The following is a 115343-nucleotide window of genomic DNA, read 5'->3' as shown; positions in this document are numbered from 1 at the left end:
GGACCGCCCGGTCTGGGAAAGACGAGTCTGGCAGGCGTGCTTGCCGCCGAAATGGGGGTCAACATCAAGTTGACGTCTGGTCCTGCCATCGAGCGCGCTGGCGACCTTGCCGCACTACTCACCAACCTGCAGAAGGACGACATTCTCTTCATTGATGAGATTCATCGCCTGAACCGGGCTATCGAGGAAGTGCTCTACCCGGCGATGGAAGACTTCGCGCTCGATATTATGGTCGGGAAAGGTCCAGGGGCGCGCAGTTTGCGCCTGAAACTGCCCCGGTTCACGGTTATTGGCGCAACGACCCGTCTGGCGCTGCTGACGTCGCCGCTCCGCGACCGTTTCGGTTCGGTGCACCGCCTCGAGTTTTACTCGGTCGATGCGCTTTACCAGATCGTGATGCGCTCGGCGCGCATTCTGGGGGTTGATTGCACGCCGGAGGGCGCCCACGAGATCGCAGCCCGAGCGCGCGGAACACCCCGCATCGTCAATCGCCTGTTGCGCCGGGTCCGCGATTATGCCCAGGTCGTCGGCAACGGCGTCATTACGCTGGAGACGGCGCGCGACGCACTGGCGAAACTGGAGGTCGATCACCTGGGTCTTGACGACAATGACCGGCGCCTGCTGCGCGCGATCATCGAGTTGTTCAACGGGGGACCGGTCGGGCTTTCGACGCTGGCGGCATCGCTTGCCGAAGAGGTCGATGCTATCGAAGACGTGTATGAACCGTTCCTGCTGCAACTGGGCTTTCTGCAGCGCACGCCGCGCGGTCGAATCGCCACGCGGCGCGCGTATGAACATCTGGGCGTTCCCTACGTCGAGCGCACCATCGATAACGGTGCGGATCAGGGGCGGTTGTGGTCGTGACTAGCGCTTCGACTCACGCTCCTTATTCAGCACGCTTTCAAACAACGGCAGATATTCGCCGTACCCTTCCTCTTCCAGTTTCTCAACCGGAATGAAGCGCAGCGCAGCCGAATTCATGCAGTAGCGCAACCCCGTAGGCGCAGGACCGTCATCGAACACATGACCAAGGTGCGAGTCGCCGTGCTTCGAGCGGACTTCGGTGCGCACCATCCACAGTTTGCGATCCTCGCGTGTCACGATATTGTCCGGCTCGAGCGGCTTTGTAAAACTGGGCCAACCGGTTCCCGAGTCGTACTTGTCGAGTGAACTGAAGAGCGGCTCGCCGGACACGACATCGACGTAAATGCCATGCGCTTTATTGTTCCAGTAAGCATTCTGGAACGGCGGCTCAGTCGCTTCGTGCTGCGTCACCGCGTACTGTTCAGGCGTCAGGCGCTTACGCAGTTCTTCGTCCGATGGTCTGGTGTATTGCTTCATGGGTAGTTCCCTCCCGATAACGATTGTTCTCCGTCAGTGTACCATGTCTTCGCATCCGGCGGCGGAACGGATGCATCCCGACGGGTTGGGCGCTTGCACGCATGCCCCCCTTCTGGTACACTGCGGAGACCTTGCTTGATGGGCAGGCAGGAAGCATGGAGCGAACCGAATACGAGGTCATGGCGGCGGTTGAAGACCGCCACTGGTGGTACGGCGGCATGCGCGCCATCGCGGCAGCGCTGCTCGACGAGGTCTATGCCGGGCGACGCGATCTGCGCATCCTCGACGCCGGTTGCGGCACCGGAGGGAATGTCGTCTTCCTGCGTCGTTACGGGTCGGTCGCGGCGGTCGATCTGGCGCCGGAAGCGGCGCTCTTTGGGCGTGAACGATTGCGTGGCGCACTGGCGCGGGCGACGGTACTGGCGTTGCCGTTCGTTGATGCATGCTTCGATCTGGTCACATCCTTCGAGGTGCTGTACCATCGCGGCGTTCCTGACGAAGGAGCGGCGCTGCGCGAGACGTGGCGCGTGCTTCGACCCGGCGGACGCCTCCTGCTGCGGTTGCCTGCATTTGAGTGGCTGCGTGGCAGGCACGATTGCGCCGTCCATGGTCGGCGGCGCTATACGATAGGCGATGTCCAGACGTTGCTGCGGAACCAGGGGTTTGTCATTGAGCGCATTTCTTATGTCAATACACTCCTGCTGCCATTTCCGCTCGTCCAGCGACTCATCGAGCGTCTGCTGCCCGACGTTGCTGACGACGGATCAGACCTTCAGCTGCCGCCAGCGTTGCTGAACGAAGCGTTACGCTGGCCCCTCGCCGCTGAGGCGGCCTGGATCGCACGCGGCGGTACGTTTCCGGTGGGTCTCTCCGTCATCTGCCGCGCGCGGAAGGATCAGGCATCGGCGTGCTCAGCCTGAAATCAACGGGAGCTGGCTTTCGATGAACATATCAGCTAACATGTGCGTCCGTACAATTCGGTTCGCTTCTCTACCCCTAACCTGATGCAGATCGTGTGCAGAATGCGCACGCTCCACAATGACGGAGACATTATGTTCCAGACACTCCTCAACAAACTCTCCGCCCATCCTGGACTCTGGGGTTTCCTGCGGCGCGTCGTCGAAGACGGGTTCGATGCCGAAAAAGATGTGATTCGACGGGAACTCGATCCCTGGCGTGATCGCGGGAAGCGGCAATTTCTCGATTTTGGCTGCGGTACCGGCGAATTTTCGATCTGTTTTCCTCCTGAGTCGTACACTGGCGTCGATATTGCCCGGCATTACATCCACTACGCAGGCCGCCGTCGCCCTGGACGCTACGCAGTGATGAGCGGCGCAGGGCTTGGCTTTGCTTCGGGCAGTTTTGATGGCGCGCTAGTCCTGGGTGTGTTCCACCATCTTCCTGATGATCTGGTGCGTACCACGCTTGCAGACCTGCACCGCGTGCTGCGTCCCGGCGCTGCGCTGCTCGTGATGGAGGATATTCCTTCACCGCGCCCGTGGAATGTGCTGGGTCACCTGATGCACTGGCTCGACCGTGGTGATTACATTCGTCAGGACGACGCCTATCGCGCATTGATGCAGCCGTACTTCTCGCTGCGCCGCAGTTATCATATCAAGAGCGGTATCTGCGACCTGGCAGTGTATGTGTTAGACCGTCTTGATCAATGGGAAGCCGTTGAGTCGGAAGCGCCTGTGTTCCGTCGCGTCGGGGAGTAGATCGTGGAACGTTTTCCTGCTCATCTGCTGCCTCGCTTGAGTGCGCGCCGTCTGATCTCCGTCGCGCTGGCGATCCTGCTGGTCGGCGCCGTTTTCTGGCTGTTCCGCACCTCTGGCGAGTTGCTCAATCCTTCCGTCATCCGCACCACCATCATCGCACTTGGTCCACTTGGTCCGCTGGCGCTGATCGGCGCACTGGCACTGTTGCTGGTCGCCCCGATCGCGCCTGCGGCAGTGTTGCAGATCGGCGCAGGACTGGCATTCGGACCGCTGATCGGGTTTCTGTACACGTTGATCGCTGATGCAATTGGGGCGAGTATCGGATTCTGGCTTGCCAGGCGGTGGGGGCGTGCGCTGCTTGATCCGCGATTGTCGCCGGAGATGCGCGCACAGGTTGAACGTCTGGCGCAGCGCGTGACCTGGCGCAGTGTTATGATCCTGCGCCTGCTGCCGGGTCCGGCGTATCCGCTGGTGTCGTTCGCTGCCGGCTATTCGCGGCTGGGGTTTGGTGCATATACGCTGGCGTCGCTCGCCGGGGTAGCGCCAGCGCTTGCGCTGCTGGCATTTGCCGGCGACCTGGTGACGCGCTCACCTCTTCTGGCGTTTGGGCTGGTTGCGCTGCTGGTCGGTTCGCTGGCGATTGTCGGGCGCTGGGTGAGCCGGCGTTCGCCTCCCGCGTAACCAGAGGATCAACGCAAGCAGCCATCCCATCCAGGCAAGTACGGTTTTGCCGTAGCGCGCAATGAACAACCCCGTCAGGATCACAGTTCGCGCCGCCTGCATCACCAGGTAGGGCGCGGGCGCAACCCGCACGGTCTCGTTCCAATCGAGACCGGCGATCCGTTCCAGATAACCGGCGGCGACACACTGTTCCAGCGTCGCAACATACACGATGTCGGTGCAGGCAGCCGCCAGAAGCAGGTCGCGCCGCAGATCGTCCCAACTCATGATCGCATCGTCGCTGCTCGAACTTCCAACGGCAAGCGCATCAGCGGACGGACCATAGACCGCAATCAACGCACTGCCAAACCATGCTGGCGCCGTTTCGCTCAGACACATCAGCACTTCAATATCGGCAGGAAGATCAACGATGTCGAGCGCGCGTTGCAGGAGAGTCGTGCCGACGCGCCGATCATCGGCGATCAGGGGAATCTGGTAGGCATGCACCTCGTAGCCATCACGTCGCGCTGCTGCCATCAATTCGAGATACGCTGCGCGCGCCGCCGGGAAGAGCGCATTATCGCGCGCCAGCCAGATCCGCCGCGCAATCTCGCGCGCACCGCTCCAACCAACGAACAGTGTATCACTCAGTGGCGGCTCCATATCAAAGCCGACGGCGGCAAAATGCACGTTGTTCGCGCGCGCCCACGCATGGAACGCCTGATATGCCGCCGCAGCGCGCGGGTAATTCTGGAGATTGAACGCCAGACCTTCGTCGGCGGGCAATGTCAACCAGGCAACAACCGGAACGCCATGCGCATTGAGCAGGCGCGTCGCAGTTGCGTGGGCATCATCGAGGGCGGGCAACGCCAGCGCAACACCATAGTTGTGCGTTGCAAGCAGGTGCAGCACCTCTGCGCGATCAAGCAACCGCAGCAGTTCCGCGCCGCCCGACTCGCAGAAGAAAAAAAGCTGCGGCTCCGCGTGGAACGTCGTGATCGTCGCATTCATAGGCGAACCATTGTAGCATAAGCGGAAAAACTGGTATCATAATGGAAGACCATAGACGAATCGAGAAAGCGGATTGATGACAGCCATTGTTGAAACCCGTGATCTGACCCGTCGCTTTGGATCGAATCTGGCGCTCGACCATCTGAACCTCACCATTCCTGAGGGCGCCATCTTTGGCTTTATCGGTCCAAACGGCGCTGGCAAGACCACGACGATGCGGATCCTGACGACGCTGCTGGCGCCAAGCGCTGGCGAAGCGCGCGTCGCTGGCGTATCGGTCGTGAGCGACCCGCGCGCCGTGCGGCGGTTTGTCGGCTTCATGCCTGACTTCTTTGGCGTCTACGACAACATGAAATCGTGGGAGTATCTCGATTTCTTCGGTCGCGCCTACGGCATACCGGCGCAGCGCCGTCAGCAGTTGATCGGAGAACTGCTGGAACTGGTCGATCTGGGACACAAGCGCAACGACCCGGTGATGTCGCTATCGCGCGGCATGAAACAACGTCTGAGCCTGGCGCGCGCGATGATGCACGATCCACAACTGCTCATTCTCGATGAACCGGCGAGCGGTCTCGATCCGCGGGCGCGCATCGAGTTGCGCGAACTGCTCAAGGAGTTGCGCGCGCTCGGAAAGACGATCATGATCAGTTCCCACATCCTGACCGAACTGGCGGAAATGTGCACGCATATCGGGATTATCGAGCGCGGGAAGTTGCTCGCCGCTGGCGAGGTGCAGGAGATCCTGCGCTCGATGCGCCCGCACCGCATTGTCGAGATACGCATTGTTTCCGGTGCAGCGCACGCCGAAGCGATGCTGCGCACGCATCCCGATGTGCTGGAGTTGCGCCGCGAGGGAGCGCGTGACACCGAAGAAAACGAATCCGAGCCACTCAACGATGCAACAGGTCCCCATACGCTCCTGGCAGATTTCGCCGGTGACGAACATGCGCTCGGCGAGTTGCTGGCAGCGCTGGTGACAGCTGGCGTGCGCATCTCACATTTCGCCGAACAGTCTGGCGACCTGGAAGACATTTTCCTGCACGTAACCAGAGGTATTGTTTAGGGTAACGCATATGCCGGAACTCAACCCGATCCTGATCAAGGATCTCCGCAGCCGAATGCGGGGTGCGCGCACCTACATTCTGTTAACGATCTACCTGACAATCCTTGCCGGCGTCTCTCTCTTACTCTATGCAGCAATTGCCGGAAGCGTCGGCAGTGACCTCAACGCCGGGCGCGAGATCGGTCGCGCGCTGTTTTTCACGATTGCGACGGTAGCACTGATCGAAGTCTGCCTGATTACGCCGGTGCTGACATCCGGCAGCATTGCCGGTGAGAAGGAGCGTCAGACCTATGACCTCCTTGTTGCCTCGCTCCTCACTCCCTGGCAGATCGTGTGGGGGAAACTGGCATCGTCGCTCGCATTCGCGCTGCTGCTGATCGTTGCAGTTGTGCCGGTGATGAGTCTGGCTTTTCTGTTTGGCGGGGTTGGATTGACCGAAGTGCTCATTGCGATTGTCGGCCTGGTGACGACCGCCATCCTGTACGCCGCCATCGGGCTCTTCTGGTCGGCGCTGATGCAAGGCTCACTGGGAGCGACCAGTTTCGCCATTGGCACGGTGATTGTCATTCTGCTCGGCATCCCGTTTCTGATCGTCATCGTCACCCTGATCCTGGGATCCAGTGTGCCTTCGAGTCTGCTGGACTCGCCCTGGTTCATCTACATCAGCCGGTTGTTCGCCTCCCTGCACCCCTTCATTGCGCTTGGAACAACGGCATCACAACTCTCAGGCGGCGAGAGTCCTTTCTTCGAGGTTGTGCGGACAGGTGCAGCGAATGTTGTGGTGCCCAGTCCCTGGCTGCTGTATGCGATCCTTTCCCTGATCGCAACGGTGATCCTGGTCGTGGCGACTGTGCGACTCATCCATCCGGTGCAACCGGAATCTGCCAGGCGCAGGCGCGCCCGTTCACAGGACCGTCAGGAAGCGCCGGAGGAACGGGTCAGCAAACGGTAACAGATCATCCCGACGGGGAGCATCATCCAGAAACTGATCAGGCGGAACAGAATAGCAGCGCCCAGCGCGGCTTCGAGGGGCACCCCCTGAGCATGGAGCGCGACGGTCAGTGCAGCTTCAACCGTTCCGCCGCCGCCGGGCAACAGGGTGAAGACGCTGACGATCAGCGTCAGACCATAGGCTGCAAACATCGCTGCAACCGGCGGATCGGCGCCGAGGCTGTGGAGAATCGCCAGCAACGCCAGACTGTGGCAGCAAAAGATGAGCAACTGCAACCCGACCAGCACAACAATGCGGCGAGGCTGCTCCAGAATAAGGCGTCGGCTGGCAAGAATCTCATCGACCGCCTGGGTCACCTGGGCAGCGGTCAGCACCGGACCGAACAGGCGATTGACGATGCGTTTCAGACGCAACGCCCACTGCTGAAGTGTCACATCGGGGCGTGACGCCACGTAGATGGCGCCACTCATCACTCCCAGCGCTACTGCCAGCGCGCCATAACTCACCGATGCGCCGCTCAGCCCAGACGTAATCAGCAGATAGAGCAGCCCATAACTGAACGCCACCAGCACGGCGCCGTTCCAGCTCAACAACTCCATCCCCGCAACCATAGCCACGCTGCCGACCGGAAACCCGCGCCGACGGAGACTGGCGACCAGAAATGCGTATGCACCCACACTCCCGGCAGGGATCGCCTGGTTGATCAGGATGGTCACCATTGCAGCAGCGGTCAACCACCAGAACCTGGCGCGATGACCGAGCATCGCCAGCACGCGCCCGTAGATCTGTCCCGCACACACAAAGCCTGTCAACACTGCGCCAAACGCCAGCAGGAGGTAGTGCGGGCGCACGTTGCGCAGGAGCACAAAAGCTTTGATCACCTCTTCGCGGTTGAGGTACGCCACTGCCACGATGGCTGCCAGCAAGAGCAGCCCAATAATGGCGCCCCAGGGAGTACGTCGAAGCTGCGCTGTTTTCGTACTGATAAGACACCTCCGCAACGCGGAATACGTTCAGTAGCGCGCCAGGTCACGCATTGCCGCCGCAATTTTCTGCGGGTTCAGCATAAAATGATCCTCGAGCGGATCGGCGAATGGCGTGGCGAACAGATCGGGAGATGCAAGGCGCCGCACCGGCGCGTCCAGGTATTCGAACGCATGCTCAGCAATGATTGCCGCAATCTCCCCGCCGATACCGCCGGTCAGCACGTCCTCATGCACAATCAACGCCCGCCCCGTCTTCTCAACCGACGCCAGAATCGCCGCGCGATCAAGCGGCGCCAGGGTGCGCAGATCGATGACTTCGGCATCGATCCCTTCAGCAGCAAGTTGCTCCGCCGCAGTCAGGGCATAGTGCACCATCAACCCGTAACTGAACACACTCATATCGGTGCCGCTCCGGCGCACCACCGCCTTGCCGATCGGTTCGTGGTAGATTCCTTCCGGCGCCTCGCCGCGCACCGAGCGGTAGAGTTGCTTGTGCTCGAAGAAGATCACCGGGTCCGGGTCATGAATCGCGGCGATCAGCAAGCCTTTGGCATCGGCAGGCGTTGACGGGATAACGACCTTGATGCCGGGCGTGCTGGTAAACAGGCGCTCGACGCTCTGCGAATGGTAGAGCGCGCCGTGAATGCCGGCGCCAAACGGAGCACGGACGACAATCGGGCAGCTCCAGTCACCGTTTGAACGGTACCGGAGGCGCGCCGCCTCATTGAGAATCTGATCGATTGCCGGGTAAATATAGTCGGCGAACTGAATCTCGGCAATCGGCAGCAGACCATGGAGTGCTGCACCGATTGCAACCCCCACAATAGCGCACTCAGCAATCGGCATATCGATCACACGGCGTTCGCCAAAACGCGCCAGCAACCCTTCAGTCGCCAGAAAAACGCCGCCTCTGACGGCGACATCCTCACCAAGGACAATGATCCGGTCATCGGCTGCCATGGCATCGTGCATTGCCGATCGGATCGCTTCGATGAATGTCATGACAGGCATACGCGGTACTCACACCACTCTGGGCACGGCGTTATCCATACACATGATCGGCAATACTTTCAACCGGCGGCCAGGGCGCTGCAAGTGCAGCATCGGTGGCAGCATCGACTTCAGCGCGCACCTCACGCCGCATCGCCTCGATCTCGTCGTGGGTGATGATCCCATGTTCCACCAGGTAGTGTTCGAAGCGCTTGATCGGATCACGCGCGCGCCAGGCTTCAACCTCTTCTGGTTTGCGGTAGCGACGATCATCATCGGCGCTGGTATGGGGACGAAAGCGGTATGTTTTGCATTCGAGCAACGTCGGACCGCCGCCGCTGCGCGCCCGTTCCATTGCCTGATGCGCAGCTTCGTACACGGCAAAGACATCATTGCCATCGACAACGACCCCGTGCATGCCATACCCTGCCGCCTTTGCGGCGACAGTTGGCGCCGGAACTTCCTTGTTCACCGGAACCGAAATCGCGTACTGATTGTTCTCACAGACAAAGACCGCTGGCAACTGATAGATCCCGGCGACGGTCAACCCTTCGTGCCATGCCCCTTCAGCTGTTGCACCCTCGCCAAAGAGCCCCATAACCGCAATATCCTGCTCGCCCTTAACGCGGAATGCCAGCGCAATACCCGCCACGTGAACCAGGTGGCTTCCGACCGAACTGGATCCGCTGACAATGCGGAGACGACGACTGCTGAAATGCCCAAACATCTGTCGCCCGCCACTCGATGGATCGTCCCGTCGCGCCATTGCGTGCAACAGAATGTCCAGCACCGACTGACCAAGCGCCATCACCAATGTCATATCGCGGTAGTACGGCACCACATAATCGTGACCCACGCGAATAGCCCATGCGCATCCCAGTTGGGTTGCTTCGTGACCTGCCGGGGTCACGACGAAGTGGGCGCGTCCCTGACGGTTGAGCAACCAGAGCCGGTCATCGGTTTCACGTGACGCAATCATGGTGCGCAAACCGGCGATCAACCGTTGGCGGCTCAGTCCCAGACGAATATGGGGGGGAACATCATGCGCTTCTTCCATACCCTCACCACCAGATATATTATATTCCGTCTCATCAGGTAAGCGGTACACGCAATTCGACCGTCGTGCCTTCCCCTTCCGCCGAGCGGATCCGGCACTCACCGCCGATCAGACGCGCGCGCTCGCGCATATTCAGCAAACCGAGCGATCCACGAGTATTGTAACTCGATTCGACTGCCGCAAGGTTGAAGCCCCGCCCTCGATCACGCACGCTGGCAACCAGATATCCTTCTTCCATGTAGAGGTAGATGACCACTTCATCGGTGCGCGCATGTTTGCGCGCATTGTTCACCGCCTCCTGGATGATGATGAAAATCGCACCTTCGATTTCGACCGGCAGGCGCGGAATGCTCGATGGCGCTTCGAGACGGAGTTTCATCTTGCCCGCAGGATCACGAAAGCGCGCCACATACTGTTGCAATGTCGCCAGCAATCCCTGGGTTTCAAGACCGAGCGGGCGAAGTTCGAAGAGCAGGGTGCGAATATCGTATGCGGTCTTCTGCACCAGATCGGCAAGCACGTTCAGTTCGCTTTCGACCCGTTCCGGCATCGCGCGCAGCAATTTTTTGATGAACTCGATATTCATCGCTATCGCAGCGACGCTCTGGGTCGGACCGTCGTGCAGATCGCGCGCGATCGCCGCCCGCACCTCCGCTTCCTTGGCGAGCAATCGGTCGTGTTCCTCTTTCAAGCGACGCACCAGACGGGCATTTTCGACCGCGATTGCAGCCTGGGTGGCCAGCGTTGTCAGCAGGCGCAGGTCCTGTTCATCGAAAGGGGTGCCATCGCGCTTGTTGAGCACCTGCATCACCCCAACGACACGGTCGCCGATGCGCATCGGCGCGCAGAGGATCTGGCGCGTCACAAAATCGACATCACGCGCCACTCCATCGAACCAGCGCGGATCCTGTTCGACATCATTAACAATCTGACCGATGCCGTTCGTCGCCACCCAACCGGCGATGCCACGATCAAGCGGAATGCGAAACTCACGTTGTTCGCCAGTATGATATGGATCAGGCAGTTCGAGCACCAGTTCGCGCGTTTGCTCGTCGAGGAGCATGATCGAGCAGCGCTCGGCGCCCATCGCCTGCGGCACCTGGTTGCGAATGTCATTCAGCAGGCTGGAGAGATCGAGGTTGCTTGCCAGCGCCTGCCCGACCTGGTAGAGCAGGTGGAGTTCACGCAGGTCCTGTTCGGCACGACGCAGACGCGCCAGTTTGTCGGCTTCTCCGCCAATGGCGCGCACCAGTAGCATGGCCAGGTCGTCGTCCGGTGCAGGCGACGGACGTTCTGTGTCCGTGTCGAGAATGACCAGGTGGAGCAGACCGACGGTGTGCGAACCGCTCGATAGCGGAAGTTCGAGCAGTTTGCGTTCGTCATCGAGCGTGTAGTATCCGATCGTCGGTTCACGACCCTCTTCGCGGCGGGCAAAGGTTTCGCGCGCTTCTGCGATTAAGGCGCCAGCCTCAGCATCGATGATACCGTGTTGCAGGCGGATGACCTCGCCATGCGGGGCATGATAGAGCAATGCACCTCCCTGAGCGGGCCAGAGAGCGATGAGACGCTCCAGTGATGCCTGGAGCAATTCATGCACGTCCTGATGTCCTCCCGCCGAAATAAGTTGCCCCAGGGTTTGCAATTGACGCTGATCAACAAGCAGTGGCGCCATAGCGGACCTCACAGCGGTAACATGTTTCGTACTGTACGGCATAGGATGTTCTCTGTCAATGCCGCACATCTCCATATATCATACATCATACCGGAAGAGCATGGTTGTCAACCGCGCAAACTCTGGTACACTGATGTATACACAGTGCGCTCCAGCTATGACGCTCCGCCGACTTGCCGCAACCGGCGAAGCGGTCGTATCTCATCAGGTGTGAATTCTTCACCCATTCGCCAGAAGCAGGTGAAACAATGTCTGTACCATCCGCCACTCACGTTGATGTCATTATCGTTGGGGCTGGTCTCTCCGGCATTTGCGCTGCGTACTACATCCAGACGTATTGTCCGTCACGAACCTTCACCATCCTTGAGAGCCGTGACGCCATCGGCGGCACGTGGGACCTCTTTCGCTATCCGGGTGTCCGTTCGGACTCGGATATGCATACGCTTGGCTATAGTTTTCGTCCCTGGCGCGGGCTGAAGTCGATGGCGGACGGTCCATCGATCCTGCGCTACATTGAGGAGACGGCGCGTGAATACGGGATCTATCGAAAGATCCATTTCGGGCATCGCGTTCTCCGCGCTGCCTGGTCGTCCGTCGATGCGCGTTGGAGCGTGGATGCTGTGCGTGTGTCGGATGGAACGACGGTCCGGTTCACCTGCACCTTCCTCTTTATGTGTACCGGCTACTACAACTATGATCAGGGCTACACGCCAGACTGGCCGGGGGTCGAACGTTTTCAGGGATGGATCGTTCACCCCCAACACTGGCCCAACAACCTCGATTATGCCGGAAAGCGCATTGTGCTGATTGGGAGCGGTGCAACAGCGGTGACGCTGGCGCCGGCGCTGGCGCAGCACGCGGCACACGTGACCATTCTCCAGCGATCACCGACCTATGTCGTCGCATTACCGGCGGAGGACCCGGTGATGCGACGACTCTACCGGACCTTCCCCGCGCACATTGCTTATCCGCTGGCGCGCTGGTGGTCAATCGGGGTTGGCATCTACTTCTACACCCTGGCGCGCCGCCTGCCCGATGCCACCCGGCGCAACATTCTCAAACAGATACGGGCACACCTGGGACCCGATTTCGACGTCGAAACCCACTTCAATCCGCGCTACAACCCGTGGGATCAGCGGCTGTGCGTGGCGCCGGATGGTGACCTGTTTCAGGCGATCAGGTCTGGCAGGGTATCGATTGTCACCGATCAGATCGAGACGTTTACCGAAACCGGGGTTCGACTCTCTTCCGGCGCCGGACTCAGTGCCGACATTATTGTGACGGCTACCGGTCTTGCGCTGAAACTGATGGGCGGGGCGCAGATCGTCGTCGATGGCGTTCCGGTCGATCTGGGAAGAACGGTGACGTACAAAGGCGCGATGTTCAGCAATATACCCAACCTGGCGCTGGCATTCGGCTATACCAACGCCTCCTGGACATTGAAGTGCGAACTGATAGCGCGCTTCGTTTGCCGCCTGTTGAACCATATGGAACGTCACGGGTATGTTCAGTGCACGCCGCGACTGCCCGATCCCGCGCAGGCGAAGGAACCGGCGGTGACGCTTACGTCTGGCTACATTCAGCGCGCAATCGATACCATCCCTCGTCAGACTGCACGTGCGCCCTGGAAGGCATACCAGAACTATCTCCGCGATGTTCTGTGTCTGCGTTTCGGTCGGCTTCACGACGGAGTGATGGAATTCGTCCGACCGGGCTATCCCCGCATGCAGATGGTTCGGGAGGAACGGTAGTGGCGCAACGAATGCGTCTTGCGGATCGGACAGCAGTCGTCACTGGCGCAGCGAGCGGCATCGGGAGAGCCGTCGCTGTGTCGCTGGCGCGGCGGCGTTGCCATCTTGCCCTGGTAGATATCAACCAGGCGGGACTGGAGCACACTGCGGCGCTGGTTGCGACCCACGGCGTGCGCGTCAGTTGTCACCGCCTGGATGTAGCTGATGCGGCAGCGGTCGCAGCGCTTCCCGATGCGGTATGTCACATCCACGCCAGCGTCGATGTGCTGGTCAACAGCGCTGGCGTCGCCGTGTGGGGAACGTTCGAGCAGGTCAGCGCCGCCGACTTCGAGTGGCTGTTCGGTATTAACGTGCATGGTCTGGTGCGCATGACACGCGCGTTTCTGCCGCTCCTGAAAGCGAGCGATGATGCTCGCCTGGTCAATGTATCGAGCGTGTATGGGTTGGTTGCTCCGGCGGGGCAGGCAGCGTATGCAGCGAGCAAATTCGCAGTGCGCGGTTTCTCCGAGGCGCTGCGCCACGAACTGGCGCATACGTCGGTTGGCGTCACCGTCGTTATTCCGGCTGGCGTGGCGACGTCCATTTCCCGACATGCGCGCCGCCCTGCAACACTTTCGGACGAGGAATTCGCGCAGGGGATGGCGCGAGCGCGGAGATTGTTGAAACTCCCGCCGGAGATCGCGGGTGAAACTATCGTCCGGGGCATTGAAGAACGAAAGGCGCGGGTGCTGATCGGCGCCGACGCTCGATTGATCGATCTGCTTGTGCGCATTGCGCCGGTGTCGTACTGGAGGATCATGCAACTCGTGATGCGACGATGAGCCACAGGCTGCTGCCCGCACCGTTACGAAGGCGAAATGGTGGCACAGGTTAGCGACTCTTAACACATTGCACTTGCACTGCTCCTGTTCGCGTAGTACAATGGGATAACAATTGTGAGTCTATTGCCTCTGCTGAATATTCGTAGCCTGGAAAGGACGACAAACGTGATCCATACCGTTTGTGGCCCACACGGTTACGGAGACGCGCATACCGCTGTTGTTGTTCGTTGATGACAGACAAAGCCCTCAGCCGCCTGATCGGCGGTTGGGGGCTTTCTGCATCCTTTGTGGCATTGTTGCCGCTTTATCGTCGTCCGCCCGTCATTGATGCGGGCAGTGAGGCAGGAGGCCGTTATGGACCTGATCGTGAAAAGCCGCAATGGCAAAATCTCGGAGCGTCAGCGTCAACACATTGAGCAAAAACTCTCACGTCTCGACCGGTATCTCGACCGGATCGCTCAGGTGACGGTCGAGCACATGGAAGAAATGCGGCGCAACGAGGGGAATGTCCATCGCGTGCAGGTGACGGTTGTTGGTGATCATGGCGTTCTGGTGCGCGCCGAGCGACGGGCGCCGGAACTCTACGCCGCGATCGATGAGGTGTATGATACGCTCCAGCGTCAGATCGAGCGCTACAAGGATAAACACTGGCGGCGAGGAAAACTGCGCCGTCAGGGCGGGCAGATTGTCGAGGCGCTGCCCGAACTGGCCGCTCCCTCGCTCGCCGACACCCAGGAAGAGGAGGAGCGACCTCGCATCGTCCGCACGAAGGAGTTCCAGGTCAAACCGATGTACAGTGACGAAGCGGTAGAGCAGATGGAACTGCTGGGCCACAACTTCTTCATCTTCCAGGATGCGGACACTGGCAAACTGAATGTGCTCTACCGCCGCCAGGATGGCAATTATGGTCTGATCGTGCCAGAAGTCAGCAGTTGATAGCACGCACATAACCCGCGCGGCGTGATCGATTGCGCCGCGCCTCCGTGCAGGCCCCGCCGATGCGGGGCTTCGCGCTTCTCATGATTGACTTTACTGCAAAAACGCACCGCCGAGACGCCGGGCGCGCAGAGAACTTCAAGAACGAAATGTATGCGCGGCGAAACATGATGCGTTAGAGCGACTCGCTCTGGCATCTTCCTCTGTGAACACTGCGCTGCTGCGGTGACATACCCTTTTTGCATTTGAATTGAACCATGTGCGCGTGCCGGGCACGCGGGCATCTCCAGGGCGCGCGGGCGTCCCCGCCCGCATGTGCCGGGGGCGCAGGCGTCCCCGCTCTCAAGGGGGGATTTGGGCGTCCTGATGCCTGCAACGGGAAATGGTACGCAGCGGCTTCCCAAAAAACCTGCCCCTGTGAGGGGCGTCCCCGCCCGCATGTGCCGGGTGCGCAGGCGTCCCCAGGGTGCGCGAGCGTTCTGCGCGCAAGATGCACGCGATCCCGGCGGTCACCTGTTCTGCACTTCGCTGTATGCCGCCTGCCAGATAGCCGCCGCCCCATATCCGACGACCCACGGCGCTGCGCGTTCAACATCGCCGGATGTGCCGTAGCGCAGGATAGTCACCCGGTTCGCGCCCAGTTCGCGGCATGCCCACAGGACAGCCGCTATCGCGCCACTGCCGCACGCATATCCGACCCCTTCCGCCTCAGCAGCAATGACGGCATCCGGATCGAAGGCTTCAACTCGCCGCAGCAACCCGGCATCGAGGCGACGCGCCACCGGTTCCGGTTCATAGTGCGACAGATCGGAACTGGCGACGAGAAGCGCATCCCGCCCACGCAGCGTTTCCGCCAGCGCAGCGCCGAGCGCAGCCGAGGTAACGGCGCTCTGATCCGCCAGCATTACCGGCAGCAACCAAAACGAACCGAACACGCGCTGGAGAAACGGCAGTTCGATCTCGACCGCGTGTTCATCATCGTGGCGGCGCGGCGTCAGACCAAACCCCGCCCGTCGTCGCAGCGCCTCGTCGAGTTGCGCAATGGCATTGTTATCGACAGGAACGATGCCAAGCGGCGTTTCGTAGGCGGTGTGTCCGGTAGTGATCAGTGGCGTTGGTCCACCGCGGTGCCAGGGTGATGCGATGACGATAATCTCCGGTGTTCTGCCGCGTACACAGGCGAAAGCCCACGCAGCGATCGGACCTGAGTAGCGCACGCCGGCATGCGGCGCCAGCACTCCCCATACCTTTCCCGGTAGCACTGGCGGTTCCGCCTGAGCCAGGTAACGATCAATCTCGTGTTGCAGGTGCGCAGGATTTGAAGGGTACCAACTCCCGGCGATTGGGGATGGACGAATATCCATGTTCCACCTCCGACCGAGAACTGAGAACCGACCGTCGTTACAACCAACCTCGCCGTTTGAAAATGGCGATCAGGATCAGACTGATCGCTGCCATCAAGCCAAGGGCGAAGGGATAGCCCCAGGGCCAGCGCAACTCGGGCATAACATCGAAGTTCATGCCGTAGATCCCGGCGACGAGCGCCGCCGACATCAGGATGATCGACGCAATGGTCAGCGTTTTCACCACCTCGTTGAGTTGGTTGGACTGGATCGACAGAAACGCATCGAGTGCGCTGGACAGGAGATCACGGTAGGTGTCGATACTGTCTGTTATCCGGATCAGGTGATCGTAGACATCCTGAAAATACGCAGTCATTTCACGCGGATAGATCGGCGCTTCGCGCCGGATCAGCACATTGAGCACATCGCGTTCAGACGCCACAATCTTGCGCATCAGCAACAGTTCACGTTTGAGTGTAAAGATTTCCTGGAGCGATTCGGGACGGAAATGATCGAAGATCTGCGCCTCAACTTCTTCCACACGCTCGATCAGTTCGTCCAGCACCGGAAAATACTCATCGACGATGGTATCGAGCAGGTGGTAGAGCAGTTCAGAAACGTCCTCGCCAAAATCATGCTCATACCGCTGCCAGCGGCGGATAGTTTCATCGATGGCCGCGATTGGCTCTTGATGGATGCACACCAGATAGTTCGATCCAATGAACAGACTCACCTGCTGAGACGACACCCGCCGTTGTTCGACATCATACTGCAATGCGTAGAAGACCAGGAAATAGTACCGGTCATATGCGTCGATCTTGGGTCGCTCGTGGAAGTGGGTTGCATCCTCAATCGCCAGCGGATGGAAGCCAAACTCCTCAGAGAGCAGCGCCAGATCCTCCGGGCGCGGATGCTGCAGATCGACCCAGACAATCTGATCCTTCTGCTGGATCAGATCGCTGATCGCTGCGGGTTCAACCGTGCTGTCGAAGCGCCCATCATGCTGACAGACGATGAGATGGCGAACAGCCGCGCGTGGCGCAGCCTGCTGTCGAGTATTGCGAATCAGACGCGCCATATTACTGGAACCGCTCCGACAGCGCCGCCTCGCGGTCACGATATGCCAGGGCAATCACCTGATCCCCCGCCTGGATGACGGTTTCGCCTGACGGCAGAATGACGTCGTCACCGCGCAGGATCGCGGTCAGCAGACAATCGGGGGGCAAATGCAGCGACGCAACATTCTTTCCGACCGCGCTCGACTCAGCGGAAACGGTAAACTCGATGAGTGAGATTCGCCCCTCACGCAGGCGGGTCAACTGAACAATCGCCCCGAGATTGATATCCGCCTCCAGCCCGCGTCCGATCGTCTGCGCCGTATCGATCGGCAGGTCAACCCCCATGCGGCGGGTGAACAGCCAGGCGTTCTTTGGATTATTGATCCGTGCTGCAACGCGACCCACGCGGAACTCGCGCTTGCACAGCACCGCGATGACCAGATTATCCTCGTCGTCGCCGGTGACCGCTGCAACTGCATCGGCAAACTCCGCGCCCGCATCGCGCAGCACCGAAGGATCACACCCATCCCCTTCGATCACCCGGATATCGGGGAGCATGCGCATCAGCGAATGCGCCACCTGTTCCTGTTTTTCGACCAATGTGATCGCGTGACGCCCTTCAGCCGTCAGAAACATTGCCAGGTTGCGCCCGATTTTGCCGCCGCCGACAATAATCACATTCATGTCGCTGGTATTCCGTACATCACTGAATCATCGATTCGAGCAGGCTCGTTGCTGTCGCCAGAACTGCAATATGCACGACATCCCCTTCTTCGAGCAATACTCCTGGCGTAGGCAGAAAAGCACGCCCGCGCCGCACAATGGCAACCGGCATCATTTCACCCGGCACCGACAGATCGCGCACAAAATGCCCTACCAACCGTCCGGTAATGGTCACCTCTGCGATCTCCACCTCACCGCTGCCAAACTGGATCGACGACACGGTCTCATCACCATGCAGGATCCGGCGGATCGTATGGACGGCCCAACTTGTCGAACTGATGGTGCGAATGCCCAGCTCGCGGTAGATCGCCTCACGCTGAGGATCGTAAATGCGCGCTACCACATTCGGCACACGAAAGACATCACGGGCGACGGTTGCGGTAATGTAATTCGAATTGTCGCCGTTGGTTACGGCTGCAAGCGCATCAGCGCGCTCAACGCCCGCCTCACGCAGCGTATCGCGATCGAACCCGACGCCCAGCACGGTTTGCCCGCGGAACTCACGCCCGAGGCGCTTGAACGCTTGCGGATTCTTATCGATGACCGAAACTGAATGCCCTTCGGCGACCATCTGCTGCGCCAGCAGACATCCAACGCGACCGCATCCGACGACGATCAGATGCATATGCCACCTCTACAAGCCAAGCAGGGTCAGAATCAGCGCCTTCTGAACGTGCAACCGGTTCTCCGCCTGCTCGAACACCACCGATTGCGAACCATCGATGACATCAGCAGTAACTTCTTCGCCGCGGTGCGCCGGAAGACAATGCATAAACAACGCCCCCGAACGAGCATGGGTCATCAGCAAGGCATTGACCTGGTAGGGTTGGAAGATTGGTCGTCGTCGCGCTGCTTCGTGTTCCTGCCCCATCGACGCCCATACATCGGTATAGACCGCGTCTGCGCCCTCGACGGCTTCAACCGGCGAGGGTGTGATCCAGATCGAAGCGTTGTGTTCGGCAGCAAGCCGTTCGGCGAGCGTCAGAATCTCAGGATCAGGGCGATAGTCAGGCGGGCAGCCGATCCGGATGTTCATCCCCAGAGTGGCGCCCAGCAGCATAAGGGAATGAGCAACATTGTTCCCATCGCCGACATACGCCAGCGTCAGTCCTGCAAGTCGCCCGTAATGTTCACGCAGCGTCAGCATGTCCGCCAGCGCCTGGCAGGGATGTTCACGATCAGAGAGCGCATTAATGACCGGTACAGTTGCATAGCGTGCCAGGGTTTCGACTGTCGCATGCCGGAAGACCCGCGCTGCAATGGCATGCACCCAGCGGCTCAGATTGCGCGCCACGTCAGGAACGCTCTCGCGCCCGCCCATATCGATGTCGTTTGCCGACAGATAACTGCCGTGCCCGCCGAGCTGGGTCATGCCGGCTTCAAAGGCGACACGTGTGCGCAGTGAGGGCTTCTCGAACACCAGCGCCAGCGTCTTGCCCTGCAACGGCAGCGCCCCGTTTGCGTCGCGTGCGTGCCCGCCGTTCCGCCATTCCGCCTTGAGCGCCTGTGCGCGATCCAGCAGCGCTTCTGCCTCGGTACGGGTCAGATCGGCGGCGGAAAGAAAGTGCCTGACCATGTCGTTCCTCGTCTATTCTGCATCAAAGACAGTGTCAACGCTGACGGCGAAACCCTCCAGCAACGCCGATGTCGCCTGCGCGCCGCGCGCAAACGTTCCGTGTTCGCTGTAGACATCACCCGACAGATGTAAGACTGTGATGGTCTCGTTGAGCGGATTGACGATCCAGTATTCAGGGATCCCGCCTTCGGCATAATCGCTGCGTTTTTCGACCAGATCGCGCTCAGGCTTCTCATGACTCACGACTTCCAGCACGAGATCGGCGCCGGTCCAGAACTGTTCCTGACGGCGCGTATCACGTGCTGAACGCACCAGCAGCAGATCAGGTTCACGGTACTTCCCCGGACGAATGCGGAGACGCAATGGCGCAACCAGCACTTTACCGCCCTGACGTTCAATTGCAGCGAAGAACAGCCGGTAGAGAAAGAGGAGGATCGATTGATGACGATCGGTCGGCATCGGTAGAACTTCGATATATCCATCGGTGAATTCGATCAGAGCGCTTGCATGACCGCTCAACCACAGATAATCCTCCTCGCGCCATTGGCCCTGGCGCGGTGCAGCACTGCACACCAGGGCGTCGAGTTCTTCCTGGGAAGTGGTGATCGTTGAATGGTGCGAAACGAGCATCACCGTGCACTCTCGAATGCGGATGCGACTACTCCTGTCGATGATATACGCATTGTACCACAGAGCCAGAGTCGGGGGTGAGGGCACGGGTCGAACATCAGGGGTTTTGCGGCTTTGTCAAGCCATGTATCCTGTGAAGCACACCTTACAAAAAGATGGGCGCGTCTGTGCCGTCGGAATAACATGCACCGGAAACCGCACCTTTTGCCGCTTACCGCCTGCTGTGCGCCTGATCTTTATTTCGTGTACTATGGTTCCCGGTTCTCAGTTCCCGGTTCCCGGTTCCCGGTTCTCGGTTCCTGGTTCCTGGTTCTCAGCAAGGAGCACAGCATGTGGGGCGGTCGCTTTAACGAACAGGTAGACGCGCTCATGGCGCAGTTCAACAATTCGTTTTCGTTTGATCGGCGTATGTGGCGCGAAGACATTCGCGGCAGTATTGCCTGGGCGCGTCAACTTGCCCGCGTCGGCGTCATCTCAGCCGAAGAACGCGATACGCTGGTTGACGGTCTCAATATGGTCTATGCCGAGTTTGCCGACGGACGGTTCGAGGCGCGTGAAACCGATGAGGACATTCACACCGCAGTCGAACGTCGCCTGGGTGAACTGGTTGGCACGGTTGCCGGAAAATTGCATACCGGTCGTAGCCGAAACGACCAGGTGGCGACTGATGTGCGTCTCTGGACGTTGGGGGCGATCCGGCGCATCGACGATAGGCTACGCGCCCTGCAAACAGCATTGCTGGCGCAAGCCGAAACCGCTGGCGCTGCGCTTATGCCGGGATATACCCATTTGCAGCGCGCCCAGCCGGTGCTCCTGGCGCACTGGTTGCTGGCGCACTTCTGGCCCCTGCAACGTGATCGTGAACGTCTGGCGGATTGTGCAAAGCGAACGGCAACGCTTCCGCTGGGATCCGGCGCGATTGCCGGAACGCCGCTGATGGTGGATCGCACGGCGCTGGCTGTTGAACTTGGTATGACCGCTGTTTCGCCCAACAGTATCGATGCGGTCAGTGATCGAGATTTCATTGCGGAGTTTCTGTTTTGCGCAGCGTTGATCGGGACGCACCTGAGCCGTCTGGCAGAAGACATGATCATCTACAGCAGCGCTGAGTTTGGTTTTGTGACCCTTGCCGACGCCTACAGCACCGGTTCAAGCCTGATGCCGCAGAAGAAGAACCCCGACTCGTTCGAACTGTTGCGCGGCAAGGCGGGTCGTCTGACGGGCGATCTGATCGCGGTGCTGACCATGCTGAAAGGTCTGCCCTCCGCCTACGACAAAGATCTGCAGGAAGACAAAGAACCGTTATTCGACGCAGCCGACACCCTCGAACTTGCATTGCCGGTCGCGGCGGGCGCAGTGGCGACCGCGCGCTTTCACCCGGATCGCATGCGTGCAGCGCTCGATGATGCCATGCTGGCGACCGATCTTGCCGATTATCTGGTTGCGCGCGGCGTACCATTCCGCGAAGCGCACCACATCGTCGGCAGACTGGTGCGTGAAGCAGAGCAACGGGGTGTTGCACTGTCGGCGCTGCCGCTCGAGGTCTTTCTCGCGGCGCACCCGGTATGTGAACCCGATGTGCTTCAGGTGTTCGACTTCGACCGTTCGGTGGCGATGCGGCGCGTACCAGGGGCAACCGCGCCTGAAGCAGTGAATGAGCAGATCGCACAGGCGCGGCGCTGTGTTGAGGAGCGATGATTCTGTTGCGCTGGAGCAGTGCGCCTTCTCGCACGCACGGGTGTCGCGCCTGCACGCAGCAATACGACACATCATGGGAGCGAGGGCATCTTGCCCTCGACCGCCCCCAAGAGGATGAGACTCCCTCGCTCCGGGGCAACCAGCGCCGATGTGAACGAACACCGGTGGACTGTGCATGTCGTTCTATCAGATTTGATGGGAGACCTCCGCCACTGCAACCTGCGCTGCACGCACCGGCATCCAGAATGCGGCGAGCGTCCCGCTTCCCGGCGCGCTCTCAATGGTCAACTCGCCCCCCATCAACCGGCAGTAGCGCTGACTGATCGCCAGCCCCAACCCCGCCCCGCGCTGCTCGCGTCCAATATCCTCCTCCGCAATCGCAAAGGGAGCGAACAACGTCGCCATCCGCTCTGGCGCGATTCCCTTACCCGTATCGCGCACCCAAAACCGCAACCGTAGCCGATCCTCCTCTGCCACCTCGCACACCACCCCCACCTCCACCTCACCGTCCGTCGTGAACTTGGCCGCGTTGCTCACCAGGTTCAGCAGCACCTGGCGCACCTTCGCCGCATCCCCCTGCACCACCCCGACCGCATCCGTTCCCACCACCACCAGACGGTTCCGGTTGCGCCGGAGCAACGGGCGCACCGCAGCGGTCACATCGTGCACGATCTCCGCCACATCAAACGCCGCCTCGTGCAGCGTCGTCTGTCCGGACTCGATCTGCGCCATCTCCAGCACATTGTTCGCCAGGTCCAGCAGGTGCCCGGTCGCCACCCGGATCGCCTCCAGGTCGGCGCGCGTCTGCGCCAGGCTCTGCCGCTCGATCCCGGTTTCGAGCAGGTGGCAATACCCGGCGATCGCCGTCAGCGGCGTGCGGATTTCGTGGCTCATATGCGCCAGAAACGCGCTCTTGACGCGATTGCCGGCTTCCGCCGCGTCGCGCGCGGCGATCAGTTCCTGCTGCACCGCCAGCAGGCGCTCGTTGTTGCGTTGCAGTTCCGCCCGAAAGCGCCGCTCGGCGCTGATGTCGCGCCAGACGAACAGGCGTCCGCGGTAGGTGCGGCGCGCATCGAAGATCGGCAGAATGCGCACATCGAACCAGCGCCGTTCGGTTCCGACCGCCACCTCAACCTCTTCCGCCGCCTCGCGCACCTCGCGGTAGCGCTCGACCATTTCGGGCCAGCGCGCCAGGATATCGCGCGCGCGTTTGCCGACAATCTGCGTCGGCGGCAGCCCGATGAGTGCAGCGGCTGCGCGGTTGACCTCAACCACCCATCCATTCTCATCCACCGCCATAATCCCGTCGTTCATGCTCTGCAACACCAAATCGCGCGCAATCGGACGGATCTCGAACATACGCAACCGGAACAGATTCCAGGCGAGCATGGCGAGTGACACAGTAAAGGCAAACGGTGTGAGATCGAGCTTCCCCCAGGGACTGGAGCCTGACAAATAGATTACATTACCGATCAATGGCGCCGCGACTGCCAGGATGAGGGCGCTGATCTGTCGGTGGAAGCGTCGCGGCGTCCTCCAGATAAACCGGATGATGAAAAACGTTCCGGCAAGCAGGCAGAGGTACGAGTATGCAGTGTGAACCCAAAACCAGAGACCAAGTGTTGAGTCAAAGACGGTTAGAAAACCATTTCTGCTGAGAATGATTGATTGCCAGAACAGTCGGTGGACATCATTGGTGAGCATCATGACCATCGTCAGGACTGGAACGATGCCCAGCAGCCAGACCCGACGGCGGTTGAGCCAGGTGAACGAGTCGGTATACTCGGCGGCAAACCAGAGCCAGGCGACCGGTGCGCTGACGATACCGACGTATTCAAGTCTGACCCACCACAAAGCCGTAGAGAGTGTCAGACTGCTCAATTCCATTGCATACCCGCACGACCAGACTGCCAGACTGACGCCCATCAAACTCAGTGGCAACGCTCCCGGCAGTGATCGGCGTTGCCAGGCGTAGCCAGCGATGCCGGGCGCTGCGATGCTCAGCATGAGGAGAAGGAAGGACGTGATACTGAAACTCATGCGACTCCTCGTGCTAAGAGGAAGCGGAAACGAATACGCTGCGCCGGAAGCGTATGGCGAACTCCTGCACGGAGAAACCAATGCTCAGGAACGAGCCATCAGAATCATTTGAGAGCATTGTACCCTTGACATATATCCAATCTGTTTCCACAATGATGACAATTCGATCATTATGCTGGCGTTCCACGAGCTACTGTCGTTATTGCAATGAACACACCTCTGATTATGATTGTCGGCGCTGCCGATACAGGGCGCGCACCACTGACCGCCGCGCTCCTTCGACGCATGCTGCTGCAACGCACTATCGATGTGCGCGTTGAGTCGGCGGGGGTGCTGGGGCACGATGACGATCCGGCGAGTCCCGACGCACTCGCGGTTGCCGAACACCTGTCGCTCGACCTCAGCGCCCACCGCGCGCGCAGTCTGAGCGCCGACCTGGTTGACGCCGCATCGTTGCTGCTGGCAGTTGATCGCGGAACTGCTCGGGTTGCACGTCTGCGTTTTCCACAGGCTGAAGCGCGCATCCATACCCTGGGCGAACTCGCCGGACGTGACCGGGATATTCCCGATCCATTCAAGATGCAGATCGGTCCCTGGTTGATCTACGCGCAGGAGATCGAACGTCTGCTCCAGCAGGCGCTTCCGCGTATCATTGCCTTTCTCCCGCAAGTCCTGACTGCCCCGCCAGACAGCAAACCTCCTGCACCGTTGCCGGTTGTGGCGGAAGAACGGCGCGCGGCGGCTGAACGCACGGCCCAACTCCTCGATCTGATGACGCGCATTCCCGGTATTGTCGAGTGGAGCGCGGCGCGCGAACAGATTGAGATCACGATTGCGCTCGCTCAGGCGCGTCAAGCCGGAGCATCCGATCTGGTCGCCGCATACGGGGCGCTGTTGCGCGCCGCGCTCGCGCTGACGCCGCCTGTGCCGGGCACGGCGCATCTGGCAGCTCTGCGCGATGCCATCGCACGGCTCGAACAACCTATCACGTCAGAGGATGTCGGCAGTCTGTCAGCGCGTCTCGGCGCGTGGTCGACCCTGGCGTGATCAACCGATCCTTCACACGTTGTTCGACAATCGTTACTCCTTGCGCTATAATGCAAGGGAGTTCGTGAAACTCTTCCCAGAGATTATCGAGATACTCTTCCCGACGCCTGGGTTTGGATACCCCGACTCGACCTGATGCAGCGAGAGCGAGAGTGTCTATGACCGTGCAATTCTGGCTCCTTGGTCGTCACCCGCCATTGTTGCTGCGTCTGGCGGATCCCTGAATCCTTCCCGCCTGTTTCTTCATTAACAACCGATCTTGCGCTGGCAAGATCCGAAATGTGCCCTTTGATCGTATCAGGTATCAGAGTTTGCTAGAAGGACGAGATATGGCAGCAGCATTGACACTGTACCGTACAACGATCGGCAAAAAAGCAGTGATGGCGATCACCGGTTTCATCGGTTATGGTTTCGTCATCCTGCACATGATCGGCAATCTCAAGATTTTCGAAGGCGCCGAAGGGTTTAACGAGTATGCTCACTTCCTGCGCACTGTCGGGTATCCGCTGGTGCCGGAGCGGGGTTTGCTCTGGATCCTGCGCATCATCCTGCTGGCATCGGTGATCCTGCACGTCGTCGCCGCTATTCAGTTGACGCGGCTCGACTGGGCGAGTCGTCCCAGGGGCTACCGCGAAACACGACGCAAACAGGCGACGTTCGCCTCGCTGACCCTGCGCTGGGGCGGTCTGGCGATCTTTCTCTTCATTGTGTACCATCTGGCGCATTTTACGTTCGGGCTGGGCATTCCCAACTTCGGCGGGCACGAAACCGCCTATCAGAATGTCGTCGCCGGATTCTCGAACCCGATCAATGTCGTGATCTATATCGCCGCCGTCGGCGCACTTGGGATGCATCTGTACCATGGCGTCTGGAGCATGTTCCAGACTCTTGGATTGAACGGGCCCCGCACTGATGGGTTCTGGCGCGGACTGGCGACCCTCTCCGGCATTCTGTTGTTCCTCGGCTTTTCGACGGTGCCGATCGCAGTGATCACCGGCATAGTGCGCTAATGAGGAAAAGAGGTGCAGCGCCTTCTCACGGTTGAAGCACACTAGAAAAGGGAAAACTTATGACTACCACCGATACCAGACCGACAACGGTCCGGCCTGCAACGGAATATCTCGATCCAAAACTCAACTCAAAAATACCCGAAGGTCCCATTGAGCGCAAATGGGAGCGGCATAAATTCGAGATGAAACTTGTCAGCCCGACCAATCGGCGACGCTATACCATTATTGTCGTCGGGTCTGGTCTGGCGGGCGCCTCGGCGGCGGCGACGCTGGCAGAAGCCGGGTACAATGTGAAGTGCTACACGTACCACGATAGCCCGCGTCGCGCGCACAGCATCGCTGCGCAGGGCGGCATCAACGCCGCCAAGAACTACCGCAACGACGGCGATAGCGTTTTCCGCCTGTTCTACGATACCGTCAAAGGCGGCGACTTTCGCGCGCGTGAGGCGAATGTCTATCGCCTGGCGGAAGTGAGCATGGCGATTATCGACCAGTGCGTCGCGCAGGGTGTGCCGTTCGCCCGCGAGTACTCCGGGTATCTCGATAATCGTTCCTTCGGCGGCGCACAGGTAGCGCGCACCTTCTACGCCCGCGGGCAGACGGGGCAGCAACTGCTGCTCGGCGCATACCAGGCGCTCAGTCGCCAGATCGGTCTGGGGCAGGTCAAGATGTTCTCGCGCACCGAAATGCTCGACCTGGTGGTTATCGATGGGCGGGCGCGCGGCATTGTGACCCGCGATATGGTGACGGGTAAGATCGAGTCGCACGTCGCCGACGCGGTGGTGCTGGCAACCGGCGGGTACTCGAATGTCTTTTACCTTTCGACCAACGCCAAAGCATGCAATGCCACGGCAATCTGGCGCGCCCATCGGCGCGGCGCTTTTTTCGGCAATCCCTGCTTCACCCAGATCCATCCGACCTGTATCCCGGTCAGCGGCGACCATCAGAGCAAATTGACCCTCATGTCGGAGTCGCTGCGCAACGATGGGCGGGTGTGGGTGCCGAAGACGCCAGGTGATAAGCGTCCGCCGAGTTCAATCCCAGAAGACGAGCGCGACTACTACCTGGAGCGCAAGTATCCCAGTTATGGCAACCTGGTGCCACGCGATATTTCATCACGCGCTGCGAAGCAGGTCTGCGACGAGGGACGCGGCGTCGGTCCCGGCGGGCTTGGCGTCTATCTTGACTTCTCCGATGCGATCAAGCGTCTCGGCAGAAAGGTGATCGAAGAACGCTACGGCAACCTGTTCGAAATGTACGAACGGATCACGGGCGAGAACCCGTATGAGACTCCTATGCGCATCTACCCGGCGGTGCACTACACCATGGGCGGGTTGTGGGTCGATTACAACCTGATGAGCACCATTCCCGGTCTGTTCGTCATCGGCGAGGCGAATTTCTCCGATCACGGCGCCAACCGATTGGGCGCTTCGGCGCTGATGCAGGGGCTGGCAGATGGGTATTTTATTCTGCCGTATACGATCGCCGATTATCTGGCTTCCACAAAATTTACGAAGGTTGACACAACGCACATCGCTTTCCGTGAAACAGAAGCGGAAGTCACCGAGCGCACCAACCGCCTGCTCAACACCAAAGGCACGCGCACGGTCGATATGTTCCACCGCGAACTCGGCAAGATCATGTGGGACTACTGCGGCATGGCGCGCAATGAAGCGGGACTGAAGCATGCGCTGGAAGTCATTCCAGAACTGCGCGAACGCTTCTGGCGCGAGGTGAAGGTGCCCGGCGAGGGGAACGATATCAACCAGGAACTGGAAAAAGCCGGGCGTGTGGCCGACTTTATGGAACTTGCTGAACTGATGTGCATCGATGCGCTCCATCGCGATGAGTCGTGCGGCGGTCACTTCCGTGAAGAGCATCAGACGGAGGATGGCGAAGCGGAGCGCGATGACGAGAACTTTGCGTATGTGGCAGCCTGGGAATTCACCGGTCTGGGCACGAAACCGGTGCTGCACAGGGAACCGTTGCACTTCGAATATGTCAAGCCGGCTGTTCGCAGTTACAAGTAAGCACTGGCGTGAGCGCGGGGAGTGTGTGCTGCGCTGCGAAAAGTGGTGCGCCTCTTCGCGCCGAAACGCCCTGGAAATAGAGAGAACGCTATGAACCTCACACTCCACGTCTGGCGGCAGAAGAACGCCCAATCAGAAGGACGATTCGTGACCTACCAGGCGAAGAATATCATTCCCGACATGTCGTTCCTGGAGATGCTCGACGTGGTGAACCAGGAACTGATCTTGAAGGGTGAGGAACCAATCGCCTTCGAGCACGACTGCCGCGAAGGGATCTGCGGGTCGTGCGGCATGGTTATCAACGGCTATCCCCACGGCGGTCATCGGGGCACAACCGCCTGTCAGTTGCATATGCGCCACTTCAAAGACGGCGATGTGATCACGATCGAACCGTGGCGGGCGCGCGCCTTTCCGGTGATGAAAGACCTGATCGTGGATCGCTCGGCGTTCGACCGTATCATTCAGGCTGGCGGCTTCATTTCCGCAAACACCGGTGTGGCGCAGGACGCGAATACGGTTCTGGTGCCCAAGCAGAATGCAGACGCGGCGATGGATGCAGCCGCGTGCATCGGGTGCGGTGCGTGTGTGGCAGCCTGTCCGAATGCTTCGGCAATGCTCTTCACCGCTGCAAAGATCACCCATCTCGGTCTGCTGCCGCAGGGTCAACCTGAACGCTATACCCGTGTTGTGCGCATGGTCGAGCAGATGGACCGGGAAGGGTTCGGCGGATGCACCAACATTGGCGAGTGCGCCGCTGCCTGCCCGAAGGAAATTCCGCTCGATGTCATTGCACGCATGAACCGCGATCTGCTGGTGGCGAAGATCAAAGGGGTGAATTAGATCTGTCTATCAGGGGGAGAGGCGTTTGCCACTTGGCGCCTCTCCCTTTTTTCTGCACGATGCATCCTCATGATCGGCAACTCCTTCCATCCGGGATCGTTGAGCGCCTGTTCGATGCCTGCAATGCGATCGCGGCAGGAGTGGATGCTTCATCGGATGATGAGCGACGCCGGAGTGCTGCGCTCACCCTGGCGCGGTTGATGTTCCTGTCGTTCTCCCGCGCCTGGAAACGTCGCCACAATGATGCGCCATTCCCGTTTGTGGAAGCCAATGCAACCTTCAATACTGATACACTCCTTGCGCAGATGCCGGAGAGCATTATCGAACAGCACTGCCACCCCCGTCTGGACAATGCTGCCCTGCGTCGGGCAATGACGATCCTCGACGCGTTGCCATGGCATAGCGATAAGGTTTCTGCTGCCGGACTCACGCCAGCGCTGATCGGGCATGTTTTTGAACGTTATGTCGAGCGTAAGCGGCGTGGCATCTACTACACAGGCAACGATGTCACCACATACATTGCGACCTGCACGATTGTCCCGCGTCTGCTGGAAGCGCTCGCGCCGGAGGCGGAACGGATTGTAACCGACCTCATCCGCCGCGACCCGACACGCTATCTCCCCGCTGCTGCTCAACACGGCATCGAACGGACTCTGCCCCCCGCCGTCACAGCCGGTCTCTCGGATGTTGCCCGGCGCACCCTGTGGGACGTCGCTGCACCGGACGAGTATGCGTTGCCCGGTGAAACCTGGCGCGATGTCATCATCCGGCGCAACCGCCTGCACGAAACCGTGGCGGCGCTCCGTTCCGGCATCATCGATCCGCCGCAGATCGTGACGCATAACCTCGACCTGATCCGTCTGATGGGCGATCTGTGCGCTGAATGGGAAACCTCTCGCCTGAATGAACTCGATACAGCGTTGACGAGTCTGACAGTGCTCGACCCAACCTGCGGCTCAGGGGCGTTTCTCTGCGCAGCGTTCGATCTGCTGGCACATTTGATGCGCATCGTTGTCGAACGTCACACAGCCGGAAGCGTCGTCTCTGTTCCTGTCGGGCAGCGACTGCGCGCAATCATTGAACGCACCCTGTACGGGGTCGATGTGATGCCGGAAGCGGCGGAGATCTGCCGTATGAGCCTCTGGCTGCGTCTTGCCGCGCTTGTCGATGATCCTGATCCTCTGCGCGACCTGCGGTTCAACATCCATACCGGCGATGCGCTGACCGGTACGCTTCACCGGTCAGACAACGCAGCGTCTATTGATACAAATTATCACCAACGATCGCTGCACTGGAGTACGGCGTTTCCAGGCGTTCTGGAGCGTGGCGGTTTCGATGTCGTCATCGGCAACCCGCCGTATGTCGTGCGCAGCGGGTTGCTCTCCGATCCGGCGTTGCGCGAATATCAGACAGCAGTGACTGGCAACCTGTACGCACTGGTGATCGAGCGTGCATTGCACCTGCTGCGTCCCCACGGATGGCTCGGCATGATCGTGCCGGTCGCCTCGGTTGCAACCGACAGCATGAAGCCGTTGCAACGCCTGTATGCGCCATTGCGTCAGTGGCACAGCCACTATGCGGTGCGACCAGGGAAACTCTTCCCGAACGTTGACATGAATCTGACGATTACCATCATCCAGAAGACGCCAGCGCCAGGCGAACGCTACGTGAGTGGATACCGGCGGTTTCGCGCCTGTGAGCGTCCGCATGTATTTGACACGCTCGGCTACACGCCACTGCCCCTTTTTGAGGGACTGAATGGCATGCTGCCCAAACTCGGTTCGGCGTTAGAAGTTCGGTTGTTGCAGCGCATGCTGGCGCATGGACGCCGTGTCCGCGACTACGTCAAACCTGACGGAGCAACGATCTACTATCACTCTGGCGGTCGTTACTGGCGTAAGGCGCTGCCGGAAAAACTCTCGTCGCACTACAAACCGTTGCGGATCGAAGCACGCATTGCACCGGTGATGCTGGCGCTGCTCAACAGTCATCTCTTCTACTGGTACTGGATTGCATTTTCGAACTGTATGGATGTTGTTGCGCGGGATGTCCTGGAGTTTCCGGTGTTTCGGCTGGAAGAGGTTGATCCGGCGCCATTCGCCAGCCTGGTGGCGCACCTGCTGACGTTGTACCGCGAGGGCGCCACGACGCGCGCGCGCCGCGGCGCACGAATCCAGACCAGCGAAACGACCATCGACGCGCGGCGCGCGCGCGCGGTCGTTGCCGCCATTGATCGCCTTCTGGCGCACCATTATGGCTTCGACGACGAAGAACTCGACTTCGTGCTGAGTTACGACCTGAAGTATCGGTTGGGACGGAGCGAGCGTCTCACCGCCGATCATGCGTCAGATGACGCAGCGCACCGCGCGTATCAACGACACGCCGCGCAAGGCGCGCCACCCGTTGCCAGTCGTATGCCGAGTGATCCGTCACAATAATGACACAGTCCGCCCGCTCCAGCGCATCATCCAGGTCTGGTTCGCACTGTAACCGTAACCCTTCGACCTGCACCTCCGGCACATGCGGATCGTGGTAGGTCACCAGCGCACCCTTTTCGTGGAGCAGGTGAATGATGTCGAGCGCCGGAGACTCGCGCACATCATCGACATCGCGCTTGTAGGCGACGCCCAGCGCCAGCACCCGACTGCCTTTCACCGCGCGACCGGCGTCGTTCAGCGCATCCTGCACCTTTTGCACCCAATAGCGCGGCATCTCGGTATTGACCTCGCTTGCCAGATCGATAAACCGCGCGGTGTAGTTCAGCATTTTCAGTTTCCACGACAGGTAGAGCGGATCGATCGGAATACAATGCCCGCCCAGTCCAGGTCCCGGCGTAAACTTCATAAACCCGAACGGCTTGGTCGCTGCGGCATCGATCACCTCCCACACATCCAGCCCGAGTTTGTCGCACATGAGCAGCACTTCGTTCACCAGACCGATGTTGACGGCGCGGAAGGTGTTTTCGAGCAACTTGACCATCTCCGCCACTTCCGGGCTGCTTACCGGCACCACCTCTTCGATCGCCGTTTCGTACAGCGCGCGCGCCGTTTCCAGGCAGGCAGGGGTTACTCCGCCCATGACCTTCGGCGTATTCCGCGTCGTCCAGTCGGTACGACCGGGATCGACCCGTTCAGGCGAAAAAGCCAGGAAATAATCTACTCCGACCGTCAGGCCGCTGGCTTCGAGGCGTGGCAGGATCACCTCACGGGTGGTGCCGGGGTAGGTGGTGCTTTCCAGGACGATCAGTTGACCGGGGCGCAACCGGTGCGCAATCTGCTCGGTGACCGCCATGATCGCTGAGATGTCGGGATCGCGTGTTTTGCGCAGCGGAGTCGGCACACAGATGCTGATCGCATCCAGGTCTGAAAGCACATCGAAGTCAGTTGTGGCATCGAGCAGTCCATCGGTGCGCAGTTGCGCCACTACATCGGTCGGCACATCGTCGATATAACTGCGACCGGCGTTGATCGCAGCCACCCGTTCGGCGCTGGCATCAAGACCCGTCACGCGCAACCCGGCGGCGCCGAACACCGCAGCCAGCGGCAGACCGACATACCCGATGCCAACGATGCCGACATGCGCAGAGCGATCCGCAATGCGCTGTAATAGCCGGTCTTTAGACGATAATGCGGTCATTGTTTTTATCCTTGATACCTGGAACGGAACCACTCAATCGTGCGCGCCAGTCCTTCAGCCAGCGTGATGCGCGGCGCATAGCCCAGGGTTTGACTGATCGCCTCGATGCTTGCCAGCGAATGGCGCACATCACCCGCTCGCGGCGGATGATGATCCGGCGTCAGACGACTCCCCAGCACATGGTTGATCTGCGCTGCAAGGTCGAGCAGCGAGGTGCGTTCGCCAGCGCCGACGTTGAACACTGTTGAACAACTGGCGGGTGCATCTGCCGCTGCCAGGTTTGCATCGACCACGTTCTCGATATAGGTAAAATCGCGCGACTGCAATCCATCGCCATAGATGATCGGCGGCAACCCGCGTACCATGCGATCAATGAAACGCGGGATAACGGCGGCATATTCGGAGTGCGGGTCCTGTCGCGGACCAAAGACGTTGAAGTAGCGCAGCGCAATGGATGGCAGACCATACACGACGCTGAACGCCATGCAGTACTGTTCACCTGCCAGTTTCGACACTGCATAGGGAGAAAGCGGTTGCGGCGCCTGCGTTTCGACCTTGGGCAGCGTCGGCGTATCCCCGTAGACCGACGATGACGAAGCGAAGACCACCCGCCGCACACCGGCATCGCGCGCCGCCATCAGCACGTGGAGCGTCCCGGTCACGTTGACTGCATTGGTCGTCATCGGGTCGTCAACTGAACGTTGCACTGATGCCAGCGCCGCCTGATGAAAGACGACTTCGACGCCGGCGACGGCGCGCCGGACAGCATCGAAATCGCGCAGGTCACCCTCGATAAGTTCTATGTCGTCATGCAGATGCTTCACATTTTCGTGCCGCCCGGTCGAAAAATTATCGAACACACGCACCCTCTCGCCGCGGCGGAGCAGCGCCTCAACCAGGTGCGATCCGATAAACCCGGCGCCGCCGGTCACCAATACATGAGCCATAGATTGTCCTCGTATCAGGGAACGAAACGATACTCCAGACGCGGCGCTTGCGGTTGCACAACGGCACGCAACCCGAGCGGATCGACAGGCTGCAGATTGCGTTCCAGATTCGCCTGCAACAGATCGCGCAGCGTATTGAACGCGCGGTACCGCACCACCAGCGCATCACTCAAGCCAGCCAGGTTCTTTGCCCCCTCAATGGCATCCTCCAGATTGCCCAGTTCGTCGATCAGACCGAGCGCCTTCGCCTGACGTCCGGTATAGATCCGCCCATCGGCGAGGCGGATCACCTCAGTGCGCTCCATGCCGCGTCCTTCGACGATCACATCGACAAACCCCTGGTACGCCTCATTAACCAGCGCATTCCAGACCGCTTCTTCTTCTGATGTCGGCGGGCGCAGCGGCGACCCGATATCCTTCAGGTCGCCGCTCTTGTAGACGTATTCGCGCAAGCCCAGTCGCTCGAACGCCTCATCATAATTCAGCAGCGACACGATGACACCGAGGCTGCCGGTCAGGGTATCAGGATTGGCGTAAATGCGCTCGCCTGCCATCGAAATGTAGTAGCCGCCGCTGGCAGCGACCGTTCCCATCGAAATGACCAGATGCTTGCCCCTGTCGCGCAGTTTCTTGAGTTCGACGTACAACTCATTGCTGGCAACGACACTACCGCCAGGACTGTCAACGCGCAGCACGACTGCTTTCACCCGCGAGTCGTTGGCGGCGGTGCGGATCTGCGACAGCAACTGCTCGTGGCTCAGACCTGTACTGAAGAGACCATCCACATCCGCGCCAATGGCCCCACTGACAGTAATCACAACAATCCGATCCGTCCCGCGACCGGAAATGACTTCTTCCTGCCATCTGCTGCCCGGAACCGTCGCTGCCGAACTTCCACCGTCAAACATCAGCAGAAGCGCCATCCCGCCCAGCGGCAGAATGGCGCATGCCAGAATGATACCCAACACGATGGATACAATAATCACCCACGTCCGATCCTTGCGTGGTCGAACCGGTGTGGGTGGAAGTGTCATTTCACTCATACGCCTCTCCTTGCAACTCCAGACATGTTCCAGAGCGCTGGCAACAGAGCGTATGATACCACATTGCCGTCGCTAGCGACGGGTGAGCGGCAGATACACACGATACACCTGTTCGATGACACGCAGGATCACCGGCGGCAGTGTCGACGTATTGACCTGCACTTCCCGATTGGTGACGGTCGCCACATCGGCAGCAGTCAATACGGTGCGCAACTCCATCGCGCTCACGAACGTCGTTGGACGCTCGACGCCGTCGATCACGATCTTGCTGCTCGCGTTGAAATCTGCGCCGTAGACGGTCAATACCGTTCCGGCTTCACCCACACCCACAAACGGCGGAAGAAGGGAGAGCGCGAGCACGAGTTCATACGCGCCTGCATCGCACCCACTCCCCTGCGGCCTGCTGACGCCGCGCTGATCGATTGAGGGACAGGTTGCCGCTGCGGCGTGGTTGACCGCCGGACTCGATGCGGCAATCGCCATTGTCGGTGTGGGACCGCCGTTGTTTGCCAGCGGCGCGAGTTGCGGGTCCTGAAAGAGAATGGCGGACGCGGGTGACGTGATCAGGTTATTGATATCGTTGTTGAAATCGGGCGCCTTCGTGCGTGGGAATTGAATGTTGCCGCCGCCGTTGGTCAGCGGTCGGTTCGTATGGTACCCCTGATACTCGGTAGTCACCGGGTTGGTGTGGGTCGGATCGAGACGGTTGTCGTAGAAGATCGAACCGATCAGGGTCACTGATGCCTGGTTGCTGGCAAAGACCGCTCCGCCCTGAAAGGTTGCAAAGTTCTTTGCAAATGTGACGTGACTGATGTCAATCGTTCCCCGACTGATGATCAACCCGCCGCCCTGACCGACGATATTTGTTCCGGCGGTCGCTGCACGATTGCTGAAGAAGGTCGAGTTGATCACCCGTCCGCGCCCATTGAGCGTCATCCAGACGCCACCCCCCTGTTTTGGCGCATAGTTGCCGTTGAAGGTCGACTCGCGGATCTCGATGTTATCTTCGTTGCTTCCGCCTGCCCAATCGTCTTCGATATGATAGATAGCGCCGCCGTGCCCTTCGGCTGGCGGTGCATCGAGCACCCGATTCCCGGTGAATGTCGAGCGCGCATAGGTGGCTTTGGTATTGAGATTGTCAGAGATCGTCACCTTGATGGCGCCGCCGCCGCGTGTGGCGCTGTTGTCCTCAAAGATGCTGCCGCAGATATCGACGGTATTGCTGGTGATCGGGTTGAAATCGTTGCTGACGCCATCGAGGTGCAGGGCGCCGCCATGCCCGCGCACAATGCCGCCCGGCGTCGAGTCGGAGGCGCGGTTGTTGCCGAAGCGCGAGTTGAACACCTGCAATCCCGTGGCAATACCGCCGAACGCACCGCCATTGCCCGCTTCGTTATTGATAAAGACCGAACCGACAATAATCGTTTCGTAGATATTGCCAGCATAGATCGCCCCGCCTTGATTGTCTTCATCAGTGATGCTGGTGGTGCGATTATTCTCGAAGACCGAATTGATGATGTGCAGGCGCGTCCCCGGACTCGTCACCCAGATTGCTCCACCGCGCGCTTTGTCGTCCTGGGTCCTCGTGGCAGCCGGTGCGCGCCCATTGATGAAGCGCATGTTCTGGATCACCAGGTCATTGCCGGAGGTTTTGTCGATATGCGAGCCGGGAGTAAATGGTTTTTCCAGAATACGGGTAACGCCGCCGCCATCGAGGGTGATCAACCCTTTCCCATCGATCACAATATCGCGGGTGGCGGACGTGACCAGCGGCGATGTGATTGGAATCGTGACCGGGTTGGGTCCGCAATCAAAGGTGATGTGCCCGCCATTTGTCAGCGCCGCCTGGAGCGCTGCCTGGGTACAGGTGGTGAGAACGGCGGGATTGACGAGCGTCACCGGAGCGATCGGCGCAGAACACGATGCAGGCGGCGCACCGGAAGCGCCAGCATACGCTGGCGAGGAACGGTACGACGCTGTGACGACGATAGACACTCCCATAATCATCACCACTATGGCAAGAGCCATCCGAAACCATCTGCGTGGATGCATGCATTACCTCTGGGCTACATCTGTCGATTTGGAGCATCGTGGGCGCCAGAACGGGCAAGGTGACGCCATCCCTCCGAAAGCGGAATGTCTGGCGCACCTTGGCGCTTTCCATCGTTTTTTACTGTAAATTGACGACGTGTGCCGATCAATAGTACCAACCGCCCGATGCGTGCTACGACCGATGCCAGCAATCTATCTATATTGCCGCCAGTGGCATACTGCGGCGAAGTGTGGTACCATGACCTTGTGATACATTCACCAACAACACAGCGCCTGCCTCTCAGCCTGATCCTGATCGGGCTGATTACTGCCCTGATACTGTCATCGTGCACAGCGGCTTCCGCTGATTCCACCGACTCCGTCCCTGCGGCACCGGTGCGTGTCCAGGAAGCATACTTCTACAAACCGCCACGTGATGGAACAACGGCGCAGGACCTTGCTGCACGCGCTGATCTCATCATTCTCACCCGTACTGATGAGCCGTTCCGCGACGCAGTGCGTGACGCCGGTTATTCTGGCATCATCTTGCAGTATATGCTTGCCGCCGAAGTCAGCGGCCCCGTCGATGCGGTACGCGCCGATGCGCCCTGCAATGCGCAGCACCGTCCCTGGCGGAATCAGGCGGCGTTTCGTGTCGGCGAGTTCTGTGCGCTGATCCACCCCAATGACGATTGGTTCCTGCACAATGCCAGGGGGGAGCGTCTCTACACGAACTGGCCCGGTCATACCGGCTATTTTTACCATATGAACCCCGCCAGTCCGGGGTGGCGCGCTTTTCTGATTGCGCGTTTGCGGCAGGCGCTCAACGGTGATGCCCAGGAACCGGCGCTGGGGTACGATGGCGTCTTCCTGGACAATGTGGCGTTGAGTCTGTGGAAGTTGCGCGCACAGGTCAGCAACAGCGACGGCGTGGTGCGCGAGTTCGAGACCGATGACGCCTACCGCGCGGCGTGGATCGGGTTGTTACGCGACCTGTCGGACGCGCTACGCCCGACGTGGCCCGTGTGGGCAAACCTGATCGTCGACTCTTCCCCCAGCCAGGGTTGGAACGACTATCTCTCCCACCTGGATGGAGTGATGGTGGAAGCGTTCGCTACCGGGTGGCGGAACAACGTACCGCCGGATCAGTGGGAGCGAGGGTTGACGCAGGCGGAAGAGACGCTCCGGCAGGGCAAGGGATATCTGGCGGTCGTTCAGGCGCGCGATCAGGCGCTTCTCCCGTTCGCCCTGGCGTCTTACCTGCTGATCGCTGATGGGCGCCACGCCTTCTTTCGCTATGCTGAAAAGGGCGATTACGCGATCTACCCGCACTATCCGTTACTCGATATCGACCTGGGTGCGCCTGAAGGTCCGCGCTACCGGCAGAACGACGGCGCCTGGCGACGCGATTTCGCCCGCGGCTACGTGGTTGCATATCCAGACACGAAAACCGCCCGGATCGTTCTCAACGGCGAAACCCTCACAGAATAACTACACGCTCTCGACGGTCGCCGTGACACTCAGCGCCGCGAGCATGTCGCAGATTTCGTTCAGGTAGAGAGCATTCATCACCAGAACGACATCTGGTTGATAGTCGCGCAGAAGATCCGGCGCAACGATCTGTTGCCCGCTGCCAGCGACGAATTTGCCCTGCTTGCGCGGGTTCACATCGACAACCAGCGTTACCGCCTGAAGATCGCGGAAAATGTTCAGGAATGTGACGCCTTTTGAGCCGGCGCCCCACACCACTGTGCGCGCCTTACGTTGCACAAGGTCGCTCAATCGGGTGCGCCATTCGTGCACCTTTGCGCGATACCGCTCGCCAAACGTCTGCACATCGCGCGCCATCTGCTCGAAGTCCAGCCGGGTGCGCGCCGATGGCAACACTTCCCCAGATGCCGGTTGCGCCTCGATAGCCAGAAACTGACCGCCAAACTCCTCACGCACATCGAGAATGTGAAAACCGGACACTTCGAACAGATACGTCAGCGATGCCGGGCTGAAGTACGAACAGTGCTCATAGATGATGTCCCAGATCCCCAGATCGCGCAGTGTCCAGAGCACATTTGGAACCTCAACATATACCACCGGACTGCGATCAGGTCCGATCGCGCGCCGAATCTCTGCGAGAAACGCACGTGGATGGTCGATATGTTCAAGAACGTGGCGGCACACGATCAGATCTGCCGGTTCGTGGGCATACGCCTGGCTGAAAAAATCAACGACGAAACGCACATCTGGTTCCGCAGCGTCACGCTCCGGGTCAGGGACATAACTCTTATCGAAACCGATCCCGCGATTGCCGCCCGCACGACAGATCTGGCGCAGAAAATCGCCCTTGCCGCATCCGATCTCAAGAATATCCTTTCCGCGCAGATCATAACGTTCGATCAAGCGCTCCGCCAGATCGGTTGCATATTGCTGAAAGCGCCCTGAAAAGTGGAGTGAATTTTCGTACTGCTGCGAATAGTCCATATTGGATGGATCGAACGCATAGTTGGAGATATGACTGCATTGCGGGCAGTACCCCAGCATCAGGTCGCCGCGCGGCGCCTGCAATGCTGCCTCGCGCGACTCCCACAGCACGTTGCAGTAGATCGGCATCTGCGGCACGTCCATGAACATTGTGAGGCTGCGGGATCCACAGATTGGACACGACAGCGTCTCGTCTGCCGGTCGTTGCCAGAAGGAAGCAGGATCAGGATGTGTCACTGTTGACCTCATTCACACGGTATGGCGACGAAGAGCATGGTGTTTCGCCAGCAAGCGCGTCCTGCATCATCGCCACCAGCATACGCGCGTGCTGCGTCGGGTTGAAACGCTGGAGGGCGTCCTCGCGCGCCTGTGCAATCATTCGTTCGACCTCTGATGCATTCGCCGGATCGAACGCCCAGCGCAACGCCTCGACGTAACTGTCGGGTGAACCGGTGACGATCAATCCGTTCTCGCGGTGACGAACATAGTCACGAACACCAAAAGCATCATTGACAATTACCAGTTTCCCAAGCGCCATTGCGTTCAGATAGGTTTGCTGCCCGCTTGCGCGCTTTGTTCCCATGCGCAGCGGCACAACCACAACACTCGCACCACGCAGCAACTCTGAAAATACGTTCGTCGGCACCTGCCCGGCACGCACATTTGATGGAAGATTCGGGTATCCGTCAAGTTTGCGCGTTGCGCAAACAAACTGATATTCAGGCAGTGCGCGTGCTGCCTCAACCAGCGGTCCGTAATCACGAAATGAGTTGCCGCCAGCAAAGATGTATGTTCCTCGTTCGACCGGTTTTGCACGTTCTTCTTCCGTCAATAGACATCATCAAGATTTAGTGATATACTATTTTTGTACAATCTGAAAATGGAGAAAAACGATGTGTAAGTATCGATCCATTATCGAAAATCCGGAGAAATTACGCTCTATGACCGGACTGACCGTTGAAGAGTTCCACGCGCTGGTTCCGATCTTCCACGCCGCATTTGAAGCGTATATGAAACGTCGCACGATTGATGGCCGCGTCCGATATTGTCGTCGCTACGTCTCGTATGCAAACTCGCCGCTTCCGACAACAGAAGATAAATTGCTCTTTATTTTGACCTACTTAAAACAAAACCCAACGCAAGTGATGCACGGACACCTCTTTCAAATGAGCCAATCAAACGTAAGCAAATGGGTGCATCTTTTGCACGGAGCGCTGAACTATGCGCTTTCACAGCAAAATCTCCTGCCTGCGCGCACTGCCGACGACCTGGCGAGGCGATTGCAGGAAGAACCGTCGTGTGAAGAACCGTCGTGTGAAGAACCGTCGTGTGAAGAACCGTCGTGTGAAGAACCGTCGTGTGAAGAACCGTCGTGTGAAGAACCGTCGTGTGAAGAACCGTCGCATGCGACAAAAGCGCCCCCCTTTTTATCCATGACGGCGTAGAACGTCCCATTCGCCGTCCAAGCGACAAAGTCGACCGGGAGTTGTATTACAGCGGTAAGAAGAAACGACATACGCTTAAGAACGTTCTCATCATTGATGAGTTTGGCTCTATTCACTTTTTGAGTGACACCTACGAAGGAAGGGTCCACGATAAATGTATTGCGGATGAAGCGGGATACACCCTTCCAAACGCGAGCATTCTCTATCAAGACGCCGGATTTCAAGGATTTACCCTGCCTGGCGTCCAGATTATGCAGCCAAAGAAGAAGCCGCGCAATGGAACCCTCACGCCGCAGGAAAAGGAGGAAAACCGGCGTATCTCATCCGTTCGCGTTCGTATTGAACATGTTATCGGCGATATCAAGCGGTATCGAATCATTCACGACATTATCCGCTTCAGTTGTTCCGAATTTCGGGATATGGTCATGGAAACATGTTGCGGGCTGCATAACTTCCGAATTTGGCTGAAACGCAAAAAGCAGTCCAAAAATCAAAACGAATCTTGATGAAGTCTAATGTATACATGTATGGAACAAAGCGAACTTTGTTCGGATCGATGCCCCAGATCATCGGAAAGAGGCGTTGTTCATCGCTCGACAGCAGCGCGTAGCGACTGATTGCGCGATCAGCGAATCGCACGATCATGCGGTCGACAACGGCGCGCCAGCCAGAGTTGGGTTCCCATGCTTCGCCACAGAAGACGATGGTTGGACGCCAGCGACATGGAAGAAAACTCAGCAGGAACACTGCCAGCACTTCCGGTTTGAATCGCCCGCGACCGGTGAACAGCAGTAGACCTTTGTAGCGCGTCGCTGCCTGCAAAACCCCCCAGAGCAGAGCAAGTTCACCGCGCAGATTGTAGCCGGTCTCATATCTCCAGGGCGGCATCGCTATTTTGCTGAACATCGCAGCGAACTCCGGAATACCCAGAAGGTAATCCAGCGATGTGCCGCATCCGGTGCGGCGCGTGATGTGGGTCAGCACGGGAAGCCCTCCTCTCATCTTTTCCGCCTCACATAGCGGCACGGGGTTGGGCGACGTTGTTGACGTGACCCCCAGACCGGATCATGGTCGCGTGACCAATGGAAGCCAGATACGCTGCTGAAGTTCGCCTGTGTCCAGCGATGGTTGCACGGTGATGTCGCCAAAACTTGCGTCTACGTGGTGCGCCACCAGCAGCAATGATCCCTGACTCAGCGGTTGATCGCCCGCTGGCGCCGTTCCTGCCACCGTCCATCCGACCGGTTCCGTTCCGCCTGCGGGCCACACCTTCAACCAGTACCGGTGAGCGCCGCCAGTATCGGTCTGTACCCGCATTTTGAAGATGTACGTTTCGCCAATCGTCAACCGCATGGCGGTCAGATCGCGTGCAAATACCGTTGTTGCGCCGGTGTCGAGGTGCAGGTGAAATATGCGCTGCGATGAACTGCTGTCCGGAAAGCGATCCAGGCGGTACCACCCCAGCGCCCCCATTGGATAGTACACCCAGCGCGGCTGTGTTTCCGTAGCGGGTGGCGCGTCCCAGTGCCCCTGCCAGCGCAACAGCAGCCCGACTCCCGGTCCGCCGCTGTTCGGTCGCTGTCCGCGGTACATATCGATCTCATGAATGGTGACCGGCACAGTCACTTCGTAGTTCTGCCACGTGACATCCCCGATTGCCAGCAACCGGTCGTAGCCGGTCCACACCGGGCGCACGCTGTCCGCTTCTAACGCCCACAACCCATCGACCGGCTGAGCTGCGTCGCTGACCTGCTCTGTGGTTTGCCAGTCAACGGCATAGGGAAGCGGCCAGGTCGCTCCTGCCACATAATTCAGCGTTACTGTCCGGGTACTGGTGTTTCCAAGCCGATCGACCGCCGTGATCTCCAGGGTATTCGCGCCCGGCGTCAGTTCGTTCCGGTCGATCTCGATATTGAACTCCCCCGCAGTATACACTCTGCGCCAGTTCCGCTGCGATTCAGGATAGGACCCTGGTCCTGGCATCAATGACCGATCAGCGCCCCCGTTCAGGCGATAGCGCAGGGGCCAGGCCGGTGTGTTGAAATTGCTGAATGTGGTGTCGAACCCATCACTGTCGCTCACCATTCCCATCACATTGATCCAGCGCTGCGGCGCGCCGCGCGCTCCGAAGGTCTGAGTATCGCCGCCCCATACGTCGATCACCGGGTTGCTCCCCACCGCCGTCGGCAGGACGCGGAACACGCCGGTTGCGCGCCGTTGATTCCCGGCGACATCGGTGACGGTGAGGGTATAATGGTAGGTCGTCGCCGGTTGCAAGCCGGGTATGGTGAAACTGTGCGACTGACTCAACGGACTGCTCAGCGTCCCGCCCGACGCGGTACGCGAGGCGTAGGTCAACTGCGCCGTCGTCGGTTCGTCGGTAAAACCCCGCACGGCAAATGTGGTTCCACTGACAGTATGCGGCGGCATGGCGAGCAACGGCGGGGTGACATCGGTGAACGACAGCGGATCATCAGCGAGCGGGGCGCTTGCAACGTGGAAATAATCGATTGCGGCAGTGAACGGCTGCGCGTAGCGGTTGGTTGGATCCGCATTCCCCGCGAACACGCCCACGCTGGTCACTGTCAGCGCAATGGCTTCGGTGTGGAATGTCGTCCAGTTCGTCCCGTCGAACGAGTAGTGAAACTGCCAGTTCGCGCCGCTACGCGTTATGCGCAACCAGGTCGGATGACCGGGGTTGGTCAGCGAGCTGGATTTGAGCTGCGTTCCGCTCCCGCTGGTGATCCGTCCGACGAACAGCTGCACCTGCTCGACCCCTGCGCTGGTGCGGTTGCTCGAAATATCGAAGCGCACGTAGTTGTTGTCGTCCGCCTGCGCAATCAACCCCTGCATCGCAATACGCCCGCTGACCCGCGAGTTAAACTTTGCGATGACATCGAAGTCGACGTCTGCTGTCGTTTGCAGCAAGCGCACCGCCGTGTTGCCAGCATTCCATGGATCATGCGGCGGACCATCGGGAACGATGAGCCGAATATCGGTTCCGGTGAACGCATAACTGGCGTCGTTGCGCGGGTTGACGAACGTCCAGGCGCCGAGACCGCCGGTGCGGTTGAAGTCGTCGGACACGAGCGAACCCGATGCCGGTGTTATCACCGATGCGGGCGCGCCGATAGACGGTGTTGGCGTGGCAGTTGCTGCCGCTGTCGTGAAGACCTGCGGCGCGGAGAAGGCATTCGTTCCGTCGGCGCGGTAGGCGGTGATCCAGAACCGGTAGGTTGTGGCAGGCGCCAGGTCGAGCAGCACGGCGGTATGGGCGAACCCATCGCCGCTGGAAGGCGCCGTTTCTGTCCAGGCGCCATCGGCAGGACCGTAGAAAACAGCGCCGCCGGCAAAGTGGTTGGTTGTCCAGCGGACGGTGGCGCTGCCATTGCTCAGCGTGACCTGGATGTTCTCGATACGCAACGATGGATCGGCGGAAGCTGCCAGCGCTCCTGGCAGAAGCACAAGGATGATTGCAAGCAGATAACGGATCGGCATAGTAGTGCACCTCATGCGCTGACGCGGACGTCAGCGTAGTTCCACGTCCGATACTCCGACAACCGGCAGCATTATGGAGATTGAGAAATAAATCCGGTATACCGCGCTAGCCGTGGGGCTGAAGCCCTCGGCCAGGCGAGGCGAAGCCCGCCTGCGCGGGCTATACCGGATTATTTTTTCAAAGACCATTACGCACCGGTAACCGCGCTGGCGAACATCTCCACCGTCACCACGTCCGCTGACACGCCCAGACGCGCCAGATCGCGCTGGATTTCGTCGCGGTAGATCGGATTCATCACAACAACCACATCTGGTCGATACTCGCGCAAAAATGTCGGACTGACGATCTGCTGCCCGGTTCCTGCCATGAACATGCCATGCTTGTGCGGATTGATGTCCACGGTATACGTGATCTCACGCTCGATGCCAAGCGTGGTGAGGAACGCGACCCCTTTCGATCCCGATCCCCACAGCACCACCCGTCGCCCGGCAGCGTACTGATCGTTGAGGTACGACCGCCAGCGGTGCAGCACCTGCGGCGCTTCACGACGCAGCGTTGCAACCCCCGCAGCTGTGCGATCCAGGTCATCCTCCAGACCGGGGAAGGTGCGCCCAGCGCCACTGCCCGGTTGTGCCTCGATCATCAGATACTGGTCGCCGTAGTCGCGCCACAGGTCGATCACATCAAACCCGCACTGCCGGAAGAGACGCGCAAGCGAACCAGGGGTAAAGTAGGAACAATGCTCATAGTAAATATCCCAGAACCCGATCTCCTCCAGCACGCGGGTTGTGTCTGGAATCTGGAAGAAAACCGTTGTGTGGGGCTGATCGGCAAGCGTGCGTCGAACCATCCCCACAAACGCAGCCGTCTGATGGATGTGCTCCAGGGTCATCTTGCAGACGACGAAATCTGCACGCAGATGGGCGTATTTTTCGGAATAGAAATCGGTGATGAACGTCACACGCTCGCTGGGGCGCGCCAGGCTGCGCTGCGCAACATACGCCGGGTCGATGCCGATGCCACGATTTTCGCCCAGGTCGCACAGCAGAGTGATGAACTCACCTTTGCCACACCCGATTTCAATGATGTCCTTCCCGTGCAGGTCGTAGCGTTCGATCACATGCTCTGCCAGCCGGCGCGCAAACGCATTGAACGTCGGCGAATACCCCTGCGTTTCTTCGTAGCGTTCGGAATACTCGTGGAGCGACGGATCGAAGGCTGTATTGCTGATGAACCCGCACGCCTGGCAAAAGCCGAGGCGAATATCGCCGCGCGGATAGGCGATGGCTTCCTCGCGGGTGGGGAGCAGCAGTACGCTGTGCACCGGCACACGCTCCAGTTCGTAGAAGATCTCCATTCCGACAGCGCCGCAACTCGGACAGGGTATGGCAGACATGGCGTTCCTCTTTCACACAAGCAGCATGCTACACAATGATCGGATTGGGAATAGGAATGATGAACTTACCGCCGCGCTGCCGATACTCCGCCTGCTGGCGCAGGATCTCGTCGGCAAAGTTCCACGCCAGCAGCAGAACATAATCCGGTTGCTGCTCAAGCAGCGCCGTCGGAGGGACAATCGGCAGATGGCTGCCGCTCATGAACTTGCCCTGCTTGTACGGGTTCAGGTCGGCGACAAAATCGACCAGTCGGGTGTCGATCTGGCAGTATGCCAGCAATGTGGTAGCTTTGGCGGCGGCGCCATATGCAGCGATCCGTTTGCCCTGCCGCTTCAGCTCGTGCAGCAGCGCCATCAGTTCGTCACGAATAGTGCGCACCCGATCGGCGAACGAACGATAGAAATCAACCCGATCCACGCCGCGCTCGCGCTCCATCGCCAGCAACTCCCGCACCCGCTCACCAACATCCTCGCGCCGCGCAACGAACAGGCGCAGCGATCCGCCGTGGATCGGCGTGCGCTCCACGTCGTTGAGGTACAGACCATTGGCGCGGAACAACCGGTCGAGCGCCGTCACCGAGAAGTAACAGAGATGCTGGTGATAGATGGTATCGAACTCGCAGTGATCGACCAGATCGACCACATACGGACACTCGATCACCGCAATACCGTCATCCTTGAGCATAATGCGGATGCCGCTCACGAAACCATTGAGATCGGGCACATGCGCCAGGACATTGTTTGCCAGAAAGACATCGGCAGCCTTGCCCTCGTTGCGCAATTGCAGCGCCAGTTCTCTGGTGAAGAACGTATTGAGGGTGGGAATGCCGATCTTCTGTGCTGCTTCCGCCGGAGCGCGCGCCGGATCGATGCCGAGCACCGGAATGTTGCGTTCGACGAAGTTCCGCAGCATATAGCCGTCATTGCTGGCAGCCTCAACCACCAGGCTCTCCGGTCCCAGCGGACGCGACGCCATGATCGCCTGGGCGCTGCGGGCAAAATGGTTCAGCAATGATTTCGAGACCGACGAAAAGTAGGGGTATTCGGCATAGAACAGCACTTCGGGATCAACAGTTTCCTGGATCTGGAGCAGCGCCGAATCCGGACAAAACACCAGCGTCAGCGGCGCGAATGGCTCCTTGCCGCCGAGTTGATCCGCCGTGAGCAACCGATCCGCCAGCGGCGTGACGCCGAACGACAGGATCGGCAGCAGATTGGGCGAACCGCTGGCGCGGCAGCGTTGTTCAACACGGTACAGCATGGCAACATTCCTCATCTATCACTACGCCGCTACGCCGATCCAACCGCCAGCGCCTGCTCAGACCGGCGCAACGACGAGTCGAGTCGTCCAGACGCGATCAATTTGCGAATATGGTCGATACGCTTGTACCGCGGACCCTCAAAATCTTCGAGTTTCAACCCGATCGTGCGGTAGGCGTCGTAGAGTTCCTGCGCGCCCTTTCGCGCATCCCAGGCGGGCTGAAAATTCGGCAGCACGCGCTGAATCTTCGAGCAATCGACGCGGTAATTCCGCTTATCGGGTTGTGCGCCCTCGGCGAACTGAATCCGGCATCCGGGCACCGTCTCATACACAATCTGCGCCAGATCGCGGATGCGATAATTATCCTCATTGCGCCCGACGTTGAACGCCTCGTTGTGGATCAACTCGCGCGGTGCTTCGAGCACGGCGATAAACGCACGCGCAATGTCGGCGATATGCACAATGGGTCGCCAGGGCGTGCCATCGCTCTTCAGGTAGACCAGACCCGTCGTGTATGCCCAGGCGACAAGGTTATTCAGCACCAGGTCGAAGCGCAGGCGCGGCGATACGCCATAGGCAGTAGCATTGCGCAAATATGTCGGGCTGAAGTCGGCATCGGCGAGTTTCGCCAGGTCTTGCTCAACCAGAACCTTCGAGCGCCCGTAGGGGGTCACCGGATTGAACGACGAGGTTTCGTCCAGCATATCATCACCGGCAGCCCCATAGGTGCTGCACGACGACGAGAAAATGAAGCGCTTGATACCCGCCTGCCTTGCCAGCATCGCCAGGCGTACCGACGCCAGATAGTTGATCTCGTAGGTCAACTGCGGATCGAGGTCGCCGAGCGGATCATTTGACAGACCGGCAAGGTGCATCACGGCATCGACGCCGTGCAGATCGGACGCTTCGACATCACGGATATCTTTCCGAATCTCCGGAACCTCGACCGGCGGCTCGCCAAATGTGCAATCCTCGAACAGATCGCTATCCAACCCGATCACCTCATAGCCGCGTTCGAGCAGCATCGGTGTGAGCACCGTTCCGATATACCCTTTGTGTCCTGTGACTAACACGCGCATGGTTGCATCCTTTCAGCACATTCCCATCGGATACGGCGACGCTACTCCCAGATCTTCCAGGGTGCTTTGCCGGTTTGCCAGAGACTTTCGAGCAACTTTTTATCGCGCAGCGTATCCATACACTGCCAGAAGGAGGTGTGTTTGTATGCCATCAGTTGCCCTTCGCGCGCCAGGCGCTGCAACGGCTCACGCTCCCAGGCGGTATCGTCGCCGTCGATATAGTCGAACACTGCCGGTTCGAGCACAAAGAAAGCGCCGTTGATCCATCCCTCGCCGGTCTGCGGTTTTTCGTTGAACTCGGTGATCCGATCCCCGTCCAGTTCCAGGTGCCCAAAGCGCGCCGGTGGACGCACGGCGGTCAGCGTTGCCAGTTTGCCGTGTGAGCGGTGGAATGCGAGCAGGGCATGCAGATTGACATCCGAAACACCATCGCCCCAGGTCAGCATAAAGGTCTCATTGCCGAGGTACGGCGCTAGGCGCTTGATCCGCCCGCCGGTATTCGTCGGAATGCCGGTATCGATCAATTCCACATTCCAGTCCGGACGATAGCCGCCATTCATCTCAACGACACCGGAGCGCAGGTTGACCTTCAGATTGCTGTTGAGCGAGCAGTAATCAACCATGTACTTCTTGATGACTTCCCCTTTGTAACCGAGGGCGATGACGAAGTCCTTGAAGCCATAACAGGAGTAGTGCATCATGATGTGCCACAGGATCGGGCGACCGCCGATCTCGACCATTGGCTTCGGTTTAACTTCGGTCTCCTCCGAGAGGCGCGATCCGACCCCACCTGCGAGAATAGCGACTTTCATAGCGAGTTCCTCCGTGCAATCGTTGTAAGATTCGTTCTGCGTATGCGACGTAGCGCGCGTCCCCCCAGTTGACGTCCGGCATGCACGACATCATTCCCCATCCGCGCCCAATTGTGATCGGAGACGATCCAGTGCAGCAATGCGACATAGCAGCGTCGCGTCTCTTCCGGTGGGAGGGGTGTTGCGCGAATAGCTTTGATGTACTCGTAGAGCGTGCGAAAATGCGGCATCACGATTTTGCCTTCGTTCGCCGGATCGAACCAGGCGGCGCGGGCGCGCAGTTTCGCCGCGCGCACCGACTGCGCCGGGTGACGGCGTGAAATGAACAGATGCTCAGGCGCTTCATAGAAGGGTCCGAGCAACCCCAGCCGCGCCAGCAGTATTCGATCCGATGGCACATACGCGCCTATCAGCGGCGTGCGTCGCAGCACATCGGCGCGTATGACGCCGAACACCTGAAAGCAGGGATGCCCGATACAGATCAGGTCGTGAAAGCGAACGCTCGCCAGTGGCGATTCAGTGCGCAGACGTTCATCGTAGGTGTACAGCGTATGACCTGCCGGGTCGATGACACGGGTGCGACTGAAGGCGAGCACAACCTGCGGATCATGGTCGAGCGCCGCCACGCACCGTTCAAGAAACGTCGGTGCGATCAGATCATCGTGGGCATGCCATTTGAAATACACGCCGCGCGCCAGACTGAAGGCATGGTTGAAATTCCACGCTGCACCGCGATTGATCTCGTGGCGCACATACCGGACGCGGGGATCGTGCGTCGTGTACGCACGGCAGATCTCTGGCGTGGCATCAGTTGAGGCATTATCTGAAATAATCACCTCAAAATCGCCAAATGTCTGCGCCAGGATGGAATCAATTGCCTGACTCACATAGTTCTGCCCGTTGTAGACGGGGAGCGCAATACTGACACGCGGTACATTGTTGCTCATGCCTTTATGCACCCTTATGACCTTCCCGCCGATTTTCCGCCTTATGTCGCCCAGGTTGCTTTATGTATCACCAGACGGGTCGCAACCGCGAGGTCGTTCAACATCTCCCGGCGCGTTCGCCGCAACCACCACTGCATATGGGCATAACAGAGCAGACGATCGTGCCATGCCAGCGGCACACGCCCGATCACGCGCAGGAGTTCGATCGTCCACCGCCAGTGAGTCAGCTCGATCTTGCCGCGATTACGCGGATCGAACCAGACCTGACGCTTCTGATAGTCACGATTTGCCTGCACTGAGGCTTCCTCGTGATCGCGTCGCAGGAAAAGATATTCCGGCACTTCGTAGAATTCGCCCCGCAGGATCAACTCAGCCAGCAGGATCATGTCCGACGACGAATAAGCGCCGATCAGCACCGTCTGGCGCAATACGTCGGTGCGAATGAGCCCAAAGATTGCATTGATCCAGTTACGCGCCACCCGCAAATAGGCATAATACCGGGAGAACACCGAAGCCTGGCGAAAGTGCAGGCTGTCTTCATCGTAGCCAATCACGCGATCGTGTTCATCGATAAACACGGTTTTCGAGTGACAGAGTACAACGCCAGGATGAGCATCGAGCGCGGCGACGCACTGTTCGAGATAGGTTGGCGCGAGCAGATCATCGTGGGCATGCCACCTGAAGTACATACCGCGCGCCAGATGAAACACGCGGTTGTAGTTTGGCGCAGCGCCCAGATTGCGCTCGTTCCGCACATACCGGATACGGGGATCACGCGCCATATACGCGCGGCAGATCTCCGGCGTGGCGTCGGTTGAGGCGTTATCCGAAATAATCACCTCAAAATCGCCAAATGTCTGCGCCAGGATCGACTCCAGCGCTGAGGCAAGGTACCGCTCACCGTTGTATACCGGCAAACCGATGCTCACTCGCGGAGTTGGGGCTTTCTCAGTTCGATTGACGACCATACGATGTGTTACTGCCGTTTGTGAGGATTTCATACGCTGGAATAGCTGCGATCTCTACTATAAACGGTCGAGAGAACGATTTCAATTACAATCTGTTTATTAGTCCGGGAATAACTGAATAGTATTGTTTAACATTCCTTCATTCTTCAAACAAAGTACGTTCAACAATTTCGCACACAACATGCGCGACAGTGATATGCACTTCTTGAATGCGCGCTGTATTGTGCGATGGAACGCACAGACAGAGATCGACGTGGTCAACCAGCGTTCCGCCCGATGCGCCGGTGAATCCGACGGTTGCCATGCCGCCGTTGCGCGCGGCGCGCATGGCGGCAATGACGCTTGCCGAGATGCCGCTGGTGCTGATCCCGATGACCATATCGCCGGGGCGTCCCAGCGCCTCCACCTGGCGGGCAAAGACGCGCTCGTAGCCGTAATCATTGCTGATAGCTGTCAGAATTGAGGTGTCGGTCGTCAAAGCGATTGCTGGCAATCCGTGTCGTTCACGGCGAAAGCGGCTGACGAACTCGGCGGCGATGTGTTGCGCATCCGCTGCGCTGCCGCCGTTGCCGCACAGCAACAGTTTGCCGCCACGCCGGAATGTCTCGACAACCCGTTCCGCAATCGCAACAATCATCGGCGCCTGCGTCTCGATGGTGCGGCGCTTGACGTCGATGCTCGCTTCAATCTCATCGATCACCCAGCGGGTGAAAGAGTCGGATGGTGAGTTCATACACAGTTCCTGAGTTGCATGTTACACGGTCCCATCACGTGCCATCAGCGAGCGACCGTGCGTCAGCGCCGCTTCGTACAATCCGATGTACGTCTGCGCCACTGCATCCATGGCATAGCGCTCGACAATGCGCTGCCGCGCACGCTCGCCCCACACTGGCATGCTGAGTGCTTCCGGCAGTGCCCGCACGAGCGCATCAACATCCTCCGGCGCAATCAGTCGCCCGTTCTGTTCATCATCGATCAGTTCCGCCGATCCGCCAACCCGCGTTGCAATACAGGGGAGACCACATGCCATCGCCTCGAGGAGGGCAACCGGCATGCCTTCGGTGCGCGAGGGAAGTACAAAAGCGTCAGCTGCCCGCAAATACGGTGCGGTATCGGTTGTGCTGCCGGTGAAGATCACCGACCGATCAAGCCCCAGGCTGTGCGCCTGCTGCACCAGGCGCTCACGCAGTTCACCATCGCCGACCAGTACCAGACGGGCATCGGCAAGCACGGCATCACGTTGCGCCCAGGCATTGAGCAGAATATCGAGCCCTTTGGCGACGGTAAAACGTCCAGCGAACATGATCAGCGGCGTGTCGGGCAGATGGAGGTTTCGTCGCAGTGCTTGCCGTTCTGCAGGAGTCGCCGGCGCAAACCGTTCGACATCGACGCCATTCGGAATATCCCAGATACGCGCCTCCGGCACGCCCATCGTGCGCAGTTCGTGGTGGATATCGCGCGCAATTGCAACAAATGCATCACCCCAAAGCAGCGCAGCCGCAACGCGCAGTTTGCCGGTCAGCGGACGGAGCCTGGTAATCTTTGCCACATCACCGCGCGGACCGCGCCCATGCGGATTGATGACCAGGCGCTTTCCCGGCAGCGCACGCCCCATCAGCGCCAGCGTCATGGGCGAAATCATCTGGTGGCAGTGTAGAATCTGGTATCGCCGCCGTTCACGCAACAGAACTGCCAGACCCGCGATCAGATAGCTCCATCCGGCAATCGCGCGCCCTCCTGAAACGCCAACACGATACGTCGGTATGCCTTCGACTTCTTCGTATGATGCGGCGCCAGGATACGGACGGGTAACGACTATCACATCGACGCCGCGCGCCCGCAAGGCGCGACTGAGCGCCAGCGTATGCGTCTGTGCACCGCCGACCGAAGGATAGAAATCGTGCATGACCATCGCCACGCCAATTGTCATAGCGCCAGCCTCCAATCATACCGACGACCGCTGATCTCCGACAGCGACGATCTCTGCCCGTCGTTCAGGCGCGACGAGCGAAAGATACAACTGCTCGTGCCCGCGCACATACTGCTCGATACCGAATTCCTGACGAACCTTTGCCCGACCACGCCGACCAAACAGGCGCTGCTGATCTGGATCGCCAAGCATCTCGATCAGCGCATCAGCCAGGGCAGACACGTTTCCCGGCGGCACGAGCGTCCCTTCCACGCCGGGAGTCACCAGGTCGCGGCACCCGCCGACATCGGTCAGAACGACCGGACGCGCCGCCGCCATAGCTTCGACTGCCGTGACCGGCAACCCTTCCCACAGGGACGACAGCGTGAACACGTGCGTTTCCGACAGAACGACCGGAATATCGTGCCGCAGTCCTTCAAAAGCCACGGCATGAGCAATATCGATCAAGAACGCTTGCTGGCGGAGCGCCGCCTCCAGGCGTCCATCGCCGACGATGCGGAGACGAGCGTCCGGGCGCTTGTGAAGAACCAGGCGAAATGCTTCCAGCAGGATGTGGTGCGCCTTTTGTGCACTTAACCGCCCGATCGTCGTCACTGTTGGTGGAAGACCGTCTGCGACTCCCTCAGCAATCGCCAGATATGGCTCCATCGGCACAGCATTATTGATCGCAACGATCCGTGACCGGGGAATCTTCCACTGACGTTCATATGCGCTGCCGATGCCTGGCGCAACCATAACCAGGCGTGTTGTCAGCGTTCGCGCCGTCAGGCGTTGCAACAGGCGGCGGTGAAACTTCTGCTGATTATAGTCGTGGGGAATATTGTGCATCGTCGATACGACCGGAACGCCGGTCAGCGCGCCAGCAACACGCCCAACCACATCGGCGCCGGTGAGGTGGGTATGCACCACATCAAAGTTGCCCTCACGTATGATGCGCACCAGCGCCGCAACCACCCGTGGCTCATAGAAGCGACGCGCGTTCAGCATCGTGAGCGGAATATGCGCCGACTCGAACTCCTGCCGTAACGGTCCGTCGTGCAGCCCGACCAGGTGACTGTCGAACCGGTGCGGATCGAGACCCTTCAGCAAGCCCGGCAGCAACCGTTGCGCTCCACCCAGCCAGAGTGTTTCGATAACATGCAGGATACGCAGACGCTTCATCAGATCTGTCTCCGTTCCGGATTTACAGGTTGTGCACCCCGCAACCGCAATCGGGCGAGCGGCGTTCGATTTACCAGTGCGGTATACCATTTCTTGCCAAGCAATCCACGGAGCGCCACGCGCACCTGTTCCTGGGGATTCTCAAACGGATAGATGAGGACGCGTAACGCGTGATAGACTTGTGTCGTGCGCGGCATATCAAAATCTACCGCATAAGTAGCGCGCATCACCTCAACAGCAGTCCAGGCGCGCAAGAGCAGCAGTGGACGCCACCAGACCGGTTGAAAGGCGCTGATCGCACGAAATGCGATCGCCTGTTGTCCCGACAAACGACGCCACATGTTCTCATGGGCCAACCCGCCGCTGTGCCAGCGGTACACACTGAGCGGTTGATGCACGAATCCGAGCGAACCACGCGCCGCAATCCGCACCCACAGATCCCATTCCTCTGCCCAACGCATCGTTGTGTCAAAGCCCCCCGCTGCAATCAGCGCATCCCGGCGCGCTATCACCTGTGATGGATTACCGACGATATTGCGCACCATCACCTCGCGACGCGCATCGAGGTTATAATGAGGACCGAAGCGTTCTAGATAGCGACGTTCCTTTTCGATCTTCCACACCCAGCGATCACAGCTGACCAGGGCGACATCGGGGTGTGTGGCGACATATGCCAGTTGCATCTCCGTCTTTGGCGGCAACCAGAGATCATCGGCATCGAGGAATGCAACCAGATCGCCGCTCGTTTCCCGAATGCCGCGATTACGCGCCGATCCAGGTCCTCCGTTTTGCTGATAGACGTAGCGCACTCCATGTGAGGCGTAGCGTGCTACGACTCGGGCAGTATCATCGGTCGATCCATCATCGATGACCACAATCTCGTCTGGAAGCCGTGTCTGCGCCAGAACGCTCTCGATAGCCTCCCCGACGAAATGTGCCGCATTGTACGTTGTGATAACTGCGCTCACGCGCAGTCGGTCAGTTTCTGATGACATAGCGGTTGAATCTCAAAATGAACGCCTCTGCCATCCAGTCGCTTATGAGCGTGCCAGGGCTGCACGGACCATGGTTGTTGCTTCTCTCAGCATGTCGCGACTGAACAATGCCATTGCCCCACTATAGACGACCCCGCCGACGATTGCTGTAACAATTAATCCCACGAAATTCAACGGCAGCAGTGCCGCAATTCCGGCGGCTGCCAGTGCCATAACCGCAGTCGCCGCAACAATCGGCGCCAGGAGCCGGATCATATCGATGAAGCGAAATCCGAGAATTCGCTGGACGACGATGCTGTCCAGTACAGTTGAAGCCAGAGAAAGCGCGACCATACCGGCTGCAACGCCATTGATACCCCATTGTGATACAAACCAGAGTGTGGCTACCACCCAGGGCAGTTTGATCAGGGTTAGCTTCGTCAGCAGATCAGGTCGATTGATCGACTTGTACACAATGCCGGGAACATACGCAACGGACGCAATGCCAATTTCAAGGGCGATCAGTTGCATCGGTACAATTGCTGGTTGCCACTCCTCGGTATAAAACGTGGTGACAAAAGCCGGTGCGAGCAGTGCGATCCCAACTGCTGCTGGAAAAGCAAATAACGCGAGATAACGCAGGTAACCGAAATATGCTGTCGCGAGCTGATCCTTATCCGCCTGTAACCGCGACAATACCGGAAATGCCACCATCATTACTGTATCGACAGTGCTGCGGATGAACATCTCCGGAACACGATAAGCAATCGTGTAGATGCCCAGTGCAGCGCCGCCGAGCACCCGACCGACGATGATATAATCAACATTGACCATAAACGTGCCGATCAAGCCAACAGCCACAATATTGATGCCAAATCCCAGCATTTCGTGAAGGACGCCCCAATCAAAGGTGCGAGTTGGACGCCAGCGCACAATTGCCCACGGTATGACAACCTCAAGCACCTTGTTCACCAGTTCGGCAACGACCAGACTCCAGACGCCGAACCCCTGCCATGCCATGCCAATCGCCACACATGCCTTGATGACATTGCGCGCAATACCCGGCAAAAGGTATGCTTTGAAACGCAGATCCCGCTGCAGCATCGCCATCGGTACAGTTCCGATCCCGACGAGCAGCAAACCTATCGAGAGAACTCGCAGTAACGGGACAATCTGAGGTTCATTGAAGAAATCGGCGATGAGCGGTGCCATCAACCAGGCGACGGCATATAACACAATGCTGCTGCCGATGCTGATGACAAACGCTACGTTTTGCGCCACGTCGAGCCTGTCACGGCGAGCTATCAGCGCGTGACCAACACCAAAATTGTTGAGCAGGTCAAGAAAGCCGATAACAATCGTGCAGTAGGCGATAATGCCGAACTCTGCCGGAGCAAGCAACCGCGCCAGAATAATGGTTGTAATAAAGGTGAGCGCTTTCGTGCTCAGAAAAGACAGAAAAGACCAGAATGTGCCGCGCACGGCGCGCGTGCCGATCTCCGCATGTGATGTCGTTGTTTGCACCGGAACCGCTCCTCCTCCAGCATTGCTCAGTCGATTGATGTCGTTGCCTGGCGATCATTCACGCTCCACTGCTCGTTCTGCCGCACTACCACGAATGCCGCACATAGAATCGCTTGCGATACCCGTCGACGAGTGCAAGCCAGTTTCCGTTCTGCATATGATGAAGATCGAGAGTGTGCATCCCACGAGCATTCCATCCAGCGCGCTGCGGGGTAAGCACGGATGCTGCGCCATATGGTCGCTCAGCATAGCGTTCGGGAGTTAATTCCGTAATCTCGAACGCCAGGACCCGTTGACCATAGTGCTGCGAGCAATCCTGCGCAAAGCGCAACAACCGCTCTCCATCGTGCACCACCCGCCCGGCCGGGCGCGCGCTGCGCGGATCATGCTGCACGATTGGACTGCACGGATGTTCCTTCCAGGGACCAGACGGCGTCGTCGCGTGATACAGGCGCAGGGCGCCGTTATCCTTTATGCCCGTCCCGACGAACATCCACCAGCGCCCCTGATACATAAACGGCGTCGGATCGAGATACTCATCGCCTTCGAGCAGCGTCGCCACATGCGACCAGCGCAGCGGAAACTCGACTGCGCGATAGAGCCGCACCTGACGGCACGCTGCCGTTTCAGGAGTCATGTAGAATGATCCATCCCATGCAAACACGTGGGGATACGATAGATGGAACGGCTCGCGCAGCACAATCTGGCAATACTCCCAGTCTTTTCCATTGCGACTCGTCGCCAGACCGATCTGCCCGCGTCGGAGGGTTGCGTGCAGCACCTCGAAGAACAGCAACCAGCGATCCTTCGTGCGCACCAGGAACGGGTCGGCGACAAACAGCGCCGGGACATCGCGGACATGGGCAGCGGTCAGCACCGGGTTGCGCACATTGGGCATCGGCGCAAGCGTCAGTGGACTGCTGCCGCTATAGAGACCGATTGCCCAGTCATCCTTGCGCCGGATGCATCGCAAAAACGGGAGTGCATTCCGCACGGATGCAAGCAGTGTGCTCATCGTTGTGCAACCTGTACCGGCTGAGTCGGGCGTCCGGTTGCTTCGCGCTGCGCAATGACGACCAGTGCCACTGCCATGCCGACCTGCAACCAGAACATATACCCATAGGCGCCGTGCAGAAAGAGTGATGTTACCAGGTATCCAAGGAAACCGACCTTCACCGCTACCGCGAGATCTGCCATACGACGTTCGCCAGTTGCTGCAAAGAGCCACTCTGCAACACGGAGCCTGCTCCACACAGTCAGGATCAATCCGACGAAGACGGCAAAGCCGACAACGCCCTGTTCAGCAGCGACTTCCAGATAGAGGTTGTGCGCATCACGCTCGGTATTCGAGCCAGCGCCTTCAATCTGGTTGATATAGTCCCGGTAATGGAACCGGTAATTCCCGCGTCCAACCCCGAAGATCAGATGGTCAGCCAGCATGGTCAGAGCGATTTCAGCCTTGACCGACCGCCCCTGGATCGACCCATCGTTATACACACCCGCATTCGTCATACCTGGCACGATTTCTTCCAGGGTGCCGAAACGCGCGCGAAACTCAGGTGGTGCGACATACAGGAGCGCCCCGATGAGCGGCAACACCAGCAAATAGCGGGCATCGAGCCGCAGATACATTGCGTACACTACCAGCACGATTACAACCCCCAGATACGCGCCGCGCGAGAACGTAAGTCCAATCGCGGAGAGTAACAACAGGAGCGCTGCAATGCCAGACGTCTTACCACGCCAGGTGCGCCCGTTGAGGATCGCCCATACTGCCAGCGGTACCAGCACCAACAGCAGCTGGCCGAAATAATTCGGATCGTTGACCGTCCCAAACGCGCGCGCGCGGTCGTCCATCGTGGTGGAAATCTGGCGCACTGCCGATTGTGCGAATCCCCAGTAGTTGTTGTCGTAGGTGCGGGTGATTTCCTGGTAGACGGTCAGTGCGCTCAGCGTCGCACCAACGATCAGCAACCCCCAGATTGCGCGTTCGAATGCGATGCGTGTTGCCAGCAGGTTGAAGATTAGCGCGGCGATGATACAATCTTTCGCCGTGTCGATCAGTTGCTTCATCACTGCATCGGTGCTGCGCGCAAACCAGAGACCGATCGCCCCTGCCACCAGGTATGCCAGAATCCACCAGATAACCGGGTCGGATACCAGACCTCGCGGACGTTCGGTGAGGAATCGTCGCGCCAGCAGCACAACTGTCAGGATGGCGACCATCGGCTTGACCAGAGAAGGGATGCCGTGATACTTGATCAGCACGTCGTGGATGTTCCCCCAGTGGATCACCAGCAAGGCGGCTGCGACATACTCCGGCTTGAAGAACGCGAGCGCCAGGAACATCACCCCGCCCACGCCGCCGAACAGCACCCACAGCGGTACATCGCGCGACAGCACGAACCCTGTGGTGATGGAAACCACCGTGACCACCGCGATCTGCACCCAGGCATGGCACCAGAGTTCGACGCTTATCTGAACCGGATGCTTGAGCATACGTTCCAACTGCATAAGACCCTCATGATGTCGTCGTGTCCTGTCGATGCTCCTCACCGCCGCGCGGATCGGTCAAACCACGCGAACAAAACCGGAAGACGGCGCTATTTCTCAGACGACGTTTTGTGCTGTGCTGGAGCGGTCGCCTCAACCGACGAGAGCGCTGGTTGCTGCAGGATCAGCGGCTTGTCATCAAGAATATCGATGCCTGACCGCAGGATGGAAAGCGCATGCTCCATCAAGGCAAATGCCACACCCAGAATCAGACCAAAGATCAGACCAAGCGTCAATAAACGCACCGGCTGCGGCGCAATTGGAGATGTCGGCGGCATAGCCGGGTCGATCACTTCCATCGAGATAACCTTCTCATAATCCTGACCGAGCATCTGCTGCGCCACGATATTGGCGACCGCAGCCGCGAAAGCCGGATCAGTGCTCTGCGCGCGCACTTCGATCAGGTTGGTCTCCGGTGGCGTGATCGTCTGCACGCGCGCTGACAGCACCGCTTCGACCGGAACCCCCATCTCGCGCGCGACCTCTTCGTGCATCGACATGCTCGTCGCTTTGCGCGCAATTGTGTTGATGACATTGCGCCGCGTCAGGGCGTTGATCGTGTTCAGGATCTGGTTCGGGTCTTCCAGAACGACACTCGGCTTCAACTCGACGATCGTCGATGCCTGGTAGACTGGCTTCTGCAAAAGCACGAATACCGCGGTGCTTCCGACCGTCAATGCGGTTGCCAGAACGATCAGCCACCAGTTGCGAATCAAAACGCGAATGAACGTAGACAAACTCATTGGTTGACGCTCCCTTCCTTCCTTCTGCTACCCGTTCGGTTGATACATGACATCGGCGGATGCCTGTCGCTCATCATCACGCCGTTGAACGCGGCGCCAGAGCGACGTGTGGCGTCCGGTTAGAAAACGATACAGTCCGATCAAAGCGGCGCGATTGCCGTTCACCAGAAATGCCGGGATGTACAGCACTTTGCCCAGTCTCCCGCGCGGTTCGCTGCGCCCTCCCAGCCATGCCAGCGCGTAGAACAGCGCCTGAAGCGCCAGCATGATTCCATTGAAAGGGTGCGCCAGTCGTGCCAGACCGCCGTGCGCAGACGGACGGACGACCGCTGCAAGGTTGGCGATCAGGGCGCCGATCATCGCCAGCGGCACGAGCGGACGCAGGTATTTGTGCGATACGATTTGCCAGACGAGCAGTGGGTTCGACCAGGGCAACACCTTGTGCGAGAAGCGCATCATGACAAACCGCTGTGCAACAATGCGCGCGCGTCGCTCACGCTCATCGCGCGTCGATGATGAGACGCGCTCGACCGAGCGGGCATCGGGAGCGTAGACGACGCGGTATCCCTGCCTCAGCACATGCATGGCAAGGAACAGGTCATCCGCCATCAACCCGGCTTCTGGCGGCATCGGTCGATCAAGCAGGAAACGACACACCGCCATGATTTCGCCGACCGCGCCGGTGCAACTGCCGAGCCGCGTCTCCTGACGCTTGATGTACGACTCGTACTTCCAGTACAACCCTTCCGAGTCTCCCAGAGCGCCATCTCCTCTGGCGATGACTTTGGCGCCGCTGACGGCGCCGACAATCGGATCGGCAAATGGCGCTACCAGCGCGCGCAGGGCGTTGGCGCTGTAGAAGTTGTTGGCATCAGACAGCACAACGATGTCGCCGCGCGCCTGTGGCAGTGCGCGCAGAATAGCCGCCATCTTCCCTGCGCGCTCCGGTCGGTAACTCAGTTCAACCCCCTGATCGGCGAACCCGGCGACGATCTCCGGCGTGGCATCGTTCGAACCATCGGCAGCAACCAGGATCTGCAACCGCTCGCGAGGATAGTCGAGCGCCAGACTGTTTGCGAGTTTCGCTGCGATCACGTTCTGTTCGTTGTATGCTGCAATCAGCAGCGTCACCATCGGAAGCTCGGCGAGCGGCGGGAATGGGCGCTCCGGTCGCAACCGCGCCAGAATGGTCAGCAACGCCGGATACCCCGCGTAGGTGTACGCGATGGTTGCCACACAGAACCAGAACAACCGACCACTCATCGCACCACCTCCGACCGGCGTTGCAGCGCAGCGTGGTAGACCGCTTCGGTGCGTTCGAAGAAGCGCTGTCGCGTATAGTGCTGCTCGACGGCGCGCCGCCCCTGCTGACCCAACTGCTGCACCAGTGTGGGATGATCGAGCAGAAGGATGATCTGCTCCGCCAGCGCGCGACTGTCCCCCGGCGGTACAAGGATGCCATTCTCCATCGGGCGCACATGTTCGGGAATGCCGCCAACGTTTGTTGCTACCACCGGCTTCGCACAGGCGAACGATTCGGTGATAACAATGCCGAATTCTTCCTCCAGCGAGGGGAGTACCGTGAAGTCGGCGAGCGCCATAATATCAACTGCGTCGCTGCGCGCTCCTGCGAACGTGACATGACGCGCCACACCCAGATCACGTGCCGCCTGTTCGAGCGAGGCGCGTTCTTCGCCGTCGCCAACCAGCACAGCCTGAAGGGTTGGGTGCGCTCGCACCACAGCCGGAAGCGCCCGCAGCAGATAGATATGCCCTTTGCGCGCGACCAGGCGCCCGACACTGGCGATGATCGGCGCCGATCCGTCGAGACCAAGGTCTTCCAGCAGATGGCGCCGGCGTTCGTCCGAGAGAGATGACGGGATGTTAATGCCAATCGGGATCACGGTGACGCGGTCAGACGGCACGCCACAGGTCTCCATAACGAAACGTTTCATCATTGCGCTCATCGTAATCGCCTGAACGCCAAGGGCGAAGCGCGTCAGACGGCGATTCTTCCACGGCACTTCCTGAAGTGTCGTCACAACCGGCACATTGGTCAGGCGTGACGCCAGTTTCGCGGCGAGCGCAGCAAAGCGGTGGTGGGTGTTCACAATATCGATGCGCCCGACACGGATGATGTGCGCCAGTTTCAACCCGGCTGCCAGCAGCGCCGGCAGATTCGGCGCCCGCTTGCCAGGACCGATATACGGAGTGAGCGGCGTCTGATCATAATGGTGCGCAAACGCCGCCACGCGCCTGCTCCATTCACCGCCGCCAGAAGCGATTGCCACGAAATACCCGGCTTCCGCCTGGCTCTCAGCCAGCCGGATGAGATACTCGGTTGCGCCTCCAACCCCCAGGCGCGGACGCACGTGCAAAACACGCAGTGGTCTGGTCGATAGCGTCGTCATATGCTCACGCCTCGATTTCGCATAGGAGCGGCCGCTGTCCATCCATCCGCCAGTCACGTTCAAAAAGAGTGCGCAATTGAGCAACACTATGTTCGAGATTGAATTCACGCAGCACCAGCTGGCGCCCTGCGGAAGCCAGGCGTCGTCCCAGGTCGCGGTCGGTATAGAGGCGCAGCAGCGCTTCAGCCAGCGCCGCCGCGTCACGTTCCGGAACGAGCAGACCGGTTTCGCCGTCCCGCACCAGTTCGGGAATGCCGGAGATGGCAGTCGCCACAACCGGAATTTCGGCGGCAAGCGCTTCCATCAGCGCCACCGGAATGCCTTCCATCTTGCCGTTGGGCATCACAACGCTCGGTAGCGCCAGCGCATCGACCTGCTGCAACAGTTCGCTCACGTTATGACGCGGTTGAGCGCCAAGCAGCCTGACATGATCCGTCAGACCCAGACGGCGAATCTGTGCTTCGAGGTGCGGGCGATCCTCACCCTCGCCGACCAGCAGGCATTGGAAGGGCACGCCCCGTTGATGCAGCACATCACACGCATCGATCAGGTAGCGCTGCCCTTTGTACCCCGCAAGACTGGCCACGCATGCGATCGTGAACAGTTCACCCGGCTCACGCCGCTCGCGTGGACGAAAGAGAGCCGGGTCGATGCCGCAATGCACCACGATGACCCGCTCCTCAGCCGTCGCGCCGTACAGGTCGATCAGCATCCGGCGATTGAACTCGGAGATCGCCACAACGAAACTGGCCGCAGCGACCTTTTCTCCCAGCATCGGGCGCTCAACGTAGAGATCGTGAGCATGCACCGTGAAACTGTACGGAATACCAGTCAGGAGGTGAACCACATATGCCAGGAGCGCCGGGTGGGTTGCATAGTGCGCGTGCAGGTGATCGACGTCGAGTTCGACCATGCGCCGTGCGGCATATGCGGCTTTGGGCACGACCACCAGCGCACGCGACAGGAACTTCGGCGACTCCAGATTGCCGCGCACTGCGCGCCACCAGGCGCGCAGGTAGGCGCCGGGACGACGCAGAAGCCAGTAGATCTGCGCATCCAGCACCGGGCGCGAGAACAACCGACAGAAATGCGCGCGCTCGACCATCCTCTGGGCATCGGCGTGCTGCACCGGCTCGCGCTCGCGGATGAGCGGAAAGATTTCGACCCGCACCCCCTGACGTTCGAGTTCCAGCATCTCGATCAGGATGAACGTCTCGGTGATCTTGGGGAAGCGCGACATCGTATACGCAACCGTGCGCGGTCGTCGGGGAGATGCACTCTGGCTCGTCTCAATCATCAGTACGCTCCACGTCCCTGAAAGACCGCCAGCGCCGTCCGTACCAGGATTTCGATATCCAGCCCCAGGCAGCGGTGCTCGATATACAGGATATCGAGGCGCAAGCGTTCATCGAACTCGGTATTGCCGCGCCCGTACACCTGCCACAGACCGGTCAGCCCCGGCTTGACATCGAGGCGCGCCGTTTGCCAGAGTTGATAGGTGCTTGCATCGAACGATGTGGGGCGTGGACCGACCAGGCTCATATCGCCGCGGATGACATTGATGATCTGGGGCAACTCATCAAGACTCGTCTTGCGCAGAAACTTCCCGACGCGCGTCACGCGGGGATCGTTCGTGATCTTGAAGTCAGGCCATTGCAACTCGTTCAAATGCGCCAGTTGCTTTTTCAGTTCCTCGGCATTCGGCACCATGGTGCGGAACTTATACATCTTGAAACGACGTCCGCTCTTTCCGGTGCGATTCTGGGTGAAAATGACCGGACCGCCAGGCGACTCGATCTTGATCGCCAGCGCAATAATGACGAACAACGGCAGGACGATGGGCATTGCCAGTAACGACAGCGCCAGATCCATGATGCGCTTGGCGCGCCGGTAAGCCCGTCCGCGCAACCACTGGCGCTCAGGGCGATAACGCTCAATCCATTCGAGTGAATACGTCGGTCGACCACGATTAACGATAGTAGCCATAGTATCCTCGCAACGATAGCTTCAACGACCCTCTTCTCTGATGCTTACATATTCACTTCCGGCACGCGCAACGCTTCCGGCGCTTGAACTTCCTGCGGTTGCACCTGCCGGAGATGGCGCTCAGCCACATCGAGCAAATCCTCGAAGGTTAACGAATGATCGGGGAATGTCGCCACGCCGTAGCGAGCGGTGATCCCTAAGCGATCTTGAACCAGATGCACCAGGCGATCTCCCAGTATTCTGGCATTACTTTCCGGTGTTTCGGGCGCCACCAGGATCAGACGACCCGGCTTGCCGTCCTCGATGATCAGGTCAGTGCGGCGCAGATGGCGGGCAAGCATGCGCGCAGTCACCGCCAGCACATACCGCTGCATCATCGCGCGCTGAAGTTCCTGAACGAAACGATGGATCATCATATTCAGCGAACGCGCATCGGCTTCGAGAATGAGGACGCTCAGCGGACGACGCATCCGGCGACTGGCGCTCATCTGTGTTTGCACGTCCTCCTGCGCCTCGCTCATTGAGTGCAACCGGTCATTCTTGTCCCGCAGGGTGATAATTTCGACTGCCTGGCGAAACTCTGCAAGTGCAGCACCGACGCGGTGCGCTAAAACGGCGACGCCAGCAACCAGGAGAAACTCGACAATCGTGAGGTAGGTGTGAATGCCGCCAAATTTCGGCGATGGATCGAGCGCAAGACTGACACCCAGCGCGACCCATCCCAGACCCGCCGATAGCATAGCCGGACGTTGCTGGAAGAAGTGAAAGAGCGGCAGGAATACCACTGCAGAAATAACAACATAGGTGACCGGTTCGAGGTCCAGCGTATTGATGCTCCCCAGATCGAGACGTTCGATATTGAAACTGGCGATCAACCAGAGCAACAATGCAATCACGCGACGACGTAAGCTACTCATGGCGCCTGTCTCTCTTTCATAGATGGATCTTGGGAACCAGAGCCCTTCGATCGATAGATGCGGTACGGACGATCCGTGTTTGCCTGCGAGTCGTCGGGATTGGCCATGCCAGCGCGCACCCGCAACATACGCAGGTTGTACCGCAGCCGGTAGAGCAGATAGCGCGCCAGTTCGCGCCATCCGCGCTCGAAGTATCGTCCAGACGTAAGCACTGCCAGGCGCGGCGCATTGCCATACGCCACCTGCATGCGGCGCGCCCGCAGGACCGGACCGATGCTGAAATCGGCGGGAAGATACCCGGCATCGAACAACTCGATGAACAGATCGCGATCAATAGCGAAATTACTGCCGCGAATGGTTGGGATCCCCAGCACCTGCCGCTTGAACCAGCGCGTCAGATGATGGATGACGACGCGCGCCTGCGTTGCGGAGTCGTTGTTCAGATCGCAAAAGTTGACCGGGGTGTACGCGGCGCGCGCGCCCGCAGCAAACTGCTGCACGTACCAGTCCAGCAGCGTTGTTGGGTCTGGCACGCGGCAATCAGCATCAAAGTGGATCGTCAACCGCGATGCCGCAACCTGTGCGCCATGCACACGCGCCGTCACCGCCACCCGAATGCCGGGCCGACGCACGTCCGGTCGACTGACAACCCGTATTCCTGCATGCTCAAAAGCGGCAAGCGAGGGAGGAGCCTCTGCCGGGTAATTGTTGACCATGACAATGATCTCAAAGGTGTGCCGACCGTGGTAGGCGAGGAGATCATTGATGACCACCCACACGCGCTCCAGGTCGGATTGCGCATTGACCGGGATGATGATTGAACCATCAGGCGGACGTGATCGATCACGCCGCATCGCGTGCATCCTGGCAGACCAGATAGTTTCCAGAGGTGATGCAATGGTATCCATAGAAGCGTTTACAAAATAAGAATACGTATCAACAACAATCACGACAAAATCGTCTGCCCGGAGTTGTACTCCAGTTGCGTGCTGTGGACGCCACAGACCTTTTACAACCACGTATGAGGCGCTGTAGAAGAGAGAGCTGGCAACGCTGCCGATCTGGGATGTTGTTCGTGGTTATAGCGTACACGACAAGATGAAGTAAGTGATGACAGTCTGGTATATCAGGATGAAAATCTTCTTAATAAAAGCGCGCCCTTGACACGCCCTCCGCAATGCGGCACGATTAGCGCTGAATGATCGTGCCATCACAAGGAGATATGTCGTGACCAGATCAACGCTTCTTGAGGAGATCTACGAACAACCCGCAGCACTGCGTCGGCTTATCGATGCCGAAATGGAACCGATGACCCGATTAGCGCAGGCGCTTCACGCTCGCGACTTCCGGTACGTCGTCATTGCTGCGCGTGGAACGTCGGACAATGCAGCGCGCTATGCGCAGTATCTCATAGGAGCGACCCTGGGCATGCCGGTTGCGCTGGCGACCCCGTCGCTCCACACACGCTACGGGGTGCATTTGCGTTTTGATGGCGCCCTGGTCATCGGCATCTCGCAATCGGGGGCATCTCCCGACATCTGCGCTGTCGTAAGCGATGCTCGTCGCAGCGGAGCGCCGACGATAGCGATCACCAATCATCCGGAGTCACCGCTGGCGCAGGCTGCCGAATTTGTGGTTCCGATCCATGCCGGGATTGAACGGAGTATTGCCGCAACCAAGACGTACACCGCGCAACTGGCGGCGCTGGCGATGCTGACCCTCAGCCTCGCAAATGACACTGCCGGTCTCGCAGCGCTGGCGACGATCCCTGATGCGATGGAAGCGACCCTTGCCCTTGATGAACGTATGCGCGAGATCGCTGGCGAGATGGCAGGCGCGACCGCCGCTATTACCATCGGGCGCGGCTATCATTACGCAACCGCGTGGGAGATCGCGCTCAAACTAAAGGAACTGACCCGTGTTGTAGCGGAACCGTACTCAGCGGCAGACTTTCAGCATGGACCGATCGCTCTGGTGCACGAAGGTATTCCGATCGTGCTGATAGCAACGCAGGGCGCTGTCGCCGACGACCTTGCTGCGCTGGCGTTGCGCCTGCGGAACCTCGGCGCACATCTGACCGCGATCAGTGACGTGTCTGTCATCCTGGAAACAGCCGACCGACCGGCGTCGCTTCCGGTCAGCGTTGAGGAGCGTTTTGCGCCGATGACCGCTGTAATTGCCGGGCAGTTGCTCGCCTTTCACCTGACGCATGCGCGGGGGCTCGATCCAGATCGACCGCACGGACTGCGCAAGGTGACCGAAACGCGGTAAAACAGGAGGAAAGCGACACCGGACAAAAACCAGGCGCGCAGGCATCCGCCTGCGCGCCCGACATCTGGTTTGAAGCGCTGCATCAAGGCGAGACGGTCATCACACCCTTCATGCCGCCAGCGTAGTGCGCGGGGTACGTGCAGATGTAGAGATACGTGCCGGGAGCGGGAGCAGTGAACGTGATTGTCTCACTGCCGCCAGGACCGAGCATCTTCGTCGCTGCAATAATATTGGTGCGATCAGCCGGCAGGAAGTCCGGCGGACCGGCGTTGATTGCTTCTTCATCAACTTTGGCAGCCACATCCTCACCGCCCTTGACAATAACGATGTTGTGCTGCTGCGCCGTTGAGACATTCTTGAACGTCAGCGTGATCGTCTGACCGGTTGGAACGGTGAACTCTTTTTTATCATACGCCAGATTTTCACCATCAGACGCGATCTCGATCGTCGTGCTTGCACCGCCGCCACCGCCGCCACCGCCGCCGCCACCGCCGCATGCAGCGAGCGCGAACGCGGCAACCAGCGCAACCATCAGCATCCATACAGGCTTCTGCATCTTCATACTGGACCCTTTCACTGTTTCAGGTGAACGTGTGTATTTTATCACGATCTTGAAGGTTGTCAATCGATACTACGCTGGTATGCGGCAAAAGGATGTGGTGATTGCTGCTGCGAAGGTGCAGGTTTTGCGCTCTGTTCCATCGATGCGCTTTTGAGCAATGCCTCCCGGAATGTCTCGACAAATTCGCGTGGACGAGCGGGGCTGATGATCAGCGAGGGCGCGTCGTAGCGCGCCACGGCCACCAATCGCTCACGGTTCGTCGCTGCGAAAAAGACGTTGCCGTATGGATCGAGGTGAAACGGGCCATGATACCCGAACACGCCAGCATTGAACGACCATCGCAAGCCGAAGCGCGGCACATCCGCCAGTGCGCTTGCGAATGAGACTCCCATGATCTGCTTGAACGGAATACGCAGTGCGCGCGCCCAACGCCGCCGCACAACCAGCGTATCACCGGTCACAACATACGCGACCGGCTGGACGGCGTAGTTGAGGGTCAACCACACCGCAAGCGTCAACGCAATCGCTATGGTGATAATTGTCCCGGTCAGCGCGACGCCGGCAACCAGCAGACCACTGAGGTAGAGAAACAGCGCCGGGAGCATCAGGATGCCGCCAAGCATTGCAACTCCATTGGTGATGCGCACGGCGTAGGAATCGAGCGCCGCCGCGTTGAACGATGTCTCCATGTGCAAAAACCCTGACTTTAGTACTTCTTGTGCATGTGCCTCTGGTATGGTATACCAGAAGTATACGTCAAGTCGTGCCCTGGTCTGCATTGTTGCTCTGCGCTCGCACGTAAGCGACGCTCACCATTCTGAGACGCTATGTCGCCTGAACGAATCATCCCTTCTTCCAGGAACCCGATCTTTCGGTTGCCGATGCCGGACCAGGGGTTGCATCGCCCGACGCTTGCTGCGCTGGGTGTTCTTCTGGTTCTCAACAGTGTCGCACTCGCAACTCGACCACCCCGCCTGTCGGTTGAAACATTCGTGACCGGCGCTGCCATCACGATTCTGGTGTTGCTGGGTGATCGATTCGCAGTGCACAGACCGGAAGGCTCGCGCCTGACGCTGGCGCCGGTTGTGCTTGCGAGCGCAACGCTGCTGGCAGACTGGTCGCTTGTGTTGATCGCTGCGTTGATCGGCGGTCTTTTCCAGATGTCGGTCTCCTCAGGGCGTCAGATCATTCGCCTGATTACTGTTCGCTCATTGATCGCCAGCGGCAGTGCGCTGATCGCTCTGGGCGTCCCAATAGCGCCGCTTTTCGTGTGGTCGTTGGCGCTGGCGCTGTTGATCGTTCTCGGGTACGTACTGGAAACGCTCGTTGATTCGATAGACACCGATGGAAGGCAGATACGCTGGCACGATGCAATCGGATCGCTCCGCTGGTACATCCCCGCCATGATGCTGATCAGCGCCTTGTTTGCCGCATTCCGCGACTCGGCGACCGCAGTGTTGCCCTTTGCACTGGCACTACTGGGATGTCTCCAGATCCTGGCGCACATCCAGACGCAGCAACATCGTACCCTTGCCGAATTGACCAGCCTGCGCGAACAACTTGGCGCCCGCACAGAACGCCTCGAGCGATTGCAGGCGCTGACGACGGCGATGCTCGCCACCCTCGATGATCGTCGCCAGTTCCACATGCTCTGCGAGCGTCTCGCGGCGCTGCTCGACGCCGAAGCTGGCTGGATCACACTCTACGATCAGGATGGATTGCGTGTTCCGGCAGTCCATGGATTAACCGTTCGTCATGCTGAGTCCGCTCAGGTTGACCGGGCGCGCTACGATGAGATTATTCAGCGTGGTCAGATTGTGCTGATCGCCGACGAACGCGCCCAGCAACTGGCGCCGGTGATCGATTCCGACGATCCGATCCGCTGGTCGACGCTGCTGGTCATCCCGCTGACCACCGATCATGGCGCGACTGGTGCGATTTGTCTGGCATTCGAACATTTGCGTGGTCTCGATATCGAAGATCGCCGCATTCTCGCCTCGTTCGCCCGTCAGGCAGCAGTGGCGATCGAGAACACGCGTCTCTTCAGCGAGTTGCGCCAGAAACAGGCGGAACTGATCCAGTCGTCGAAACTGGCTGCGGTTGGGACATTCGCCGCCGGTATCGGGCATGAGTTCAACAATCTGCTCGGCGGCATGCTCGGCTATGCAGAACTCGGTCGCAGCGCCAGCGATAGCGCCGAAAAGGATCAGGCGCTCGATGTGATCCGACAGGCATGCCAGCGTGGGCGAAGCATTATGCGTGGTTTGCTCACCTTTGCGCGACGTAGTGAGCATCGTCGTGACATCCACCACCTCGCCGATGTGATTGCCGAAACGTTGACCCTCGTCGAGATCGACCTGCGGAAACTCAATATCACACTGGAGCGCGTCATCGAACCGACGCCAGCAATCTTGTGCGACAGCGGGCAGATTGCACAGGTGCTCCTGAATCTGATCACGAATGCTCGCGATGCTATCGGGCGTGACGGTGGAACGATCACGGTGTCGCTCCGTCAGTGTGGCGCGTATGTCGAACTCAGCGTCAGCGATACCGGCGCGGGTATCCCCGAACACGTGCGTGACCGGATTTTTGAGCCGTTTGTCACGACGAAGGGTGCGCTCGGTACAAGCAACACACCCGGCACTGGTCTGGGGCTATCGGTGTCGTATGGCATCGTGAAGGATCACGGGGGCGACATCCGCTTTGAGACGGAGATCGGCGTTGGAACGACCATGATGGTGCGTCTGCCGATCAATCCGCCATCCTGACAGCGATGCACGCTTACTTCAGTTCCGGCAGTTCGATCGGGTCTTCACGCGGTTCGCATACGCCACAGTAGAGCGCGCGCGTCGTGACAATCGCCCGTGGCACGTCGCGGTCGTCACGATAGACGGCAACAATGTGAGGCATCTCGCGCGCACAGTCCTTGCAGAGCGCTCGTCCGCAAAAGATGCATATGCCATGCGCCGGTCGTTCACAGTGCCAGCAGTTCACACCAATCCTCCCTTCGATGGCGATGAAGTTTTCTCTCTCGATTGTACTGGAGAATAATGGTCTGGTTAGCATTGCACCGACTGCAGCGCTGTGGTAAGATGCCGTAGAAGTTTGTGCATCTGAGGCTGCCTTGTGGATCCGGTCGAACCGCCACCCAACAAATCGCCAGTGCGTATGCCGATCCTTCGTATCTCGCGTGATACCGCGATCCTGCTGGCATCGCTCATCTTTCTCGCCTGCGCTATTCTGCTGGCGGTGCTGTTCCCGCCTTCCGGCAGTGAACTGGCGCGCGCCTTGACTCCGGTCGCAACGATAGCCCAGGCGACTGCCATCGTCGTCGAACCGGCGCAACTGGTGTCTCCAGTCCCAACGCTTCTGCCAACCGATGTCGTCCTGCCGTCAACCGATCAGCAACCGTATCCGCCTCCCGCAGCAACGCTGCCGGTCACGGCATTTTCACCCACGCCAGAACCAACGCCTGCGATAGCATTCTCGCCCACGCCGGAGTTGCCGATACCGACGGTCGCATCTGAGGGGGCAGGCATAGCCCCAACTGCACCGCTCGCACAGGCGCCGACGCTCGAACCAACGCTTCCACCGCCACCCGTCGTCCAACCAACGCCAGAACCGCCTGCGCCAACGCAACCGGTCGAGACTCAACCCTTGCCGCCGACCCAACCGCCTGCGCCGCGCCCTACCCGTCCTCCGCCTACCGCGACCCCAGTGCCGATCGACATCATCCGAACCACAACCTACTGGACGCCAGCCCAGAGTCCGATCACGCTACGACGCGATACCCTGGTGGCATCCGGCGCCGGCCTGATCATCGAACCGGGTGTTGAGGTGCGCATCCCCCCTGGCATTGCGCTGTACGTCGATGGTCGGCTGTATGCCCTGGGTCAGGCGGATCGTCCGGTGCGCTTCACCGGCGCAAGTTTGCCGCGCTGGGAGGGCATCTTTGGGCGACCCGGCAGCGACATTGTGCTGGAACACGTGGAAGTGCGCGGCGGCGGCGCGGGGGGAACGGTTCTTGCATCAGACCGCGGCGGGTTGACGATCCGTTCGAGCCGCATCGTCGATAATGGCGGTCATGTGCGGGTGGCGGGCAGAGGCTTCGAACTGCGTGACAGCGAGATAACCGGCAATGATCTGCCCTACGGCGCTGCCGTCGAAATCGTGTATGAGAACGGCGGTACGGCAACGCTAATCGGCAATCGTATCGGCGGCAACCGTATGGCTTTCGGATCACCCAACGTCCGGATCACCAACCTCAGCCCCAATGATACGGTCATTCTCGATGTCCAGCGCAATCTGCTGGTCGGGCAGGATGGTCCCAACCTCACCCTGGAAACCAACGGTCTGTTGCAGGGATCGATTGTGTGCAACGGACTCATCGGCGGTTCGAACGGATTGAGCCTGCTCAGCACCCTGCCACAGGCGCCGGGATTGCCACAGTTAACGATTCGCGACAATGCCATCGAGAAGCACACGCCGCCGATCATCCCGATCTATCTGCAACGCGGCATCGGGCGCGGCGCCACCAGTGATGTGGCAATCGATATGCGCGGCAACTGGTGGGGTGCTGCGGAAGGTCCCTACGAACCGGACAGGCACGCTGACGGGCGTGGCGACGCTCCTGGCGATCTGGTGGAGTTCGACCCCTGGTTGACCGAACGCCCGCCCTGTGCTCCTGCCCAATAACCAGCGACGGCCATGCCCATTCCAGTCATCGATGCCATTATGACCGGCGCTATTGACGGGCGCATCTTTCCCGGCGCGGTCGTCCTGGTTGCGCGTGATGCGGAGGTTCTCCACGTTGCTGCGTATGGAACGATGACCTACGATCCATCCGGCAACAATCCCGTCACGCCAGCAACCATCTACGATATTGCGTCATTGACCAAAATGTTCACTGCAACTGCGGCGCTGCATCTGTACGACAAAGGGAAGATCGATCTGGCAGCGCCGGTTCAGGCGTATCTGCCGCACGTTCGTGCGCGTGACGTTACCGTCTGGCATCTGCTGACCCACACATCGGGACTCGACCTGCGCCTTTCGACGCTCCGTCACGCGGGGCGCGCGGGGTTGCTGGCGGCGGTCTACGACGCGCTGCCCGCCCGTCCGCCCGGCAGCAGCGTCGCCTACACCAACATCAATTCGTTGTTGCTGGGTGAAATCATCACTGCCGTGTATGGTCAACCGCTCGACAGAGCCATTGACGAACTGGTCTGCCGACCACTGAGACTGCAACGCACTGGCTTCCGCCCCGATCCTGCGCTGATCGCGCATATTGCACCAACCGAGTTTGATGGGGAATGGCGTGGCTGCCTGGTTCACGGCGTCGTTCACGACGAAAGCGCGTATGTGCTCGGAGGCATCGCCGGGCATGCCGGTCTCTTCAGCACTGCCGGTGATCTCTGGACATTTTGCCGCGCCTGGTTGCCTGCCGGGAGCGATCATCAGCCGACGCCGCTCCTGAACCCGACGACCCTGACCCTGGCGATAACCAATCAGACGCCAGGACTGGCGCAGGCGTGTGGTCTCGGATGGATGATTGATCGACCAAACTTCATGGGACCGGCGCCCCGCGGCAGTTACGGTCACACCGGTTTCACCGGACCGGCGCTGGTTATTGTCCCCCGTGATCGTCTGATCATCATCGTGCTGAGCAACCGGGTCCACCCGCAGCGCAGCGCGCCACGTCACCACGCCATTACTGCCGCAATCGTCGCCGCAGCGCTCGACAGCATATCGGCGCCATATGCGCTATCCGATCCTTCGATGTAACGCCGGATCAAGAGTATGCACGCCGGTCGGAACGGGCGCATATGGCAGCGCGGTGAACCCTATCAGGGCGTCATTGTGGGAATCTGGCTATTAAGCAGGGTTTACAAAGCAACACAGTATGATATGATTGGAACGATCATTGTCGTTTCCACACGTGAGTGGAAAGAGCGGATGCTATGGCAGTTACGCGCATTCTTATTGCCGAAGACAACGATCTGGTCGCGCTCACGCTCGAAGAGCAACTGAAAGGGCTTGGCTACGATGTCATCGGCATCGCACGCACCGGCGCCGAAGCTATTGATCTTACGGCACGTCTTGGACCAGATCTGATCATCATGGATATTCGCATGCCGGAAATGGAAGGGACGGAAGCGGCGGCGCGGATCAATCAGCAGCGCCCGACTCCCATCCTGATGCTCACTGCGTATACCGACAGAGAAACCATCCGCAAAGCGGAGCAGGCTGGAGCGCTTGGCTACCTGGTCAAACCGGTCAACGAAGCAGAACTATCACCGGCAATCAACATCGCGCTGGCGCGTTTCCGCGAATTGCAGGCGTTGCGGGCGCAGGTGCACGAACTGGAAGAATCGCTCGAAGCGCGCAAATTGATCGAGCGCGCCAAAGGCATTCTGATGCAACGTCTGGGGTTGAGTGAGCGCGACGCCTACGAACGGCTGCGGCAGCGCGCGCGCGACAAACGCGCCAAGATGAAAGATATTGCCCAGGCGATCATCGAAGCCGAAGAACTGCTGGGTTCTGGATCGTGAGAGTTGACACCTTCGCCGGGGTATGGTATAGTCGCAGCATCAACACCTGAGACGAATGAGATAGCACCGGTTATGCAATCGCGAAGCGCCTATTACTTCTGGTTCTGGTATTTTGCCAGCTCACCAAGAGACTGGTTGCTTCGCGTTGGATGACGTTTAGGATACTGGAACTCAGAAGGCGTGGAGCAACAGGCTCCACGCCTTCTTGATTTTTCAGGGAGCAACGTATGACGATCGTCTGTCGTGGCATTCGCGGCGCAACCACCTGTGACGAAAACACGCGCGAGGCGATCCTCGAAGCAACACGTGACCTGTTGCAGCGCATCATTGCCGCAAACGGCGTGCGTCCAGAGGACATCGCCAGCGCCATCTTCAGCACCACGCCCGACCTGACTGCGGAATTCCCGGCGGTTGCCGCGCGTGAACTCGGCTGGCTCGACGCTGCGCTGCTCTGTACGCACGAAATGGCGGTTCCCGGTAGTCTGCCACGCTGCATTCGCGTGCTGATCCACTGGAATACCACGCGGCGGGCGGAAGAGATCGTTCATGTGTACATCCGTGGCGCACATACGTTGCGTCCCGATCGGAGCGCGATCCAGGCGCCAGCAGAGACATCAGGGCAATGAAACAGCGGTGGAGTTTCCTCCGCTGTTTTTTATGGACATCAGGGTGAGCAGGTCGAGAGGCGCAAGCCACAGAACAGGCAGGGCACGTAGGGGTTAAGAAACGAGACAAGTCGGTCTATTCTGCACGAGCCACCGGAAGGAGCATGCCATGACCACGCTAGAACTCGATGTCATCGTCCGGCCGCGCCTTCGCCTGGCGCTGCCGCCTGAACATCGTTCATCGTTTATCGAACAACTGTTGCCGCTAGCAAAGGAGAATGTGTCCATGATCGTCGTCATGCGGAGCACCGCGACCGAAGAGGAGTTGAACGCAGTCCTGACGCGCATCCAGGAGCACGGTCTCAAGGGGAGCGTCACCTACGGTGAGGAGCGGAACATCGTTGGCGTCATCGGAGCAGCGATTCCGCCGACGTTGCGCGAAGAACTCGAGCGCTTTCCGGGCGTCCAGGAAGCAGTGCGCATCACGCGACCGTACAAACTGGCTGCGCGTGAGTTCCACCCCCCGGATACCATCGTCCAGGTTGGCGATGTCGCCGTTGGCGGAGGTTCGTTCGTGGTGATTGCCGGACCATGCGCTGTTGAAAGCGAAGCGCAGATTATGGCGACTGCGTTCGCAGTGCGCGAAGCGGGCGCTCACATGCTGCGCGGCGGCGCCTTCAAACCGCGATCCTCTCCCTACACCTTTCGCGGTTTGGGCGAGGAAGGGTTACGACTGCTGGCGCTGGCGCGCGCCGAAACAGGATTGCCCATCGTGACGGAAGTGATGACGCCGACCGATGTCGAACTGGTGGCACGCTACGCCGATGTGCTCCAGATCGGGGCGCGCAATATGCAGAACTTTCAGTTGCTGGAAGAAGCCGGTCGCAGCGGAAAACCGGTGCTGCTCAAACGCGGGATGTCGGCGACGATCGAGGAATGGCTGCTCTCCGCCGAATACATTATTGCGCAGGGCAACCCGAACGTCATTCTCTGCGAACGCGGCATTCGCACATTCGAGACAGCAACGCGCAACACGATGGACCTGAACGCTGTGGCGCTCGCCAAACGCTGCAGTCACCTGCCGGTGATTGCCGATCCGTCGCATGGCACGGGCAAGTGGTACCTGGTGCCGCCGCTTGCGCTGGCATCACTCGCCGCCGGCGCCGATGGCGTTATGATCGAAGTGCATCCCGATCCGGATCGCGCCACCTCGGACGGCGGACAGTCGCTCACATGCGAAAACTTTGCCGCATTGATGCCGCAGATGACCGCGCTTGCCGGATTGCTTGGACGGAAGAGTCACGTGTTGGTTGCACATTGATGCGCGGCTGAATGAAGCGGACGCCTGCCCGCCTGGAAGGACTGCAGCACTGCACCTCTCCAGGCGGGCAGGCGAAGGTGGTATAATGGCAGAGGTTACGACCATCGTGGTTGGAGATACGTTCTCGTGAGCAATCGGTCTACGCCCCGGCACAAACCAGCACTGACGCTGGCACTGCTCGGAACGCTTCTGGCGATTGTGGTTGGTGTTCCTCTCACCATCGTTCGCGCCCAACAGGTTATTCTACTTGCCCAGATCGGACCACCGCCGCAGGGCGATGTCGGTTCGATCATCACCCTGACGTTTCAACTTACGAACAATATCAACGATGCCACTGCCGCCAGTCCGAATACGTCGTTCACGATCACAACAGCGAATGTTCCGTCTGGTGTGACGGTGAGTTCACCGGGTGTTATTCAACTGCCAAATAATGTACCCGGCGGTACGAGCACAACGTTTACCCTGCAATTGAGCATCAGTAGCACCGCTGCACCGGGAACCTATAACAACCTGCTGGTAACGGCAGCCGGCTCGTACAACTCGACGTCTGGCGTGCGCAATGTGAGCACCAACACCTTTGGCACGTTTGTGATTACTGTAGGCGGGGCAACTGCCACACCCACGCTGTCGCCGACAGTGTCGCCGACGCCGACGCGCACGCCGGGTCCGACGCCAACGCCGGGACCTGTATGCCCGGAAGGTGTGCGCGATCCGGGAAATGATCGTGGCAGCGCGCGTCTGGTGCTGATCGACTCACCAGTCACCCATGGCATCTGTGAGATCGGCGATGAGGACTGGTTCCGCTTTGGCGGGGTCGGCGGCAAGGTCTACACGATCGATATCGAGCGGATGGACGCCGGTCTCGATCTGTCGCTCGAACTGTATGACGAGAATGGTCAGCGTCTGGCGTTCAACGATGATTTCTTCAACCGCGACCCGGCTCGCCCCGACCCGAAGGACATCAAGCCGCGCATTCAGTCGTGGCGCGCGCCGCGCGATGGAATCTACTATGTTCGTGTGCGTGATACGCTGAGCATCGGCGGCGGCAATCGCACCTATGTCTTTGTCGTCCGTTCGGAGAGTTACGGTCCGACGCCTGTGGTGGTCGGCGAAGTTTGCCGCGATCTGTACGAAGACGATGGCTTGCCGGAGCAGGCGAAACTGATCCTGCCGAACGAAATTCAACCAGGGCGCCGACTCTGTCCGACAGGCGACGCCGATTGGGTCAGGTTCTTCGGGAAAGCGGGCAAAGTGTACTACATCTACACCGACACGCGCCCCTACCGTAACACGCCGGATTTCAACAATCAAACCCAGGCGGGCGCCGATACGGTGATGTATTTGTTCGACCGCGATGGCAGTCGTCTCCTCGACTTCAGCGACGACATTGCTGGATCGCTCGATTCGCAGATCCGCTTTGTGCCGCAGGTGGATGGGTTCTACTATGTCCAGATCAAGAATAACGGCGATCTCGGCAATCAGTTCATCCGCTACGATCTGATCCTGCAACTTTGCATTCCAGATGAAGAGTGCGGGCGTGCGCCACAACCCGCTGTACTGCCTGCGCCCGGAGCACCAACGCCAACCGTCGCTCCATTCACCGATCGCACACCGACTCCGACCGGAACCCCAGCGCCGGGCGCCTTTGAAGGTGGTGCGCCCAACGGCGCTGAAGATGGATCAACGCGCGCGTTGCTCAACGGTCCGCTGGTCGGTTTTGCCGATGTAGCGTTCGACCAACTCTGGCAGCGCACGGATCGGGTCGTTGCCAGCGGTAGAGTACAGCGCAGCTGGCTCTGGGGACCGCGTGGCTTGATGGCGCGCGCCGAGCAGTATCAGCAGGCGGCAAGCGGCTTGCGGCAGGTGCAGTATTTCGATAAGGGACGCATGGAACTGAACGATCCGTTCGGAGATCGTTCCAGTCCCTGGTTTGTCACCTCCGGTTTGCTGGTGATGGAACTGGTGACGGGGCGCATGCAGATCGGAGCGAACGAATTCGTGCAACGCGAACCGGCAGGCATTCCGGTTGCTGGCGACGCCGACGATCCCAACGCGCCGCTGTACGCCAGTTTCGCCGCCGTCATAACGCAGACGGCGCCGGATCGCACGGGGCAGGCGCCACGCCAGACCATTGATCGCCAGGGGCAGGTGGGCGACTATGCCGGACCGGTGCGCAGCGAGACGCGCTTTGCTCGCTATATCGCGGAGTCAGGGCACAACATTCCGGCAGTCTTTTGGGATTACCTCAATGCGCGGGGGATGGTCTACGAACAGGGGCGGTTACGCAATGACCGTTTGTTCGACTGGTTGTTTGTTGTAGGGTACCCGATCAGTGAACCCTTCTGGGCACGAGTGCGCATCGGCGGGGTTGAGCGTGATGTGCTGATCCAGTTGTTCGAGCGCAGAACACTGACGTATGTGCCTGACAATCCAGCCGGATGGCGGGTCGAAATGGGCAATGTCGGACGTCACTACTACCGCTGGCGGTACGGCGAAGAACTTCCCTGAGATAAAGAAAGAACCTTTGAGGCATCGCCTCAAAGGTCCGCCCTGCGTCAGTCTTTGTAGAAGAAGCTGCGCAACACTGGGTGCACCTCCTGTACATGTTGAAGCTGGAACGCCAGAGGTTCACTCGTTTCATCCACATCATGGCACATGCGGGACGATTCTGCAATAAGCCGATAGTCCTACACCTGGCAGGTACCTCTTGTGTACCGGGGCATCATTGATGAAGCGAGACTCGATCGTGACCGCACCTGACATGATCCGCGCACCAGAGAGTCAATCCACAGGGCGTCTCGTCGACTCGCCCTTTGCGATCGCTGCACAGATTGTGGAAACGATCGGTCCACGCCCTCCGGGATCGATTGGCGAGGCGAAGACGGCAGCCTTTCTCGATGCGCGTCTCCGCCAGTCGGGGTTACGCCTCTCCGCCGAGTCGTACCATGCGTCGCATCCTCCAGACTACGATGGCATTGTTTATGGGGTGCTGGCAATCGCCGGGGTTATCGGTTTTTACTGGACGCCTCTGGTGGCGATTCTTGTCTTTGCCGCATGTTGTGGGGCGACAGTCCTGACACTGTGGTACGATACTGCGTTCCTGAACCGGCGTATCCTCAGCCAGAACGTCATCGCTACGCGCGCTGCCGAGGGCGTGATGCGCTGGCGTCTGGTGGTGCTGGCGCCGCTCTGTTCACCGCCAGCGGTCGGGCATTGGGCGCTGGCGCTCGGTTCCGGTTTGACCGGACGTATCGGGCGCACTGTTGCGGCGACGCTGCTCCTGGCGCTTGGCATTGCCGCCGCCGCTCCCTTCTCCTTCGAAGTGCGCCTCTGGCTCTGGTATGCTCAGGCGGCGCCAGCTGTCGCTCTTCTGGTTCAGGGGATTGCTGCGCTGGTTGTGCAACGCGCTCCGGCGACACCGGGCGCAATCAGTTATGCCGGGGCGCTGGCGACTCTGATATGCGCTGCAGCCCACCTGCGTGACCTCCAGCATACAGAGGTGTGGATGATTGGAGTCGGTGCAGCCAGCAGCGCCGCCGGCATCAACGATCTGCTGCGTCGGTATCCGTTTGAACCGCAGCAGACCCTGTTTGTCGGTCTCGATGGCATCGGCAGTGGTGAACTCTGCTATCTGGCAGCGGAAGGAGCGTTGCATCCGCGACTGGCAGACTCACTGTTACTGCGCCTGACGGCGCGTGTGGTCGATAGCGGTCAGGCAACCGCGCGCCCTCGCGCCTATCGTGGAATCACCCTCGCTGGCATGTTGCGCCGTCGAGGGTTGCGCACCCTGGGGATCGCAAGCCTTGATCGGTATGGACGCATTCCATACCGGAACGAACGAAACGATGATATCTCCAGGCTCGACGCAGCGCACCTCGACAACAGTGTGCGCCTGATTGTCGGACTGGCGCGCAGTATCGATACAATCGCGTAATCCTGGCGTCATCCGCCGTTTCTACGGATGCGGCACACGCAGCACCTGGTTCGGCGCAGGCGATGGAATCGTGACAGTGGCGCCGTCGGGCCAGCGCACCTCGATGCGATCGACCGTACGCACACGACCCAATCCGAAATGCGCTACCGCTTCCATTTGACAGAGATAGCCGCTGCCAGCATCAATGGTGCGCAGTTGCCGCCTGCCGCCAGATTCCAGTATGACAACTGCACCGCGCGCCGGTGCGCCAGCGCGGGTCAGCGGCATCACCCGCAACCAGGCATGATCGTTTGGCATCGTGCGGTACAGACTGAGCGGTTGCAGATCGGCTTCGCCGTGACTCACCAGCAGTTCGAGTCGACCATCGCCATCAAAGTCGCCGACCGCAGCGCCGGTACCCAGACCTCCCGGTTCGAGCGCGTCGCCTGGATCGATCTTCGTCCATCCCCCGTTCCGTCGGGTAAACAGGCGGTTCGGTTCACCGATATTATTGAAAAAGATCTCCAACTCCCCATCGTTATCGAAGTCGGCAGCAATCACTGTTCGGACCCGTGACGGCTCAGCCATGTCCGGCGGCGCAGCATCGACAAACAAGCCATCCCACTTTTGCAGAAACAGGCGATGCGGACCCTCCCAGTTGCCACATACCAGATCGAACCGACCATCATCGTCGAAGTCGCCAGCAGCGACCCCGCGCCCATGTTCGTGCGGATCGGGCAGACCGGCGCGGCGGGCGATCTCTTCGAACGTACCATCGCCGCGGTTGGCAAAGAGAAAGTTGGGACCATTCTCATTCACCGTGAAAATGTCCATCCGTGGCGTCACTAGCGGCAGCGCAATCACGCCGCGTCCACCGGTTGTGAAACTGATGCCCGCCGCGCTCGCCATGTCCTGGACTTCACCGAAGCGATCCAGTTCGTACAGGCGGAACGGACCGCCATAATTCGCAACAAAGAAGCCATAGCGCCCGGCGCCAAGCCGATCAACGACCGCGACCGAACGACCGGCGGTGAGATTGAGCGCCTCCTGGTTCTGCGGCAATTCGAACAGATCGACCCAACCGGTTTCCTGATAGTCGAACAGCCGATCGCCAAAGCGCTTGCGCCCGGCAAATGTATCGGTATTGAGCACATAAATCTCTTCCCGACCATCGCCATCAATATCGCCAGCAGCAACTCCGATTGCCTGACGCTGCGCATCGGCGAGGATGTTGTCAGCAATATCGACGAAACCGGCGCCATCCCAGCGGAGCACCCGGTTGGCGCCATCGAACCCGGCGACAAACAGTTCCCACACGCCATCGTCATCGACATCGACGACAGCAACGCCGTAGTGCAGTCGTGGCGGATTGTGACGGATCAGATGACTATAATCGACAAACATGGGCATTTTCCTCGATCTCCGGGAGACTTACATCCCCCTCCCGGCATTATCATTTTGAATCCATGCCATGATAGTACGAACCGTGCGTTCACCGCCATCGCCGACCAGCAACTGATGTCCATACCCTTCCATCCAGATCAGTTGACGGTCAAGAGATCCGATATGTCGCAGAATCTGTTCAGCCGAACGTGGATCGACGGTCTGATCGTTCCGCCCCTGGACAATCAGCGTCGGTGCGGTGACGCGAGGCAGAAGCCGTCGTGCCGAGCGTTGCACAAGGGTCAGTTGATGTACTGCCTCCAGGGGTACCCGCACCATACGACGCAACTGTTCACAAACGAGCGGATCATCAAGATTTGCATCCGGTACGCGGTTGCGCAGCAGAGCACGCAACTCCGGATCGCTGAAATCAGCGCCAGCAAGAGGATAGTACCACGAAATGACGTGTCTGGCGATACTGCTCAGATTGACCAGCAGTTGACCACGCAACCGGAGCGCTGGCGCCAGGACTGCCAGGCGTGCAACCGGCAGATGCGCCGCCAGGATCAGCGCGAGCAGACCGCCCATCGAGAATCCCACAACCACAACATCGTCACAACGCCGACGCAATGCTGCGAACCCGTGTGCAGTCGCTTCTGCCCACTGCTGCCATTGAACGCCAGCCAGGGCATCGGGGAGCGTTCCATGACCAGGAAGCAGCGGAGCATAAACGCTGTAACCATCGTGGATCAGGGCGGCAGCCAGTGGCAACACTTCGGTGGGATCACCGCCAAAACCGTGGATCAACAAGACGCCGGTCGTGCCGGCAAAGACGGCAAACGAACGGCTGCGGGCATCGAACGGCGCCGACGCAGGAGAAGATTGCAAAGGATGGTTCATCCGCCTACCTTTCGTGTTTGAATAGCGAGCACCATACCCGATGCGAACACAGGATGACAAAAATGACATCCTGGTTACGGAATGCAGGAGCCTGTCAAAAAACAGTTACGATGAGATTGACAACTCTGCTTTGACCTTCTACGATTACCATGCGTGAACATCGTCATTCCCGGTGAGGGAGCGAAGCCATGACGCTGCGATTTCAGCAGAAGCTCGTTGTTCCAACGTCGGCGCGACCGCTGATCGAACGACCGAACGTTCTCGCGCAGCTTGACCGTGCCATCCGGAGCAAGCGCGTCGTTGCGCTGGCTGCGCCCGCCGGCTGGGGGAAAACGACTGCGCTGGCGCAGTGGGTTGCGCAGCGCACGATGCCGGTTGCCTGGTATACCCTCGATAGCGCCGATCGCGATCCGCACGTCTTCCTCGACTACCTGCTCCACAGCGTTGCCGATTTTGTCCCAGGAGCGCCGGGTATCGCAGCGCGGCTCGCCGAAACGACCCCGCAAGGGCTGGCGGAGATGATCCACCAGGTGGCGCTTGCATTTGCGGATGCGCCTGAACATTTTGCGCTGATCCTCGATGATGTCCATGTACTTGACGATGACCAGGCGCAATCCATTCCGGGGGTATCGCTCGTCTTTACGCTACTCGCTTCGATCGCGGAATACGCCTCCCACTGCCATCTGGTGCTCGCTTCGCGCACCCTGCCGGTGTTGCATGGCATGGTACGCATGGTCGCACAGCAGCGCGCTGCGGTCTTCGATTATAGCGTGTTACAGTTCCATCGCGACGACACGCAGCGTCTTGCTGGCATAACAAGCGGGTTGATCCTCTCCGACGAAGCAGCGGAACAGTTGACCGCATCAGTTGGCGGCTGGGTTACTGGCATTGTCCTCTCGCTGGATCAACCGGTTGCGCACAAAGACGGGATGACAGGTCAGCAGGTTGTTGATCGACACCTGATGCACGTTCCCACACCTGAAGAGGCGGTCATCGAAGCCAATACCAGTCAGGTATACGCTTACTTTGCCGAGCAGATTCTGGCACCGTTGCCAGCGGATCTGCAACGTTTCCTCGAAGACACCAGCGTTCTGCACGATCTATCGCCACAGCGCTGCGATATACTGCGTTCTGCCGATAACTCGGCAGAATATCTCGATGAGATCAGGCGGCGCGGGTTATTCGTCTCCAGCCGCGCCGGATGGCTCTCGTATCACAGCCTGTTTCGCGATTATCTGCGCTCACGCCTGGCGCGCGATCCGCAACGATGCCGGCAGTTGCTGCGTTCCGCCGGTGACCTGTATGCTGCTGAAGATGATATCGAGCGTGCGCTTGACTGCTACCTGGCAGCCGGCGACGATCAGCACGCTATCGATCTGATCCGTTCCGCCGTGCCGCGCCTGCGGCAGTGTTCGCGCCAGACAACCCTGCTGACCTGCTTCGAACGTCTGCACCGCGCGCGCAGGACAAATGATCAGCGCACAGCCAGCGGAGGATTCCCGCCAGCAACACGCGCCGCACGCAAGCAGTCGATCCCGCCCGATCTGCTGCTGGCAGAGGCGCGTGTCTACAGCGACCTGGCGCTCTGGGAACGTGCATATCTGGCGCTTCACCTTGCCGGGGCGATCGGGGATGCTTCTATCCGTGCCGAGGCGCAGATCCTCTCTGCCGAGTTGCAGGTGCTCCAGGGTGACTACGCCCGCGCTCAGCATGCGCTCAGATTCGTCGATGTCAACAACCTCGACAATCGATTGCGCCTGGAATACCATGTCGCGGCTGCCCGCGCGCATATTATGGCAGGAGAAGTTGCCGCCGCCATCACCGAACTCGAACGCGCGCATACGCTTGTCGCAACCCTGATCGACACCGTCGATAACCCTGCCGCACTGGCGGATATTTACGACAACCTTGGCTGGGCATACGCCGCGCAGGGCGATCGTCCATCCGCCATTCGCTATCTGAAACGCGCTGATGCCTGCTGGCAGTCTTCCGGTAACCAGGGAAGACGCGCGCTGACCCTCAACAATATGGGGGTGATGGCGATGGAGGAAGGGCGGTTTGCCGAAGCCCGCACAACACTCGATCTGGGATTGGAGATCGCCCGGCAGACAGAGTTACGACGTGAAGAAACGGTTCTGCTGTGTAGTCTGGCAGAACTCGATCTGCGTGAAGGCGATTTTGAACAGGCGATTCAGCGTTTTACCACAGCGCACGCCCTGGCAACCCGTCTCGATATTGCCAGCAGCGTGGAAGCAGCCGCAGCGGGAGCGCTCTGGGCTGCCATACTTTCCGACAACCTGACGCTCGCACAGGCATGGCACGACACGGCAGCCTCCATCGTGACACCGCTACAACCGGAGGTGCGCGGACGACTGGCATTGGCACGCGCAGCGCTCGCGTTGCAATGCCCGCACCCGGAATTTGCGTCTTTCGCCAGTTTATTAGCCGAAGCGACCACATACGAAGAATCCCTCAGCGAGGATGAGCGCATCTATATGGCGCTATTGCGTACTGAACTCGCCTTCGCCCGGTCAGGCTGGCACGCAGCGGCATCGCTGTGGGAACAGTTCGCCGCACGCGCGGCCACGCTGCCCGAAACCCTGTGGCGCCGCTTTGCGTCGATGCATCGTCCCCTCTTCGAAGCCGCTGCACCATACGATCCGCGCGCCGGTCGCGCGATTGCGCTGTCTCGCACAGCATCTCCATCTTCTGTACGCTGGCGAATAACGACACTCGGCGGATTCGCGTGTCTGGTCGATGGGAAACCGGTCGATCTTTCGCAGTTGCACCGCGCGCTGCTGGTGCGGCTCCTTGATGCCGGTCCGCAAGGTCTGGCAGTCGAGCGGCTGTGGGAAGCGGTTTGGGGCGACGATGTTATTTCGATGCCGGCGCTGCATCAGGCGCTGCGTCGGTTACGCCTGCAAACCGGACTCGCCGCTTCGGCGCGCGAAGGCGCTGTAGCAATCCGCAGCGGTTGGGACGCGATTGAATACGATGTGCGTGAACTGGAACGCATTCTTGAAACGCCTCCCAGCCTCGAATCCATCCAACGCGCAATGACGCTCTACGGCGGTGAGTTTCTGCCTGGCGCCCCGGCAAGCGCTGCGCTTTGGGTCGAGGCGCGTCGGGCGCACCTGCAGCAACGCTACCTTGAGGCTATTGAACAGTACGCGCACTCCATCGAACAGAACTTGCCGCAGCAGGCGATGTTCTACTATCAGCACGTGCTTCAGATCGATGGATGCCGCGAGCATACCGCCGCCCGGTTGATGCGCCTTGCGGCACGGTACGGCAACCGCACCCTGGTCGCCGCCACCTTTGAGCATCTGAAAGGATCGTTACGCGCGCTCGGCGCCTCACCAGAACCGGCAACCACTGCACTATACCGGCAACTGACCTGATATTGCCGCATATGAACCTGCATTCAGGACGTTATTGATGACGATGCAACCGCGCACAGAAGCCGCCGCGCGCCAGCAACCCCTCATGATCGCCATCCTCAACAATGCGCCCACGGTGCATGACGATGATGCGATCAGCATTGCGAATGGTTGACAGGCGATGGGCGATCACCACACTGGTACGGGTGCGCCGGATGCGCTCCAGCGTCTCCTGGAGGAGCATTTCAGTGGCGCTATCAATGCTGGATGTGGCCTCGTCGAGCGCCAGCACCCCCTCCGGGCTGAACGCCAGCGCCCACGCCAGCGCCAGCAGCTGCGCTGACCAACCCAGCGTGTCTCATAGGGCGCAATCATACGACACATCTTCGCCCACGTCCAGCATGACAGAAAGTTTACACGAAATTAACCACAGGAGTCAGTCGACCGTCAATGGCGTGTCAACCGGACACGTTATCCTGTCTGCAGTTCCAGCGTGCGATCCAGCCAGGTTGAAGTTCGGATGCGATTATTCGTAAGGAGGTACTCCACTATGCGGTCGAAGATCCTGCGGGCGCTTGCAGCAGCACTTCTGGTTGGCACAATTGCAGCCGCCGCTATGGCGCCTCTGGCGCCTCCGCCCATTCGTGGACCGTCGACGACTATCGTGAAGTAGTCACGATCATGGCGTTGTTCGCCGTATACCTGGTCTGTGCGCTCGTAGGAGCATGGATCGCGTTCTGGCGAGCGCCAGAGTGGCCCCGTTACAATCTTCTGCTGGCAATCGCCGCCGTGCCGCAGATCGGCCAGGTGCTTGGCATTCGCATCAGCGAAATGTTTGTCGTATCGGTCGTGGCAATGACCCTCTGGTGTCTCTGCAACTACCGGATCGCTGGCGTGCCAATGGTCGCTGTCGGCGCGGCGTTCAATGCACTGGCGATGACGTGGCACGGCGGCGCGATGCCAGTTCGCGCCGACATTCTTGCTGAATTGGGGTATCATTTCGATCCAGGCGTTCTGCTGGAAGGATCGAAGGATGTCGTTGTTCATCACTCGCCGCTCTGGTTGCTTTCAGACTGGATAGTCATCTCAATTGGCACATTCATCCTGATCATCAGCCCCGGCGACATCCTGGTTGCAGGTGGCGTCGTGATGTGGTTGCTGTTCAGTCGTACCGCCGCACTGGAAAGGGAATCATCAATGCTTGCCTGTCATAGCGCTTCTCATGCCGAGACACGAAAAAATCTTATTCCGGGTCACAGCACACGCCCCGCTCTGACCCGCCTGGCATTGCTGGCTGCTGCCGACCCGGCGCTTGCGGAGCGCCTCTTGCACGACCCGTTCGATGTCGCCAACGCGCACCCTCACTACCACGTCACACTCGATGCGAACGACCGGGCTACACTGGCTGCTATTCGCGCCCGGGCGCGAACAGTAGGGGAATTTTTGGGTGAACTTGCTGCTGAAGTTGATGGATTCTAGCAAGGCAGCCCGGATATGAGAGACCCCTTCAACCCATCGACATCATCATCGGCGCCGTAGCGCTAATCCAGAGCGTCGTTCATGTTCGCCGTATCACACCTTCACAACAACATGTTATGAACAGTGGCATCGCTCTCCAAACCGTTGACCCCTCATCTGCTGGCGTGCTGGCTGTGCTGCACCAGATCGCCGATGCGACCGACACCGCAGGTCTCGCGGCAGTGCTCCACAAAGCGGCAATCTCGCTGTTTCCCAGGGTCCGGATCGATCTCTTTGTCGTTGCCGATTCAGCCGAGCACGTGCTCATCACCTGCGGCGAACATGATCTGCCACATCCGCCCGCGTTCCATCGTGGTATGTCCTTCGTTGCCTGGCTGAACCAGCATAACTACAAAACCAGGATCGTCCCGGTGAGTGTCGCCCGGCAGAATCAGGGGCAACTGATTGTATCACGGCCTCATGAGGAAATCTCTCAGGATATCCTGGTGATCGCGGAGCAGATCGCGCCGGTTGTCGGTCTCTGGTTGATTGCCCACCGTCATCAGGTTGCGCTTGAGCAGCACGAGATGCAATTGCTCGCAACAACCGAGCGACTGCGCCCGATCGAAGAGATGCAACTGCGCGTCACACTTGCGGCTGGCGCAGCTCACGATATAGGCAATCTGTTTGCATCAGTGCTCGGGCATGCTCAACTCCTCCAGCAGGCAGCGCCCCTTGAACTTCAGAATGATTTGAAAACCATTGAGCAGGCTGCCAGAGATGGACATCATCTGTTGCGACGCCTTCTCAGCGCACGCAACGCTTCCTACATGCCGGAAACAACGATGGCGCCAGTGTTGCTGACAGAACTCGTCCACGATGCCCTCCGCCTGACCCAACCCTGGTGGGGCGCCCGCCATTCCGTGACGGTCAAAATCGCACTGACACCTGTTCCACCTGTGCGCGGGCATCCTGCGGATCTGCGCGAAGTGCTGGTCAATCTCATTCTGAATGGAGTCGATGCCATGCCGGAGGGCGGTACGCTAACCGTGCGCACCTACAGCGTCAATGAACGCGCCATTGTTGAAATCAGCGATACCGGGGTTGGCATCGCACCGGCACACCAGAACGCCATCTTCCAGCCCTTCGTGACGACCCGCAAAGGAGGAAGCGGTCTGGGGTTGAGTGTCAGCCGCGCCATCATCGAACGTTATGGCGGGACGATCAGTGTGTCAAGCATACCTGGACGGGGCGCCACCTTCAGCATCAGTCTTCCGGGTGTGCGCAGCGCTGATATGCTTCCCGAACCGCCGATGTTGCAGCGCACGGCATCGTAGCCATACGCTAGCGGTTCCGAAAGATCAGCACTCCCCCCACAACAATCATCAGCAGCGGAAAGACAATGTCGGTATCAATACCAAACTGCTCCGCCAGGAAGATCAGTCCGAGTCCGATCAGGACGATGCCAGCCCAGTTCAGACGACGGCGACGGGGTGCGGGCGCCGGTGCGGATTGTGGCGATAGTGGCGCCATTGAGGGATCCAGCCGCAGATCGATGGTCTGCCCGGTGTTCGGCGGTTCTGGAGGCGCATCGGCAAACACGGTTCCGCGTGAGGAAGAATATGCTGATGGTTCGCCATACCCCGCCTGACGGGCATACTGCGCCTCAGACGCCTGACGAGTGAACACAGCGCCGGAGTTTCCCATGTGTTGAGCAGTATCAGGGAAAGGGGGGGGCATGCCGGGGGGCGCCTTCGGCATGATGAGCCACAGCACAGGATACAGTACAAAACCAATACCGCTGGTCAGCGTCGCCAGGACAAAAATCAGGCGGACGATGACCGGATCGATATTGAAATACTCCCCCAAACCGCCGCACACACCCGCTATCACTGCATCACGGCGACTGCGCATCAGACGAGATTGCATCGCTCTTTCGAACCTTTCAGGGGTCGCTACGCGACCAGCGTATCTGTCTTCTAGAAGTGAGACGCAAAAAATTAATAGATTGTTGCAGGAGCGCAGACCAGAAATCCCGGAAACAGCCGCCTTCATCCTGTCTGCATGGCAAACCGTGCTAGAACGTGATCCGTCGTCGGCGCAGCGCGATGCTCTGAAGCAACCCAATTGCCGCCAGCGATGTCATGGTAAAACTGCCGCCGTAGGAGATGAACGGCAGCGGGATGCCGGTCACCGGCATAATGCTCATATTCATGCCCACATTGACCAGCACGTGGCACAACAACATTGCAGCGATCCCCACCGCGATCAGGCGCCCAAACGTGTCACGCGCAATGACGGAGACGGATAGCGCCTGCCAGATTGTAATCCCCAGGAACACCAGCAGCAGGGCAGCGCCAAGAAAGCCTAACTCTTCGCCGGTGATGGCGAAAATGAAATCTGAGTACTGCACCGGCAGATAGTTGCCCTGACTGAGCAATCCATGCGTCCATCCGCGTCCGGTCAATCCACCAGAACCTATGGCAGTCAATGACTGCATAATGTTCCAGGCGCCCTGCTTGAGATCCGGGTCATACTTGAGGGGATCGAGAAAGATCAACAGGCGTGTGCGCTGGTACGGCTGCAAGATATGCGTCCAGCCGTAGATCGCAGCCGGAACCGCGGCGATGAACAGAACGCCGAACTGCCACAGGCGCACCCCGGCTGCCAGCGCCATCGCCGTCCAGATTGCGACAAAGACCATTGCCGTGCCAAAATCGGGCTGGAGAAAGACCAGCACTGTCGGAATGCCGACCAGGATCAGGCTGGCGATGACGACGCGCCAGGCTTGTGGTTGCCGTTCATTGTGCGACCAGTACGCCGCCAGTGCAAGAATAACCAGCAATTTTGCCGGTTCGGAGGGCTGGAAGGTGCGAATGCCAAGGTCGATCCAGCTTTGGGCGCCGGAACTGACCTGACCGACAACCAGTACCAGCCCCAGCAGCGCCACAGCGCCGAGGTAAAATGGCACAATCCAGGCTTCGAAGGCATGGTAGTCAACGGTGGTGAGCAATGCCATCGCCGCGCACCCAACCAGGAGATTGACCAGGTGACGCGAAAAGTAACCCTGGGTCAGCGGGTCGCGCAACGTGGCGCTATACACCATTGCCGCGCCAAAGCCGAGCAGTATCAACACGCAGAGCAAAAGCGGAAAGTTGTAATCGCGCCAGGTTTTGACCATATGCCGCGCTCAACGGTTCATCAGCGATGGTATTATACCATTGCACTATCGCATCAGCAGGGGAATCCAGACAGACGGTCTGCCGCGAAACGTGCTGAGGACGCCGGTGTTGTTCGTTATCACCGGATCACGTTGCGATGAGGCAACAACCGCAGTGGCAGTGATCCATCCGCCGCCAGGCGGGACTGTCAGCGTGACCGTCAGCGCCGGTGCAACACTGCCTGCTGCCAGTGCACCGCGCTCGCATGTGAGCGTGCTGCCGGAAGAACAGACCCACCCCAATCCGCCGGTCTGAATGCTGGTCGAACCAGGCGGCGGCGTGAACTCCACCTGCACATTCCCGGCTGCTGCCGGTCCTGCATTGAGAACAACGACCGAGTACGTCAGCGTACCGCCGGGCGCCACCGGGTCTGGCTGAGCCGTCAGTATGACCGAGAGATCGGCATCGCCGGGTACCGGCGCTTCGTAGGCGCCCATATCGCAGACTGCCAGACCATTGCCATCACCATCGATGGGGCGCGCAACGCCACGCTGATCGGTTGCAGCGCACGAGCTCCCAACCGCCGGGTCGCCAGCATCGATTGCCGGGCTGCCGCTGAGCAACGCAACCGTCGGCGTTGGACCGCCATTATCGAGCAGCGCGCCCGGCTGCGCGCTGACACCGATCACATTACCGGTCTGCGTACCCAGAATTGTGCAGCCCGTACTGCGATGGATCAGATTGTACCCCAGCGATTCGAGCACATTGAAGCAGTCGGGATTCACCCGCGCTGGCGTCGGACTGAGATCGGCGTTATCGGAGATAATCGTGTTGCGCAGGCGGAGTTGATTGATCACCTGCTCATCGACGCGCACCGAAACGCCGCCCCCTTCGCCAATGTCGTTGCGATCATCATCGGCGGTGTTGCGCACAATGGTGACATTATTGAGAGTCGCGGCGCTTTTCGGCGGATTGATGATCGTCTGGTCGAGCGACACGCTGATGCCGCCGCCACTATTGCCAGCGCTGTTGCCGGTGATCGTCACATTTGTCAGCAACGCACTGCCGCCGTTAAAGACACTGATCGCGCCCCCCAGACTCGCAGCGCGGTTCGCGGTAAAGGTCACCCGCTCGATCGTTGCACTGGCGCTGGCTGGACTGACCCCATCGCCACGCACCTCGATGCCGCCGCCTCGCACCGCCCGTCCATCGCGCACCACACTATCGCGCAGGATAAGGTTCGCGCCGGGCGTCACCAGAAGAACGCCGCCGCTGTCGGGCGTCTCACCCTTGCCACGCAACGTAACTCCGGTGATCGTCACCGTGGCAGTGGCGAGGAGATGGAAGACCCGATCACCTTCAGCAGCGATGATGGTCGTGGTCGCAGCGCCAGCGCCGATCAATGTCAGGCTGTCGCGGATATCGAGATCACCGTCGGCGTTATCGTCTTCCAGCGTCGTGGTGATCGTCAGCGTATACGTACCGGCAGGCACAATGATCGTATCCGCGCCTGGATTGGCATTAGCGGCGCTGATCGCCTCGCGGAGCGAACAATCGGCGCCGCAGACGCCATCGGCAGTATCGACCGTCTTGGAGACGGTGAATGTCTGCGGTGCAGCAGTGGTTGGTGCAGGCGCACCGAACGTGCTCGCCAGCACCAGCAGCAGAAGCGCACACAGGCGCACGGCTACAATATGACGCATGATCGACCTCATGGCACAAACATTGGCGACTCTGTGCGGATTGTACTATGAATACAACCAGGGTTCCATAGTACAATCGTGTCACCAGTTTGACATGCGTTCTCCTGCGTGCTATACTAGCAATCGCTGTGGGGGTGTAGCTCAGCTGGGAGAGCGCGACAATCGCACTGTCGAGGTCAGGGGTTCGAGCCCCCTCACCTCCACCAGAGCACGGGGCAGTAGCTCAGTTGGGAGAGCGCAACGCTGGCAGTGTTGAGGTCAGGGGTTCGATCCCCCTCTGCTCCACCAGATGAGAACGACAGGCGTCCATGCCTGTCGTTCTGTCTTTCTGCAACGAAGGCGACGTGATATGCGCGCTGCTGCGACTCTTCGCCCGGCGTGTCGGCTACGGCGCTTCGCCGGTTATGCGCTCGTAGCAGTCCGGGCAGATCGTATGGCTGAACGTGACTTCGGCATGGGTTTCCAGGTATGTCGCAACGCTCATCCACTCACCGCGTTCATCGCGTATCTTATTGCCGCACCACGCACAGATCGGAATAATGCCGCTCAATGTTTTGATTGTTGCCAGCGCTTCTTTCAGGGCGGCGTGTTTGCGCTCCAGATCGCGATACAGTTTGCGGAGCGTCAGGTGCGTGCTGATGCGCGCCAGCACAACCTCCACGTGGATCGGCTTGGTGATGTAGTCGACCGCTCCTGCGCGCAACCCGGTCACCTCATCAATCGGATCGGTCAGCGCCGTCATCAGGATCACGGGAATATCGCGGGTGCGCGGATCCTCTTTGAGACGACGACAGGTTTCAAAACCATCGATCCCCGGCATCATGACATCAAGAATGATCAAATCGGGGAGCGCATACGCTGCGGTTTGCAGTGCAATATCACCGCGCTCGTTGATCAGCACTTTGTACCCGGCGTTGCGCAGACCTGTGAATAAGATCGCGAGATTGGCAGGAGTGTCGTCAACGACAAGGATCGTATCTGATGGTGTATTCATCGCCGGGCTCTCATCTGTTCCAGAAAGGTCTGCAACTGACCGATCTGAAACGTATCGAGGAAATACTGCACTTTTCCGATAAACGACACAACCTGCGGCATGTCCTGTTTCAGTCGATCGATTGCATCGTACAGCGCATCGACATCACCAATCTGCGCCAGGTCGCTCAGGACGGTGAGCGTCGTTTCCGGCGGCAGGGCATCGGAGTGATCAGATTGAACATCGGGTAACGGTTTATCGTAACGCCACTCAATCCAGGGGATATGGCGCTGAAGCGTCTCGACCAACAGTGAGCGGCTGATCGGTTTCGGAATGAATGCCTGCGCACCAGCGTTCAGGCTTTGAATGCGGTCGTCAGGGTACGCACTGGCAGAACTGACGATCACCACGAGATGATCGTGACCGGTCATCTGGCGGATCCTGCGGATCATATCCAATCCATTCAATGCTGGCATCACCAGGTCCAGAATGACCACGTCCGGTTTGAATGCTTCAATCTGCGCCAATCCTTCCAGACCATCGCACGCCTCTGCCACAATGAAACCCAGCGGTTGCAGCATGTCCCGCACAATAACGCGATTATCAGCGTGATCATCGACGACCAGGACTGTAGGGGATTGACCGTCCACGCCAATGACACGCCCCCTGGATTGCACAGCGGGGAAAGGTTCGCGATCCACCGCCGGGAGCGGAATATCAAACCAGAAAACGCTGCCGCGCCCCGGTTCACTCTGCACCTGGAGCGTTCCTCCCATAAGCGCAACCAGTTCACGCGAAATCGCCAGTCCCAACCCTGAGCCCTGCTCTCCGGTCTGCGCCCCCAGTTGCTCGAACGGTTTGAAGATGATCTCCAGATGTTCTGGCGCTATTCCGGTGCCGGTATCCGAAACCTGAAAACGAATTCGCGTTTGTGCATCGGGCGAACCCATAACACGCAGCGCAACCGACCCCTGTCGCGTAAATTTGACCGCATTGCTCAGCAGATTTACCAAAACCTGACGCAGACGTCGCTCATCCCCCAGAACCATACGCGGAACACTGGAAATCTCGCGTGTAAACATCAGATTTTTGATAGCTGCCCGCTCTTCTATCATGTCACATATTTCCGTTATCATAAGACATCATCAAGATTTAGTGATATACTATTTTTGTACAATCTGAAAATGGAGAAAAACGATGTGTAAGTATCGATCCATTATCGAAAATCCGGAGAAATTACGCTCTATGACCGGACTGACCGTTGAAGAGTTCCACGCGCTGGTTCCGATCTTCCACGCCGCATTTGAAGCGTATATGAAACGTCGCACGATTGATGGCCGCGTCCGATATTGTCGTCGCTACGTCTCGTATGCAAACTCGCCGCTTCCGACAACAGAAGATAAATTGCTCTTTATTTTGACCTACTTAAAACAAAACCCAACGCAAGTGATGCACGGACACCTCTTTCAAATGAGCCAATCAAACGTAAGCAAATGGGTGCATCTTTTGCACGGAGCGCTGAACTATGCGCTTTCACAGCAAAATCTCCTGCCTGCGCGCACTGCCGACGACCTGGCGAGGCGATTGCAGGAAGAACCGTCGTGTGAAGAACCGTCGTGTGAAGAACCGTCGTGTGAAGAACCGTCGTGTGAAGAACCGTCGTGTGAAGAACCGTCGTGTGAAGAACCGTCGTGTGAAGAACCGTCGCATGCGACAAAAGCGCCCCCCTTTTTATCCATGACGGCGTAGAACGTCCCATTCGCCGTCCAAGCGACAAAGTCGACCGGGAGTTGTATTACAGCGGTAAGAAGAAACGACATACGCTTAAGAACGTTCTCATCATTGATGAGTTTGGCTCTATTCACTTTTTGAGTGACACCTACGAAGGAAGGGTCCACGATAAATGTATTGCGGATGAAGCGGGATACACCCTTCCAAACGCGAGCATTCTCTATCAAGACGCCGGATTTCAAGGATTTACCCTGCCTGGCGTCCAGATTATGCAGCCAAAGAAGAAGCCGCGCAATGGAACCCTCACGCCGCAGGAAAAGGAGGAAAACCGGCGTATCTCATCCGTTCGCGTTCGTATTGAACATGTTATCGGCGATATCAAGCGGTATCGAATCATTCACGACATTATCCGCTTCAGTTGTTCCGAATTTCGGGATATGGTCATGGAAACATGTTGCGGGCTGCATAACTTCCGAATTTGGCTGAAACGCAAAAAGCAGTCCAAAAATCAAAACGAATCTTGATGAAGTCTATAGCATAGACATCAAAGATAGTCGCCTGAAACTGCATCTTTCCAGCCTCAACCTTCGCAAGATCGAGGAGATCGTTGATGAGACTGAGTAAATGCTCACCGCTCGCCTGAATAATATGCAAACCCTTCCTCTGATGATCATTGATCCTCTGGTCAACCTGTAAGATTTGAGCATATCCAAGAATGCTGTTGAGCGGTGTACGAAGCTCATGGCTTATGTTCGAGAGGAAAATGCTCTTGGCGCGATTTGCGCCTTCAGCGATGCGTCGTGCTTCTTCCGCTGCTTCTTTGGCGGAGCGCAACGACTCTTCGATAGCGCGCTGTTCGGTAATATCGAACATTAAGCCCAGGATAGCTGTTACCTGACCATCCACACGGACCGGCGCCATAATGTGACGGAAGAGCCGCACCTGCTGCCGGACAAATATCGTATGCTCGAACGAAACCGTCTTGCCCTCAAACGCCCATGCTTCGCAGGTTTTCCACTGCACGATCACGTGATCAACGCCTGAACCATCGTCCTGATCACGATCCTTAACGAGCGTGCGCATCACAGAGTTCTGCATGATGTAGCGCCCGGTGCGATCCTTCGCCCACAGCGCAACCGGTATATGCTCAATCAGCGTATGCATGCGCGCTTCGCTTTCGCGACGCGCATACTCGGATTCGTGATAATCGCGCCAGAGAAAAACCGATTGCAAGGCGCTGCTTACCTGCTGTGCGAGCATCAGATATGCCTTGCCGTCGCGTGTTCCAATCCGTGCCGCAATATACCCAAAGTAACGCGCGCCAAAAAAGAGTGGATTGACGATCAAAGCCCGGCTCTGCGGCTCTTCCAGCCAGGTATCGGGAAGTATCTGGCGACTTGGAAATCGTATGCCCTCCGGCGACAACGATAGCCGCTTTCCATCACGCATTGCCAGCACCACACGCGCCCATTCGGGAAATTCTGGTTCTCTGGCGATGTCGTAGAAGTCATCAAAAAGCACCAGGTTACAATCCGTGATGCCGAGTTCAGGCAGTCGATACACGAGAATCTCAAAAAGTTGCTCAATACTCCGCGTAAGCATCATTGCGTGACTGATTTCAAGCAACGTGTGGGTATTTTCGACAGTTCTGGCGCGTCGTTCAATTCGTGCACGTTCACTTTCCTGCATGAGCGCCAGATGAACACGCTGAAGAAACAGGCGATTCGTCTGCGACAATTGATCGGTATGTTTCAGCGCAGAAGTAACGAGAAAGAACAATTCTGAAAGAACATCGTACCAGCGGTCCAGTTCCAGAGGATCGCGCGTGCTTGCCAGTTCGGTCTCGAACAGGCGCCAGAATCGATCACGCTCACGATTATTCTGGATAGGATCGGTTGATCGCATTCCCCTGATCAGCGCATCAATCCAGGATACATGCGACACGCCACCCCGTGCCGATTCCCTGACGCGACCGATCTGTTCAACCAGGCGCGTCTCTTGATCAGACAGGGGTGACCCTTGAGCGACGCTATTGATGGCGGCGTCGGAGATGAGATGGGGTGCAACCGGATCGAGCGACCAGCATCCACAGGATCGCCGAACAATGAGACGAGCCGGAACGTCGATCCGATCAGGAACCGTTTTCCCCTCAATCAGATCCAGAAGCGCATGGACTGCTGCTACGCCCGCCTCATAGAACGGCTTCGCCATAACCGTGATCGGCACATTCGACGTCTGCGCATCCAGGTGATCATTGAATCCGGCTACTGCGACATCGTCCGGAATGCGAACGCCATACTCCTCCAGGGTTTGCAGCGCGCCAACCGCATAGTCGATCTCAGAGCCAATGACGGCATCAACGTCTGTGACAGGACGACGACCTCGTTCCCGGATCAGGGTGTGCACCGCTTCAACGCCGACTGCTTTGCCCCAATCGGACGCACGCACGACAAGCGCAGGATCGAAAGGAATGCCATACCGCCGTAGCGTGTCCTGATATGCCCGAAAACGCTCTTCGCTCTCCAGATGCCGGGCAGGACCGCGAATGATCGCAATGCGGCGACTCCGATGCACCTCGATCATATGCACAATCAGGTCGCACATCCCACGGTAGGTGTCCGTCAGAACAGCAGGGATGCCTTTGATGATCCCCTCATAGTTGATGATCGGCAGGTGTCGATATGGCGCGATAAACTCTTCCATCTCGGTCTCGTTGAGATTCACGCCAAACCCTGCCCGACTGCCGCCCCAGGTAATCAGCCCATCGATGCGTGGTCCTTTCGCCAGATCGAAAAACGCACGCGCCGGTAATACGTGCGCCAGCGGTGATCTGATCAAAGGTTGCACAGCGGTCGAAATAACCCCCCCAACGAAACAGACGAGGTCTACATCACGCTGCTGCGCGCCATCGACGGTTCCCAACCAGAACGGTTGGTGCACGATTGCTACCAGGACGCCGATTGCGCGTCGAGAGGAAGAAGAAGGATTGGGCATAAGCGACGTATGCTACAACGACGAACGTGAATCCAGGAACGCTTCGACCTGATCCGCCGGGAGCGCCCGTCCAAACAGCCATCCCTGGGCATACTCGCAGCGCAGGGCGGAAAGCATAGTTGCCTGTTCTTCGGTTTCGACCCCCTCGGCGACCACCGTCATTCCCAGCGAATGCGCCAGTGTAATGATCGCCTTGACGATCTCATAATGTTCACGCATCATACCGAGCCGGGCGATGAATACCCGGTCGATCTTCAACGTATCGACCGGGAATTGACTCAAATAGCCGAGTGATGAGTAGCCGGCGCCAAAATCATCGATGCACACACCGACCCCCAGCGAACGTAGTTCGTTCAATTGGGCGATGGCTATCTCCCGGTGCGTGACAAATGTGTTTTCGGTCAACTCGATCTTGATCGCATTCGGCGGTATCCCGGCATCGGCTATAGCATGTGCAATCTGTGCCACCAGGTCGGGTTGAGCCAGCTGGTGCGCCGAAAGGTTGACATTCACCCACATATCGAAGTGGCGCGGTCGGCGCCTGCGCCATTCGCGCACCTGATGACAGACGTCGCGCAGCACCCAGTGACCGATCGTATTGATCAACCCGATCTCTTCAGAAAGCGGGATAAATTGATCGGGAGAGATCAAGCCGTGCTGCGGATGCTGCCAGCGCGCCAGCGCTTCGAAGGCGACCACCCTCCGACCATTAAGGGCGACGATCGGTTGATAGTGGACACGCAACTCATTGCGCTCGATAGCGCTCCGTAGATCGTTCTCAAGTTGAAAATGACTGACCGCTTTTCGTCGCATATCGGGATCGAAAACAACGTGGCGCGCGCGTCGTTGCATTTTTGCCTGATACATCGCCGTATCAGCATCGCGCGCCAGCTCTTCCGGGCGCTCATACCCTTCATTGCCGAGCGCCAGACCAATGCTGGCGGTGGTGTAGACGGTATGACCACGAACGCTCAACGGCGCCTGCAACGCCTGATGAATGCGTTCCACGATCCACTCTGCTTCTTCCGGCGCATTCAACCGATCAAGCATCACGGCAAACTCATCGCCGCCCAGCCGGGCAACCGTATCACCGGGACGCAGGACGCTTTCAAGCCGCCGCGCGACGGCGATCAGCAACTCATCACCCGCAGCATGCCCCAGGCTGTCGTTGATGGTTTTGAAGCGATCAAGATCGAGGAACAGCACTGCGAACAGATGCTTTTCGCGCTGTGCTCGTTTGAGCGCCAGGCTCAGGCGATCCATAAAGAGGGTTCGATTCGGCAACCCCGTCAGCGCATCGTGAAGCGCGCCATACGCCAGTTGCTCCTCCGCCTGTTTGCGACCGGTTATATCGGTCTGCGAACCGACCATACGCGTTGCCCGACCATGCTCATCCCATACTGCCATGCCGCGACAGAGCATCCAGCGATAGTTGCCGTCACGATGCAGAATGCGGTATTCCAGTTCAAACGATGTAATCAGACGACGGGTGTGCGCCAGCAGACGCCATTCGACCCGCTCGCGATCATCGGGATGCAACCGACGGAACCACTCATCGGGTGATGTGCCGATGTCGGTATCATCATACCCCAGCATCGCTTTCCAGCGCGGTGCGAAATAGATCTTGCCGCTGACGAGGTCCCAGTCCCACAACCCATCATTTGCTCCCTGAGCTGCGAGCGCGTACCGTTCCTCACTGGCGCGCAACGCCTCTTCAGCGCGCTTTGCTTCGGTGACATCCCGCACAATGGCGACGCTCCCGCTCAAGCCATCCGTATCACGGAGCGGGCGCGCCGTGATGCTCAACCACTGCTCTGGATGGCAGTCGGTTGCGGGCAATCGCACCTCCGCCGCATCGACCGACTCGCCGTGCAAGGCGCGTGCAAACGGGAGATCATGCGGCGTCAACCAGGAACGTCCGTCTGGCGACTGTGCCACCGGTGCGCTGGACGATCCGGGAAGCAGACTCGCCAGACGATCACCGAGGATCTGAACTGCTGCCGGGTTATGGTGGATCAAATGCCCATCGGTATCGGTGACAACCACTGCATCACCCATACTGTCGAGAATTGCGCGCAGGAGATTCGTCTGCTGGCGGAGCGCTTCCTCAGAACGTTTCAGCGCCTCGGCGCGCTGCTCCGCCAGCATGGTGCGCTCAGCAACCCGTTGTTCGAGCGCGAGGTTGAGGTTGCGCAACTCCGCCTCGGCGCGCCGCCGTTCGCGCTGCTCTGCCTCGAGACGGTTGAGCAGCGCCTGTATGGTTTGATCAACGGTTGCCAGATTATCAGGATGATGTAATGCCTCTTGAATGTCTGGATTATCGGTGATTGCCGGATGATCTGCGGCAGCGCTCAGCAGATACAGTCGCATACGCAGATACGCCTGCTCGGCGTCACGCAGACGTTTCTGCTCCAGGCAGGCATTGACACGCGCGTGGAGGATCGTCTTATTGAACGGCTTGCCCAGATAATCGGCAGCGCCCAGTTCGATGCAGCGCGCAACCAGGTCGAGATCCTGGTCGCCGGAAATAACGATGACCGGAATATGACGGAGAGCAGCATCCGCTTTGAGTGCTGCGAGCACTTTGTCGCCGCTCATGCCGGGCATCAGAATGTCGAGCAGTATCAGATCGAACGTGTACTGTTGCACCGCTTCGAGCGCCTGAATGCCGTCAGAACGGGCGATCACGGTGTGTCCGGCAACCTCGAGTTGCCGCACCAGTGCGTTTCGCACGTGCTCGTGGTCATCGACAACCAGAATAGTTCCAGAGAATGACATATCACATATGTGGAATAGACGAGACACTGCAATGTTGTGTAACGGGCACACTATACCGCCGTTTCCGGGCTGGCGCAACCTTCACTTCATATACCGCTCCAGACCCAGGGCAGCAACCTGTTGCGCTCTTTCCAGTACAATTGAGAAGGCTCACCAATGTTCCGTCTTTCTATACAGGCGTCTCGCGTGCGCGCATTGCCTTGTCAGTGCGGTGCAGTGTAACAACGGACAACGATAAGGAGGCAGTCTGTGTTCGAGGGTTTCAAAACGTTCGTCATGCGCGGGAATGTGATCGACCTGGCAGTCGGCGTGGTTATCGGTACTGCGTTTAGCGCCGTCGTCAACTCGCTGGTCAACGATATTCTGATGGCAATTGTCGCCACCCTGATCGGTCAGCCGGATTTTTCCGACGTTCTGGTGTTCGGTGCAGTACGACTCGGCGCATTCATCACCACCATTGTCAATTTTCTGATCATCTCTGCTGCGCTCTACTTCCTCGTCGTTGTGCCAATCAACAAACTCTCGGAATTCACAAGGAGAAATGAACCGCCTCCTGCTCCGCCAGCACCGTCCGCAGAAGAGAAACTTCTGACCGAAATTCGTGACCTGCTGCGACAAAATATAACCTGACCTTAACGCGCACTTTATCCAGACTGGTTAAGGTGGGTCTGTAAAAGGTTGAATGTTGCAAAGTGAAGTTGACCGTCAACGATCACCTGCCAGGAGACTCTGTCGTGTCTGGCGCGCCAAGTATCATTGTTCCGACGAAAAATGAAGCAGCGTTGATCGGCGCTTTTCTTGCCGCGCTTCCCGGATCGGTCGAGTTGATCGTCGTTGATGCCAGTGACGACGATACTCCTGCCATCATCGAACGCCTGCGACCGCAGAACACCCGGATTATTCGCGCCTCTGCCGGCATCGCCGAGGCGCGTGAGATCGGCGCATCTGCGGCGCACGGCGACTGGTTGATCTTCAGTGATGCAGATGTTCGCTTCGCACCCGGTTATTTCGACCGCTTCACACGCTATACCGACGCGGATGCCATCTACGGACCCAAATATGCGACGGCGGCATTCAGTTGGTACAGCCACATCTTTACCGGCGGGCAACAACTGATGCACCGTCTTGGTTTTCCGGCAGCTTCGGGGTCGAACATGGCTGTTCGACGCGATGTGCTGATCTCGGTTGGCGGATTTCGCTGCGATCTCCCGGTCAACGAAGACAGTGAACTGTTTCTGCGCCTCGCTCATCGCGGGTATCACGTTGTGTTCGCCCCCGACCTGGCCGTCCATTCGCTCGACGACCGGCGGCTGCGCCGCGGCGCGGTGCGCAAACTGTTGCACAGCACCACACGCTGCGCGCTGATTGCACTTGGGATGCGCATGCCGCTGCCCCAACGCCTCCTGCGCCACGATTGGGGTTACTGGCGCGCGACGCGCCGATGAATACTCCGCCTGATCCAATACGCTGGCTATTCCTCCTCGCCGGTGTGCTCGTACTGGCGCTTCTGATCATCGTGATCGGACAGAGCGGTGCAGTCCGGCACGTCTTCAGCGCAGCATCACCGGACGAAGCGGCCGCAATCCTGCGTGAATTCGGGTGGTGGACGCCACTGGTCAGTGTGCTGCTCATGGTGCTGCAATCCGTGCTGGCGCCGCTCCCCGGCTCGCTGATCGCCGCTGCCAATGGCGCGATTTATGGCATCTGGAAGGGAACGCTGCTCTCCTGGATCGGCGGCATGGCGGGCGGTCTGGCGACGTATGCCCTGGGACGCTGGTTGGACACTGCGATAGCGCACCGCTGGAAAGCGACCCGCCTGCAGCAGCGCCTTGTGGAGGTCAGCTCATCCCGTGGGTTCTGGATCGTCCTGATCGCCAGAATGACGCCAATCATCTCACTCGATTTCATCGGCTACCTGGCAGGGATCGCGCGGATGCCGCTCCTCTCGTATACGCTCGCCAATGCGATCGGCATGATTCCGGGAATGCTGGCGTACACCGCAATCGGCAGTGAACTGATGCAGGGTCGTCTGCTATCGTGGTATACCGCGCTGGCGCTGCTCGCACTGATCGCGCTCTTTTTCATCGGTCGGCATGCGGTGCGGCGCTTACTGGAACGTTGAACCTTCGACGTTCTGCTCAGTTCTCCAATTCTTTGCCTCCTCTTAGCCTCCCGTTAACACCCCCATAGTCGAAACGCAATCCAGACACGGTATGCTGTCGGATGGTATGCACCCCTGACAGATCGGCGGTGCAGGACGTGCAGATGCGGGGAGTGCGGTGATGCGGATAGCACTGATCACGGAGACATTCCTTCCCAATGTCAACGGCATCGTCACAACGCTGTGCCGCTTGCTGGAATATGCCCAGAGCAAAGGTCACGAGACGCTGCTCTTCGCCCCGCAGGAATCGCCTGCGCAGTACGCCGGTGCACAGATCATCCCGCTGCGTGGCATTCCTTTTCCCCTCTATCCCGACATCCGCTTTACTCCGCCACAGCCGGGCATTGTCCCTGCGCTACGGCAGTTTCGTCCTGATCTGATCCATCTCGCCGGGTTGATGGTGCTCGGACCGGCTGCACGCTTCGCTGCACGACAATTGCGGATACCGGCAATTGCCACATATCACACCGATCTTCCAGCGTACAGTGTTCATTACGGGCTTGGAGCGCTCCGCGAGGCGGCATATTCGTACCTGCGCTGGATCCACAATGCCTGCACCCTGACCCTCTGTCCATCATCAACTATTCTGGCGGATCTCCGCAGGCGCGGCTTCCGTCGCCTCCGCCTCTGGGGTCGGGGCGTCGATACGGTTCGCTTCCATCCGGCGCATCGTCGTGAAGAGTGGCGCACGGCTATCGGGGCGCGCGCCGATGAGCGCGTGCTTCTCTATGTCGGTCGTCTGGCAGCTGAAAAACGGCTCGATCTGCTGGCGGATGCATTGCGCGGTATGGACGGGGTACGCCTGGTGCTGATCGGCGACGGTCCGGCGCGACCGTCGCTCGAGCGGCGGTTTGCCGGGATGCCGGTGATCTTCACCGGCTTTCTTAATGGTCACGACCTGGCGGTTGCGTATGCGAGTTCAGACATTTTTGTGTTCCCTTCCGACACCGAGACGTTCGGGCAGGTCGTCCAGGAGGCAATGGCGTCAGGCTTGCCAGTCGTCGCTGCCCATGCTGGCGGCGTGATCGATCTGGTGCGTCACGAGGAGACCGGGATATTCTTTGACCCTGGTTCAGCGTACAGCCTGCGAAGCGCCGTGAGCAGACTGGTGATGAACCCCACCCTGCGGATCGCCTGGGGTCAGGCAGGGCGCGTCGCCGCCGAACAACGATCCTGGCCACGGGTTCTCGATGAACTGATGGAGTATTATCGACGCGCACTGCGCTGGCGTCCGCGTCTGTTGTCGCTCAGGAGAGCCGTATCATGACCACGTGGAGCAGGGCCGATATCCACGTTCATACTCGCTACAGCGATGGTCATAGTTCTGTCGCGCAGGTTCTCGAATATGCCGACCATATCGGATTGCACGTCGTTGCAATTACCGATCACGACACCATCGACGGTGCGCTCGAAGCGCGTCGCATGGCACGCGGCTTTAACGTCGAGGTCATTGTCGGCGAAGAAGTGTCCACTGCTGATGGTCATCTGCTGGTGTTGTTTCTCGAACGCGCGCTTCCTCCGGGGCGACCCGCACCAGAGACCATCGCCGCTGCACACGAACAGGGTGCGCTCTGCATTGTCGCGCACCCGTTCGACTGGCTGGTCTCGTCGTTTGGCGATGCACTGATCCGTCATTGTGGGGGTGAGCATCCCGCCTGGCGCATCGATGGGGTAGAGGTCTTCAACGCCAGCCTGCCGTTCCCCGGAATGAACGCGCGCGCTTCGCTTGTGACCGCTGCACTTGGACTGCCCGCCTGCGGCGGCAGCGATGCTCACCACTTTTCGACCGTAGGGCTTGGTTATACCCTCTTCCCCGGCACAAGCGCCGATGACCTTCGCCAGGCGATCATCCGTGGCGAGGTGCGCGCCGGTGGACGCGCCTGGACTGCGGGACACTACGCCGCCGTCGCCGGGTTGCGCGCCCGTCGTAGTCTTGCACGCGCGGCACGGATCGTCACCCGTCCGATGCGCCCGCGCCGCGTCGCCTGAGATACATTCGCCTCTTGCCGTGGGGCTGAGGAATAGCCGATAGCCGATAGCCGATAGCCGATAGTCGATAGCCGATAGCCGATAGCCGAGAGGCGAGAGGCGATAGGCGATAGCCGATAGCTAATAGCCGATAGCCGAGAAGCGATAGTCGATAGCCGATAGTCGATAGCTGATAGCCGAGAGGCGAGAGGCGAGAGGCGAGAGGCGAGAGCTGATAAGAGAGCTTGCCGTGGGGCTGAAGCCCTCGGCTATGCGAGGCGAAGCCCGCCTGCGCGGGCTATACGGATTTATAGCAGTTCTCACAGAGGCTGAACCTCCTCGGACGACCGCAATGACCATCGCGCTCCCCACTCGGTGACCGAAATGATGGAGATTGAGAATTAAATCCGCTATGCGCCTCTTGCCGTGGGGCTGAAGCCCTCGGCTATGCGAGGCGAAGCCCGCCTGCGCGGGCTGTGGCGGATTATTTCTTCAAAGACCATAATTTCGGTCTACACTCCGCCAGAAGCGGGCGCCTTGCATGACACAGCTAAGAGCCTATCCGAAGAACCCGGCGGCGCGCACGGCGATCACGCCGCAGGCGAAAAGGTTCCAGTGGTTCGGATAGGCGCTGAGCACACCGGGTCGCATGACGGTTTCGCGTGGCGGAACGACGAACCTGGTGCGACAGGGTGGTTCCGCTCGCCGCCTGGCGACTGAAGTCGCGGCTGGCAGGCGGGAAGCCCGCCTGCGCGGGCTTGCGGGAGCGCATCCCGCTCGCTCGTAGCCAAGCCCGTCGGACTTCCACGTCTTAGAGCCTATCGGAAGAACCCGGCGGCGCGCACGGCGATCACGCCGCAGGCGAAAAGGTTCCAGTGGTTCGGATAGGCGCTGAGCACACCGGGTCGCATGACGGTTTCGCGTGTCGGAACGACGAACCTTGTGCGACAGGGTGGTTCCGCTCGCCGCCTGGCGACTGAAGTCGCGGCTGGCAGGCGGGAAGCCCGCCTGCGCGGGCTTGCGGGAGCGCATCCCGCTCGCCCGTAGCCAGGCCCGTCGGACTTCCACGTCTTAGAGCCTATCCGAAGAACCCGGCGGCGCGCACGGCGATCACGCCACAGGCGAAAAGGTTACCGTTGTTCGGATAGGCGCTGAGCACACCGGGTCGCATGACGGTTTCGCGTGGCGGAACGACGAATCTTGTGCGACAGGGTGGTTCCGCTCGCCGCCTGGCGACTGAAGTCGCGGCTGGCGGGCGGGAAGCCCGCCTGCGCGGGCTTGCGGGGGCGCATCCCGCTCGCCCGTAGCCAGGCCCGTCGGACTTCCACGTCTTAGAGCCTATCCGAAGAACCCGGCGGCGCGCACGGCGATCACGCCGCAGGCGAAAAGGTTACCGTGGTTCGGATAGGCGCTGAGCACACCGGGTTGCATGACGGTTTCGCGTGGCGGAACGACGAACCTTGTGCGACAGGGTGGTTCCGCTCGCCGCCTGGCGACTGAAGTCGCGGCTGGCAGGCGGGAAGCCCGCCTGCGCGGGCTTGAGGGGGCGCATCCCATCCCGCTCGCCCGTAGACAAGCCCGTCGGACTTCCACGTCTTAGAGCCTATCCGAAGAACCCGGCGGCGCGCACGGCGATCACGCCGCAGGCGAAAAGGTTACCGTTGTTCGGATAGGCTCTGAGCACACCGGGTCGCATGACGGTTTCGCGTGTCGGAACGACGAACCTTGTGCGACAGGGTGGTTCCGCTCGCCGCCTGGCGACTAGTGAGGGAAGAGAAGAGAGAAGGAAGAGTCGCAAGTCTCTTTCTCTCACTTCTCATTCCTCGCCTCTCTTCTTGCGACGATCCGACACGCGCGGACGACCGCCGCCAAACCGATGGGCGTTCACGTGGACGGGCAGGAACGGTTCCAGCACGGCCCACAGTTCGTCCGAGGTGCGAAAGCCGGTCGTGGTCGTGTTGTTTGGTGTGCGCACACGGGTGCGCTTCGGTGTTGATTCAGTACTCATACCATAAGTATACCAGTTTTTCGGATAGGCCCCGAGACTCATAAGGCGTTCGACCCTGCCCACAATTTCTATGGTATGATACATTTGGATGGACTGAGACACATACCTGCGCACGTGGCTGCCCTGTCACTCTGGGATCACGCGCTATGACACCAGTCCACATACCCGTGCGCTTGTGGCTATTCCGCTCACAGATCATCACACCGCCAGATCGCTGCTGGCAACACTGCTCCGTCAGGAAACCGGCGCGGATTACGATGCCCTGATCGCCGATCTGTTCAGCACAGACCCCGCCGCAATCCGTGTGGTCGTCTCCGGTTGGAACACGCTCGACGGGATGCTGGTGCATCAGCCTGAGATGCGGTGCGCCGCTTCGACGCGCGCACTGGTTGTTGCAGCGCATGAACGGGCGCTCTGCGATCTCCTCCTTGCCGCACCACGTGGTGAAGTCATCCTTTTCCTGATGGTCGGTGAGTGGACACTGCCAACGCTCGCCGAACTGTTCGATGGGCGCACATTGGCGCCACGCGAGACGCTGATGTATCCGGATATTCACCTCTTTGTGGGAGTTCGGCGCGGCAGCGGCACGCCTCCCGACATTGACGACGACACCCTGTTCCGTGGTCCACCCCTGGCGCGCGCCGCCCTGCCGCCCGCTCCTGTCGGGCGAACGCTCAGCAGCGCAAAGGATCTGATCGTCGCACGTTTGCGTGACCTTGGCAACGCGGCAGGGCGGCGCGCGCGCGGGCAGTTTCTTGCCGAAGGATCCCTCCTCGCCTCCCGCGCCCTCGACGATCTTCCGGTCGAAGATATGTTCTACACCGGCGAGTTGCTGCGCGACCCAGCAGGCGCTCCGCTCCTCCAGCGCGCAGGAGACCTGGGTGTGCCCGCGTACCGCATTTCCGATGGATTGATGGGATTGATCACACCCACCCGCCCTCTTCCCGCCATCGTTACCGCCATCTGGGGGCGGGTGCGCGATGTCGCAGCATACCGACCCGGCAAACAGGCCGTCATCCTGGTCGCCGAGCAGATCAGCAACCCCGAAAATCTGGGCATGACGCTGCGCACTGCCGATGCAGCCGGCGCCGAAGCGGTGGTGGTTGCCGGTGGCGCCGATCCATTGCACCGTGAATGTGTGCGCGCCGCGCGTGGCGCCGTGGGGCGCATTCCCATCTATTCCTGCGCCGATCTTCCCGCCTGGATCGGGCAATTGCGCACACAGGGCATCCCTGTTGTCGGCGCAACCGGCAACGTCGAGCGTGAACTGTACGATGTCGATCTGCCGATCCCGCTGGCAATCGTCGTCGGCAATGAAACCGATGGTCTGACCGACGCAACGCTCGCTGCCTGTTCGTCGCTCGTGCGCATCCCGATGGCGCCAGGGCAGGACTCGTTGAATGTCGGAGTGGCTGCCGGGGTGTTGCTGTACGATGTCGTGCGACGGAGTGGACGGTGGAGGCGCACAGATTGACGGCGGGTTGTCGCTCTGATAGTACGTTGTATCTTCAGCCAACCACTTCGCTCGCTGCGCTCGCTGCGCAGCGGGTGAAACGTGAGCCGTTTACCGGACAAGATTGCCGGGCAAGAGGGGAATAGAGAATGGATCACGAAGAAGTAGGCCGTTTTTGGAATGCCAATGCCGATGCCTGGACGAAACTCGCCAGAGCCGGCTACGACATCTATCGGGACTACCTCAACACTCCGGCTTTCTTTGCCATACTGCCGGACGTGAATGGGCTTGCAGGGCTGGACATCGGGTGCGGCGAAGGTCATAATACCAGGCTGCTTGCCAAACGTGGCGCCCGAATGACGGCTATCGACATCGCGCAGGTTTTCATTGACTACGCAAAGCAAGCGGAAGAAGACGAACCGTTGGGCATCGATTATCGCGTCGCCAGTGCAGTGAACCTGCCGTTTGCTGAGGCTGCCTTTGATTTTGCCACGGGGTTCATGAGTTTTATGGACATCCCGGAAACCAGGCGTGTGCTCGCTGAAGCCTATCGTGTGCTGCGACCCGGTGGTTTCCTGCAGTTCTCTATCTCCCATCCGTGCTTCGATACCCCACACCGCCGGAATCTCCGGGACGAGCACGACCGCACATACGCGATAGAGGTCGGTAACTACTTTCGCCCTCTTAACGGGGAGATTTCCGAGTGGATCTTCGGGGCGGCGCCGCCGCAGGCGACACAGGGGCTGCCACAGTTCAAGATTCCGCGGTTCACACGGACGGTAAGCCAATGGCTGAATCTGCTGATCGATGTCGGCTTTGTGATCGAGCGTGTAGAGGAGCCGTGTCCAGACGACTCCTTAGTCCTTACCTGCCCCAATATACAAGACGCCCAAATCGTGGCTTATTTCCTTCATATCCGTGTGCGGAAACCGGAGCAATCCACGAAGTCCCCGGACAGTGCGGCGAACCGGGCGCCGGAGCCATCCGCGTAATGAGTTGACCGCCGGAATTGCGCGCCGCATACGGTCATGCGGGCGGGACGCCCGCGCACCCGGCGCGCCGCATACCGCCGCCTGCGGGAGGGCGTCATCCGTTGAACCTATCGGGCGAGAAGCCCCACGCTCAATGCGGAGCAAGAAATCGACGGGCGTCTCATGTTATTTCTTTCCCGGTTCCCGGTTCTCCCCCGTCAAAAACCTGACAATCGCCTCATTCACGTCGGCAGGACGTTCCTCGTAGGGCAAATGCCCGGTACGTTCATAGACGATCAAACGGGCATCGGGGAGAATGCGTTCCAGGCGTTGCCCCTCGTCCACAGGAAAGACCGTATCACCATCGCCCCACAGCAACAGTGTCGGCGGACGGATCGACGACAGATTGGCGGGAACGGGCAGCGAACCATCCTTCGGCGAACGCGCCTGCCAGACCTGTGCTGCTGCAGTTCCCCGCACATACAGGGGCGCGGCGTACCCTGCGATCACCTCGTCGGTCAGCCAATCGTCGCGCTTTGAGAGCGACCGCAGCCCGACCCCGACCAGCGACGGCGCCAGGATGTAGTACGACAGCGCCAGTCCGATCAACGGCAACTGCGCAAATGTCGCAATCGGCGGACGCCCCACCGTAAACGCTTCCGGGCAGATCGCAACAATGGTGCGCACCCGTTCTGGCGCCAGGAGCGCAACCTGGAATGCCACCCGTCCCCCGAACGAATGCCCGACGACATCGAAGGTGGTGATACCCAGGATATCGAGCGCCTGGAGAATCAGAAGCGCCTGATCGTGCGTCGAGTAGACCGGGGCTGCCGGGCGTGATGAAGCGCCGTAGCCAATCATATCGATGGTCACGACCCGTCGTCCGGCGGCGATGAGCGCCGACCGCTGCGCGCGCCATGCAAAAGCCCACGCAGCAAAACCGTGGATGAGGAGCACAACCGGGGCATCGCGCGGTCCTTCGTCGGTGTAGTGCAGATCATACTCGCCGACGCGAACGAAATGCTGAACGCCTGGCAGATCGGCGGGCGCCAGACGCTCGCGGAGCGGCGTCAGTGCGACAGGAGCGAGCAACGCTGCCATGCCAAAAGCAGTGAACGCTGGTAGTGGATTCATCGGCTATGCAGCAAAAACCGGCTTCGAGAACGGCTCGAACCAGCGCAACAGTTCGACCGGGAGACGACCGGCAATCAGCGTCCCTTCCGCTTCGTACCGCTCCTCATCGATCACGCCGCGCATGTGCCAGAGTGATACCAGATCATTGCGCCGGTATGGAATGAACGCCGTCAGCGGCATCATTCGTTCACTCAGCGTCTGCTCGATCCGGCTGAGTAATGTGTCAAGCCCCCAACCTTTACGCGCTGATACCGCCACGTAGTCATCCGGCATGCCGAGTGCTTCGGCGACTCTTTCCGTCTCAACCTCATTCATGCCCGCCATGAGGTCAACTTTGTTGAGGACGGTGATGATCGGGCGATCCTCAACGTGGAGATCGCGCAGCGTATCGAGCACCGTCTGCGTCTGCTGCGCCGCGTTCGGATGGGTGATGTCGAGCACGTGCAGCAACACGTCCGCCTCACGGATCTCTTCGAGGGTCGCGCGGAATGCGGCAACCAGTTGCGTCGGGAGTTTCTGAATGAAGCCAACGGTATCGGTCAGCAACGCCTGCTGCCCGCCAGGGAGCGTCACCTGCCGGGTTGTCGGGTCGAGTGTGGCGAATAACCGGTCCTCAGCGCGCACATTGGCGCCCGACAGAGCATTGAGCAATGTCGATTTCCCGGCGTTGGTGTACCCGACGATAGCGATCACCGGGATGCCGCTCTGACGACGACGTTCACGATACACTTCACGGTGCCGGTGAACTTCCTCGATCTGCTGTTCGAGCCACTGGATGCGGCGCGCGATCAGGCGCCGGTCGACTTCGAGTTGCGTCTCGCCCGGACCACGCAGACCAACCACGCCACCAGCGGAACTGCCGCCACCGCCAGCCTGACGCTCCAGGTGCGTCCACTGGCGTCTCAGGCGCGGCAACAGGTAGCGGTACTGCGCCAGTTCGACCTGCACGCGCCCTTCGTGGGTCTGCGCGTGGCGCGCGAAAATATCGAGGATCAGTCCGGTCCGATCCAGCACCCGCGTCTGCAATGCGTCTTCGACATTGCGCGCCTGCCCCGGCGTCAACTCATCGTCGAACACGACCAGATCGTACTGCAACGTATCGCGCAGCGCTGCAATTTCCTCGATCTTGCCAGGACCGATGAAATAACGCGGGAAGGGATGCTTGAGCCGCTGATACGTGCTGCCAACCACGTCAAGACCGGCGGTATCAGCCAGCAGAGCGAGTTCCTGAAGCGAGTCTTCAGCCTTCCATGCGCTTCGGCCGCCGGTCAATTCCACACCGACGAGAAAAGCGCGTTCACGGGGCGGGCGAGTTTCGTGAAGACGGCGCCCGCCGTTGGGAGTCGTCTGATCGTCTCTGATCGCCATGCTCCTTATGAATATATGTTACCAGCAAGGTTATTCTAGCATGCGCCGTCTCATAGAGCAAGTGGGACAGGACGTGCGGGTGCAGTCATGCATTGACAAGAAGTTGAGCGCTCCGTATGCACATCCCCCAGCGTGCGGGCGCGGCAGCGCCCTTTGTGCTATCAGCCTGCCGGTTCAGCGTCGGGCGGGGCGGTGGGGCTGGTTCTGCAGCCTGCGCATCCACCAGGGCGCGCCACGCCCGCGCGGACGTTCACGCCCGCGCTGAGCGCACGACGCCCCGCTGACGCGGGGCTGGCGCGGAGCATCCGCACACACCAGCGCGGGCGCGGCAGCGCCCGTCGTGCTTTCAGCCCAACGCTTATGGAGATTGAGAATATAAACCGGTATTCGCCGTTGCCGTCGGGATCATGGAGATTGAGCATTTAATCCGATATGCGCCTCTTGCCGTCGGGCTCAAGCCCTCGGCTATCCAGGGCGAAGCCCGCCTGTGCGGGCTAGAGCGGATTATTTCTTCAAAGACCATCAGCCCTCGGCAATGCGCTGCGAAGCCCGCCTGCGCGGGCTCTACCGGACTGAATGCTTGCAATGCATGAGCGTCGGGCAGAGCGGCGGACGGCTGCCTGAGCGCATCTGCACACACCAGCGCGGGCGCGGCAGCGCCCTTCGTGCTTTCAGCCCGACGTTTGAGCGTCGGGCGGGGCGGCGGACGGCTGCCTGACAACTCATGCTCGCACCCAGGACGTGCAGGATGCAGGCATAAGCGGTTGCACACTGGCCGGGAACCGGGAACTGGGAACCGGGAACTGGGAACCGAGAACTGAGCACCGGGAATCGTGCACGCTCCCCAGATGGTCGCCGGATGACGACGCCGCGTGTCGTGTGCCGCGCCCGTTCCCCGGCCGGTCGCAGGCATACGTCTCGCTCAGCGTCGGCGGGGCGACCGCCGCAGGCGTTGGGGAGGGCGGGGCGGTGGGAGTCGGCGTCGGCGTGCACGCGGCAGTGGGGTAGGGTTAGGTTGGACGTCGGCGCGCAGGTGGAAGTCAGGTCAGGGCGGCGCTTGCGGTGATCCGAATAGGGGTCTACTCGTTCTTCCTCGCTTCTTCCAATGACGCCGGGTCGCGTAGCCACGCGAGAAACATACCCGGCGTGAGAATCCGAATGTGCTGATATCCTGACAATTCAAGCAAGTGGCGATCGCCAGACACGATGATCGGCGCACCAGCGACCAGGGCGCATTCGATGAAGATATCATCGGGATCGCTGTCCACGACGTGGAGCGTGCCAGTAATTGCCACCGCTTGCCCGAAGCGGCAGAACTCATGCACGGCTGCGCGCACCTGGTCAACCGAAAAACCGAACTTGACCGAGAGCTGCTCCAAAAACTTGGTGATCATTTCCCGGCAATAGACCAGTTCGACCAGCCCTGCCCGCGCCGCCAGCCAGCATTTGTAGGCGGCGCCGCGCCACAGCACGGCGGTCAATCGAATGTTGGCATCGAAGACGACTTTCTCAGCCACGGACGTCGTCGTGCTTCAGGTCGTCGACGAGGCGCATACGCTCGTCTTCAGAGAGCGTCTCCCAGTCCAGTCCACGTTGAGCGGCTAACTGACGGATGCGTTGATTGCCATACTCGACCAGGCGGTCGAGTTCGTCGAGATCGGGGAGCAGCGTCCGCAGCAGCGCTCGTTTCCCGGCAGGCGTTAATTGACGCGCCAGCGCGATCACCTGGCTTTCGTCGAGGGGCAGGAAAATTGCCGTATCCATACGTGCCTCGTGGTGCGCAGATGCACAGGTTGGCTTGCGTTTGTGTGCGTGTATTGTACGTCATGATCGCTGTTCCGGACAAACCGCGCGTCGTCCGAGTCGCCTCAGGCGCCATCGAGTTGATAGTTCCGAATCTGCTGCCGATTGTGGTGGGTGCTGGCGCTGATCCGAACACTCCCCCCCAGTAGCCCTTCACCAGCCGTTCCACCGTGAAGCTCAGGAGCGGCGCCACAGAGAGGGGCGCTCTATGCGGTTGTTATGGTGCTGGATGAAGTCCGTTCCCTTCACACTATGATATCGTGGTTCAGTATCGTGGTTAACGCCCTTTATAGCTTCGCAGTGCGTGTTGCGCCCGCTTCAAGTGCTGCTGAAACAGGCGGTAGTCCTTGCCCCACTCCGGATCGATCATTTCCTCATGGTAGAGACTATGCAGGTACTTCTCCCACTTCTGGGCCAAGCGGATCACTTCCTCTCCGAACCGGTCCAAGGGCGCGAATACATCGCGCATCGCCACCCATCGCCCAGGCACGTGCAGGGTGATATAAACGCGATTGTGCGCGGGATCGCCTCGCAGATCGAATTGCCATGGGTCGCTCCCCCAATCGCTTGTAGCTGTTGCAGACCGACCAGTTACCAGATCAGCGACTCCATGAAGCAGGCCGTCCAATATCCATAACAGGTAACCTGATGGAAGGAGTTCGGTTGCATCCTCCTCGCCCAGGTAAACGTGGAGATAGGCTAGCGTCGTCGGATAGTTCTGACTGTAGTGAGAGCGCTCCTGTTCCGTCAACGGCGGCTCCGGTGTGAAATCCAGCCGGATGTCCTGAAAGGGCCCGGTGAATGTCCTGAGTGGTCTACTTGGGATACGCACTGACCACCTCCCCTGCCTGATTGACCACAACGGTTATCCACCCCCAGGTCTCATAGCGCCATCGATAGACCCAGTTGCCACGTGTCTCGTCCAATACTCGTTCCCCATTCTGGACTGTTTGGGCTATCAAGTCAACCACGTCGCCAACCTTTATTTTCTTCGAGAAGCAAGTAGGATATCCTCCAGGAATATCTCCGGTCAGGCGGCGGCCGAGGATGTGCCTCAAACCTTTGTTGCGGTTTCCCGCCAGGAGCATAATCTGATTCCCGACACGGTCAGTTATTCCTCGCATAACAGCATCACTGCCAGCCGAGCTCAAAATATCGAAGATTTGATCGCCGTTCCGCGTCCCCAGACCCATGAGCGTCTCGAGAGCGACAGGGTCTGCATGGCGTAGATAGCGAAGCTGACCGGCAGCATGGATGTTATCAGCCAGATTGGCTGCCGGGGCCGCATTGACTGCCGTGTGAATACCCCGCGCCGCATCTAACGCCTTATTCCCACGAGCAACCGCCCGTACCAGCATCCCGCCGCCGGTCAGCCCCGGCAGGAGCAGGCCGCCCACATCCGCCGCCAGCGCCAGCCCATTGTCCCACGTCAGCCCGTTCTGGCGAATGTCCCAGATATCGTAGGCGATGCATGCGATATCAACCGCGCGCTCGATCCAGCGCCCCGTCGGGTCGGTGCAGCGCAGGGGGGCGTTCTGCGCATATGCGTATCGGTTGAGCTCCTGCGGCGTGGTTGGCGCGCCGCCGCCCTGCGCCCACGCTGGCTACGCGACCGCGTCGTGCGGCGCAGCGGTCAGCGCCCCTGCGCCGGGAATGATGCGCTCCGGCGCACTACAGTGTGTTCGGCGTTTGGTCCGGTCAGGCGCTCGTACCCTGGTCCAATTGGGCGCGATAGGCTGCCAGCGCCAGTCCAAACTCCCACTTGAGCATTTCCGGGCCAATGACTGTGCCCGTATCTCTCTTTATCAGTCGGAGCGCGACTGGCCCATCCCGGAGGTTGACGGCTGCCATCTATGAGCGCGAACAACCATCCGATCACATCTTCCTGCGCTTCTCGAAAGGCGGCTTCCAGCGCAGTCAGTTGTTGCTCAGTAAACGGCAGTCCCGCGAGAGCCAGGATATGCTTGCCACTGTCGGACTCGAGCCGATCCCGGGCGTCATACTGCAGAACATCAACCTGGCGTTGGGTGTTCCCGTGGATAGCTTCACGGACTTCTCGCATAAGCGCCTGGCATACTTCCTGGGTGGAAAGTTTTGCCTGACTC

103 protein-coding genes and 2 tRNA genes (2 of these 105 only partly in view) are annotated in these 115343 nt (G+C 59.5%); 43 read left to right on the top strand and 62 right to left on the bottom strand.

Annotated features, from left to right (window positions below; genetic code table 11):
• On the top strand, positions 1–864 hold the 3' portion of the coding sequence (gene ruvB, locus ROSERS_RS12530) for a Holliday junction branch migration DNA helicase RuvB (protein ID WP_011957146.1). It extends 180 nt beyond the left edge of the window; 864 of the gene's 1044 nt are visible here — the last part of the coding sequence; the start codon falls outside the window, past its left edge; it ends in the stop codon at positions 862–864.
• Here ruvB and msrB read toward each other — a convergent pair whose 3' ends face one another.
• A complete protein-coding gene (msrB, locus tag ROSERS_RS12525) occupies positions 865–1341 on the bottom strand; it encodes a peptide-methionine (R)-S-oxide reductase MsrB (RefSeq protein WP_011957145.1) in 477 nt (158 codons plus the stop codon). It abuts the gene before it with no gap.
• Between the two features lie 155 nt (positions 1342–1496).
• Here msrB and ROSERS_RS12520 point away from each other — a divergent pair, with 155 nt between their 5' ends.
• From ROSERS_RS12520 to ROSERS_RS12510, 3 genes are all read left to right on the top strand, one after another.
• A complete protein-coding gene (locus ROSERS_RS12520; RefSeq protein ID WP_011957144.1) occupies positions 1497–2261 on the top strand; it encodes a class I SAM-dependent methyltransferase in 765 nt (254 codons plus the stop codon).
• A gap of 132 nt (positions 2262–2393) precedes the next feature.
• Complete coding sequence (locus ROSERS_RS12515) at positions 2394–3059, top strand: class I SAM-dependent methyltransferase (protein WP_011957143.1); 666 nt, start codon at positions 2394–2396, stop codon at positions 3057–3059.
• Positions 3060–3062: 3 nt separating this feature from the next.
• A complete protein-coding gene (locus ROSERS_RS12510; protein WP_011957142.1) occupies positions 3063–3740 on the top strand; it encodes a TVP38/TMEM64 family protein in 678 nt (225 codons plus the stop codon).
• Here the strand turns inward: ROSERS_RS12510 and ROSERS_RS12505 are convergent.
• Positions 3648–4730 (bottom strand): hypothetical protein, encoded by a 1083-nt coding sequence (locus ROSERS_RS12505; RefSeq protein ID WP_011957141.1) that lies wholly within the window; start codon positions 4728–4730, stop codon positions 3648–3650. The genes ROSERS_RS12510 and ROSERS_RS12505 overlap by 93 nt on opposite strands.
• A gap of 76 nt (positions 4731–4806) precedes the next feature.
• Here ROSERS_RS12505 and ROSERS_RS12500 point away from each other — a divergent pair, with 76 nt between their 5' ends.
• Together ROSERS_RS12500 and ROSERS_RS12495 are read left to right on the top strand one after the other, a co-directional pair.
• Complete coding sequence (locus tag ROSERS_RS12500; protein ID WP_011957140.1) at positions 4807–5793, top strand: ABC transporter ATP-binding protein; 987 nt, start codon at positions 4807–4809, stop codon at positions 5791–5793.
• A 10-nt stretch (positions 5794–5803) separates the two neighbouring features.
• Complete coding sequence (locus ROSERS_RS12495) at positions 5804–6745, top strand: ABC transporter permease (RefSeq protein WP_011957139.1); 942 nt, start codon at positions 5804–5806, stop codon at positions 6743–6745.
• On the opposite strand, the gene ROSERS_RS12490 is transcribed toward ROSERS_RS12495, so the two are convergent.
• From ROSERS_RS12490 to ROSERS_RS12475, 4 genes are read right to left on the bottom strand one after another with little or no spacing between them, the layout of a single operon-like run.
• Complete coding sequence (locus tag ROSERS_RS12490) at positions 6709–7746, bottom strand: lysylphosphatidylglycerol synthase transmembrane domain-containing protein (protein ID WP_011957138.1); 1038 nt, start codon at positions 7744–7746, stop codon at positions 6709–6711. The genes ROSERS_RS12495 and ROSERS_RS12490 overlap by 37 nt on opposite strands.
• Before the next feature lie 12 nt (positions 7747–7758).
• Positions 7759–8742, bottom strand: a complete 984-nt coding sequence (locus ROSERS_RS12485; protein ID WP_011957137.1) for an alpha-ketoacid dehydrogenase subunit beta — start codon at positions 8740–8742, stop codon at positions 7759–7761.
• 31 nt (positions 8743–8773) lie between these two features.
• Complete coding sequence (locus ROSERS_RS12480) at positions 8774–9778, bottom strand: thiamine pyrophosphate-dependent dehydrogenase E1 component subunit alpha (RefSeq protein ID WP_011957136.1); 1005 nt, start codon at positions 9776–9778, stop codon at positions 8774–8776.
• A gap of 34 nt (positions 9779–9812) precedes the next feature.
• Positions 9813–11450 (bottom strand): GAF domain-containing sensor histidine kinase, encoded by a 1638-nt coding sequence (locus ROSERS_RS12475; protein ID WP_011957135.1) that lies wholly within the window; start codon positions 11448–11450, stop codon positions 9813–9815.
• A gap of 248 nt (positions 11451–11698) precedes the next feature.
• Between ROSERS_RS12475 and ROSERS_RS12470 the strand changes: the two genes are divergently transcribed.
• The 3 genes from ROSERS_RS12470 (at position 11699) to hpf (ending at position 14958) form a co-directional block, all read left to right on the top strand.
• A complete protein-coding gene (locus tag ROSERS_RS12470; protein ID WP_011957134.1) occupies positions 11699–13201 on the top strand; it encodes a flavin-containing monooxygenase in 1503 nt (500 codons plus the stop codon).
• A gap of 11 nt (positions 13202–13212) precedes the next feature.
• Entirely contained in the window at positions 13213–14022 is an 810-nt protein-coding gene (locus tag ROSERS_RS12465; RefSeq protein WP_011957133.1) for an SDR family NAD(P)-dependent oxidoreductase, read from the top strand.
• A gap of 354 nt (positions 14023–14376) precedes the next feature.
• On the top strand, positions 14377–14958 hold the full coding sequence (hpf, locus tag ROSERS_RS12460) for a ribosome hibernation-promoting factor, HPF/YfiA family (RefSeq protein WP_011957132.1): 582 nt from the start codon (positions 14377–14379) through the stop codon (positions 14956–14958).
• 509 nt (positions 14959–15467) lie between these two features.
• Here hpf and amrB read toward each other — a convergent pair.
• The 6 genes from amrB to ROSERS_RS12430 are packed head-to-tail and all read right to left on the bottom strand — an operon-like array spanning position 15468 to position 20288.
• A complete protein-coding gene (gene amrB, locus ROSERS_RS12455; RefSeq protein ID WP_011957130.1) occupies positions 15468–16322 on the bottom strand; it encodes an AmmeMemoRadiSam system protein B in 855 nt (284 codons plus the stop codon).
• 37 nt (positions 16323–16359) lie between these two features.
• On the bottom strand, positions 16360–17379 hold the full coding sequence (gene corA / locus ROSERS_RS12450; protein WP_011957129.1) for a magnesium/cobalt transporter CorA: 1020 nt from the start codon (positions 17377–17379) through the stop codon (positions 16360–16362).
• Position 17380: 1 nt separating this feature from the next.
• On the bottom strand, positions 17381–18043 hold the full coding sequence (locus tag ROSERS_RS12445) for a potassium channel family protein (RefSeq protein WP_011957128.1): 663 nt from the start codon (positions 18041–18043) through the stop codon (positions 17381–17383).
• A 19-nt stretch (positions 18044–18062) separates the two neighbouring features.
• Positions 18063–18707 carry a potassium channel family protein gene (locus ROSERS_RS12440; protein ID WP_011957127.1) on the bottom strand — a complete coding sequence of 215 codons (645 nt, stop codon included), beginning with the start codon at positions 18705–18707 and terminating at the stop codon, positions 18063–18065.
• A 9-nt stretch (positions 18708–18716) separates the two neighbouring features.
• Complete coding sequence (argF, locus tag ROSERS_RS12435; protein WP_011957126.1) at positions 18717–19658, bottom strand: ornithine carbamoyltransferase; 942 nt, start codon at positions 19656–19658, stop codon at positions 18717–18719.
• A 12-nt stretch (positions 19659–19670) separates the two neighbouring features.
• The gene (locus tag ROSERS_RS12430; RefSeq protein ID WP_011957125.1) at positions 19671–20288 is read right to left on the bottom strand and encodes a Uma2 family endonuclease; all 618 of its coding nucleotides are present in this window, start codon (positions 20286–20288) and stop codon (positions 19671–19673) included.
• A 330-nt stretch (positions 20289–20618) separates the two neighbouring features.
• Here ROSERS_RS12430 and argH point away from each other — a divergent pair, with 330 nt between their 5' ends.
• Positions 20619–21986: an argininosuccinate lyase gene (argH, locus tag ROSERS_RS12425; RefSeq protein ID WP_011957124.1), complete on the top strand. Its 1368-nt coding sequence runs from the start codon at positions 20619–20621 to the stop codon at positions 21984–21986.
• A 186-nt stretch (positions 21987–22172) separates the two neighbouring features.
• Here the strand turns inward: argH and ROSERS_RS12420 are convergent, their stop codons facing one another.
• Positions 22173–24026 carry a histidine kinase N-terminal 7TM domain-containing protein gene (locus ROSERS_RS12420; protein ID WP_011957123.1) on the bottom strand — a complete coding sequence of 618 codons (1854 nt, stop codon included), beginning with the start codon at positions 24024–24026 and terminating at the stop codon, positions 22173–22175.
• 207 nt (positions 24027–24233) lie between these two features.
• Here ROSERS_RS12420 and ROSERS_RS12415 point away from each other — a divergent pair, with 207 nt between their 5' ends.
• From ROSERS_RS12415 to ROSERS_RS12395, 5 genes are all read left to right on the top strand, one after another.
• Positions 24234–25073 carry an arsenate reductase/protein-tyrosine-phosphatase family protein gene (locus ROSERS_RS12415; RefSeq protein WP_011957122.1) on the top strand — a complete coding sequence of 280 codons (840 nt, stop codon included), beginning with the start codon at positions 24234–24236 and terminating at the stop codon, positions 25071–25073.
• A 329-nt stretch (positions 25074–25402) separates the two neighbouring features.
• Positions 25403–26083 carry a succinate dehydrogenase cytochrome b subunit gene (locus tag ROSERS_RS12410; protein ID WP_011957121.1) on the top strand — a complete coding sequence of 227 codons (681 nt, stop codon included), beginning with the start codon at positions 25403–25405 and terminating at the stop codon, positions 26081–26083.
• 59 nt (positions 26084–26142) lie between these two features.
• Positions 26143–28113 (top strand): fumarate reductase/succinate dehydrogenase flavoprotein subunit, encoded by a 1971-nt coding sequence (locus ROSERS_RS12405; protein WP_011957120.1) that lies wholly within the window; start codon positions 26143–26145, stop codon positions 28111–28113.
• A gap of 90 nt (positions 28114–28203) precedes the next feature.
• Positions 28204–28953, top strand: a complete 750-nt coding sequence (locus ROSERS_RS12400; protein WP_011957119.1) for a succinate dehydrogenase/fumarate reductase iron-sulfur subunit — start codon at positions 28204–28206, stop codon at positions 28951–28953.
• Positions 28954–28985: 32 nt separating this feature from the next.
• Positions 28986–31391, top strand: a complete 2406-nt coding sequence (locus ROSERS_RS12395) for an Eco57I restriction-modification methylase domain-containing protein (protein ID WP_232282597.1) — start codon at positions 28986–28988, stop codon at positions 31389–31391.
• On the opposite strand, the gene ROSERS_RS12390 is transcribed toward ROSERS_RS12395, so the two are convergent.
• The 4 genes from ROSERS_RS12390 to ROSERS_RS12375 form a co-directional block, all read right to left on the bottom strand.
• A complete protein-coding gene (locus ROSERS_RS12390) occupies positions 31282–32589 on the bottom strand; it encodes a nucleotide sugar dehydrogenase (protein ID WP_011957117.1) in 1308 nt (435 codons plus the stop codon). The genes ROSERS_RS12395 and ROSERS_RS12390 overlap by 110 nt on opposite strands.
• Before the next feature lie 5 nt (positions 32590–32594).
• Positions 32595–33536, bottom strand: coding sequence for an SDR family oxidoreductase (locus ROSERS_RS12385; protein ID WP_011957116.1), 942 nt, complete (start codon positions 33534–33536; stop codon positions 32595–32597).
• A gap of 14 nt (positions 33537–33550) precedes the next feature.
• Positions 33551–34579 (bottom strand): signal peptide peptidase SppA, encoded by a 1029-nt coding sequence (sppA, locus tag ROSERS_RS12380; protein WP_011957115.1) that lies wholly within the window; start codon positions 34577–34579, stop codon positions 33551–33553.
• Between the two features lie 72 nt (positions 34580–34651).
• Positions 34652–36607, bottom strand: coding sequence for a choice-of-anchor Q domain-containing protein (locus ROSERS_RS12375; RefSeq protein ID WP_232282596.1), 1956 nt, complete (start codon positions 36605–36607; stop codon positions 34652–34654).
• 162 nt (positions 36608–36769) lie between these two features.
• On the opposite strand from ROSERS_RS12375, the gene ROSERS_RS12370 reads away from it, so the two are divergent.
• Positions 36770–38101, top strand: coding sequence for a putative glycoside hydrolase (locus ROSERS_RS12370; RefSeq protein ID WP_232282595.1), 1332 nt, complete (start codon positions 36770–36772; stop codon positions 38099–38101).
• Here ROSERS_RS12370 and ROSERS_RS12365 read toward each other — a convergent pair whose 3' ends face one another.
• Together ROSERS_RS12365 and ROSERS_RS12360 are read right to left on the bottom strand one after the other, a co-directional pair.
• A complete protein-coding gene (locus tag ROSERS_RS12365; RefSeq protein ID WP_011957112.1) occupies positions 38102–39322 on the bottom strand; it encodes a class I SAM-dependent methyltransferase in 1221 nt (406 codons plus the stop codon).
• On the bottom strand, positions 39309–39917 hold the full coding sequence (locus ROSERS_RS12360; RefSeq protein ID WP_049767513.1) for a glycosyltransferase: 609 nt from the start codon (positions 39915–39917) through the stop codon (positions 39309–39311). Before ROSERS_RS12360 ends, ROSERS_RS12365 begins: the two co-directional genes overlap by 14 nt.
• 61 nt (positions 39918–39978) lie before the next feature.
• On the opposite strand from ROSERS_RS12360, the gene ROSERS_RS25030 reads away from it, so the two are divergent.
• A protein-coding gene (locus ROSERS_RS25030; protein WP_085979421.1) for an IS5-like element ISRfsp3 family transposase occupies positions 39979–41036 on the top strand; the annotation gives its coding sequence in 2 pieces (ribosomal slippage) (positions 39979–40510 and positions 40510–41036; 1059 coding nt in all).
• Here the strand turns inward: ROSERS_RS25030 and ROSERS_RS12345 are convergent.
• From ROSERS_RS12345 to ROSERS_RS12240, 22 genes are all read right to left on the bottom strand, one after another.
• Positions 40954–41514 (bottom strand): hypothetical protein, encoded by a 561-nt coding sequence (locus ROSERS_RS12345; RefSeq protein WP_041333594.1) that lies wholly within the window; start codon positions 41512–41514, stop codon positions 40954–40956. The genes ROSERS_RS25030 and ROSERS_RS12345 overlap by 83 nt on opposite strands.
• A gap of 81 nt (positions 41515–41595) precedes the next feature.
• A complete protein-coding gene (locus ROSERS_RS12340; protein ID WP_011957111.1) occupies positions 41596–44028 on the bottom strand; it encodes a DUF1349 domain-containing protein in 2433 nt (810 codons plus the stop codon).
• 188 nt (positions 44029–44216) lie between these two features.
• Positions 44217–45425, bottom strand: coding sequence for a class I SAM-dependent methyltransferase (locus ROSERS_RS12335; RefSeq protein WP_011957110.1), 1209 nt, complete (start codon positions 45423–45425; stop codon positions 44217–44219).
• Positions 45426–45453: 28 nt separating this feature from the next.
• Complete coding sequence (locus ROSERS_RS12330; RefSeq protein WP_011957109.1) at positions 45454–46686, bottom strand: class I SAM-dependent methyltransferase; 1233 nt, start codon at positions 46684–46686, stop codon at positions 45454–45456.
• A 29-nt stretch (positions 46687–46715) separates the two neighbouring features.
• Positions 46716–47765, bottom strand: a complete 1050-nt coding sequence (locus tag ROSERS_RS12325) for an NAD-dependent epimerase/dehydratase family protein (RefSeq protein WP_011957108.1) — start codon at positions 47763–47765, stop codon at positions 46716–46718.
• A gap of 41 nt (positions 47766–47806) precedes the next feature.
• A complete protein-coding gene (rfbF, locus tag ROSERS_RS12320) occupies positions 47807–48577 on the bottom strand; it encodes a glucose-1-phosphate cytidylyltransferase (RefSeq protein ID WP_011957107.1) in 771 nt (256 codons plus the stop codon).
• Entirely contained in the window at positions 48574–49524 is a 951-nt protein-coding gene (locus ROSERS_RS12315) for a glycosyltransferase family 2 protein (protein WP_011957106.1), read from the bottom strand. Before ROSERS_RS12315 ends, rfbF begins: the two co-directional genes overlap by 4 nt.
• Before the next feature lie 41 nt (positions 49525–49565).
• Positions 49566–50441 carry a glycosyltransferase family A protein gene (locus ROSERS_RS12310; RefSeq protein ID WP_232282594.1) on the bottom strand — a complete coding sequence of 292 codons (876 nt, stop codon included), beginning with the start codon at positions 50439–50441 and terminating at the stop codon, positions 49566–49568.
• A 190-nt stretch (positions 50442–50631) separates the two neighbouring features.
• On the bottom strand, positions 50632–51225 hold the full coding sequence (gene gmhA, locus ROSERS_RS12305) for a D-sedoheptulose 7-phosphate isomerase (RefSeq protein WP_011957104.1): 594 nt from the start codon (positions 51223–51225) through the stop codon (positions 50632–50634).
• A 21-nt stretch (positions 51226–51246) separates the two neighbouring features.
• Positions 51247–52422: a glycosyltransferase family 4 protein gene (locus ROSERS_RS12300; protein WP_011957103.1), complete on the bottom strand. Its 1176-nt coding sequence runs from the start codon at positions 52420–52422 to the stop codon at positions 51247–51249.
• Between the two features lie 15 nt (positions 52423–52437).
• Positions 52438–53583: a glycosyltransferase gene (locus ROSERS_RS12295; protein WP_011957102.1), complete on the bottom strand. Its 1146-nt coding sequence runs from the start codon at positions 53581–53583 to the stop codon at positions 52438–52440.
• Positions 53583–54578: a glycosyltransferase family A protein gene (locus tag ROSERS_RS24190; protein WP_011957101.1), complete on the bottom strand. Its 996-nt coding sequence runs from the start codon at positions 54576–54578 to the stop codon at positions 53583–53585. Before ROSERS_RS24190 ends, ROSERS_RS12295 begins: the two co-directional genes overlap by 1 nt.
• A 42-nt stretch (positions 54579–54620) precedes the next feature.
• Positions 54621–56081 (bottom strand): lipopolysaccharide biosynthesis protein, encoded by a 1461-nt coding sequence (locus ROSERS_RS12285; protein ID WP_011957100.1) that lies wholly within the window; start codon positions 56079–56081, stop codon positions 54621–54623.
• 85 nt (positions 56082–56166) lie between these two features.
• Entirely contained in the window at positions 56167–57096 is a 930-nt protein-coding gene (locus ROSERS_RS12280; protein WP_011957099.1) for a glucosamine inositolphosphorylceramide transferase family protein, read from the bottom strand.
• A complete protein-coding gene (locus tag ROSERS_RS12275; RefSeq protein ID WP_011957098.1) occupies positions 57093–58595 on the bottom strand; it encodes an O-antigen ligase family protein in 1503 nt (500 codons plus the stop codon). The genes ROSERS_RS12280 and ROSERS_RS12275 overlap by 4 nt, the downstream gene beginning before the upstream one ends.
• Before the next feature lie 89 nt (positions 58596–58684).
• The gene (locus ROSERS_RS12270; protein ID WP_011957097.1) at positions 58685–59377 is read right to left on the bottom strand and encodes a YveK family protein; all 693 of its coding nucleotides are present in this window, start codon (positions 59375–59377) and stop codon (positions 58685–58687) included.
• Between the two features lie 27 nt (positions 59378–59404).
• The gene (locus tag ROSERS_RS12265; RefSeq protein WP_011957096.1) at positions 59405–60640 is read right to left on the bottom strand and encodes a glycosyltransferase family 2 protein; all 1236 of its coding nucleotides are present in this window, start codon (positions 60638–60640) and stop codon (positions 59405–59407) included.
• Positions 60637–61788, bottom strand: a complete 1152-nt coding sequence (locus tag ROSERS_RS12260; protein WP_011957095.1) for a glycosyltransferase family 4 protein — start codon at positions 61786–61788, stop codon at positions 60637–60639. Before ROSERS_RS12260 ends, ROSERS_RS12265 begins: the two co-directional genes overlap by 4 nt.
• A gap of 4 nt (positions 61789–61792) precedes the next feature.
• Positions 61793–63085: a glycosyltransferase gene (locus tag ROSERS_RS12255; protein ID WP_011957094.1), complete on the bottom strand. Its 1293-nt coding sequence runs from the start codon at positions 63083–63085 to the stop codon at positions 61793–61795.
• Positions 63085–63774 (bottom strand): sugar transferase, encoded by a 690-nt coding sequence (locus ROSERS_RS12250; protein WP_011957093.1) that lies wholly within the window; start codon positions 63772–63774, stop codon positions 63085–63087. The genes ROSERS_RS12255 and ROSERS_RS12250 overlap by 1 nt, the downstream gene beginning before the upstream one ends.
• A gap of 44 nt (positions 63775–63818) precedes the next feature.
• Complete coding sequence (locus ROSERS_RS12245; protein WP_011957092.1) at positions 63819–64691, bottom strand: GGDEF domain-containing protein; 873 nt, start codon at positions 64689–64691, stop codon at positions 63819–63821.
• Positions 64688–65545 carry a glycosyltransferase family 2 protein gene (locus ROSERS_RS12240; RefSeq protein WP_232282593.1) on the bottom strand — a complete coding sequence of 286 codons (858 nt, stop codon included), beginning with the start codon at positions 65543–65545 and terminating at the stop codon, positions 64688–64690. Before ROSERS_RS12240 ends, ROSERS_RS12245 begins: the two co-directional genes overlap by 4 nt.
• 373 nt (positions 65546–65918) lie before the next feature.
• Between ROSERS_RS12240 and ROSERS_RS12235 the strand changes: the two genes are divergently transcribed.
• Positions 65919–66962: an SIS domain-containing protein gene (locus tag ROSERS_RS12235; RefSeq protein WP_011957090.1), complete on the top strand. Its 1044-nt coding sequence runs from the start codon at positions 65919–65921 to the stop codon at positions 66960–66962.
• Between the two features lie 82 nt (positions 66963–67044).
• Here the strand turns inward: ROSERS_RS12235 and ROSERS_RS12230 are convergent, their stop codons facing one another.
• A complete protein-coding gene (locus ROSERS_RS12230) occupies positions 67045–67524 on the bottom strand; it encodes a plastocyanin/azurin family copper-binding protein (RefSeq protein WP_011957089.1) in 480 nt (159 codons plus the stop codon).
• 59 nt (positions 67525–67583) lie between these two features.
• Complete coding sequence (locus tag ROSERS_RS12225; protein WP_011957088.1) at positions 67584–68213, bottom strand: PH domain-containing protein; 630 nt, start codon at positions 68211–68213, stop codon at positions 67584–67586.
• Positions 68214–68351: 138 nt separating this feature from the next.
• Here ROSERS_RS12225 and ROSERS_RS12220 point away from each other — a divergent pair, with 138 nt between their 5' ends.
• The gene (locus ROSERS_RS12220; protein ID WP_011957087.1) at positions 68352–70292 is read left to right on the top strand and encodes a sensor histidine kinase; all 1941 of its coding nucleotides are present in this window, start codon (positions 68352–68354) and stop codon (positions 70290–70292) included.
• A gap of 13 nt (positions 70293–70305) precedes the next feature.
• On the opposite strand, the gene ROSERS_RS27185 is transcribed toward ROSERS_RS12220, so the two are convergent.
• Complete coding sequence (locus ROSERS_RS27185) at positions 70306–70434, bottom strand: hypothetical protein (protein ID WP_269625498.1); 129 nt, start codon at positions 70432–70434, stop codon at positions 70306–70308.
• A gap of 216 nt (positions 70435–70650) precedes the next feature.
• Between ROSERS_RS27185 and ROSERS_RS12210 the strand changes: the two genes are divergently transcribed.
• The 7 genes from ROSERS_RS12210 (at position 70651) to ROSERS_RS12180 (ending at position 79932) form a co-directional block, all read left to right on the top strand.
• Complete coding sequence (locus ROSERS_RS12210; protein ID WP_011957086.1) at positions 70651–72219, top strand: right-handed parallel beta-helix repeat-containing protein; 1569 nt, start codon at positions 70651–70653, stop codon at positions 72217–72219.
• 12 nt (positions 72220–72231) lie between these two features.
• On the top strand, positions 72232–73305 hold the full coding sequence (locus tag ROSERS_RS12205) for a serine hydrolase domain-containing protein (protein WP_011957085.1): 1074 nt from the start codon (positions 72232–72234) through the stop codon (positions 73303–73305).
• A 176-nt stretch (positions 73306–73481) separates the two neighbouring features.
• On the top strand, positions 73482–74072 hold the full coding sequence (locus ROSERS_RS12200) for an ANTAR domain-containing response regulator (RefSeq protein WP_011957084.1): 591 nt from the start codon (positions 73482–73484) through the stop codon (positions 74070–74072).
• Between the two features lie 227 nt (positions 74073–74299).
• Positions 74300–74698, top strand: coding sequence for a chorismate mutase (gene aroH / locus ROSERS_RS12195; RefSeq protein ID WP_011957083.1), 399 nt, complete (start codon positions 74300–74302; stop codon positions 74696–74698).
• A gap of 265 nt (positions 74699–74963) precedes the next feature.
• On the top strand, positions 74964–75998 hold the full coding sequence (gene aroF, locus ROSERS_RS12190) for a 3-deoxy-7-phosphoheptulonate synthase (protein WP_011957082.1): 1035 nt from the start codon (positions 74964–74966) through the stop codon (positions 75996–75998).
• Between the two features lie 126 nt (positions 75999–76124).
• Positions 76125–78506: a COG1470 family protein gene (locus ROSERS_RS12185; protein ID WP_157041068.1), complete on the top strand. Its 2382-nt coding sequence runs from the start codon at positions 76125–76127 to the stop codon at positions 78504–78506.
• A gap of 238 nt (positions 78507–78744) precedes the next feature.
• Positions 78745–79932 (top strand): hypothetical protein, encoded by a 1188-nt coding sequence (locus tag ROSERS_RS12180; protein WP_232282591.1) that lies wholly within the window; start codon positions 78745–78747, stop codon positions 79930–79932.
• A 21-nt stretch (positions 79933–79953) separates the two neighbouring features.
• Here ROSERS_RS12180 and ROSERS_RS12175 read toward each other — a convergent pair whose 3' ends face one another.
• Together ROSERS_RS12175 and ROSERS_RS12170 are read right to left on the bottom strand one after the other, a co-directional pair.
• Positions 79954–81315 carry a CRTAC1 family protein gene (locus ROSERS_RS12175; RefSeq protein ID WP_041333581.1) on the bottom strand — a complete coding sequence of 454 codons (1362 nt, stop codon included), beginning with the start codon at positions 81313–81315 and terminating at the stop codon, positions 79954–79956.
• A 27-nt stretch (positions 81316–81342) separates the two neighbouring features.
• Entirely contained in the window at positions 81343–82194 is an 852-nt protein-coding gene (locus tag ROSERS_RS12170; protein ID WP_011957078.1) for an alpha/beta hydrolase, read from the bottom strand.
• Between the two features lie 188 nt (positions 82195–82382).
• Between ROSERS_RS12170 and ROSERS_RS12165 the strand changes: the two genes are divergently transcribed.
• Positions 82383–85595: a tetratricopeptide repeat protein gene (locus ROSERS_RS12165; RefSeq protein WP_011957077.1), complete on the top strand. Its 3213-nt coding sequence runs from the start codon at positions 82383–82385 to the stop codon at positions 85593–85595.
• A gap of 31 nt (positions 85596–85626) precedes the next feature.
• Here the strand turns inward: ROSERS_RS12165 and ROSERS_RS12160 are convergent, their stop codons facing one another.
• The gene (locus tag ROSERS_RS12160) at positions 85627–85866 is read right to left on the bottom strand and encodes a hypothetical protein (RefSeq protein WP_041333578.1); all 240 of its coding nucleotides are present in this window, start codon (positions 85864–85866) and stop codon (positions 85627–85629) included.
• Positions 85867–86124: 258 nt separating this feature from the next.
• On the opposite strand from ROSERS_RS12160, the gene ROSERS_RS27180 reads away from it, so the two are divergent.
• The 3 genes from ROSERS_RS27180 to ROSERS_RS12150 all read left to right on the top strand — a co-directional run bounded on the left by ROSERS_RS27180 (position 86125) and on the right by ROSERS_RS12150 (position 88369).
• The gene (locus ROSERS_RS27180; RefSeq protein WP_269625479.1) at positions 86125–86247 is read left to right on the top strand and encodes a hypothetical protein; all 123 of its coding nucleotides are present in this window, start codon (positions 86125–86127) and stop codon (positions 86245–86247) included.
• 8 nt (positions 86248–86255) lie between these two features.
• Entirely contained in the window at positions 86256–87053 is a 798-nt protein-coding gene (locus ROSERS_RS12155) for a DUF5317 family protein (RefSeq protein WP_011957076.1), read from the top strand.
• 116 nt (positions 87054–87169) lie between these two features.
• A complete protein-coding gene (locus ROSERS_RS12150) occupies positions 87170–88369 on the top strand; it encodes a sensor histidine kinase (protein WP_011957075.1) in 1200 nt (399 codons plus the stop codon).
• 7 nt (positions 88370–88376) lie between these two features.
• Here the strand turns inward: ROSERS_RS12150 and ROSERS_RS12145 are convergent, their stop codons facing one another.
• From ROSERS_RS12145 to ROSERS_RS12135, 3 genes are all read right to left on the bottom strand, one after another.
• Positions 88377–88961, bottom strand: a complete 585-nt coding sequence (locus ROSERS_RS12145; RefSeq protein ID WP_011957074.1) for a PspC domain-containing protein — start codon at positions 88959–88961, stop codon at positions 88377–88379.
• A 148-nt stretch (positions 88962–89109) separates the two neighbouring features.
• Positions 89110–90213 carry a rod shape-determining protein RodA gene (gene rodA, locus ROSERS_RS12140; protein ID WP_011957073.1) on the bottom strand — a complete coding sequence of 368 codons (1104 nt, stop codon included), beginning with the start codon at positions 90211–90213 and terminating at the stop codon, positions 89110–89112.
• 45 nt (positions 90214–90258) lie between these two features.
• A complete protein-coding gene (locus ROSERS_RS12135) occupies positions 90259–91896 on the bottom strand; it encodes a choice-of-anchor Q domain-containing protein (protein ID WP_011957072.1) in 1638 nt (545 codons plus the stop codon).
• A gap of 130 nt (positions 91897–92026) precedes the next feature.
• Here ROSERS_RS12135 and ROSERS_RS12130 point away from each other — a divergent pair.
• Positions 92027–92102: transfer RNA gene (locus tag ROSERS_RS12130), tRNA-Ala, on the top strand.
• A gap of 6 nt (positions 92103–92108) precedes the next feature.
• A tRNA-Ala gene (locus ROSERS_RS12125) sits at positions 92109–92184 on the top strand.
• A 97-nt stretch (positions 92185–92281) separates the two neighbouring features.
• Here ROSERS_RS12125 and ROSERS_RS12120 read toward each other — a convergent pair.
• Both ROSERS_RS12120 and ROSERS_RS26465 read right to left on the bottom strand, forming a co-directional pair.
• Positions 92282–92890: a response regulator gene (locus tag ROSERS_RS12120; RefSeq protein ID WP_011957071.1), complete on the bottom strand. Its 609-nt coding sequence runs from the start codon at positions 92888–92890 to the stop codon at positions 92282–92284.
• A complete protein-coding gene (locus ROSERS_RS26465; RefSeq protein WP_049767512.1) occupies positions 92887–93984 on the bottom strand; it encodes an ATP-binding protein in 1098 nt (365 codons plus the stop codon). Before ROSERS_RS26465 ends, ROSERS_RS12120 begins: the two co-directional genes overlap by 4 nt.
• An 82-nt stretch (positions 93985–94066) precedes the next feature.
• On the opposite strand from ROSERS_RS26465, the gene ROSERS_RS25025 reads away from it, so the two are divergent.
• Positions 94067–95124, top strand: a protein-coding gene (locus ROSERS_RS25025; RefSeq protein WP_085979421.1) for an IS5-like element ISRfsp3 family transposase whose coding sequence is annotated in 2 segments (ribosomal slippage) — positions 94067–94598 and positions 94598–95124 — 1059 coding nt in all. Because the reading frame shifts where the segments join, the coding sequence is not laid out codon by codon here.
• Here the strand turns inward: ROSERS_RS25025 and ROSERS_RS12100 are convergent.
• Positions 95042–97594, bottom strand: a complete 2553-nt coding sequence (locus ROSERS_RS12100) for a substrate-binding domain-containing protein (protein ID WP_011957069.1) — start codon at positions 97592–97594, stop codon at positions 95042–95044. The genes ROSERS_RS25025 and ROSERS_RS12100 overlap by 83 nt on opposite strands.
• A 12-nt stretch (positions 97595–97606) precedes the next feature.
• On the bottom strand, positions 97607–100372 hold the full coding sequence (locus tag ROSERS_RS12095; protein WP_011957068.1) for a two-component system response regulator: 2766 nt from the start codon (positions 100370–100372) through the stop codon (positions 97607–97609).
• 249 nt (positions 100373–100621) lie between these two features.
• Between ROSERS_RS12095 and mscL the strand changes: the two genes are divergently transcribed.
• From mscL to ROSERS_RS26035, 8 genes are all read left to right on the top strand, one after another.
• A complete protein-coding gene (mscL, locus tag ROSERS_RS12090; protein WP_011957067.1) occupies positions 100622–101002 on the top strand; it encodes a large conductance mechanosensitive channel protein MscL in 381 nt (126 codons plus the stop codon).
• Positions 101003–101106: 104 nt separating this feature from the next.
• Positions 101107–101817, top strand: a complete 711-nt coding sequence (locus tag ROSERS_RS12085) for a glycosyltransferase (protein WP_011957066.1) — start codon at positions 101107–101109, stop codon at positions 101815–101817.
• A complete protein-coding gene (locus ROSERS_RS12080) occupies positions 101814–102494 on the top strand; it encodes a TVP38/TMEM64 family protein (protein WP_011957065.1) in 681 nt (226 codons plus the stop codon). The genes ROSERS_RS12085 and ROSERS_RS12080 overlap by 4 nt, the downstream gene beginning before the upstream one ends.
• A gap of 160 nt (positions 102495–102654) precedes the next feature.
• Positions 102655–103800, top strand: a complete 1146-nt coding sequence (locus tag ROSERS_RS12075) for a glycosyltransferase family 4 protein (protein ID WP_011957064.1) — start codon at positions 102655–102657, stop codon at positions 103798–103800.
• The gene (locus ROSERS_RS12070; protein WP_011957063.1) at positions 103797–104522 is read left to right on the top strand and encodes a CehA/McbA family metallohydrolase; all 726 of its coding nucleotides are present in this window, start codon (positions 103797–103799) and stop codon (positions 104520–104522) included. Before ROSERS_RS12075 ends, ROSERS_RS12070 begins: the two co-directional genes overlap by 4 nt.
• A gap of 628 nt (positions 104523–105150) precedes the next feature.
• Complete coding sequence (locus ROSERS_RS26045; protein ID WP_157041067.1) at positions 105151–105288, top strand: hypothetical protein; 138 nt, start codon at positions 105151–105153, stop codon at positions 105286–105288.
• 122 nt (positions 105289–105410) lie between these two features.
• Positions 105411–105548, top strand: coding sequence for a hypothetical protein (locus ROSERS_RS26040; protein WP_157041066.1), 138 nt, complete (start codon positions 105411–105413; stop codon positions 105546–105548).
• A 122-nt stretch (positions 105549–105670) separates the two neighbouring features.
• Entirely contained in the window at positions 105671–105808 is a 138-nt protein-coding gene (locus tag ROSERS_RS26035; protein ID WP_157041065.1) for a hypothetical protein, read from the top strand.
• Positions 105809–106317: 509 nt separating this feature from the next.
• Here ROSERS_RS26035 and ROSERS_RS12065 read toward each other — a convergent pair.
• On the bottom strand, positions 106318–106509 hold the full coding sequence (locus ROSERS_RS12065) for a hypothetical protein (protein WP_157041064.1): 192 nt from the start codon (positions 106507–106509) through the stop codon (positions 106318–106320).
• A gap of 175 nt (positions 106510–106684) precedes the next feature.
• Here ROSERS_RS12065 and ROSERS_RS12060 point away from each other — a divergent pair, with 175 nt between their 5' ends.
• Positions 106685–107983 carry a TrmH family RNA methyltransferase gene (locus ROSERS_RS12060; protein ID WP_011957062.1) on the top strand — a complete coding sequence of 433 codons (1299 nt, stop codon included), beginning with the start codon at positions 106685–106687 and terminating at the stop codon, positions 107981–107983.
• A gap of 128 nt (positions 107984–108111) precedes the next feature.
• Positions 108112–108954 (top strand): class I SAM-dependent methyltransferase, encoded by an 843-nt coding sequence (locus ROSERS_RS12055; RefSeq protein ID WP_011957061.1) that lies wholly within the window; start codon positions 108112–108114, stop codon positions 108952–108954.
• A 165-nt stretch (positions 108955–109119) separates the two neighbouring features.
• Here ROSERS_RS12055 and ROSERS_RS12050 read toward each other — a convergent pair whose 3' ends face one another.
• The 7 genes from ROSERS_RS12050 to ROSERS_RS26030 all read right to left on the bottom strand — a co-directional run.
• Positions 109120–110067: an alpha/beta hydrolase gene (locus ROSERS_RS12050; RefSeq protein ID WP_011957060.1), complete on the bottom strand. Its 948-nt coding sequence runs from the start codon at positions 110065–110067 to the stop codon at positions 109120–109122.
• Positions 110068–110070: 3 nt separating this feature from the next.
• A complete protein-coding gene (gene hflX / locus ROSERS_RS12045; RefSeq protein ID WP_011957059.1) occupies positions 110071–111435 on the bottom strand; it encodes a GTPase HflX in 1365 nt (454 codons plus the stop codon).
• Between the two features lie 1079 nt (positions 111436–112514).
• Positions 112515–112952 (bottom strand): PIN domain-containing protein, encoded by a 438-nt coding sequence (locus ROSERS_RS12040; protein ID WP_011957057.1) that lies wholly within the window; start codon positions 112950–112952, stop codon positions 112515–112517.
• Positions 112945–113199: a hypothetical protein gene (locus tag ROSERS_RS12035; protein WP_011957056.1), complete on the bottom strand. Its 255-nt coding sequence runs from the start codon at positions 113197–113199 to the stop codon at positions 112945–112947. The genes ROSERS_RS12040 and ROSERS_RS12035 overlap by 8 nt, the downstream gene beginning before the upstream one ends.
• 316 nt (positions 113200–113515) lie before the next feature.
• The gene (locus tag ROSERS_RS12030) at positions 113516–113989 is read right to left on the bottom strand and encodes a hypothetical protein (RefSeq protein ID WP_157041062.1); all 474 of its coding nucleotides are present in this window, start codon (positions 113987–113989) and stop codon (positions 113516–113518) included.
• Between the two features lie 64 nt (positions 113990–114053).
• Positions 114054–114635, bottom strand: coding sequence for a hypothetical protein (locus ROSERS_RS26460; protein WP_011957055.1), 582 nt, complete (start codon positions 114633–114635; stop codon positions 114054–114056).
• Positions 114636–114871: 236 nt separating this feature from the next.
• Positions 114872–115343, bottom strand: the 3' portion of a protein-coding gene (locus ROSERS_RS26030; protein ID WP_011957054.1) for a hypothetical protein. It continues 2 nt past the right edge of the window; the window shows 472 of its 474 coding nt (coding positions 3–474); only part of the start codon is in view: it crosses the right edge, with 1 base visible at position 115343; the stop codon is at positions 114872–114874.

Source organism: Roseiflexus sp. RS-1 (assembly GCF_000016665.1).
Classification (GTDB): Bacteria; Chloroflexota; Chloroflexia; order Chloroflexales; family Roseiflexaceae; genus Roseiflexus.
Note: the sequence above shows the minus strand (reverse complement) of the source record. Positions and strands in the feature narration are given on the sequence as shown.

Coding starts and splice junctions, on each gene's coding strand:
- ROSERS_RS12295 (WP_011957102.1), bottom strand. CDS start 53,583: ATGAAGCGTCTGCGTATCCTGCATGTTATCGAAACACTCTGGCTGGGT.
- argH (WP_011957124.1), top strand. CDS start 20,619: ATGTGGGGCGGTCGCTTTAACGAACAGGTAGACGCGCTCATGGCGCAG.
- ROSERS_RS12275 (WP_011957098.1), bottom strand. CDS start 58,595: ATGCAGTTGGAACGTATGCTCAAGCATCCGGTTCAGATAAGCGTCGAA.
- ROSERS_RS12035 (WP_011957056.1), bottom strand. CDS start 113,199: ATGGATACGGCAATTTTCCTGCCCCTCGACGAAAGCCAGGTGATCGCG.
- amrB (WP_011957130.1), bottom strand. CDS start 16,322: ATGGATATTCGTCCATCCCCAATCGCCGGGAGTTGGTACCCTTCAAAT.
- ROSERS_RS12100 (WP_011957069.1), bottom strand. CDS start 97,594: ATGCCCAATCCTTCTTCTTCCTCTCGACGCGCAATCGGCGTCCTGGTA.
- ROSERS_RS12205 (WP_011957085.1), top strand. CDS start 72,232: ATGCCCATTCCAGTCATCGATGCCATTATGACCGGCGCTATTGACGGG.
- ROSERS_RS12175 (WP_041333581.1), bottom strand. CDS start 81,315: ATGTTTGTCGATTATAGTCATCTGATCCGTCACAATCCGCCACGACTG.
- ROSERS_RS27185 (WP_269625498.1), bottom strand. CDS start 70,434: ATGCCTCACATTGTTGCCGTCTATCGTGACGACCGCGACGTGCCACGG.
- ROSERS_RS12165 (WP_011957077.1), top strand. CDS start 82,383: ATGACGCTGCGATTTCAGCAGAAGCTCGTTGTTCCAACGTCGGCGCGA.
- rfbF (WP_011957107.1), bottom strand. CDS start 48,577: ATGAAAGTCGCTATTCTCGCAGGTGGGGTCGGATCGCGCCTCTCGGAG.
- ROSERS_RS12335 (WP_011957110.1), bottom strand. CDS start 45,425: ATGTCTGCCATACCCTGTCCGAGTTGCGGCGCTGTCGGAATGGAGATC.
- ROSERS_RS12500 (WP_011957140.1), top strand. CDS start 4,807: ATGACAGCCATTGTTGAAACCCGTGATCTGACCCGTCGCTTTGGATCG.
- ROSERS_RS12485 (WP_011957137.1), bottom strand. CDS start 8,742: ATGCCTGTCATGACATTCATCGAAGCGATCCGATCGGCAATGCACGAT.
- ROSERS_RS12240 (WP_232282593.1), bottom strand. CDS start 65,545: ATGCGGCGTGATCGATCACGTCCGCCTGATGGTTCAATCATCATCCCG.
- sppA (WP_011957115.1), bottom strand. CDS start 34,579: ATGAGTGAAATGACACTTCCACCCACACCGGTTCGACCACGCAAGGAT.
- ROSERS_RS12135 (WP_011957072.1), bottom strand. CDS start 91,896: ATGCGTCATATTGTAGCCGTGCGCCTGTGTGCGCTTCTGCTGCTGGTG.
- ROSERS_RS12300 (WP_011957103.1), bottom strand. CDS start 52,422: ATGACAATTGGCGTGGCGATGGTCATGCACGATTTCTATCCTTCGGTC.
- ROSERS_RS12420 (WP_011957123.1), bottom strand. CDS start 24,026: ATGAGTTTCAGTATCACGTCCTTCCTTCTCCTCATGCTGAGCATCGCA.
- ROSERS_RS12480 (WP_011957136.1), bottom strand. CDS start 9,778: ATGGAAGAAGCGCATGATGTTCCCCCCCATATTCGTCTGGGACTGAGC.
- ROSERS_RS12445 (WP_011957128.1), bottom strand. CDS start 18,043: ATGAATGTGATTATTGTCGGCGGCGGCAAAATCGGGCGCAACCTGGCA.
- ROSERS_RS26045 (WP_157041067.1), top strand. CDS start 105,151: ATGACGGTTTCGCGTGGCGGAACGACGAACCTGGTGCGACAGGGTGGT.
- ROSERS_RS12265 (WP_011957096.1), bottom strand. CDS start 60,640: ATGAGTGGTCGGTTGTTCTGGTTCTGTGTGGCAACCATCGCGTACACC.
- ROSERS_RS12505 (WP_011957141.1), bottom strand. CDS start 4,730: ATGAATGCGACGATCACGACGTTCCACGCGGAGCCGCAGCTTTTTTTC.
- ROSERS_RS12440 (WP_011957127.1), bottom strand. CDS start 18,707: ATGCATCTGATCGTCGTCGGATGCGGTCGCGTTGGATGTCTGCTGGCG.
- ROSERS_RS12410 (WP_011957121.1), top strand. CDS start 25,403: ATGGCAGCAGCATTGACACTGTACCGTACAACGATCGGCAAAAAAGCA.
- ROSERS_RS12515 (WP_011957143.1), top strand. CDS start 2,394: ATGTTCCAGACACTCCTCAACAAACTCTCCGCCCATCCTGGACTCTGG.
- ROSERS_RS12400 (WP_011957119.1), top strand. CDS start 28,204: ATGAACCTCACACTCCACGTCTGGCGGCAGAAGAACGCCCAATCAGAA.
- ROSERS_RS12250 (WP_011957093.1), bottom strand. CDS start 63,774: ATGGCTACTATCGTTAATCGTGGTCGACCGACGTATTCACTCGAATGG.
- ROSERS_RS12340 (WP_011957111.1), bottom strand. CDS start 44,028: ATGCCGATCCGTTATCTGCTTGCAATCATCCTTGTGCTTCTGCCAGGA.
- hflX (WP_011957059.1), bottom strand. CDS start 111,435: ATGGCGATCAGAGACGATCAGACGACTCCCAACGGCGGGCGCCGTCTT.
- ROSERS_RS12465 (WP_011957133.1), top strand. CDS start 13,213: ATGCGTCTTGCGGATCGGACAGCAGTCGTCACTGGCGCAGCGAGCGGC.
- ROSERS_RS12245 (WP_011957092.1), bottom strand. CDS start 64,691: ATGAGTAGCTTACGTCGTCGCGTGATTGCATTGTTGCTCTGGTTGATC.
- ROSERS_RS12075 (WP_011957064.1), top strand. CDS start 102,655: ATGCGGATAGCACTGATCACGGAGACATTCCTTCCCAATGTCAACGGC.
- ROSERS_RS12430 (WP_011957125.1), bottom strand. CDS start 20,288: ATGCTCGTTTCGCACCATTCAACGATCACCACTTCCCAGGAAGAACTC.
- ROSERS_RS12495 (WP_011957139.1), top strand. CDS start 5,804: ATGCCGGAACTCAACCCGATCCTGATCAAGGATCTCCGCAGCCGAATG.
- ROSERS_RS12270 (WP_011957097.1), bottom strand. CDS start 59,377: ATGAGTTTGTCTACGTTCATTCGCGTTTTGATTCGCAACTGGTGGCTG.
- aroF (WP_011957082.1), top strand. CDS start 74,964: ATGATCGTCGTCATGCGGAGCACCGCGACCGAAGAGGAGTTGAACGCA.
- ROSERS_RS12220 (WP_011957087.1), top strand. CDS start 68,352: ATGTCGCCTGAACGAATCATCCCTTCTTCCAGGAACCCGATCTTTCGG.
- ROSERS_RS12385 (WP_011957116.1), bottom strand. CDS start 33,536: ATGGCTCATGTATTGGTGACCGGCGGCGCCGGGTTTATCGGATCGCAC.
- ROSERS_RS12080 (WP_011957065.1), top strand. CDS start 101,814: ATGAATACTCCGCCTGATCCAATACGCTGGCTATTCCTCCTCGCCGGT.
- ROSERS_RS12050 (WP_011957060.1), bottom strand. CDS start 110,067: ATGAATCCACTACCAGCGTTCACTGCTTTTGGCATGGCAGCGTTGCTC.
- ROSERS_RS12330 (WP_011957109.1), bottom strand. CDS start 46,686: ATGCTGTACCGTGTTGAACAACGCTGCCGCGCCAGCGGTTCGCCCAAT.
- ROSERS_RS12520 (WP_011957144.1), top strand. CDS start 1,497: ATGGAGCGAACCGAATACGAGGTCATGGCGGCGGTTGAAGACCGCCAC.
- ROSERS_RS12055 (WP_011957061.1), top strand. CDS start 108,112: ATGGATCACGAAGAAGTAGGCCGTTTTTGGAATGCCAATGCCGATGCC.
- ROSERS_RS26465 (WP_049767512.1), bottom strand. CDS start 93,984: ATGATAGAAGAGCGGGCAGCTATCAAAAATCTGATGTTTACACGCGAG.
- ROSERS_RS12470 (WP_011957134.1), top strand. CDS start 11,699: ATGTCTGTACCATCCGCCACTCACGTTGATGTCATTATCGTTGGGGCT.
- ROSERS_RS27180 (WP_269625479.1), top strand. CDS start 86,125: ATGCGGTCGAAGATCCTGCGGGCGCTTGCAGCAGCACTTCTGGTTGGC.
- ROSERS_RS26035 (WP_157041065.1), top strand. CDS start 105,671: ATGACGGTTTCGCGTGGCGGAACGACGAATCTTGTGCGACAGGGTGGT.
- ROSERS_RS12200 (WP_011957084.1), top strand. CDS start 73,482: ATGGCAGTTACGCGCATTCTTATTGCCGAAGACAACGATCTGGTCGCG.
- aroH (WP_011957083.1), top strand. CDS start 74,300: ATGACGATCGTCTGTCGTGGCATTCGCGGCGCAACCACCTGTGACGAA.
- ROSERS_RS12390 (WP_011957117.1), bottom strand. CDS start 32,589: ATGACCGCATTATCGTCTAAAGACCGGCTATTACAGCGCATTGCGGAT.
- ROSERS_RS12375 (WP_232282596.1), bottom strand. CDS start 36,607: ATGGCTCTTGCCATAGTGGTGATGATTATGGGAGTGTCTATCGTCGTC.
- argF (WP_011957126.1), bottom strand. CDS start 19,658: ATGGTCAGGCACTTTCTTTCCGCCGCCGATCTGACCCGTACCGAGGCA.
- ROSERS_RS12280 (WP_011957099.1), bottom strand. CDS start 57,096: ATGAGCACACTGCTTGCATCCGTGCGGAATGCACTCCCGTTTTTGCGA.
- gmhA (WP_011957104.1), bottom strand. CDS start 51,225: ATGAACTCACCATCCGACTCTTTCACCCGCTGGGTGATCGATGAGATT.
- ROSERS_RS12230 (WP_011957089.1), bottom strand. CDS start 67,524: ATGAAGATGCAGAAGCCTGTATGGATGCTGATGGTTGCGCTGGTTGCC.
- ROSERS_RS12255 (WP_011957094.1), bottom strand. CDS start 63,085: ATGATTGAGACGAGCCAGAGTGCATCTCCCCGACGACCGCGCACGGTT.
- ROSERS_RS12405 (WP_011957120.1), top strand. CDS start 26,143: ATGACTACCACCGATACCAGACCGACAACGGTCCGGCCTGCAACGGAA.
- hpf (WP_011957132.1), top strand. CDS start 14,377: ATGGACCTGATCGTGAAAAGCCGCAATGGCAAAATCTCGGAGCGTCAG.
- ROSERS_RS12475 (WP_011957135.1), bottom strand. CDS start 11,450: ATGGCGCCACTGCTTGTTGATCAGCGTCAATTGCAAACCCTGGGGCAA.
- corA (WP_011957129.1), bottom strand. CDS start 17,379: ATGGCGCGTCTGATTCGCAATACTCGACAGCAGGCTGCGCCACGCGCG.
- ROSERS_RS24190 (WP_011957101.1), bottom strand. CDS start 54,578: ATGTCATCAGAAACTGACCGACTGCGCGTGAGCGCAGTTATCACAACG.
- ROSERS_RS12065 (WP_157041064.1), bottom strand. CDS start 106,509: ATGAGTACTGAATCAACACCGAAGCGCACCCGTGTGCGCACACCAAAC.
- ROSERS_RS12415 (WP_011957122.1), top strand. CDS start 24,234: ATGAACACACCTCTGATTATGATTGTCGGCGCTGCCGATACAGGGCGC.
- ROSERS_RS12225 (WP_011957088.1), bottom strand. CDS start 68,213: ATGGAGACATCGTTCAACGCGGCGGCGCTCGATTCCTACGCCGTGCGC.
- ROSERS_RS12150 (WP_011957075.1), top strand. CDS start 87,170: ATGAACAGTGGCATCGCTCTCCAAACCGTTGACCCCTCATCTGCTGGC.
- ROSERS_RS12260 (WP_011957095.1), bottom strand. CDS start 61,788: ATGACGACGCTATCGACCAGACCACTGCGTGTTTTGCACGTGCGTCCG.
- ROSERS_RS12120 (WP_011957071.1), bottom strand. CDS start 92,890: ATGAATACACCATCAGATACGATCCTTGTCGTTGACGACACTCCTGCC.
- msrB (WP_011957145.1), bottom strand. CDS start 1,341: ATGAAGCAATACACCAGACCATCGGACGAAGAACTGCGTAAGCGCCTG.
- ROSERS_RS12155 (WP_011957076.1), top strand. CDS start 86,256: ATGGCGTTGTTCGCCGTATACCTGGTCTGTGCGCTCGTAGGAGCATGG.
- ROSERS_RS12170 (WP_011957078.1), bottom strand. CDS start 82,194: ATGAACCATCCTTTGCAATCTTCTCCTGCGTCGGCGCCGTTCGATGCC.
- ROSERS_RS12315 (WP_011957106.1), bottom strand. CDS start 49,524: ATGAGCAACAATGTACCGCGTGTCAGTATTGCGCTCCCCGTCTACAAC.
- ROSERS_RS12145 (WP_011957074.1), bottom strand. CDS start 88,961: ATGCAATCTCGTCTGATGCGCAGTCGCCGTGATGCAGTGATAGCGGGT.
- ROSERS_RS12325 (WP_011957108.1), bottom strand. CDS start 47,765: ATGCGCGTGTTAGTCACAGGACACAAAGGGTATATCGGAACGGTGCTC.
- ROSERS_RS12070 (WP_011957063.1), top strand. CDS start 103,797: ATGACCACGTGGAGCAGGGCCGATATCCACGTTCATACTCGCTACAGC.
- ROSERS_RS26040 (WP_157041066.1), top strand. CDS start 105,411: ATGACGGTTTCGCGTGTCGGAACGACGAACCTTGTGCGACAGGGTGGT.
- rodA (WP_011957073.1), bottom strand. CDS start 90,213: ATGGTCAAAACCTGGCGCGATTACAACTTTCCGCTTTTGCTCTGCGTG.
- ROSERS_RS12095 (WP_011957068.1), bottom strand. CDS start 100,372: ATGTCATTCTCTGGAACTATTCTGGTTGTCGATGACCACGAGCACGTG.